This window comes from Streptomyces sp. NPDC051020 (assembly GCF_040683105.1).
Classification (GTDB): Bacteria; Actinomycetota; Actinomycetes; order Streptomycetales; family Streptomycetaceae; genus Streptomyces.
This window is the reverse complement of record NZ_JBFBCG010000020.1, coordinates 1-103,910: the sequence shown is the minus strand read 5'-3', so window position 1 is coordinate 103,910 and position 103,910 is coordinate 1. Positions and strand designations below refer to the sequence as shown.

At 69.5% G+C, this 103,910-nt stretch carries 95 protein-coding genes and 4 pseudogenes; 49 read left to right on the top strand and 50 right to left on the bottom strand.

Annotated elements, in window-relative coordinates; translation table 11 throughout:
- Positions 1–121: 121 nt before the first annotated feature.
- Positions 122–646, bottom strand: coding sequence for an ATP-binding protein (locus tag AB0N06_RS13830; protein WP_366134889.1), 525 nt, complete (start codon positions 644–646; stop codon positions 122–124).
- A gap of 187 nt (positions 647–833) precedes the next feature.
- Entirely contained in the window at positions 834–1,178 is a 345-nt protein-coding gene (locus tag AB0N06_RS13825) for a hypothetical protein (protein ID WP_366134888.1), read from the bottom strand.
- A gap of 250 nt (positions 1,179–1,428) precedes the next feature.
- Here AB0N06_RS13825 and AB0N06_RS13820 point away from each other — a divergent pair, with 250 nt between their 5' ends.
- Positions 1,429–2,562: a PLP-dependent cysteine synthase family protein gene (locus AB0N06_RS13820; protein ID WP_366134887.1), complete on the top strand. Its 1,134-nt coding sequence runs from the start codon at positions 1,429–1,431 to the stop codon at positions 2,560–2,562.
- 83 nt (positions 2,563–2,645) lie between these two features.
- On the opposite strand, the gene AB0N06_RS13815 is transcribed toward AB0N06_RS13820, so the two are convergent.
- The 4 genes from AB0N06_RS13815 to AB0N06_RS13800 form a co-directional block, all read right to left on the bottom strand.
- Entirely contained in the window at positions 2,646–3,125 is a 480-nt protein-coding gene (locus AB0N06_RS13815) for an SRPBCC family protein (RefSeq protein WP_366134886.1), read from the bottom strand.
- A 126-nt stretch (positions 3,126–3,251) separates the two neighbouring features.
- Positions 3,252–5,261, bottom strand: a complete 2,010-nt coding sequence (locus tag AB0N06_RS13810) for a hypothetical protein (RefSeq protein WP_366134885.1) — start codon at positions 5,259–5,261, stop codon at positions 3,252–3,254.
- Positions 5,262–5,441: 180 nt separating this feature from the next.
- Entirely contained in the window at positions 5,442–5,888 is a 447-nt protein-coding gene (locus AB0N06_RS13805) for an SRPBCC family protein (protein ID WP_366134884.1), read from the bottom strand.
- Between the two features lie 76 nt (positions 5,889–5,964).
- On the bottom strand, positions 5,965–6,804 hold the full coding sequence (locus AB0N06_RS13800) for a DeoR/GlpR family DNA-binding transcription regulator (protein ID WP_366134883.1): 840 nt from the start codon (positions 6,802–6,804) through the stop codon (positions 5,965–5,967).
- Positions 6,805–7,105: 301 nt separating this feature from the next.
- Here AB0N06_RS13800 and AB0N06_RS13795 point away from each other — a divergent pair, with 301 nt between their 5' ends.
- Entirely contained in the window at positions 7,106–9,427 is a 2,322-nt protein-coding gene (locus tag AB0N06_RS13795) for a hypothetical protein (protein ID WP_366134894.1), read from the top strand.
- A 180-nt stretch (positions 9,428–9,607) separates the two neighbouring features.
- Here AB0N06_RS13795 and AB0N06_RS13790 read toward each other — a convergent pair whose 3' ends face one another.
- The 4 genes from AB0N06_RS13790 to AB0N06_RS13775 form a co-directional block, all read right to left on the bottom strand.
- On the bottom strand, positions 9,608–12,040 hold the full coding sequence (locus AB0N06_RS13790) for a right-handed parallel beta-helix repeat-containing protein (protein ID WP_366134882.1): 2,433 nt from the start codon (positions 12,038–12,040) through the stop codon (positions 9,608–9,610).
- Positions 12,041–12,190: 150 nt separating this feature from the next.
- Complete coding sequence (locus AB0N06_RS13785) at positions 12,191–12,799, bottom strand: hypothetical protein (RefSeq protein WP_366134881.1); 609 nt, start codon at positions 12,797–12,799, stop codon at positions 12,191–12,193.
- Between the two features lie 130 nt (positions 12,800–12,929).
- Positions 12,930–13,754 carry an MOSC N-terminal beta barrel domain-containing protein gene (locus tag AB0N06_RS13780; RefSeq protein WP_366134880.1) on the bottom strand — a complete coding sequence of 275 codons (825 nt, stop codon included), beginning with the start codon at positions 13,752–13,754 and terminating at the stop codon, positions 12,930–12,932.
- Positions 13,755–13,838: 84 nt separating this feature from the next.
- Positions 13,839–14,318, bottom strand: a complete 480-nt coding sequence (locus AB0N06_RS13775) for a DUF6643 family protein (RefSeq protein WP_366134879.1) — start codon at positions 14,316–14,318, stop codon at positions 13,839–13,841.
- Between the two features lie 256 nt (positions 14,319–14,574).
- Between AB0N06_RS13775 and AB0N06_RS13770 the strand changes: the two genes are divergently transcribed.
- Positions 14,575–15,933: a TerD family protein gene (locus AB0N06_RS13770; protein ID WP_366134878.1), complete on the top strand. Its 1,359-nt coding sequence runs from the start codon at positions 14,575–14,577 to the stop codon at positions 15,931–15,933.
- A 52-nt stretch (positions 15,934–15,985) separates the two neighbouring features.
- Here the strand turns inward: AB0N06_RS13770 and AB0N06_RS13765 are convergent, their stop codons facing one another.
- Complete coding sequence (locus AB0N06_RS13765; RefSeq protein WP_366134877.1) at positions 15,986–17,164, bottom strand: glycosyltransferase; 1,179 nt, start codon at positions 17,162–17,164, stop codon at positions 15,986–15,988.
- Positions 17,165–17,222: 58 nt separating this feature from the next.
- Here AB0N06_RS13765 and AB0N06_RS13760 point away from each other — a divergent pair, with 58 nt between their 5' ends.
- Both AB0N06_RS13760 and AB0N06_RS13755 read left to right on the top strand, forming a co-directional pair.
- Complete coding sequence (locus AB0N06_RS13760; RefSeq protein WP_366134876.1) at positions 17,223–18,008, top strand: aspartate/glutamate racemase family protein; 786 nt, start codon at positions 17,223–17,225, stop codon at positions 18,006–18,008.
- A gap of 62 nt (positions 18,009–18,070) precedes the next feature.
- Positions 18,071–18,634, top strand: a complete 564-nt coding sequence (locus AB0N06_RS13755) for a hypothetical protein (protein ID WP_366134875.1) — start codon at positions 18,071–18,073, stop codon at positions 18,632–18,634.
- Between the two features lie 22 nt (positions 18,635–18,656).
- On the opposite strand, the gene AB0N06_RS13750 is transcribed toward AB0N06_RS13755, so the two are convergent.
- Entirely contained in the window at positions 18,657–19,787 is a 1,131-nt protein-coding gene (locus AB0N06_RS13750; protein ID WP_366134874.1) for an O-antigen ligase family protein, read from the bottom strand.
- A gap of 275 nt (positions 19,788–20,062) precedes the next feature.
- Here AB0N06_RS13750 and lnt point away from each other — a divergent pair, with 275 nt between their 5' ends.
- Together lnt and AB0N06_RS13740 are read left to right on the top strand one after the other, a co-directional pair.
- The gene (lnt, locus tag AB0N06_RS13745; protein WP_366134893.1) at positions 20,063–21,589 is read left to right on the top strand and encodes an apolipoprotein N-acyltransferase; all 1,527 of its coding nucleotides are present in this window, start codon (positions 20,063–20,065) and stop codon (positions 21,587–21,589) included.
- 30 nt (positions 21,590–21,619) lie between these two features.
- A complete protein-coding gene (locus AB0N06_RS13740) occupies positions 21,620–22,099 on the top strand; it encodes an NUDIX domain-containing protein (RefSeq protein ID WP_366134873.1) in 480 nt (159 codons plus the stop codon).
- Positions 22,100–22,161: 62 nt separating this feature from the next.
- On the opposite strand, the gene AB0N06_RS13735 is transcribed toward AB0N06_RS13740, so the two are convergent.
- From AB0N06_RS13735 to AB0N06_RS13715, 5 genes are all read right to left on the bottom strand, one after another.
- Positions 22,162–23,544, bottom strand: a complete 1,383-nt coding sequence (locus AB0N06_RS13735) for an MFS transporter (protein ID WP_366134872.1) — start codon at positions 23,542–23,544, stop codon at positions 22,162–22,164.
- Between the two features lie 247 nt (positions 23,545–23,791).
- Positions 23,792–23,932, bottom strand: a complete 141-nt coding sequence (locus AB0N06_RS13730; protein ID WP_366134871.1) for a hypothetical protein — start codon at positions 23,930–23,932, stop codon at positions 23,792–23,794.
- 92 nt (positions 23,933–24,024) lie between these two features.
- Complete coding sequence (gene zwf / locus AB0N06_RS13725) at positions 24,025–25,470, bottom strand: glucose-6-phosphate dehydrogenase (protein ID WP_366134870.1); 1,446 nt, start codon at positions 25,468–25,470, stop codon at positions 24,025–24,027.
- A complete protein-coding gene (gnd, locus tag AB0N06_RS13720) occupies positions 25,467–26,501 on the bottom strand; it encodes a phosphogluconate dehydrogenase (NAD(+)-dependent, decarboxylating) (RefSeq protein WP_366134869.1) in 1,035 nt (344 codons plus the stop codon). Before gnd ends, zwf begins: the two co-directional genes overlap by 4 nt.
- A 32-nt stretch (positions 26,502–26,533) precedes the next feature.
- Positions 26,534–26,791 (bottom strand): hypothetical protein, encoded by a 258-nt coding sequence (locus AB0N06_RS13715; protein WP_366134868.1) that lies wholly within the window; start codon positions 26,789–26,791, stop codon positions 26,534–26,536.
- A 557-nt stretch (positions 26,792–27,348) separates the two neighbouring features.
- Between AB0N06_RS13715 and AB0N06_RS13710 the strand changes: the two genes are divergently transcribed.
- The 10 genes and pseudogenes from AB0N06_RS13710 to AB0N06_RS13665 all read left to right on the top strand — a co-directional run bounded on the left by AB0N06_RS13710 (position 27,349) and on the right by AB0N06_RS13665 (position 38,403).
- On the top strand, positions 27,349–27,576 hold the full coding sequence (locus tag AB0N06_RS13710; RefSeq protein WP_366134867.1) for a ferredoxin: 228 nt from the start codon (positions 27,349–27,351) through the stop codon (positions 27,574–27,576).
- Positions 27,566–27,865: pseudogene (locus AB0N06_RS13705) on the top strand (FAD-dependent oxidoreductase); the annotation flags it as partial. The gene AB0N06_RS13710 and the pseudogene AB0N06_RS13705, both read left to right, overlap by 11 nt.
- The gene (locus AB0N06_RS13700; RefSeq protein WP_366134866.1) at positions 27,795–28,946 is read left to right on the top strand and encodes a cytochrome P450; all 1,152 of its coding nucleotides are present in this window, start codon (positions 27,795–27,797) and stop codon (positions 28,944–28,946) included. The pseudogene AB0N06_RS13705 and the gene AB0N06_RS13700, both read left to right, overlap by 71 nt.
- 177 nt (positions 28,947–29,123) lie before the next feature.
- Positions 29,124–29,867: a beta-phosphoglucomutase family hydrolase gene (locus tag AB0N06_RS13695; protein WP_366134865.1), complete on the top strand. Its 744-nt coding sequence runs from the start codon at positions 29,124–29,126 to the stop codon at positions 29,865–29,867.
- The gene (locus tag AB0N06_RS13690) at positions 29,864–32,254 is read left to right on the top strand and encodes a glycosyl hydrolase family 65 protein (RefSeq protein WP_366134864.1); all 2,391 of its coding nucleotides are present in this window, start codon (positions 29,864–29,866) and stop codon (positions 32,252–32,254) included. Before AB0N06_RS13695 ends, AB0N06_RS13690 begins: the two co-directional genes overlap by 4 nt.
- 836 nt (positions 32,255–33,090) lie before the next feature.
- Positions 33,091–33,543 (top strand): SH3 domain-containing protein, encoded by a 453-nt coding sequence (locus AB0N06_RS13685; protein ID WP_366134863.1) that lies wholly within the window; start codon positions 33,091–33,093, stop codon positions 33,541–33,543.
- A 68-nt stretch (positions 33,544–33,611) separates the two neighbouring features.
- Positions 33,612–34,640 carry a teichoic acid biosynthesis protein C gene (locus tag AB0N06_RS13680; RefSeq protein WP_366134862.1) on the top strand — a complete coding sequence of 343 codons (1,029 nt, stop codon included), beginning with the start codon at positions 33,612–33,614 and terminating at the stop codon, positions 34,638–34,640.
- A 170-nt stretch (positions 34,641–34,810) separates the two neighbouring features.
- Positions 34,811–35,590 carry a DUF2690 domain-containing protein gene (locus AB0N06_RS13675; RefSeq protein ID WP_366134861.1) on the top strand — a complete coding sequence of 260 codons (780 nt, stop codon included), beginning with the start codon at positions 34,811–34,813 and terminating at the stop codon, positions 35,588–35,590.
- Positions 35,591–36,057: 467 nt separating this feature from the next.
- Complete coding sequence (locus AB0N06_RS13670) at positions 36,058–37,317, top strand: lipase (protein ID WP_366134860.1); 1,260 nt, start codon at positions 36,058–36,060, stop codon at positions 37,315–37,317.
- A gap of 24 nt (positions 37,318–37,341) precedes the next feature.
- Positions 37,342–38,403, top strand: coding sequence for an alpha/beta fold hydrolase (locus AB0N06_RS13665; protein ID WP_366134859.1), 1,062 nt, complete (start codon positions 37,342–37,344; stop codon positions 38,401–38,403).
- 25 nt (positions 38,404–38,428) lie between these two features.
- On the opposite strand, the gene sbnA is transcribed toward AB0N06_RS13665, so the two are convergent.
- The 8 genes from sbnA to modA form a co-directional block, all read right to left on the bottom strand.
- Positions 38,429–39,505, bottom strand: coding sequence for a 2,3-diaminopropionate biosynthesis protein SbnA (gene sbnA / locus AB0N06_RS13660; RefSeq protein WP_366134858.1), 1,077 nt, complete (start codon positions 39,503–39,505; stop codon positions 38,429–38,431).
- A gap of 213 nt (positions 39,506–39,718) precedes the next feature.
- Entirely contained in the window at positions 39,719–40,789 is a 1,071-nt protein-coding gene (sbnB, locus tag AB0N06_RS13655; protein WP_366134857.1) for a 2,3-diaminopropionate biosynthesis protein SbnB, read from the bottom strand.
- Positions 40,786–41,790 (bottom strand): TauD/TfdA family dioxygenase, encoded by a 1,005-nt coding sequence (locus AB0N06_RS13650; protein ID WP_366134856.1) that lies wholly within the window; start codon positions 41,788–41,790, stop codon positions 40,786–40,788. Before AB0N06_RS13650 ends, sbnB begins: the two co-directional genes overlap by 4 nt.
- A 23-nt stretch (positions 41,791–41,813) precedes the next feature.
- Complete coding sequence (locus AB0N06_RS13645; RefSeq protein WP_366134855.1) at positions 41,814–45,077, bottom strand: amino acid adenylation domain-containing protein; 3,264 nt, start codon at positions 45,075–45,077, stop codon at positions 41,814–41,816.
- 60 nt (positions 45,078–45,137) lie between these two features.
- The gene (locus tag AB0N06_RS13640) at positions 45,138–47,672 is read right to left on the bottom strand and encodes a Pls/PosA family non-ribosomal peptide synthetase (RefSeq protein WP_366134854.1); all 2,535 of its coding nucleotides are present in this window, start codon (positions 47,670–47,672) and stop codon (positions 45,138–45,140) included.
- A gap of 582 nt (positions 47,673–48,254) precedes the next feature.
- Positions 48,255–49,346, bottom strand: a complete 1,092-nt coding sequence (locus tag AB0N06_RS13635; protein WP_366134853.1) for an ABC transporter ATP-binding protein — start codon at positions 49,344–49,346, stop codon at positions 48,255–48,257.
- A 109-nt stretch (positions 49,347–49,455) separates the two neighbouring features.
- A complete protein-coding gene (gene modB / locus AB0N06_RS13630) occupies positions 49,456–50,334 on the bottom strand; it encodes a molybdate ABC transporter permease subunit (RefSeq protein WP_366134852.1) in 879 nt (292 codons plus the stop codon).
- Complete coding sequence (gene modA, locus AB0N06_RS13625) at positions 50,331–51,155, bottom strand: molybdate ABC transporter substrate-binding protein (protein WP_366134850.1); 825 nt, start codon at positions 51,153–51,155, stop codon at positions 50,331–50,333. Before modA ends, modB begins: the two co-directional genes overlap by 4 nt.
- 560 nt (positions 51,156–51,715) lie before the next feature.
- On the opposite strand from modA, the gene AB0N06_RS13620 reads away from it, so the two are divergent.
- Complete coding sequence (locus AB0N06_RS13620; RefSeq protein ID WP_366134849.1) at positions 51,716–52,186, top strand: molybdopterin-dependent oxidoreductase; 471 nt, start codon at positions 51,716–51,718, stop codon at positions 52,184–52,186.
- Between the two features lie 196 nt (positions 52,187–52,382).
- Here AB0N06_RS13620 and AB0N06_RS13615 read toward each other — a convergent pair whose 3' ends face one another.
- Together AB0N06_RS13615 and AB0N06_RS13610 are read right to left on the bottom strand one after the other, a co-directional pair.
- Positions 52,383–52,520 (bottom strand): hypothetical protein, encoded by a 138-nt coding sequence (locus AB0N06_RS13615; protein WP_366134847.1) that lies wholly within the window; start codon positions 52,518–52,520, stop codon positions 52,383–52,385.
- A gap of 23 nt (positions 52,521–52,543) precedes the next feature.
- The gene (locus AB0N06_RS13610) at positions 52,544–52,939 is read right to left on the bottom strand and encodes a helix-turn-helix transcriptional regulator (protein ID WP_358863288.1); all 396 of its coding nucleotides are present in this window, start codon (positions 52,937–52,939) and stop codon (positions 52,544–52,546) included.
- A gap of 647 nt (positions 52,940–53,586) precedes the next feature.
- Between AB0N06_RS13610 and AB0N06_RS13605 the strand changes: the two genes are divergently transcribed.
- Together AB0N06_RS13605 and AB0N06_RS13600 are read left to right on the top strand one after the other, a co-directional pair.
- Complete coding sequence (locus AB0N06_RS13605) at positions 53,587–53,838, top strand: DUF6400 family protein (RefSeq protein WP_366134846.1); 252 nt, start codon at positions 53,587–53,589, stop codon at positions 53,836–53,838.
- On the top strand, positions 53,822–54,067 hold the full coding sequence (locus AB0N06_RS13600; protein WP_366134845.1) for a hypothetical protein: 246 nt from the start codon (positions 53,822–53,824) through the stop codon (positions 54,065–54,067). Before AB0N06_RS13605 ends, AB0N06_RS13600 begins: the two co-directional genes overlap by 17 nt.
- A gap of 204 nt (positions 54,068–54,271) precedes the next feature.
- Here the strand turns inward: AB0N06_RS13600 and AB0N06_RS13595 are convergent, their stop codons facing one another.
- Positions 54,272–54,712, bottom strand: a complete 441-nt coding sequence (locus tag AB0N06_RS13595; RefSeq protein WP_366134844.1) for a hypothetical protein — start codon at positions 54,710–54,712, stop codon at positions 54,272–54,274.
- Between the two features lie 271 nt (positions 54,713–54,983).
- Positions 54,984–55,427, bottom strand: coding sequence for a hypothetical protein (locus AB0N06_RS13590; RefSeq protein WP_366134843.1), 444 nt, complete (start codon positions 55,425–55,427; stop codon positions 54,984–54,986).
- A gap of 335 nt (positions 55,428–55,762) precedes the next feature.
- On the opposite strand from AB0N06_RS13590, the gene AB0N06_RS13585 reads away from it, so the two are divergent.
- Positions 55,763–56,347 carry an RNA polymerase sigma factor gene (locus tag AB0N06_RS13585; protein ID WP_366134842.1) on the top strand — a complete coding sequence of 195 codons (585 nt, stop codon included), beginning with the start codon at positions 55,763–55,765 and terminating at the stop codon, positions 56,345–56,347.
- Positions 56,340–57,041: a hypothetical protein gene (locus AB0N06_RS13580; RefSeq protein ID WP_366134841.1), complete on the top strand. Its 702-nt coding sequence runs from the start codon at positions 56,340–56,342 to the stop codon at positions 57,039–57,041. The genes AB0N06_RS13585 and AB0N06_RS13580 overlap by 8 nt, the downstream gene beginning before the upstream one ends.
- A gap of 169 nt (positions 57,042–57,210) precedes the next feature.
- Here AB0N06_RS13580 and AB0N06_RS13575 read toward each other — a convergent pair whose 3' ends face one another.
- Positions 57,211–57,645, bottom strand: a complete 435-nt coding sequence (locus AB0N06_RS13575; RefSeq protein WP_366134840.1) for a CBS domain-containing protein — start codon at positions 57,643–57,645, stop codon at positions 57,211–57,213.
- Positions 57,646–57,859: 214 nt separating this feature from the next.
- Positions 57,860–58,159 (bottom strand): hypothetical protein, encoded by a 300-nt coding sequence (locus AB0N06_RS13570; protein WP_366134839.1) that lies wholly within the window; start codon positions 58,157–58,159, stop codon positions 57,860–57,862.
- A 726-nt stretch (positions 58,160–58,885) separates the two neighbouring features.
- Here AB0N06_RS13570 and AB0N06_RS13565 point away from each other — a divergent pair.
- From AB0N06_RS13565 to AB0N06_RS13540, 6 genes are read left to right on the top strand one after another with little or no spacing between them, the layout of a single operon-like run.
- Positions 58,886–59,620, top strand: a complete 735-nt coding sequence (locus tag AB0N06_RS13565) for a DUF1684 domain-containing protein (RefSeq protein ID WP_366134838.1) — start codon at positions 58,886–58,888, stop codon at positions 59,618–59,620.
- A 48-nt stretch (positions 59,621–59,668) separates the two neighbouring features.
- Complete coding sequence (locus tag AB0N06_RS13560) at positions 59,669–61,186, top strand: ABC transporter substrate-binding protein (protein WP_366134837.1); 1,518 nt, start codon at positions 59,669–59,671, stop codon at positions 61,184–61,186.
- On the top strand, positions 61,186–62,151 hold the full coding sequence (locus tag AB0N06_RS13555) for an ABC transporter permease (protein WP_366134836.1): 966 nt from the start codon (positions 61,186–61,188) through the stop codon (positions 62,149–62,151). The genes AB0N06_RS13560 and AB0N06_RS13555 overlap by 1 nt, the downstream gene beginning before the upstream one ends.
- Entirely contained in the window at positions 62,148–62,975 is an 828-nt protein-coding gene (locus AB0N06_RS13550; protein WP_366134835.1) for an ABC transporter permease, read from the top strand. Before AB0N06_RS13555 ends, AB0N06_RS13550 begins: the two co-directional genes overlap by 4 nt.
- Positions 62,972–63,769 carry an ABC transporter ATP-binding protein gene (locus AB0N06_RS13545; RefSeq protein ID WP_366134834.1) on the top strand — a complete coding sequence of 266 codons (798 nt, stop codon included), beginning with the start codon at positions 62,972–62,974 and terminating at the stop codon, positions 63,767–63,769. Before AB0N06_RS13550 ends, AB0N06_RS13545 begins: the two co-directional genes overlap by 4 nt.
- A complete protein-coding gene (locus AB0N06_RS13540) occupies positions 63,769–64,533 on the top strand; it encodes an ABC transporter ATP-binding protein (protein WP_366134833.1) in 765 nt (254 codons plus the stop codon). Before AB0N06_RS13545 ends, AB0N06_RS13540 begins: the two co-directional genes overlap by 1 nt.
- Positions 64,534–64,741: 208 nt before the next feature.
- Here the strand turns inward: AB0N06_RS13540 and AB0N06_RS13535 are convergent, their stop codons facing one another.
- Positions 64,742–65,440, bottom strand: a complete 699-nt coding sequence (locus AB0N06_RS13535) for a response regulator (protein WP_366134832.1) — start codon at positions 65,438–65,440, stop codon at positions 64,742–64,744.
- Positions 65,437–67,035 (bottom strand): sensor histidine kinase, encoded by a 1,599-nt coding sequence (locus AB0N06_RS13530; RefSeq protein ID WP_366134831.1) that lies wholly within the window; start codon positions 67,033–67,035, stop codon positions 65,437–65,439. Before AB0N06_RS13530 ends, AB0N06_RS13535 begins: the two co-directional genes overlap by 4 nt.
- A 218-nt stretch (positions 67,036–67,253) precedes the next feature.
- On the opposite strand from AB0N06_RS13530, the gene AB0N06_RS13525 reads away from it, so the two are divergent.
- The 6 genes from AB0N06_RS13525 (at position 67,254) to AB0N06_RS13500 (ending at position 71,937) form a co-directional block, all read left to right on the top strand.
- Positions 67,254–68,069, top strand: coding sequence for an ABC transporter ATP-binding protein (locus AB0N06_RS13525; RefSeq protein WP_366134830.1), 816 nt, complete (start codon positions 67,254–67,256; stop codon positions 68,067–68,069).
- Positions 68,059–68,922 carry an ABC transporter permease gene (locus AB0N06_RS13520; RefSeq protein ID WP_366134829.1) on the top strand — a complete coding sequence of 288 codons (864 nt, stop codon included), beginning with the start codon at positions 68,059–68,061 and terminating at the stop codon, positions 68,920–68,922. The genes AB0N06_RS13525 and AB0N06_RS13520 overlap by 11 nt, the downstream gene beginning before the upstream one ends.
- A 45-nt stretch (positions 68,923–68,967) precedes the next feature.
- Positions 68,968–70,005, top strand: coding sequence for an ABC transporter substrate-binding protein (locus AB0N06_RS13515; RefSeq protein WP_366134828.1), 1,038 nt, complete (start codon positions 68,968–68,970; stop codon positions 70,003–70,005).
- Positions 70,006–70,346: 341 nt separating this feature from the next.
- Positions 70,347–70,811: a hypothetical protein gene (locus AB0N06_RS13510; RefSeq protein WP_366134827.1), complete on the top strand. Its 465-nt coding sequence runs from the start codon at positions 70,347–70,349 to the stop codon at positions 70,809–70,811.
- A gap of 84 nt (positions 70,812–70,895) precedes the next feature.
- Entirely contained in the window at positions 70,896–71,405 is a 510-nt protein-coding gene (locus AB0N06_RS13505; RefSeq protein WP_366134826.1) for a DUF664 domain-containing protein, read from the top strand.
- 292 nt (positions 71,406–71,697) lie between these two features.
- Entirely contained in the window at positions 71,698–71,937 is a 240-nt protein-coding gene (locus AB0N06_RS13500; RefSeq protein WP_366134825.1) for a DUF6296 family protein, read from the top strand.
- A gap of 421 nt (positions 71,938–72,358) precedes the next feature.
- On the opposite strand, the gene AB0N06_RS13495 is transcribed toward AB0N06_RS13500, so the two are convergent.
- Both AB0N06_RS13495 and AB0N06_RS13490 read right to left on the bottom strand, forming a co-directional pair.
- The gene (locus AB0N06_RS13495; protein ID WP_366134824.1) at positions 72,359–72,637 is read right to left on the bottom strand and encodes a hypothetical protein; all 279 of its coding nucleotides are present in this window, start codon (positions 72,635–72,637) and stop codon (positions 72,359–72,361) included.
- A 117-nt stretch (positions 72,638–72,754) separates the two neighbouring features.
- Positions 72,755–72,946 (bottom strand): DUF6381 family protein, encoded by a 192-nt coding sequence (locus AB0N06_RS13490; RefSeq protein WP_358862302.1) that lies wholly within the window; start codon positions 72,944–72,946, stop codon positions 72,755–72,757.
- A 140-nt stretch (positions 72,947–73,086) separates the two neighbouring features.
- Here AB0N06_RS13490 and AB0N06_RS13485 point away from each other — a divergent pair, with 140 nt between their 5' ends.
- Both AB0N06_RS13485 and AB0N06_RS13480 read left to right on the top strand, forming a co-directional pair.
- The gene (locus AB0N06_RS13485; RefSeq protein ID WP_366134823.1) at positions 73,087–73,782 is read left to right on the top strand and encodes a ribonuclease H; all 696 of its coding nucleotides are present in this window, start codon (positions 73,087–73,089) and stop codon (positions 73,780–73,782) included.
- A gap of 133 nt (positions 73,783–73,915) precedes the next feature.
- Complete coding sequence (locus tag AB0N06_RS13480; RefSeq protein ID WP_366134822.1) at positions 73,916–74,653, top strand: CDP-alcohol phosphatidyltransferase family protein; 738 nt, start codon at positions 73,916–73,918, stop codon at positions 74,651–74,653.
- On the opposite strand, the gene AB0N06_RS13475 is transcribed toward AB0N06_RS13480, so the two are convergent.
- The 3 genes and pseudogenes from AB0N06_RS13475 to gmd all read right to left on the bottom strand — a co-directional run bounded on the left by AB0N06_RS13475 (position 74,619) and on the right by gmd (position 76,523).
- The gene (locus AB0N06_RS13475; protein WP_366134892.1) at positions 74,619–75,068 is read right to left on the bottom strand and encodes an adenylyltransferase/cytidyltransferase family protein; all 450 of its coding nucleotides are present in this window, start codon (positions 75,066–75,068) and stop codon (positions 74,619–74,621) included. The two genes, AB0N06_RS13480 and AB0N06_RS13475, sit on opposite strands and share 35 nt — an antisense overlap.
- Before the next feature lie 168 nt (positions 75,069–75,236).
- Positions 75,237–75,513: pseudogene (locus AB0N06_RS13470) on the bottom strand (hypothetical protein); the annotation flags it as partial.
- Positions 75,510–76,523: a GDP-mannose 4,6-dehydratase gene (gene gmd, locus AB0N06_RS13465; protein WP_366134821.1), complete on the bottom strand. Its 1,014-nt coding sequence runs from the start codon at positions 76,521–76,523 to the stop codon at positions 75,510–75,512. The pseudogene AB0N06_RS13470 and the gene gmd, both read right to left, overlap by 4 nt.
- A gap of 113 nt (positions 76,524–76,636) precedes the next feature.
- On the opposite strand from gmd, the gene AB0N06_RS13460 reads away from it, so the two are divergent.
- On the top strand, positions 76,637–77,620 hold the full coding sequence (locus AB0N06_RS13460; RefSeq protein ID WP_366134820.1) for a GDP-L-fucose synthase: 984 nt from the start codon (positions 76,637–76,639) through the stop codon (positions 77,618–77,620).
- A gap of 91 nt (positions 77,621–77,711) precedes the next feature.
- On the opposite strand, the gene AB0N06_RS13455 is transcribed toward AB0N06_RS13460, so the two are convergent.
- On the bottom strand, positions 77,712–79,220 hold the full coding sequence (locus AB0N06_RS13455; protein ID WP_366134819.1) for a sugar transferase: 1,509 nt from the start codon (positions 79,218–79,220) through the stop codon (positions 77,712–77,714).
- 362 nt (positions 79,221–79,582) lie between these two features.
- Between AB0N06_RS13455 and AB0N06_RS13450 the strand changes: the two genes are divergently transcribed.
- On the top strand, positions 79,583–80,860 hold the full coding sequence (locus tag AB0N06_RS13450; RefSeq protein ID WP_366134818.1) for an FAD-binding protein: 1,278 nt from the start codon (positions 79,583–79,585) through the stop codon (positions 80,858–80,860).
- 15 nt (positions 80,861–80,875) lie between these two features.
- Here AB0N06_RS13450 and AB0N06_RS13445 read toward each other — a convergent pair whose 3' ends face one another.
- Both AB0N06_RS13445 and AB0N06_RS13440 read right to left on the bottom strand, forming a co-directional pair.
- Positions 80,876–81,871, bottom strand: coding sequence for an MASE1 domain-containing protein (locus AB0N06_RS13445; protein WP_366134891.1), 996 nt, complete (start codon positions 81,869–81,871; stop codon positions 80,876–80,878).
- Positions 81,872–81,954: 83 nt separating this feature from the next.
- Positions 81,955–82,797: a PP2C family protein-serine/threonine phosphatase gene (locus tag AB0N06_RS13440; protein WP_366134817.1), complete on the bottom strand. Its 843-nt coding sequence runs from the start codon at positions 82,795–82,797 to the stop codon at positions 81,955–81,957.
- A 266-nt stretch (positions 82,798–83,063) separates the two neighbouring features.
- Between AB0N06_RS13440 and AB0N06_RS13435 the strand changes: the two genes are divergently transcribed.
- The 5 genes from AB0N06_RS13435 (at position 83,064) to AB0N06_RS13415 (ending at position 86,158) form a co-directional block, all read left to right on the top strand.
- Positions 83,064–83,363, top strand: a complete 300-nt coding sequence (locus AB0N06_RS13435) for a DUF1876 domain-containing protein (protein WP_366134816.1) — start codon at positions 83,064–83,066, stop codon at positions 83,361–83,363.
- 261 nt (positions 83,364–83,624) lie between these two features.
- Complete coding sequence (locus tag AB0N06_RS13430; protein WP_366134814.1) at positions 83,625–84,050, top strand: VWA domain-containing protein; 426 nt, start codon at positions 83,625–83,627, stop codon at positions 84,048–84,050.
- Complete coding sequence (locus AB0N06_RS13425; RefSeq protein ID WP_366134813.1) at positions 84,043–85,155, top strand: XdhC/CoxI family protein; 1,113 nt, start codon at positions 84,043–84,045, stop codon at positions 85,153–85,155. Before AB0N06_RS13430 ends, AB0N06_RS13425 begins: the two co-directional genes overlap by 8 nt.
- Positions 85,156–85,165: 10 nt before the next feature.
- Positions 85,166–85,828: an SRPBCC family protein gene (locus AB0N06_RS13420; protein ID WP_366134812.1), complete on the top strand. Its 663-nt coding sequence runs from the start codon at positions 85,166–85,168 to the stop codon at positions 85,826–85,828.
- Between the two features lie 147 nt (positions 85,829–85,975).
- Entirely contained in the window at positions 85,976–86,158 is a 183-nt protein-coding gene (locus AB0N06_RS13415; protein WP_366134890.1) for a DUF6629 family protein, read from the top strand.
- Here AB0N06_RS13415 and AB0N06_RS13410 read toward each other — a convergent pair.
- Positions 86,104–87,786, bottom strand: a pseudogene (locus AB0N06_RS13410) (acyl-CoA dehydrogenase family protein); the annotation flags it as partial. The gene AB0N06_RS13415 and the pseudogene AB0N06_RS13410 overlap by 55 nt on opposite strands.
- An 82-nt stretch (positions 87,787–87,868) precedes the next feature.
- The gene (locus AB0N06_RS13405; protein WP_366134811.1) at positions 87,869–88,480 is read right to left on the bottom strand and encodes a TetR/AcrR family transcriptional regulator; all 612 of its coding nucleotides are present in this window, start codon (positions 88,478–88,480) and stop codon (positions 87,869–87,871) included.
- A gap of 467 nt (positions 88,481–88,947) precedes the next feature.
- Here AB0N06_RS13405 and AB0N06_RS13400 point away from each other — a divergent pair, with 467 nt between their 5' ends.
- Both AB0N06_RS13400 and AB0N06_RS13395 read left to right on the top strand, forming a co-directional pair.
- Positions 88,948–89,730 (top strand): lamin tail domain-containing protein, encoded by a 783-nt coding sequence (locus AB0N06_RS13400; protein WP_366134810.1) that lies wholly within the window; start codon positions 88,948–88,950, stop codon positions 89,728–89,730.
- A gap of 318 nt (positions 89,731–90,048) precedes the next feature.
- Positions 90,049–91,329: a streptophobe family protein gene (locus AB0N06_RS13395; RefSeq protein WP_366134809.1), complete on the top strand. Its 1,281-nt coding sequence runs from the start codon at positions 90,049–90,051 to the stop codon at positions 91,327–91,329.
- A gap of 316 nt (positions 91,330–91,645) precedes the next feature.
- Here AB0N06_RS13395 and AB0N06_RS13390 read toward each other — a convergent pair whose 3' ends face one another.
- From AB0N06_RS13390 to AB0N06_RS13370, 5 genes and pseudogenes are all read right to left on the bottom strand, one after another.
- Positions 91,646–92,335, bottom strand: a complete 690-nt coding sequence (locus AB0N06_RS13390) for a hypothetical protein (RefSeq protein WP_366134808.1) — start codon at positions 92,333–92,335, stop codon at positions 91,646–91,648.
- 15 nt (positions 92,336–92,350) lie between these two features.
- Positions 92,351–94,705 carry an FHA domain-containing protein gene (locus AB0N06_RS13385; RefSeq protein WP_366134807.1) on the bottom strand — a complete coding sequence of 785 codons (2,355 nt, stop codon included), beginning with the start codon at positions 94,703–94,705 and terminating at the stop codon, positions 92,351–92,353.
- A gap of 298 nt (positions 94,706–95,003) precedes the next feature.
- A pseudogene (locus AB0N06_RS13380) lies at positions 95,004–95,224 on the bottom strand (hypothetical protein); the annotation flags it as partial.
- Between the two features lie 37 nt (positions 95,225–95,261).
- Positions 95,262–96,902, bottom strand: coding sequence for a phosphoglucomutase (alpha-D-glucose-1,6-bisphosphate-dependent) (pgm, locus tag AB0N06_RS13375; RefSeq protein ID WP_366134806.1), 1,641 nt, complete (start codon positions 96,900–96,902; stop codon positions 95,262–95,264).
- A gap of 47 nt (positions 96,903–96,949) precedes the next feature.
- Positions 96,950–97,684 carry a 4'-phosphopantetheinyl transferase superfamily protein gene (locus AB0N06_RS13370; RefSeq protein ID WP_366134805.1) on the bottom strand — a complete coding sequence of 245 codons (735 nt, stop codon included), beginning with the start codon at positions 97,682–97,684 and terminating at the stop codon, positions 96,950–96,952.
- Positions 97,685–98,057: 373 nt separating this feature from the next.
- On the opposite strand from AB0N06_RS13370, the gene AB0N06_RS13365 reads away from it, so the two are divergent.
- Both AB0N06_RS13365 and AB0N06_RS13360 read left to right on the top strand, forming a co-directional pair.
- Positions 98,058–99,254, top strand: a complete 1,197-nt coding sequence (locus AB0N06_RS13365) for a S8 family peptidase (protein WP_366134804.1) — start codon at positions 98,058–98,060, stop codon at positions 99,252–99,254.
- A gap of 126 nt (positions 99,255–99,380) precedes the next feature.
- Entirely contained in the window at positions 99,381–99,698 is a 318-nt protein-coding gene (locus tag AB0N06_RS13360) for a cupin (RefSeq protein ID WP_366134803.1), read from the top strand.
- A 98-nt stretch (positions 99,699–99,796) separates the two neighbouring features.
- Here AB0N06_RS13360 and AB0N06_RS13355 read toward each other — a convergent pair whose 3' ends face one another.
- On the bottom strand, positions 99,797–101,041 hold the full coding sequence (locus AB0N06_RS13355) for an MFS transporter (protein WP_366134802.1): 1,245 nt from the start codon (positions 101,039–101,041) through the stop codon (positions 99,797–99,799).
- An 80-nt stretch (positions 101,042–101,121) separates the two neighbouring features.
- Between AB0N06_RS13355 and AB0N06_RS13350 the strand changes: the two genes are divergently transcribed.
- Entirely contained in the window at positions 101,122–102,018 is an 897-nt protein-coding gene (locus AB0N06_RS13350) for a LysR family transcriptional regulator (protein WP_366134801.1), read from the top strand.
- A 190-nt stretch (positions 102,019–102,208) separates the two neighbouring features.
- On the opposite strand, the gene AB0N06_RS13345 is transcribed toward AB0N06_RS13350, so the two are convergent.
- Entirely contained in the window at positions 102,209–102,565 is a 357-nt protein-coding gene (locus AB0N06_RS13345) for a YciI family protein (RefSeq protein ID WP_366134800.1), read from the bottom strand.
- 347 nt (positions 102,566–102,912) lie between these two features.
- Here AB0N06_RS13345 and AB0N06_RS13340 point away from each other — a divergent pair, with 347 nt between their 5' ends.
- Positions 102,913–103,797, top strand: a complete 885-nt coding sequence (locus tag AB0N06_RS13340) for an ABC transporter substrate-binding protein (protein WP_366134799.1) — start codon at positions 102,913–102,915, stop codon at positions 103,795–103,797.
- Positions 103,798–103,910 lie beyond the last annotated feature (113 nt).

Below are 103,910 nucleotides of genomic sequence, written 5' to 3'. Positions count from 1 at the left end.
CCCAGCAGAGTGCGGACCAGCGGGTGGGCGCAGAACAGTCCGTCGCGTACCCCGATGCCGTATTCGGCGGAGAGCGCCGCGGCGACCTCATACGTCCAGGGCCTGTCTTTCGGATCAGGCCCTAACCGACCACGGCGGACCGGGCGTCGGTGTGCGCCACCGCCTCCAGGGGAGACGTGGTGGTCACGGCGCCGAACGGGCCGTCGGTCGTCGCCCCGTACAGCGAGTTCGACGGCAGAGCCACCGTCGGGGCAGGCGCCGGCAGGGTGAACCAGACGACCTTCCCGGCCCGGCCCCATGGCCGGAACCCCCAGCTCTCGCTGACCGCGGCGATCATTGCGAGTCCGCGCCCCGAGGTGCTGGAGGCGTCGGCCGCGCGTATGGTCGGCAGCCGCGGGTCGTGGTCGTGGACGGAGACCGTCAGACGTTCGAGCAGCAGCTCTATCTCGACGGTGCACGTCTTGTCCGGCTGTGCATGCCGGTGGACATTGGTGAGAAGCTCCGTGACGCCGAGCGCTGCCTGGTCGATCAGAGGGTCGAGATGCCAGTAGCGCAATTGCGCCGAGATGATTCTGCGGACCTGACCGATCCGCGATGGCAGGGCCTGGAGCTCCACCGTGCAGTGCCTGCTTGGCTCGCTGATCACGGCTGCGACTCCCCGAAATAGGTCCGGAAGAAGACGACGGAACGGAGTCGGCGGGTGGCCGTCTGCCGTTCCTGGTCCGGCGGGCTGGATCACAGTGTCACCGCCGGTAAACCATGAGTGACGCGACTCCAATGTCGCTCAGGGGTCAGGGCTCCGCAACTCGCGGTGACCCGGTCGTGGCGCACCGTCAGCGCCGCCCGGCCGACCCCGCTTCTCGTCCCGGCCGGCCGCCCGCGCTGCGCAGTGCCTCCAGGAAACGGCGGGACGGCTCCGCACGGGCCGGTCCGCAGTCGCGCTGCCCCATGGTCAGCCGGTACCACGTCCCGTTGACCCGCGCCACCGTCGAGTCGACTCCGGCGAACCATGGCCTGCGCGCACGCACCGCCCCCGCCGGGGCGCTGTCGATCTCCCGCCCGTAACTGGTCAGCAGTGCCACCCGGCCGTCCTTGACGATCACTTGACCGGCCCTGGTGAGTGACCGGGCCCACCGCTCGATCCGTACCCCCGTCGCGCTGAACTCCGTTTCCTTCATGGCTGGTTCGCCCCCTTCGTCACGCTTCTGACGGTCAGTCTGCCCGCACGGTCACAGACGCACCAGGTCGCAGCGAGGCGGCATGTCGCGCATGCGCCACGGCGTGCCGCAACCGTCCCGCTCCCCGGCACCAAGGCAGTGCTATGGATCCCCAAAGTCAAAGTTTGTGCAGGTAGGGGGCCTATCGTGGGATGCGGAGTCCGGGGGCCGGTGGCCCGCAATTCCGGTCACGACGAGCAGGAGCGTGCTGATGAACACCAGTGAGCGCAGGCCCGACGGCGAGGTCACGGCGACCGTCGACATCGACCGCACCGACCATGACTACAGGGCCTGGCTGAAGGAGGCCGTCCGCAAGGTCCAGGCCGACGCCAACCGCTCCGCTGATACGCATCTGCTGCGTTTCCCGCTGCCCGAGACCTGGGGGATCGATCTCTACCTCAAGGACGAGTCGACGCACCCCACGGGCAGCCTCAAGCACCGGCTGGCCCGCTCGCTCTTCCTTTATGGGCTCTGCAACGGCTGGATCCGGCCGGGCAGGCCGGTGATCGAGGCGTCCAGCGGTTCGACGGCCGTCTCGGAGGCGTACTTCGCGAAGCTGATCGGGGTGCCGTTCATCGCGGTGATGCCCCGCACCACCAGCTCCGAGAAGTGCCGGCTGATCGAATTCCACGGCGGTCAGTGCCACTTCGTCGACGACGCCCAGAAGCTGTACGAGGAGTCCGCCAGGCTCGCCGCCGACTCCGCGGGCCACTACATGGACCAGTTCACCTACGCCGAGCGGGCCACCGACTGGCGCGGCAACAACAACATCGCCGAGTCGATCTACCAGCAGCTGCGGCTGGAGCGCTATCCGGAGCCCACCTGGATCGTCGCCACCGCAGGGACGGGCGGCACCTCGGCGACCATCGCCCGCTATGTGCACTACATGCAGTACGACACCGGGATCTGTGTGCCCGACCCGGAGAACTCCTGTTTCTTCGACGGCTGGACCGACCACAACGCCCTCGCCACCAGCGACTGCGGTTCACGCATCGAGGGGATCGGACGGCCCCGGATGGAACCGAGCTTCTTGCCCGGCGCCATCGACCGGATGATGAAGGTGCCGGACGCGGCCAGCGTCGCCGCTGTGCGCGCGCTGGAACAAGCCATCGGCCGCAAGGCAGGCGGCTCGACCGGCACCGGGCTGTGGAGCGCGTTCAAACTCGTCGCCGAAATGCTGGACCAGGGCCGCACCGGCAGTATCGTCACCCTGCTCTGCGACCCCGGAGACCGCTATCTCGACAAGTACTACTCCGACAACTGGCTCGCCGAACAGGGCCTGGACATCGCCCCGTACACCGCGACGATCCGACGCTTCCTGACCACCGGCAACTGGCCCTGCTGAAGCCCGGCCGTCACCACGGTCATCCCGACCTGATGCGCGAGGCCGTCGACGGCGACGGGGGGAGTGACCCGACCGCCCCGCTCTCAGGTGGAGGCTGCGGCCAGCCGCTTGTCGAGATTGCGCACCGCGTCCCGGAACGCCCGGCCCAGCGCCGGCCGGCCCAGTCGCAGGACGAACCGGAACGCCGCGGACCCGTCGGCGGCGAAGGTCCACTGCACGCGCGTCCCGGTTGCCGTGGGAGTGAGCAGCCACTCCTCCAACAGGGCTTGCAGAGAAGGTGCGTTGGTCTCGTCGACCCGGTACGCGTAGCGCTCGCCGGGCTCCTTCGCGACGATTGTCTCGTGGAACACCGTGCCACCCTTGAGCCGGATCTCGCGGCCCGCGCCCGCCCCGTTGGGCCGCGCCGCCGTCACCGCGGTGAACCAGCCGGGCCAGCCGTCGACTTCCTCGGCGAGCGCCCGGTACACCACCGCGGGAGGTGCTGACGCCTCGGCGGCGAAGACCAGCCGTAGCGGGGCGGTCCGGACGAAGCCGCCATCCACGGAGCGGAGCCGACGTGCCATGGGGCGCACCTCCCGTGCGATCGGCGGCGGACACACCCGGCCCGCGGCGAGCCGTACCGTACCCGTCTCACCGTCAGATGTCTTCAGCTGTACTGACGTTACGTCGAACTTCTCGTTCCGCTCCTCTCAGCGCACCGCGGACAGCGTCCCGCCCTTGCGTAGCCGGGCCTTCAGCTCCACCTGCGCGTCCTGCGGTGCCCGTACCGCCAGCGTCGTACCGCCCGCCGACCCGCGCACGCCGCCCGTCACCTCGATCCGGTTGACGGCCCGGCTGCCCGCCGCCAGCACGTACCACCGGCCGGACGGTGCCCTCCAGTGCGTGCCCGCCAGGACGTGCTGCCCGAACCGGCTGCACAGCGCCGTATCGGGCCGGTCGGCCACCACCGCCCCAGGGGCGGTCAGCGATGCGGTGGGCTGTAGGAACTGAACCAGAACCCGGCCGGGCCCCTGCCAGGTGTCGGCCCGGGTGCACACCCAGTCCGCCGGTGTCCCGCCCTCTGGGAGAGGCTGCCGGGCAAAGGCCCAATTGTTGACCGCACGGACCCCGCTGCCTCGCAGCGCCCGCAGCGAGCACGCCGTACGTGCCCAGCTCAGCAGGGCCGGACCACCCGTCGCCTCGCGCGGCCCGCGTGGCGGCGCGCCCTTGCCGGGCAGCGGTGTGTACGTGAGATGCACCGGAGCGAGATCGCCCAGATCGGTGAGGAGGAATGAGTGGTTGTCGGCGATGCGCTCCGAGGAGCGCAGCTGCATCACCGGCCAGGAGCCACAGTTGCGACCCGGCGAGGGGTGCGATACGGGTGCGGTGACACCGTCGCGGCCCACTTTCAGCGACCGCGCCGGAGCGTTCGGCGCCAACAGGTCGCGCGTGCTCGTCTCCGAGACCCACGGGGCGAGCAGGAACCGGGCCCTGTCCCCCCGGCGACTGATCACGACGGCCGCCCCCGTCGTCACGTCCGCGTCATCGGTCCGGGCGAAGTCGAGCGCGGCCGCCCCGGCTCCGGTCAGCGGCTCCGCGTAACGCACCACGCGAACGCCGCCGTCGTGGAACAGCACCACGGCCGCACCGTCCACCTCGCCCGCGTACAGCAGTCGGGGCGGCTGGGCGGGCGGTACGGAGAGCGTCCCGGGCGACGTGGAGACGTGGACGCTGCGCGGCGTGTGCCCCCAGGTACGCAGCGCCCGGCCGAGCAGATTCCGGTCCTGGGTACGGTCGCCGCGGGCCGGCCACACGGTGAAGTCGACGCGCGAGGTGTCCGCCCATTCCGTGGCAGCCGTACGCAGCAGCGCTGCCGGATCGACGGCGACGGACCCGGCCCGCACGGGCCCGCCCCGACCGTTCTCGGCGGCCAGGACGACCAGACCGCCCGCCATCACGCACAGCGCGGCAGCGGAGGCCACCGTCCGCAACCGGCGCCTGCGCCGCAACAGATCGCTGGGGCGGGTCTGGAGCGTGCACGGGTCGAACTCGGCGGACCGCAGCAGCGATTCGGTCCGCGGCCGGTCGGCGGACTCCAGCCGTCCGGCCGCACGTACCGCGCCCGCCGCATCGCTCGCCCCCGCCCGGGCGAGCAGCACCGTCGCCTCGAGGTCGGTCAGCTCCTCCAGCAGCCGCAGCGTGAACGCCGCCCGCACGGCAGCGGACACCGTGGACAGTGTCCGGTCCAGGGCCAGTTCCTCCGCGCCACCGGTGCGCGGCAAGAGCCGCAGCCCCCGGACGAAGGGGAGCGCGGGGCGCAGCGAGGCCGGTGCCGGGATCCGCGCGGGCCACCAGCGGGGCCGCCGCTCGTACGCCAGCGCGGTACGCAGCACCCGCAGCCGCACCCAGGCGTATACGGAGGTGGCGCCGTGCGCCGCGGCGGGGTTCCTCGGGGACGGTACGCTCCGCCCCTGTGCCGGGACCCGGGTCCGGAGCGGTTCGGGAGGCCCCGCGGTGGCGGTGCGCCGGCCGGGCAGGGCGCGCTGGACGGCCGCATGGGCGGCGAGGACCCGTCGGTGCCGGCCGAGTGACGGCGGCAGAACGAGGTAGGCGAGCCGGACGAGACGCGGGTAGTGTTCCACGAGCGCGGCTTCGGCCTGCTGGACGCCGGGGCGTTCGCTGCCGCGGGTGGAGCGCTGCCGGGATGGGTGGATCGGCATGGGATCGGTGCCTTCCGAGCCGTTGGCGATAACCGTCGTACCGACAAACGAGTCGATCGTGTGACGGTCACATCGGGCGCTGGTCCAACGGCGCGGCTGCCTGGCTGTCAGGTCGGCTGCACGGCCGAGGCGGCAGCCGCGTACCGCAGGAGTCACGGCTCCCTGTCGTGGGGGAGGCCGTTATGGCCGCACCGTGACGTCGAGCAGACCGTCCAGCACCCGGCCGAACAGTCGGCGGCCCGCTGCCGCGATCAGCGGATCGCCCCATTGCGGCAGCAGCCGGATACGGAGTTCCTCCACCCACACGACATGGGACCCGGACTCCGTCGGATACACATCGATCGACGCCCGGCCCAGCACCACCGAACCACGCTTCTCCAGCCGGCAGAGCCCGGCTCGCCCGGTCACCGGCGGCATCCAGCGCACCACTTCCATCGGATCGTGGAACGCCAGCGGGCCCACACCCGTGCGAGCGACGAAGACGGTCCCGATCCTCGTGGGCAGTCCGGCCGGGACGGTGATCCGGGTCAGCGGGACGTGTGCGCAGTGCCGTTCCCAGTCGGTCACCCGGCGCCAGGACTCGGCGGCAGGGAGGGAGGTGAATCGCTCGACCCGGAATACGGCCACAGCAGGATCCTAGGGCGTCCCGGCCACGGAGCGAGCCGAGCGGAAACTCTGGCTCGCCCTCGGGATCCCCGTTTCCTCAGCCCTCGGAGAGGTCGCCGGCCGCGGTCTCGCCCGCCACTACCAGGCCCGGCAGATGTTCCTGGATCTCCTCCCGGGCGCCCGCGGACAGACCGGAATCCGTGACGAAGGTGTCCACCTGCTCCAGCGTCGCGAACGAACTCAGGCCCACCGTGCCCCACTTGGTGTGATCGGCGACCACCACCACCCGCCGCGCCGACTGCACGAAGCGCCGATTGGTCTCCGCCTCCGCCAGATTCGGTGTCGAGAGCCCGGCCTCGACCGAGATGCCGTGCACCCCGAGGAACAGCACATCGAAGTGGAGCGAACCGATCGCCTGATCGGCGACCGGGCCGACCAGGGAGTCGGACGGAGTCCGTACCCCACCGGTGAGCACCACCGTGGCGGCCCCGGCCCGCGGGCCGCCCGTCGACCGCTGCGCGGCATGGAACACTTCGGCGACCCGCACCGAGTTCGTCACCACCGTCAACTCGGGTACGTCCACCAGGTGTTGGGCCAGCGCATAGGTCGTCGTACCACCGGAGAGCGCGATCGCACTGCCGGGAACGGCCATCGCCGCGGCGGCCCGCGCGATGTCCTCCTTGGCGGTCAGCTCCAGCGCCGACTTGGCCTCGAAACCGGGCTCGTGCGTACTCGCCTCGACGACTGGCACAGCGCCGCCGTGCACCTTCTCGATGACACCCTGACGGGCCAGCGCGTCCAGGTCCCGGCGCACGGTCATGTCGGAGACGCTCAGCTTGCGGGTCAGCTCATTGACCCTGACCCCGCCGCGCCGGCGCACCTCGTCGAGGATCAGTGCACGCCGCTGCTCCGCGAGAAGATTCTGATTCTCACTCAACGCCGGGTCCGGTCCTTCCCTCGGTCTTCCGTACCGCAGCCCGTTGGTTCAACAGTCTGTCGGACGGGCTCATCCTGCCACGCAGCTTCGCCCGGCGCTGCACCGGGGAGATTTGCGATCCGGGTACCGGCACGGCCCGGATTCCGGGATTCTGGTGACTACGCATCAGTACGCGGGCCGGAACGCCGCGACAGCAAGAGAGCGAGTCATCCACGTGCCCCCTGTCACCGAGGCCCCGCACAGCACGGAGGCCGCGCTGGAACTCCTGGTTCATGGCGTCGGTGGAGCCACCCCCCAGTCGATGCTCCGGGATCCGCGCACCGTCCGGGTCACCGGCGATGCGACGGCTGCCATATTCCGGCGCTCAGGGGACGTCGACGCCGAGCAGCACCCGGAGCGGTACCGGGACCGGCCCATCGAGGAGGCGTACTGCTGGTCCAATCTCACCTCCGGCAACGGCTCGCGCGCGCTGTGGCTGCTGCTGCTTCCCTTCATGGTCGTCAACCTGGCCCACTGGATGCGGCCCACGGCCAGACGCCGCACCCGCACGGTCCGGCTGTACGGCGTGCTCGTGCGCCTCGTCGCCCTCAGCCTGACCGTCCTGCTGACGGCTGCGGCGTGCGAGGTCGCGCTGGATCTGGTGGCCTGGCAGTGCGCGGGTGTACCGGAGTGCTCGAACCAACGGTCCTGGCTCGGCTTCCTGTCGACGGCGCAGGACGGCTGGTGGTCGCAGCCGGGGCGGCGGCTCGCGCTGGCGGCTCTGGTGCCCACGGTGCTGGTGGGGCTGCTCTGGTTCCTCTCCAATCGGACCTGGAGTGCCTACGAGTCGCAGCGCCCGCTCACCGGCGCGGAACCGGACGACGACGTCCTCGACAACGGTACCGAGGCCACCCCCACCACGGAGGGTCCTGACGCCGGAACCCACGCCGCCGGAGCCCCCGTCGGACGCCCCGCCCTCGGCCGCCCCGGATTCTGGTACGGCCGGCGGCTCGTCGCCCGGTTGCGGGCCGCGCACACCGCCGCCGGGTTCCTGACCGTGGCGGCCTCCGTCGCGGGTGCCGTGGCCCGTCACGACCGCGCCGTCACCGGCCCTGTACCCGAGTTCCTGGGGCACCTGATCGAGGCGATGCTCGTGCTGGGCACGCTCGTCGTGCTCTGGGTGGTCTGCAGCCGGGGTCGCAGCGAGCGGCGGCTCGACAACCGGCTCGACGGTGCCGTTATCACCTGGCTGCCCGGCGCTGCCCTCGCCGTGCTCGTCGTCACCGCGGTGTACGCGGCCTGGTCCCGTCCCGACTGGGTCTCCGCGGGCACGCTGCCCGGAGACGTCACCTTCCGCGTCCTCACCGTCGGCCAGGGCATGCTCGTGATCGCCCTCGCGGCGGTCGCGCTCGGCCTGTACCGCCGGACGCCCGAGCCCCGAACGGTCATGTACGGACTCGGCGGCCCCGCGGTCGCGATGCTCGCCTGCGCCCTCGGCGGCGTCATGACCGGCGGGGTCGCCCAGCGCGTTGCCGACTGGCTCGACGGACCGGGCACTCCCGGCATGGGCCGGAGCTCCCTCATCGACGGGCCGCCGGTACTGCTGAGCTGGCAGGCCTCGGTCATCCCGGCACTCCTGGCCCTGCTGCTGATTCCCGCCGTCGTGCTGGGCGTACGCACCTGGCTCGCCGCCCGCGCCATGGAACCCGAGGTCAACAAGGAGTACGGGGAGAAGCGGCCGGACGCCGCCCGTACCCGGCAGATCGCCAGGACCCGGGCCCTGGCCGCGCTCACCGACTCCGCGCCCTGGCTCCTCGGGCTGGTCTCCGGCGCCACCCTGCTGCTCGGCGCGGGAGCGGTCGCCGGGGCGTGGGTGAGCGGGGAGGTGCCGGGGCTGGCCCTGGACGGTGCAGGCCCGTTCATCGAGTCGGTCGCGGAAGCCGCCCAGTCGACCGGCTCCTGGATGATCGGCTTCGGCTTCATCGTCTTTGTGACCTGTGGTCGGCGCGCCTACCGGGACGCCTCCACCCGACGCACCATCGGCATCCTGTGGGACGTCGGCACGTTCTGGCCGCGCGCCGCCCACCCCTTCGCGCCCCCCTGCTACGCCGAGCGCGCCGTCCCCGACCTGGCCTCCCGGATGGCCGGCTGGACCGGCGGCACCCGCGGCAGGCTCGTCATCTCCGGGCACTCCCAGGGCAGCGTCCTCGCGGCGTCAGCCGTCTGGCAGCTGCCGGCCGGGGCCCGGAAACGGGTTGCGCTGCTCACCTACGGTTCGCCGATCGAGCGGCTGTATGGCCGCTGGTTCCCGGCCTACTTCGGTCCCGGACCGTTGCATGGACTGCATCGGTCCGTGCGCTGCTGGCGCAACCTGTGGCGGGCCACCGACCCGATCGGTGGCCGGGTCCGGCTCGACGCGGGTGCCGGCCCCGAAGTGGACCGGGGGCCTCTGCGGGACCCGCTGGTCTACGGGCGTACGCCGGAGCACCCGCTGCCCGAACCGGTGCTGGGCCACTCGGACTACCAGGCCGACCCCGTCTTCGCCGAGGAACGGGCGGCGCTGCTCGTCCGGCTCGGGCCGGTGCTGCCCCGCCAGGCCGACGGGGGCTCCGGAGAGACTCAGAGCCTGTCGGGTGACCTCTGATCGGGCGGCCACGCCCTGGCACGCACGCTTCCGGCGTTGCCGAAATGCCCTGGTAGCTCCTTCCCCAAGCTCTCAGCTTCGTTCGAGCAGGGGAGGCCCCATCCAAGGCCATCCCGGCGCCTTGGAATCGCACGCACCATGCCGCGTCCGCTCTCCGATCGAAGGTCACCCGACAGGCTCTCAGGGCAGTTCCGGCAGGTCCTCCGGGTAGAGCAGGGTGAGGTCGTCCGTGCTCGGATCTGCGAGCTGGGCGACCCGGCCGGCATGCCGCTCGACCATCGACTCGAAGGTCTGGCGGGCGGTCCGGCCGTTGCCGAACGCCGGGCCCTTGGGCAGCTCGGTGAAGTACTTCAGCAGCACCTCTCCGGTGCCCTCGGCGAGGTTGTACTCGTGCTCCTCGGCCTGCTGTTCGACGATCCGCAGCAGATCGGCGGGCTCGTAGTCGCTGAAGGTGATAGTCCGTGAGAAACGGGATGCCACGCCGGGGTTGATCGTGAGGAACCGCTCCATCTCGTGGGTGTAACCGGCGACGATCACGACCACCGCGTCCCGGTGGTCCTCCATCAGTTTCACGAGCGTGTCGATCGCCTCCCGGCCGAAGTCCCGGCCGGAGTCCTCGGGCGACAGCGCGTAGGCCTCGTCGACGAACAGCACCCCGCCGCGCGCCCGCTCGAACGCCTCCTGGGTACGGATGGCGGTCGAGCCGATGTGCTCGCCGACCAGATCGACCCGGGACACCTCGACGAGATGCCCCCGCTCCAGCACCCCGAGCGAGGCCAGGATCTCGCCGTACAGGCGGGCCACGGTCGTCTTGCCGGTGCCGGGGGAGCCGGTGAAGACCAGATGGCGTCGCACCGACGCGGCCTTCAGCCCCGCCTCCAGGCGGCGGCGGCCCACCTCGATCATGTCGGTGAGTGCCCGCACCACGCGCTTGACACTGTCCAGGCCGACCAGCGCGTCCAGTTCGCCGAGAACGGCGCCCGAGGTACGTACCGGCTCGGCGGGTGCCTCGACGGCGGCGGGCACGGCCGGGCGCTGCGCGGGCACCGCACCGAGCAGCCCGGGGGCCGACTGGTTGGCCGTCAGCACCGTGGGCGGCGGGGGAGTGGCGGTGCGCAGCGCGCTCTCGTCGCTGGTGCAGTCCTCGACGACCGGGCCCGTCCCATGCCCGTCGCCGTGCGAGCCGCCCTCGGCGAACTCGTAGCCACCGCGCGCGCACCGCTCGGCACGGCACCGGGTCAGCGTGGTACGGCAGCCGTCCATCACATGGAAGCCGTATCCGTCACTGCCGGTGACCCGGCAGCTGTTGAAGGTGCCGCGGCCCTCGGCGGAGACGTAGAAACCGGCCTCGGCAGGCGAGGTGACCGTGCAGCGCTCGATGGTCGGGTCGGCGCCCTTGGTGACGATGACCCCGGTCTGTGCCGTGTCGATGGTGCAGTTGTTCAGAGTGCCGCCGCTGCCGTGGTCGCGGAACCAGGCGCCGGTGGACGCCTCCCGGATCCGGCAGTCGTCGAGCTGTGCGGTCGCGCCGTCGCTCACCGACACCGCCGTGTTGCGGACCTGGGTGAGATCGCTGTCGACGACATCGGCGCGCGAGCCCCGGTCGAGGACGAAGATCGCGTCCGGCACGTCATGGACCCGGCAGGAGTCCAGTATCACGGTCGCGCCGTCGCTCACCCAGACCGCCGGGTAGTCGCCCGTACTGTCGTGGATCTCGCACTGGTTGGCGTCGACCCGGGTGCCCGGGTCCCACACCGACAGGCCGTTGCGTCCGAAGCGGCGGACCGTGGAACGGGTCAGGGTGAGGACCGAACGGGAGCGCAGATCCACCGCGTTCTCCGGGATGTCATGGATGTCGCAGTCGGCGAGCGTCAGCACCGCGTCCGTGTCGAGCGTGACCCCGTCCGCCGAAGTGCGGTGCACCGTGCAGTCGGTGAGGTGCGCGGAGGCGCGGGCGGTGACCTGTATGCCGCTGCCCTTGATCTCGTACACCTCGCAGCCGACGGCCTCCAGCGCGCTGCCCTCACCGGTGATGCTCAGTCCGGCGCCCGAGGAGTGATGGATCCGGCAGCGTTCCAGCCGGGGATGCGCACCGTCGCGCACCGAGACCCCGGACTGCCCGGCCGACACGATCTCGCACTCCTCGAATACCCCGCCCGCACCGTCGAGCACGGCGATGCCGACCCCGGCCGGATTGTCGACCGTACAGCGGCGCACGCTCGGCCGGGCCGCACCGCGCACCTCTATCCCGGCTGCCGACCGCGTCACGATCCGCAGATCCGTCAGCTCCGGGGCGCCGTCCTCGATGAGCAGTGCGGGGGCCGCCGAGTCCTGGCCCTCCACATGCAGATCCTGGACGACGGCGGAGGCACGCACCGTCAGCGGTACGCCGTCGACCGGTGCGATCCGGACGGAGCCGACGGAGCCCTCGGGACCACGCAGGGTCACTGCGCGGTGCAGGACGAGATTCTCCCGGTAGGTGCCCGGCGCGACGGTGAGGACATCACCGTCCGTCGCGGCCTCAAGGGCTGCGGTGAGGGAGGCGTATTCGCCAGTGCGGCGCCGCCACCGCGATGTGCCGGTGTGCGTCACCTGGACCGTGCCCTGTGCCATGGCGCTGTTGTGCCCCCACCTCGTGCGTGTCCGATGCCCGTGCGGCCGGCCTTGCGGCAGGGGTCGTCACGGGTCCGTCCGCCGAAGAGGTGAGCGGACCGGTCCACCGTAGCGCGCGCGGAGGGCGGGAGTTGACGGGATCCCAGCTCATCAGCTGCCGGTGCCCGTCCTGCCCCAGTCCGGACCGGCCTCGGCCCACGCCCGGTCGAGCCGCGCATACCGCCGTTGCACCATGCGCCATACGATCAGGCGCCGCCAGCCCTCGATCAGTGCGACGCACAGCAGCATCGCCCCGAATCCGGCCAGCGCCGCATGGGTGTGGGCCGTCGGCACGTCCATCGGGCGCAGCACCGGGCGTCCGTCCAGGTCGGTCCAGATCCGCACCCTAGAGCCGGGATCGGCGTTCTTCGAAGAGGTCGCGACTCTTCCGCTGCGGGCCGTGCCGTCCGGGGCCTTCCAGCGCGCCACCACCGACGTTTGCATCGTGCGCTCCGAGGACACCTCAGGGTCGGAGACCAGACGTGGTGCCCCCGGCGCCGGGCGCACCACAACCGCCGTCGTGGCATGCCGCTGCGCCCGCTGGAGCCGTACCGACTCCTGCAGGACGTCGTCCATGAGCGACCCGCACAGCCATCCGAGCGCAGGCGCCGCCACCGCCATCAACAGCAGTGCCACCAGAGCCACCCACGCCTCACGCCGGTCTGTGGCGCGGCGCAGGGGATTGTGCCGCCAACGCCATACTCCCGATACCGCTCGCACAGTCCCGCACCCCCTTCCACATCCGTCATATCCCGATACGGCACAGTCTGCGCGCCGAGCAGACGAAGAGAGAGCTACCTCACGCCGTCCAACGCGCGGGCCGGTCCCACGAGTTCCCCTCCCGGCCGAGTCAGCCGAGAATCCGAACCGGGTCCCCGACCCGGATCACGCCGGTCCCGTCCGGAATCAGATACTGGCCGAACAGCAGGTCCTGCCCGGCACGTCGGTGGCGCGCGAGCGTACGCAGCGGCTCCTTGCCGCGCTCCGCGGTGCCCTGGTCGGTGGTGGTGATGACACAGCGGTCACAGGGTTTGACGACGCGGAACGGGACATCGCCGATGGTGATCCGTTCCCATCCGTCCTCCGCCCACGGCGCCGTGCCGTCCACGACGACATTCGGCCGGAAACGGTTCATCGGCAGCGGGCCCTCGTCTGCGTGGTCGCCCTGCGCGATGAGTGAGTTCAAGGCGTCCAGCGAGGCGCTGGAGGTCAGGAGCAGCGGGTAGCCGTCGGCGAATCCGACGGTCTCGCCGGGGCGCGCGTATGCGGGATTGATCAGCCGACGGGTCGCGGGCGCGTCGAGATGGACGAGCCGGACCTCCATGCCCAGGCAGTCGCTGAACCAGGTGTGGGCGGCGGCCGCCGCCTCCACCACCTCGATGGTGGACCGGTGCAACGTCACGGGGACCGTGCGTCCGGGCTCGGGCACCTCGACGGTCAGCGGCGCGCTCCCCGGCGCCGACAGACCGATGCCGCCCCCGGGCAGCGGCACGGCGGAGACCAGCGCCATGTGCGGCTGCTGACGCTGTGTGACAGCCCGGCCCGTGGTGTCGACCAGCATCCACCGGCGGTCGCCGTCGAGTCCCCATGGCTCGACGGCGGCCTCGCCGGGCTCGTATCCGGCCAGTGACTTGACCGGATGAATGTGCACGGCGCGCAGTACGGGAGGACGCATGCCTCCATCCTGCCAGTCCCCCCGGGCCCGTCCTGCGGAGCGGGCCCGGGACGGACCGCGGCCGTGTGCAGCGGGTTCTGCGGCTCAGTACCCTCGGCCCTGGTACGGGCGGTTGTACGGGTCCTCGTACGGAGAGGGCGCGGGTACGGGCCGCGGCGCCGCCGGACGCATCGACTCGTACCCCGTGCCCGGCGCCGGGCGCGGCGGCTGGGGCTGAGGCGGCTGGTAGCCGCCCCGCATGCCGGTCGGCTGCTGCGGGATGTACGGAGCGGGAGCGTGCTGCAGATGAGCCGGCTGCATCGGCGCGTAGTTCTGCTGCGGTGCGGCCATCTGCTGCGGGTAGCCGTACGACGGGTTCGGCTGGGAAGGCGCCGCGGGAAGCGCCGGCAGCGCCGACGGGAGCGCCGGCAGGTAGCTGTTTCCGGTGTCGTAGGAGGCCGGCACTCGGATCGGGGCAATCTGAGGCGTACCCCGCTCCGCGACCAAGGAGTCGTAGATCGGAGTGTCGGGGAACGACGGTGCGGCGTAGTAGCCGCCGCCGTAGGTGGAGCGGGGGGAGGTCATGACACCTAAGTTAAGCCCACGATGTGCTGGTTGGGGAGCCCGATAAGAGGGTTGGTTTACGAGATGTGAGTGAACAGCGATCCCCAATGCGAGCGAACTTGGGAAAAAAGGGCGCCGAGACGCGTTGTAATCGTGTATAGGGCCAGCTCGCGGGAGGTTACCGGCGGATCGCCGGACGGGCCCGGCGCGACTGTGGGCCCTGTGGCAGCGTTCGGATTAGGTTGGCACGGAAAAGTCTTCGGCAGCCGGACTCGTGATGGGGGCGAGCATGACCATGCAAAAAGGAGCCAATGTTCCAGTGGCGGCCCAGGCCGTGCGGGTCGAATTGGGGTGGCGTACCGCCCCGGGGACGCCGGACGTGGATGCGTCGGCGCTCCTTCTCGTGTCGGGAAAGGTGCGCAGCGACGCGGACTTCGTCTTTTACAACCAGCCGGTGCATGGCTCCGGCGCGGTGCGTCATGAGGGCAAACGGAACGCCGCCGGCGGTGTTACGGACAGCCTTGCGGTGGATCTGGCGCGGGTGGAGCCCGTCATCGACCGCATCGTTCTGGCCGCCTCCGCGGACGGTGGCAGCTTCGGGCGGGTGTCAGCCCTGTACGTACGGATCACGGACATGTCGAACGGCTCGGAGATCGCGCGCTTCGACAGCGCGGACGCGACGGTGGAGACCGCGTTCATTCTCGGTGAACTCTACCGTCGGCAGGGCGCCTGGAAATTCCGCGCCGTGGGTCAGGGATACAGCAGCGGCCTCGAAGGTCTCGCCACGGACTTCGGCATTTCCGTCGACGAGCCCCAGCAACCCCAACAGCCTCAGCAATCGCACCAGCCTCTTCAATCTCAACAACCCCAAGGGGCAACACGAGTTGACGTGCCGCCACCGCCCCGGTTCCCCCCGCACGCCCAGCCCCCGGCTGCCGCTCCGACGGCACCCCCGGCGCCCCCTGTCGCGCCGCCTGTATCGCCATCCCCCCAGCCCGTCCGGCTCTCCAAGGTGACGCTCACCAAGGACGCGCCGTCCGTCTCCCTCGCCAAACAAGGCGGCACGTCAGGAGTCATGCGCGTCAATCTCAACTGGGAAGTGCGCAAACAGTTCAAGAGCTGGGGCAGCAAACTCGGCAGGGCCGTCGCCAACCACACGGATCTCGATCTTGATCTCTGCGCCCTCTACGAACTGACCGACGGCAGGAAGGGAGTTGTGCAAGCACTCGGAAACGCCTTCGGCGCTCTCGGGCAGCCCCCTTATATCCATCTCGACGGGGACGACCGCACCGGTGCCGTCTCCACCGGCGAGAACCTGACCATCGACCTCGACCACAAGGACCGGCTCCGCCGGGTCCTGATCTTCGTCACCATCTATGAAGGCGCCCGGAGTTTCGCCGATCTGCACGCGACCGTCACCCTGCAGCCGCAGCACGGCGCCCCGATCGACTTCTCACTCGACGAATGCACCGTTCCCTCCACCGTCTGCGCACTCGCACTCATCACCAACAACGGGGGAGACCTCACCGTGCAGCGCGAAGCCCGCTATCTCGTACCCGAGCGCGGGGTGAGTCCGCAGCGCACCATCGACTACGCCTATGGGTGGGGGATGAGCTGGACGCCCGGCCGGAAATGACCCCCGGTCCGTCCGGGGCCCGCCACTGCGGACGGACCGGGATTCCCTCCGTTCATCGGTCCGGTGCGGCCTCGGGACGGTCGTAGGTGCGTCCCTTCCAGGCCGCGCCGCGGCCGCGGTGGTGCTGCACCGCCGAATCCACCGTCATCAGCAGATACAGCACGGCGGTGAACGGCAGCAACGGCGCGAGCCACATCGACTGCCGGTAGTAGCCGAGCATCGGCATGTACGTCCCCGCCATCACCGCCCACGCCGCGCCACCTGCCCACGCCGCCGGCCGATCGCTGTTCAGCAGCCCTGCCACCAGTGTGACCGGCGGGGCGAGATAGACGAGCGCGAGACCCAGCACTGTACCGATGAGCAGAACCGGGCTGTGCCGCAACTGTGCGTACGCGCTGCGGGAGACCATCCGCCACAGATCCGCGAGCCGGGGATACGGCCGCACACTGTCCACCCGCTCCGCGAGCCCCAGCCAGATCCGCCCGCCGCTGCGCTTCACCGCACGCGCCAGTGACACGTCGTCGATGACCGCCTGCCGGATGGACTCCGGAACCCGCGCCCGCTCGGCGGCCCCCGTCCGCAGCAGAACACAGCCGCCCGCCGCGGCCGCGGTCCGTGCCTTCGCCCGGTTCACCCACCGGAACGGATAGAGCTGCGCGAAGAAGTACACGAACGCCGGCACGACAAGGCGTTCCCAGGCACTCGCCACCCGCAGCCGGGCCATCTGCGAGACCAGATCGAACCCGCCGGAACAGGCGGCGGCGACCAGCTCCCGCAGACTGTCCGGCTCATGCGCGATGTCCGCGTCCGTGAGCAGCAGAAATTCCGGCGCCGGCTTTCGGGCCCGCGCGAGCGCGATCCCGTGCCGGACGGCCCAGAGCTTGCCCGTCCAGCCGGACTCCGGCTCCCCGGGAGAGACCACCGTCACGGGCAGCCCGCCGTACCGCACGGACAGCGCACGGGCGAGATCACCGGTGCCGTCCTTGCTGCAGTCGTCGACCAGGAAGATCTCCGCTGCCCCCGGATAGTCCTGCGCCTGCAGCGACGGCAGGCTCACCGGCAGCATGTCGGCTTCGTCACGCGCGGGCACGACGATCGCGACCGACGGCCAGCGGTCCGGTCCCGCACGCCGAGGCAGCCGCTGGTCGGTCCGCCAGAAGAACCCCTGTCCCAGCAGCAGCCACACCCACGCGGCCAGCGAACCCACGGCGATCCAGGCAACGGCGCTCATTCGCCGCAGTCTGCCCCACTCCGACGAGACCGCAAGGGCGGTCGACTATGGTGACCGGGTGAAGATCGCGCTCATGGACTCAGGAATCGGCCTGCTCCCGGCGGCCGCCGCAGTACGTCGGCTGAGGCCCGACGCCGATCTGGTGCTCTCCTCCGACCCCGACGGCATGCCGTGGGGTCCGCGGACACCGCAGGACCTGACCGCGCACGCGCTGGCCGTGGCCCGCGCGGCCGCCGCCCACCGGCCCGACGCGCTGATCGTCGCCTGCAACACCGCCTCCGTACACGCCCTGCCGACGCTCCGTGCCGCGCTGGAACCCACGCTGCCCGTCATCGGCACCGTCCCCGCGATCAAGCCGGCCGCGGCCGGCGGCGGACCCGTCGCCATCTGGGCGACCCCCGCCACGACGGGCAGTCCCTACCAGCGCGGACTCATCCGCGAATTCGCCGGCTCTGTCGACGTCACCGAGGTCGCCTGCCCCGGTCTCGCCGACGCCGTGCAGAACGCGGACGAAGCGGCGATCGACCGTGCCGTCGCCGCAGCCGCCGCGCTCACTCCACCGGGCGTACGGGCCGTCGTTCTCGGCTGCACGCATTACGAACTGGTCGCCGAACGGATCCGTGCCGCCGTGCAGCAGCCCGGCCTGCCGCCCGTGGCACTGCACGGCTCCGCCGGGGCCGTCGCCGCCCAGGCACTGCGCCGGATCGGGGTCGCACCCGCGCCGTCGGCCGAGCCGGCCACCGCCCTCACCGTGCTCCTGAGCGGCCGTGACGCCGAGCTGCCGGAAGCCGCCCTGACCTACGCCGAGGGGCGGCTGCTGGCAGCCGTCAGCCCCGCCCGCTGAGACGACCCGGTGAGGGCCGTTGGGCCCATCCCGGATGCCCGGATTCTGAGTACCCTGCTGGCATGAGGGACCACCCCCGGAATCCGAGCGGGACCGGCGCCGAGGCGGCTCCCGCCGTCTGGACCGGCCGGGCCACCAACAAGGCGCAGTGGGTGCTCGCCGCAGCCGGTGCGGCGTGCCTGGCACTGGGTGTCGAGCTCGCCGTGACCTCCAACTGGAACTCCGGCATCGCCCCTCTGCTGATGTCGGTGATCGGCTGCGTGGCAGCCGGACTGCTCATGCTGTTCGGGACGCTCGCCTTTGTGAACGTGGCCGTGCGGGTCGACGGAGACGCCCTGGAAGTGCGCTGCGGCCACATGGGTCTGCCGCGCCGACGGATCCTGCTCACCCATGTGGTCGGGGCGGAGTTCGTCCCCCAAGTCACCCCCCGCCACTGGGGTGGCTGGGGTTACCGCTGGCGCCCCGAGCAGGGGACAGCCGTGGTGGTCCGCAGGGGAGAGGGCCTGGTGCTCAAGCTCGGCGACGGCAGGACGTTCACCGTGACGGTGGACGATGCGGAAGAGGGCGTACGGTTCATCCGCGAACGGCTCCACCTGCCGGCGGCCGACGCGGCTGCCGGGGGCTGAGCGGTCAGTAGGGCCGCACCCGTCAGAAGGGGCTGCGACCGGCCCGCGGACGGCGTCCGGCCGTGGTCCCCGTCCCGTACGCGGCACGGTTCGCATCCTCGTCACTCTCCGTACGGGATGTGCCCGACGTGCCGTCCCCGATCGGCTGCCGGGCCGAGGCCAGTCCCGCGAGCAGTCCCACGCCCGCCGTCACCGGCGTGAAGCTCAGCGCGTTCCCGACACTCGCCAGCGCCGCCAACGCGGTGAGCGCGGCGCCCGCCGTCAGGACGACCGCCGTGGCGCGGGGTGAGCGCCACAGCACGTACAGCAGCCAGCCGAACGCCGCCCCCAGCAGCGCCACCCCCACGATCCCCTGCTCGGCGGCCTGCTGCAGCGGCGCCGAGTGGGGTTTCCCGTCCGACTGCACGGTCTGCTGGGCAGTGGGGCTGAGCTCGGCGAACCGGCCGGGTCCGATGCCCAGCAGCGGATGCTCCTCGGCGAGATCCACCGCGTCCTGCCAGAGCAGCACCCGGTTCGGGGTGAGCTGCCCTTCCAGAGAGACCATCAGCCCGTCGGGCAGCGCCTCCTCGGCCACCGCCCATGACGTACCGACAACCAGCGCCGTGACCAGCGCCAGCCCGGTCAGACCGAGCAGTCTGCGGCGCATCCTGACCGCGGCCAACGAACTGAGCAGCACCCCGAACGCCGTGACGAATCCCGCCACCGAGTGCATGGCCGACGCGGCACAGGCGGTGCCGAGCGCGACCAGTCGCAGCGTGAGACGCACCGGTGCCCGGCCGGCCGCCGCGGCCGCGCAGCAGGCGGCGCCCGCGGCCAGCACCAGCAGCGCGGCCGCCGCCCCGGTGTGACCGGGCGCGACATCGGCAACGGCGGTGGCGCCCGGCATACGGCCGCGCGAGGCGAGCGCCAGGGCGAGGGCGGCCACGGCGGCGACCGCCGCGGTGGCCACCGGCAGCAGCGTGCCGCAGATCCGGCCGCAGACGAACCCTGCGGCGACGGCCAGCAGCGCCAGCAGCACACCCTCCGGCCTGGTCTCCCGCCCGGCCGCGCTGATCAAGGACCAGATGGCGCAGGCGGCGAGGATCACGGCTCCGGCGGCATCGGACGCGTTGCCGCCTTCCCGAGCCCCGTACCGGCCCGCCCGTGCAGTCATCGTGTCAGACCCCCCGAACTGTGACCGTCCCGTCCACGACGGCCGGATCCAGCCGGTCGGCGGGGGACTGGCGCACACGGTAACGGCAGTGGTGCGGGTTTGTGGAGGAAATGCGCAGGAACGATCCGGCACGAAGCATTCCGAATGCATTCCGGTATCGCCCCGGGACTGCCCCGCGCTCGCCTCACCACCGTAGACTCCGCCGGGTGAGCACCACCATCAGCCCCGTCGACGACCCGCAGTCCATCGTCACTCAGCAGCGGGAGAGACGGTTCCTGCCGCGACTCGCACGGCCGGCCGCGGCCGTGCTGTCGGGTGCGCTGCTGTATCTGAGCTTCCCGCCCCGACCGTTGTGGTGGCTGGTTCTGCCTGGTTTCGCACTGCTCGGCTGGGTTCTGCACAGCCGTCGGCTGCGCGCCGGATTCGGCCTCGGCCTGCTTGCCGGGCTCGGCTTCATGCTGCCGCTGCTGCACTGGACGGGCGAGGAGGTCGGTCCGTTGCCGTGGCTGGCGCTCGCTGCCGCCGAAGCGCTGTTCGTCGCCGTGGGCTGCATCGGGATCGCCGCCGTGTCCCGGCTCGCGTGGTGGCCGGTCTGGGCCGCCGCGGTCTGGGCCCTGGACGAGGCGGTCCGGGCCCGGGTGCCGTTCGGCGGGTTCCCCTGGGGCAAGATCGCCTTCGGGCAGGCCGACAGCGTGTTCCTGCCGCTCGCGGCGTTGGGCGGCACGCCGCTGCTCTCGTTCGCAGTGGTGCTGTGCGGCTTCGGACTGTTCGAAGCGGTGCGTTCCTTCCGCACATACCGCAGCACTGGTCGGATCCCCCGCGCCGCGGTCTCCGCCGCGGCCGCGGCCGTCCTCGTACCCCTGGCCGGGGCGTTGGCCGCGCGCCCGCTCGTCGACGACTCGGCGGAGGACGGAACCGCGACCGTCGCCGCGATCCAGGGCAATGTGCCGCGCCTCGGACTCGACTTCAACGCCCAGCGCCGCGCCGTTCTTGACAACCACGCACGCCGCACCGAACAGCTCGCCCGCGAGGTGAAGGCGGGCAAGGTACCGCAGCCCGACTTCGTGCTGTGGCCCGAGAACTCCTCCGACCTCGACCCCTACCGCAATGCCGACGCGCGGATCGTCATCGACGAAGCGGTGAAGGCGATCAACGCCCCCACTGTGGTCGGCGCGGTCATCGAGCCCGACACCGGCAAGCTGCGCAACACCCTCATCCAGTGGGAGCCGTCGGGCGGCCCCGTCGCCACGTACGACAAGCGCCATATCCAGCCGTTCGGCGAGTACATGCCGATGCGTTCCTTCGTACGCATCTTCAGCTCCGACGTCGACCGGGTGCAGCGCGACTTCGGACCGGGCAAGAAGGTCGGCGTGTTCGACCTCGCGGGCACCAAGGTGGGGCTCGTCACCTGCTACGAGGCCGCGTTCGACGACGCCGTACGGGACACGGTCGAACACGGCAGCCAGCTGATCGCGGTCCCCAGCAACAACGCCACCTTCGGGCGCAGCGAGATGACGTACCAGCAGCTGGCGATGAGCCGGGTGCGGGCCGTGGAACACAGCCGGTCCGTCGTCGTCCCCGTCACCAGCGGCGTCAGCGCGGTCATCCGCCCGGACGGGACGATCGCCCAGAAGACGAAGATGTTCACCCCGGACGCGCTGGTGGACAAGGTGCCGCTGCGCTCCTCGCTGACCCCCGCGACCCGGCTGGGCACGCTCCCCGAGGGGCTGCTCGTGCTGATCGCCGCAGGGGGACTGGGCTGGGTGACCGTCAGATCGGTACGGGCGCGCCGAGGACGCTGAACGGTGGCATGGGCCACGTAGGGTCGGCGCATGGCCATTCCTGACTTCATCCGTGAAATCCGTGCCACGGCGGGCACACAGCTACTCCTGCTGCCGGGCGTCAGCGCCGTGGTCTTCGACGACGAGGACAGGGTTCTGCTCGGCAGACGCTCCGACACCGGCAAGTGGGCGCTCATCGGCGGCATCTGCGAGCCGGGGGAGCAGCCCGCCACGACGGCGGTGCGCGAGGTGTACGAGGAGACCGCCGTGCACTGTGTGGCGGAGCGGGTGGTGCTCACCCAGGCGCTGAACCCCGTGCAGTATGCCAATGGCGACCGGTGCCAGTTCATGGACATCACTTTCCGCTGCCGGGCAACCGGCGGTGAGGCGCGCGTCAATGACGACGAGTCCCTGGAGGTGGACTGGTTCCCGCTCGACGCCCTGCCGCCGTTGAACGAGTTCGGTCTCTTCCGGATCAAGCAGTCCCTGACCGACGAACCGACCTGGTTCGAGCCGACGGTCCAGCCGTGACGCGGTAGGACACGCACCGTGGCCGGACGGGCCGGTTTCCCGGCCCGTCCGGCCACCGGAACTCAGGCGGTACGGGCATCGGCGGGCAGCACCGCGGGTGCGTCCGGCTCCGAAGTCGCCTCGATGCCCGCGAGATCCCGATGCCGGGTCTCCTTGGCGCACACGACCGCCAGCACCGTGATGAGCGCTGCCGCGATGACGTACAGCGAGATCGGTGCCGAGCTGTGGTAGTTCTCGAGCAGCGCGGTGGCGATGAGCGGCGCCGGAGCACCCGCCGCGACCGATGAGAACTGCGCACCGATCGACGCACCCGAGTACCGCATCCGGGTCGCGAACATCTCCGAGAAGAAGGCCGCCTGCGGTGCGTACATCGCCCCGTGGAAGATGAGCCCGACCGTGACGGCGAGCAGCAGACTGCCGAAGCTGCGGTTGTCGATCAGTGCGAAGAACGGGAACATCCACAGCCCCACACCGACCGCCCCGACCAGATAGACGGGCTTGCGGCCGATCCGGTCCGACAGCGCACCCCACATCGGGATGACCGCGAAGTGGATCGCGGAGGCGATGAGCACGGCGTTCAGCGCCGTCTGCTTGCTCAGGTCGGCGGCCGTCACCGCATAGACGAGGATGAACGCGGTGATCACGTAGTAGCTGATGTTCTCCGCCATCCTGGCGCCCATGGCAATGAGCACATCCCGCCAGTGGTGCCGCAGCACGGCGACGAGCGGCATCTTCTCGGCAGCCGCCGCGGCCGCCTTGCGCTCCTCGGCCCGCGCCAACGCCGCCTTGAAGACCGGCGATTCATCGACAGAGAGACGAATCCACAAGCCGACAGCCACCAGCACACCCGAGAGCAGGAACGGGATACGCCAGCCCCACGCCCCGAAGGCCGAGTCCGACATCAGCGCGGTGAGCGCGGAGAGCACTCCGGTGGCGAGCAACTGCCCGGCCGGCGCCCCGGTCTGCGGCCAGGAGGCCCAGAACCCGCGCCGCTTCGCATCCCCGTGCTCCGACACCAGCAGTACGGCCCCGCCCCACTCACCACCGAGGGCGAAGCCCTGCACCAGACGCAGCACCGTGAGCAGTACGGGAGCGGCGGCGCCGACGGTGGCATGCGTGGGCAGCAGGCCGATGGCGAAGGTCGCGCCTCCCATCAGCAGCAGGCTCAGCACCAGCAGCTTCTTGCGGCCGAGCCGGTCGCCGTAGTGCCCGAAGACCAGGGCACCGAGCGGGCGGGCGGCGAAGCCGACCGCATAGGTGAGGAAGGAGAGGAGCGTTCCGACGAGCGGGTCGGAGTCGGGGAAGAACAGCTTGTTGAAGACCAGCGCGGCTGCTGACCCGTAGAGAAAGAAGTCGTACCACTCGATGGTGGTGCCGATGAGGCTCGCGGCGACGATGCGCCTGAGGTTCGAGGGTGGTGGAGGAGCGGTCGCGGGGGAGGACATCGGCACCACTTCCTGGTGTGTGTGACGGGGACGTTTGCGTGTCGCCACACCGTAGGAACGTGCAGGTCAGAGGCGTATGTGATGGGGCACCATAGTTCTGGGCGCGGGAGTGCGTGCGGCCACCATGGAGGCGGTGTCGGGGCCGCCGTGGCGGCCTCGACGAGGGCGCGAAGGGCGCTGTCCGAGTTGCGCTGTTCGGGCATGATGTGGAGGCGCCGTGCTGGCTCCCGTGCTGACTTGGTGCTGACTACGTCAAAAGGCCGGCCGCCAGCGCGGCATCGAGGTCGAGGCCGATCGGCTTCGCGAGGCCTTCAGGCTTCCGCAGATGCAACAGCTCCCCCTGATCGAAGAAGCGATGGGCAGGCAGACTGCTGCTCTGCTTCGCCAACTCGATGCCGCATGCGTCAGCGCTGACGACCTCGCCAAGGCAGCGGTGGAGTCTTCGCGCACTGCGTAGCCGGCGCCCAGACGCAGCGAGGGTCAAGCATGGGCGCCGTCGTCGGCGTCCGGCAGATGCCACTGATGTGGTGCGATCAGTTCGCTGACGGCCGGGTCCGGGCCCCATGAACCGGCGGGGTACGGCTGGGGCGGCGGTGGGTTTTCGAGCAGGGGGGTCGATGCCGCCCAGATGTGCTCAATTTCGTCGGACCGGGTGAACAGCGACTGGTCGCCGAGCATGGCGTCCAAGAGCAACCGTTCGTAGCCTTCGAGTCCGTGCTTCTGGCAGAAGGAGTCGGCGTAGCGGAAAGTCATCGTTGCCGGTGCGAGTCGCATGGTGGGGCCGGGTTCTTTCGCGAGGAAGCTGGCCGCGATCCACCCGGGGTCCCCGAAGTCGATCACTATCTTGTTGCCTGTGTTCTTCTCGTGATGGGGGAGATCGGTACGGAACATCCTCAGGGGCGGCTCGCGCAGGCCGAGGGTGATCACCTCGCGGTGCTGTGCGAGGTTCTTGCCGGAGCGAAGGTGGAACGGCACTCCGGCCCACCGCCAGTTGTCCACTTCCAGCCGTAGCGCGGCGAACGTCTCGGTCTGCGAATCCGGTGTGACACCCGGCTCGTCACGGTAGCCCTCGTACTGTCCGCGTACCGCGTGGGCGGGTTCGATGGGGCGCAGTGCCTGGAAGACCTTGGCTTTCTCGTCACGCAATGGCTGGGCGCCGAGCGAGACAGGTGGTTCCATGGCCACGATGCCGAGCACCTGGATCAGATGCGTGACGATCATGTCCCGGAAGGCTCCAGTGCGTTCGTAGAAGCCGGCGCGGCCCTCGAGGCCGAGCGTCTCGGGTACGTCGATCTGCACATGGCTGATGTGGTCCCGGTTCCAGATGGGTTCGAACAGGCCGTTGGCGAAGCGGAGGGCGAGGATGTTGTCCACCGACTCCTTACCCAGAAAGTGGTCGATGCGGAAGACGCGGGATTCGTCGAAGACGGCGTGGATCGTCTCGTTCAGCGCCCGCGCGGAGGCGAGATCGGTACCGAAGGGCTTCTCCACGATCACCTTTGCGTTCTCTGCCAAGTTGGTGCCGCCGAGCATTCCGATCACGGATCCGAACGCGGAGGGTGGGACGGCCAGGTGGAACAGTCTGCGTGGCTGCCCGCCGAGGGAGTCCTCGGCCGACCGTACGGCCGCGAGCAGCGGGCCGGGATCTTCGGGCTCGGCGGCGCCGAAGGAGAGTGACTCCTCGAAGGACTGCCACTCCGGCCCGGACGGCTGGGACAGCCCGAAGGTAGCGACGGCATCGTGCGCGTGTTTGCGGAACGCGTCGTCGCTCAGCGCGGACCGAGCGGTACTCGAGCCCACGATGCGGTAGCCGTCCGGGAGGAGGCCTGCCCTGGCGAGGTGGAACAGGCCGGGGAGCAGTTTGCGCTTGGCGAGGTCGCCGGTGGCGCCGAAGAGCACGATCACGTGGTTGTCCGGGCGTGTCACGATCGGCTCCTCTTCTCGGCGTGTCCGCCGAACTCACTGCGCATGGCGGACAGAACCCTGTCGGCGAACTCGCCGAGGCCCCGGGACTGGAATCGCTCGGTGAGCGCCGTGGTGATCACGGCTGCTGGTACGCCTTCGTCGACCGCCGCGAGTACGGTCCACCGCCCTTCGCCGGAGTCGGAGACGCGCCCGGTGAACTCTTCCAGCTTCGGTGACCGGGCAAGTGCGTCAGCGGTCAGGTCGATAAGCCAGGAGCCCACGACCGAGCCGCGGCGCCATACCTCGGCCACCTCGCCGACGTCGATCTCGTACTGGTAGGCCTCAGGTTCGCGCAGTGGGGCGGTCTCGGCGTCGGCGGTGTACTTGCGGCGCCCAGCGTCGGCGTGCTCGATGATGCTGAGCCCCTCGGCGATCGCGGCCATCATCCCGTACTCGATCCCGTTGTGGACCATCTTCACGAAGTGCCCTGCTCCACTCGGACCGCAGTGCAGGTAGCCATGCGGTGCCGTCCCGTTGGCCTGCCTGCTCGGGGTCGGCTCGGCGGAGCCGGCGCCGGGTGCGATGGTCTTGAATAGGGGGTCGAGCCGGGCAACGGGCTCGGACTCGCCGCCGATCATGAGGCAGTATCCGCGGTCAAGTCCCCAGACACCGCCCGAGGTCCCGCAGTCGAGGTAATGGATGCGGCGAGGAGCGAGCTGTGCTGCACGGGCGATGTCGTCGCGGTAGTAGGAGTTGCCACCGTCGATGACCGTGTCGTCCGCGTCGAGGAGTTCGGCCAGCTGGTCGAGGGTGGGCTGTACGACGGCGGCGGGAAGCATGAGCCAGGCGGTCCTTGGCCGCTCGAGCTTCGCCACGAAGTCGCCGAGCGAGCCGGCGGCGACCGCGCCCTCGCCTTCCAGCTCTTTTACCGCGCTTTCGTTGAGGTCGTAGACCACACACCGATGGCCGTCGCGCATGAGCCTGCGCACGAGGTTCGTGCCCATCCGGCCGAGTCCGATCATGCCGAGCTGCATGGGGGTTTCGGAAGCCATGGCTGCTCTCCTGTGGGGCGGGCCCTAGTGATTCAGGGCGCGGTGACGGCGGATGAGGGCATGGGTCGATGAGTCGTGGGCGAGCTCCGGTTCGGCTTCGGAGGTGAGTTCGGGGTGATCCGGGCGGCGAGTACCTTGCCGAGTTCCACGCCCCACTGGTCGAAGGAGTCGATGTCCCAGATCACTCCCTGGGTGAACACGCTGTGCTCGTAGAGCGAGATGAGCGCGCCGAGGAGACGGGGTGTCAGGACTTCTCCGAGCAGCACATCGGTGGGACGGTTGCCTTCCATGCCCCGGTGGGGAACGACCTCGGGCGCGGTGCCCTCCAATCGTGTTCACCGACAGCGTGTCCACGTCGGTCATAGCCGCGCCGCCCTCCGCGCTCTCGATGGATGCCTACGCTTGTGCGCTGCGTCGACGAGCCTGACCGACAAGGGCCGGAGGAGAGCCGCGGCCCCGCGAGGAGGTAGGTCAATGATTCCGGAAGGACCGCCTGCACAGGCCACATGATTGACGGCTTGGCCGAACGTAGGTCATTCAACTCACCCACTCTGATCAGCCTAGGATCGCCCATGCCCACACTCAACTTGAGTCGCCTTGCCCGCCGGGCAGGGCCGCTCGGCGCGGGTCATCACCACCTGTGTGCAAGGCGATACGCGCGGTTCGGTTTGTGGTCGGGGGAGGCTCGCCAGGACGCTCTCGCGTTGCAAGCCCGCTCCGGAGGGGGCGATCCTGAAGGAGAGGCATGCCATCCGATCGTGTGGACCGAGCGCAAGGGCTGCGGAGCTTGCGGCGTAGGCCGCAGACGCGCCAGGGGACCGCGGCCTGATCAGGGAGTGGGTTCCAGATGAGGCTTGTCGTCGATCTCAACCGGTGCCAGGGATTCGCGCAGTGCGTCTTTCTCGCCCCGGACGTCTTCGCCCTCCACGGCGACGAAGCGCTGCTGTTCTCCCCTCGCTTCGACGAGGCACAACGTGACCGGGTGGAGAAGGCTGCTGCCGCCTGCCCGGTCCAGGCCATCCTTGTCGACTACTCCGATGAGCCGACGAAGCGGGTGGAGCCCCATGTCGGCTGACACGGACGCCGAGGTCCTGCGGCGCCGGGGCCGCATTGCCGTCGTCGGTGCCTCGCTGGCGGGTCTGCGCGCGGCGGAGACCTTGCGCGACAAGGGTTTCACCGGATCGCTGACCATGATCGGCGACGAGCCGTACGAACCCTACGACCGGCCGCCGCTGTCCAAGCAGGCGCTGCTCGGGCGGGCACGGCCCGAGGACACTGCGCTGCCGCGGCGGCGTGACATCGACGCCGAATGGCGTCTGGGCGTCGCCGCCGAGGGCCTGGACCGGGACGCCAAGCGGGTACGTCAGCACCTACTACGAAGTGCGAAGCCTGGCCAACGACCCGCGGCTGAGCAACGACACGAGGAACCGTCCACCCCGCTACGCCCGCACAGCGGAAGCGGAGGACACAGGCCTGCCGCCGAGCTTCATCTTCACCGACCCGCCGGTACACGACCGGCTGCGCGACACCATCAACCGGCCGTTCGGCCCCCCGCACAGCCCCAGGTTCCTCGACGGCCTGCGCGGAGACCTGGCCAAGGTCGTCACCGAGCTGCTCGACGCCTTCGAAGGCAAGGACCAGGTCGACATCGTCGAGGACTTCTCCTACCCCCTTCCCGTCACCGCCATCTGCAAGGTCCTCGGCGTGCCGCGCGAGGACGAACCGCGCTTCCACGGCTGGGCCGATGCCCTGGCGTCGTCACTCGATCCCCAATCCGGCGACGAGGGCCAGGAAAAGGGGCAGCGGGCACGCCAGGAGCTGGGCTCCTACCTGTCCGACCTGATCGAGGCCAAACGCCGCCACCCCGGCCCCGGGATGCTCAGCGCGCTCGCCCCTGACATGACACCGGCAGACCTGGAGGCCACCGCGGTGCTCCTCCTGGTCGCCGGCCACGAGACCACCGTCAACGCGATCACCAATACGACCCTCACTCTGCTGCGCCACCCCGACGTCCTTGAGCGGTTCCAGAAGGAGCCCGAACTGGCCGTCCCCCTCATCGAGGAAGTGCTGCGGTACGAGCCGCCGGTCCAGTTCGTCCCGTGGACCACCGCCCTGGCCGACATCGACGTCGCCGGCACCACGATCTTCGAGGGCTCGCCGGTCTGGCTCATGCTGGCCGCGGCCAACCGCGACCCCCGGCGCTTCGAGGACCCCGACCGGTTCGATCCCGACCGCAAGGACAACGAGCACCTGGGTTTCTACACCGGCATCCACTACTGCTTCGGCGCCCCGCTCGCCCGTATAGAACTACATCTGGCTGTGCCCGAACTGTTCCGCCGGGTCAAGTTCTCGGGGCTGCTCGAGGACCCGCCGCCGTACCGTGCCAACGCAGTGCTGCGCGGCCCCCGCCACCTTCCCGTGGGGGTCGAGGGCCTCACAACCTGAGCACCGCCGTCCCCGCCGGGGCGGCAGCTGCCAGGCCAAGGTTCGTCCTGGCCGGCCGGGTGAGCACAGAGCGACGGCATCGAGAGCGCCCGCAGGCCTCGACCGAGCGAGTGGCCTGTGGCGTGCCGGACGGTGATGTACCACGTCCGTCCGCACATACCTCCTAGCCTCGACGGCATGCTGGGGCTTCCTGCACACGTCCGTGCCTGCCTGTTCGACCTAGACGGGGTGCTCACCCAGACCGCGAAGGTGCACGCGGCCGCCTGGAAGGAGATGTTCGACGGGTATCTCCGCGAGCGCGCGACGCGCGAGGGGACCGCGTTCGTGCCGTTCGACGAGGTCGACGACTACGACGAGTACGTGGACGGGCGGCCCCGTGAGGACGGCGTGCGCACGTTCCTCGCCGCACGCGGGGTGCACCTGCCCGAGGGATCGCCGGGGGACCCGCCGGAGGCGGAGACGGTGAACGGCCTGGGCAACCGGAAGAACGAGCTGGTGCTGCGCCGCATCCGCGAGGAGGGGGTGGAACCCTTCGACGGCTCGGTCCGGTTCCTGCACGCGGCGCGAGCGGCAGGCCTGCGCTGCGCGGTGGTGTCGTCGAGCGCGAACTGCCGGGACGTCCTGAGAGCGGCCGGCATTGAGGACCTGTTCGACGAGCGGATCGACGGAGTGGTCGCCCACGAGCGTCGGCTGCGGGGCAAGCCCGCCCCGGACACCTACCTGGAGGCGGCCCGAGGGCTCGGAACGGAGCCGGGGGAGGCCGCGGTGTTCGAAGACGCCCTCGCCGGCGTCGAGGCCGGGCGGGCGGGACGCTTCGGCGTGGTCGTGGGTGTCGACCGGGTCGGCCAGGCGGAACAACTGCGAGCCCACGGCGCCGATGTGGTGGTCCGTGACCTGGCCGACCTTCTGGAGGAACGGTGATCACCCACCCCAGCTTCACGGTCGAGCCATGGTGTCTGCGCGAGACTGAGCTGAACCTGGACGTGCTCGCGCAGAGCGAATCGGTCTTCGCCCTCTCCAACGGGCACGTCGGGTGGCGCGGCAATCTCGAGGAGGGAGAGCCGCACGGTCTGCCCGGCGCATACCTCAACGGCGTCTACGAACGGCATCCGCTGCCCTACGCCGAAGCGGGCTACGGATATCCCGAGTCCGGCCAGACGATGATCAACGTCACCGACGGCAAGATCATCCGGCTGCTGGTCGACGACCACCCGTACGATCTGCGCTACGGCCGACTCGTCGCGCACGAACGGGTCCTGGACTTCCGCTCGGGCATCCTCAGCCGCACCGCAGAGTGGACCTCACCCGGCGGTCGTACGGTGCGGATCTCCTCGCGGCGGCTCGTGTCCTTCACCCAGCGATCGGTGGCCGCGGTGGTCTACGAGGTGGAGCCGGTCGACGGACCGACCACGGTGGCCGTGCAGTCCGAGCTCGTCGCCAACGCGCAGATGCCGCGATTCGAGGGCGATCCGCGCGTGGCCGCGGCGATCGAGTCACCGCTGGTGCCCGAGGAGCACTTCGCGGAGGACACCCGGCTGCGGCTGGTGCACTGCACCGACCGCAGCGCGCTGCGGGTGGCCGCAGCGGCGGACCATCTCGTCGAAGGGCCGAAGACCACCCGCTGGACGACGCAGTGCGAGGCTGACGTCAGCCGCCTGACGGTGACCGCGGACCTGGTGCCCGGGCAACCGCTCCGGCTGGTGAAGTTCGTGGCCTACGGCTGGTCGGGGGAGCGTTCGCTGCCGGCCGTGCACGATCAGGTGGACGCGGCGGTGGCGGTCGCGGCCAGCACCGGCTGGGACGGTCTGGCCGCGGCCCAGCGCGCGTACCTGGATCGCTTCTGGGCGGGCGCGGACGTCGAGGTCGAGGGCAACGCGCGCATCCAGCAGGCGGTGCGGTTCGCCCTTTTCCATGTGCTCCAGGCGGCGGCCCGCGGTGAGAATCGGGCGATTCCCGCCAAGGGTTTGACCGGAACCGGGTACGACGGGCACTGTTTCTGGGACACCGAGTCCTATGTGCTGCCGGTGCTGACGTTCACCGCTCCGGAGGCCGTCGCATCGGCACTGAGGGCGCGTCACCGGATGCTGCCGGCGGCGCGGGAACGCGCCCGTCAGCTGGGGCTCGCGGGAGCGGCGTTCCCCTGGCGCACGATCGACGGTGCCGAGTGTTCCGCCTACTGGCCGGCCGGGACGGCCGCCTTCCACATCAACGCCGCCATCGCGACGGCCGTCGACCGGTACGTCACGGTCACCGGGGACGAGGACTTCGAACGCGGTGAGGGGCTCGACCTCCTCGTGAACACCGCCCGGCTGTGGCGCTCGCTCGGACACCACGACGCGGAAGGCGTCTTCCACATCGACGGGGTCACGGGCCCCGACGAGTACAGCGCGATCACCCGCGACAACCTGTACACCAACCTGATGGCCCGACAGAACCTGATCTCGGCCGCGGACGCTGCCGTGCGTCATACCGATCGCGCCGCGGAACTCGACGTCGACGACGAGGAGACCGCCGCATGGCGGGATGCCGCGGCCCGCATGGCGGTGCTGTACAACGACGCGCTCGGCGTCCACGAGCAGTCGGCCGGCTTCACGAGTTTCCAGCGCTGGGACTTCGAGGCGACCCCGCCCGAGAACTACCCGCTCCTGCTGCACTACCCCTACTTCGACCTGTACCGCAAGCAGGTCGTGAAGCAGGCCGACCTGGTGCTGGCGATGATGGAGTGCCCGGATCTCTTCTCCGACGAGCAGAAAGCACGCAACTTCGCCTACTACGAGGCCCTGACCGTCCGTGACTCCTCCCTGTCGGCGTGCTTCCAGGCGGTGCTCGCCGCCGAGACCGGGCATCTGCGCCTGGCCTACGCTTACCTCGGCGAGGCCGCGGCGATGGACCTGGACGATCTGGAGCACAACACCCGTGACGGGCTCCACATCGCCTCCCTCGCGGGCACGTGGATCGCGCTGATCGCCGGGTTCGGAGGCTTGCGCCGGTACGCCGGAGACGACGGGAGGCAGAACCTGCTGGCGTTCGCACCGCGCCTGCCGGAGGCGCTGTCCAGGGTGGCGTTCACGCTGCTGGTACGCGGCCGCAGGCTGAAGGTGGACATCGGTCCGTCCCATGCGCGGTACCGCCTGGTGGAGGGCGAACCGCTGGTCGTGCTGCATCACGGGGAGCCCACGCCCCTGACTCCCGACACACCGGTGGACCGCCGGGTGCCGACCGCACCCGTGCGCCCCGAGCCACAACAACCGCCGGGCCGCCGCCCGGTGGGCGTGCCCGTCGAGGAGGAGGACTCCATTGAGCGGTGACACCACGGCGTCGGGTATGCAGAACCTGTCCGGCCGCTGCGTCGCAGAGGGTTTTGGGGGCTTGCGGCTAGGGGGCTGCTTGTAGCTCCCGTTTGAGGATCTTTCCGGTGGCGCTCACGGGAAGCGCGTCCAGGAACTCCACCTGGCGGGGGGTACGTGGCGCCACGACCTCGCTCCTGGCATCGGCGCCGCACGCGCGCATCCATGCTATGCAGACCTGCCGCCCGCAATGGCAGGGAGTTGCGCCGGGCCGGGCGGTAGTCGGACCTCTTATCAGAGTCTCCTACGGCACCGTTCCTGGAGACTGAGCAGGAGTGAGCCCACTCAGCCGCACGCCCCGAACGGTCTTGGGCGCACTGGTCCCCGGCGTACTCAACCCCGGGGCGGCGACACGCATCCCGTGCGTGGTCCGATCCCGGGAGGCCAGTTCCCTGCGCGACCTGGCCAGGTGGGTACGGCCAGTGGCGGCAGGGAGGCCCCAAGCCATCACTCCGGTGGAGCGGGGGCCCTGCACGCTGGCGCCGTACCCGGCGTCCCAGATCGCAGGATCACGTTAACCCGGTCGGCCCAGCGTGCCGCAAGCCATCGGGCAAACCAGCACACGATCGAGCTAACTCAACCTCCTGCACACTCACCGGCGAGCAGTTACCAACCCCTCGGGCCACAACGGGGGCGAGGTGCGCCGTTCCAGCGGGTCAGTGGGACGTCCCAGTTCCTCCCGGAACTCATGGGGACAGCATCACCGCGCCCCGCGCCGGAAACGTTCCGAGTGCGGATGGTCACGCTCCGGCAGGGCAGTCCGGCGTAACCCGTAGTTCAACCCGTAGGAGGTTCCCATGATTCGACGCACCGTACAGCGTGGCCTGCTGGCTGCCGTGGCAACGCTCGCCCTGTTTCCTGCGGCGGCCGTGGCGGCCGACGGCATCCCCCAGACCCCCGGACAGCCCGCGCCGTCCCCGCGGGTCTCAGCGCCCGCCCGGTACTCCGTGCCGCCGCAGCCCTCGACCTCCAGCCACCGGCATACGACGAACCCGAACAGGCGCTTGGGCCGCACCGCTCGCGTCAGGGGCCGCCTGGTGACTCACCGCCTGCCCCTCAACATTCGCTCAGGCCCGGGCACCAACTACCGGGTCATCGGCAGGGCGCGGCACGGCAGCACGGTGACTCTCGCCTGCAAGAAGCACGGGATCAACATCCTGGGCAACAACCGCTGGTACAAGCTCGCCGACCACAAGGGCTACGTCTCCGCCCGCTACGTCCGCAACCGCGGCACCGTTCCCTGGTGCTGAGCAGGTAGGACCGGCCCGCTCCGCAGACTCCGCGGGGCGGGCCCTCGGGCCCCGAGTAAGGAATCTCCATGTTTCTTTCCCCCCAAGGCAATCCGAGTCGCCGGACCCTGCTCGGGCTCGGCACCGGCGCCGTCCTGGCGGTCGCGAACCCGGTCCCGTCGGCCTGGGCGCAACAAGCCGAGAGAGCGTCCGGTCCGTCCTCGTCGGAGCGGACCTCACTGGCTGCAGCCGGGAAACCCTGGATCCGCAACGGTCGACTGCGCCACGCCACCGCACTGCAGTCCTTCGCTTTCGACGAGCAGCAGGGGCACGTCTACGCGCTCCAGGTCGTGCCGAGCGGCATCCAACTTCCGGGCGAGAAGCGCGCATACCGTCATGCGGAGCGAGCGGCGCGTGGTGATCTCTGCGTCAACCGGCTCACGATGGCCGGTGTTCTCACCGGCTACATGTATCTCAAGGGCTTCGGTCACGGCGTCGCACTCGGCGTCGAAGGCCCGCGGCGTGGCTCCGGCGAATTGTGGACGGAGTGGGACGCCAATCCCGCCTCCGGCTACGGTCGCGGCATCTGTCGATTCCGCTTCGCGGACGGCCGCGTACTGACCCGCGACAGCAGAGGGCTTGCCACCTACCGGCCTGTCCCCGGCTCGACGAGCAACTACGTGACCGTGGATCAGGCCAACCGGAGACTCCTGCTGCGGTACAAGCTACGCGGCGTACCACGCCTTGCGGTGCACGACTTCGACCGGTTCGCCGCCCGGGACTTCCGCCCTCTCGCCGGCTTCCCTCAGCGCGGCGCCCGCATGGGCCTGCCCTTCCAGGGCATGACCTTGCACGGCGACTACATGTACCAGATGCTCGGTACCGGGTATGGCCCGGCGAATCCTCGGTCCTCTGGCGGAAACACTCGTCTGTTCCGTGTCGATTGGCGAACCGGCCGAGTCGTGCAGTCGCTCGACCGTACGGCTCCCCAGCTGTACCCGCGTGAGCCCGAGGGATTGGCCGTACTTCGCGAAGGTGGGCCCTGGCTGTGCTTGGGTTTCACTCAGGGGCGATCTGGAGACCGCGAATTCTCCATCTACTACAAGGCGATTGTCTGACGAATTTGTGAACCTGTGCCGATAAATCCATGGCCCGGTCTCGGATCCCCTGTGTATTGGCGGTCTCTTTTCGAGGGTATGCATTGCGGAGTCCGGGATGAGTTGGCGGTCTCGACCAGCGCGGGAGTCTCGCGACGGCGACGTCCCAAACACGGCACGGAGGAAATAGGATGGCTCGTTGGCAGTCCTTGCCCGACTCGCTCAGCCCTGATTCCCGTCTTCTGGTGGAGAATTTGCGCATCATCAAACAGCGGAGCGGGCTGAGTCTGGCGGGATTGGCTGCACGCACGGCCCACAGCAAATCTGCCTGGCATCGCTACCTCAATGGTGATCAATTCCCGCCCCGTACGGCGATCGAGTCACTCGGGCCGTTCGCAGGGGTGGACGTGCCCTGTCTCCTCACCTTGTGGGAAGCGGCGTTCCGGGCCGATGCCGAACCGCGATCGACCGAGCCGACGCCATCCCCCGTACCCCAGGCGAAGACCCCCGCGGGCCGCAACCGGCGACTGGAGCAGGTCGTCATCGTGCTGGCTGCCACAGTCGCCGTACTGGTACCCGCTGCCTGTGCTCTGTACCTGCCCACTCCGGCGACCGGCCGCTCTCTGCGGGAGTCGCCCGCGTCGTGCCGGGGTGAGACCTGCCAGGGGCACTACGCCAGCCGCTCCGGCTGCGAACAGGACGCGCGGACCGAGAGCACCGTCACCCACGCCGCCTTTGCCGTAAGGCTGCGCTACAGCGCCTCCTGTGCCGCAGTATGGGCAGAGGTGCGCACGCAGGACGACGGCGCTCGCAAGGTCTCGATCAAAACAGGACCGAACGAATTGCTCGCCTCCTACTCCGGAAAAGCGAACACCGGGGGAAGCAGTCCCATGCTGGCCGCACCGCACCCGCGCCCCGCGGAGGCGTGCGCGGAAGTGGCGGGCAGGATGGCGTGCGCGGGGCTGTTGTGAGTAAGCCCTTTCCCACCTCGGTCTCCATCGAGCGCACCCGCACCGGCGGCCTGACCGTCCTGCACACCAAGACCCGCGCCTGCGAACGTCGGACCGATGTCACCCGCACTTCCGCCGCACCGCCGCGAACTGCTCCTCGGGCACGCTGATCGAGCCGTACACCGCGAACGGATCGAGCGGGATCATGCCGGTGAACCAGAACCGTTGCGCCCGCGCCTGTGTCCGGCCGATCGAGGAGAGACGGGCTTGCCCGGGACGTGTGGGACTGAACCCCCCAAGACCATCCAGAACGACCGCACGATCGGAAAGACAACGGCTTGTAACAGAGCCCGCGCATCCCCCAGCACATGGCGACACCACATACCCTGACCCGCAGTTATGGCTGACCACCCCATGGGGAGGCCCCCTGCACCGTCCTACCGTGGCGGACCTGGACGACCGAGCCCAACCCGGACGGGAGAGCCGCGATGCGCAGAGCAACGAGCACCCTGCTCGGCCTGCTTCTCACACTGCTGAGTTTAGGAGCAGCCACCACACCGGCCCACGCCTCCCCACCCGCATACCTCACTCTCGAGGCCACCTACACCACCGTCGCCAACGGCTGGGACCGCGTCGACCGCTACCTCGACACCACCAGCGGTTTCCGTTCCGAGCAGTACCCCACGGACGGCCGTGGCGACCAGGACGGCCAGCGACGCACCTTCTTCGGCGGCGCCAAGCAGCCCTACTCCGGCCGTTTCCTCCTCTACTCCGCCCTCGGCTGGAACAGCGGCAGTCACCCGACTCCCGTCCTCCTCGTCCACGGCGCCAACGACAACGCCGACCGCGCCTGGGCCAACCCCGGCGAAGCCGGTGGCTACGGCTGCGGCACCATCTCCTGCCCCAACACCGGACTCATGCAGTACCTCGCCGCCCGCGGCTACCGCGTCTTCGCCGTCAACTTCGCCCATAAGCAGGGCGACAACCTGATGCAGGCCCAGCAGGTCGGCGACGCCATCGGCGTCATCAAGGACCGGCTCGGCGTCAGCCAGGTAGACCTCGTCGGCTGGAGCAAGGGGGAGATGTCCACCCGAGCCTACGTCTCCTCACTGCGCCCCAGCTGGGGACGCCCCTACGCCGGAGACGTACGGCGCCTCATCACCCTCGGCGGCCCCAACGGCGGCTACGACTACCCCTACGCCCACGGCTGGGCCCACGACTTCAGCATCTGGCCTCAATGCGGCGGCAGCGTCAACGCCCCCTCGCCCCACCTCTACATGACCTGCTACGGCACCTACACCGCCCACCCTGAATTCGCCTTCGCCCCCACCAACGGCTACGACGTCTATCCCGGACAACGCCAGATGCTCGCCCGTTGGGACGCCACCTACGGCATCGACATGACCCAACAGGACTGGTACACCACCTACCACGGTGGCCAGGGCATCTATACGTCCGGCAGCGGTATCCAGACCGCCATCGACGCCGGCTCCCTGATCACTCCCCTCCACAACGCAGGCATCCCCGGCACCGTTGCCACCTACCTCCTCGCCGGCGGATCTCCCAATGTCCTCGGCATCTACAACGAGAACCGCGGCCCCAGCGACGGCGTGGTCTTCGTCAGCAGTGCCCTCGACCGCACCGGCATCGCCAACGTTGCCGGCACCGCACTCATCACCACCGCCAACCACCTTCAACTCGGCTGGCACTCCTCCGCCTGCGCCCAGATCGCCGCCTGGCTCGGCTGACCCTGCCACTCCCAAGGACGGACCATGACCCCGCCTGCACTCCTCCCCGGTATCCACGCTCGACGCATCACCACCCCCCGGCTCACCCTCAACCTCCTCGAACTCCCCGACCGGACCGGCGAACCCGTCCTCTTCGTCCACGGCAACGTCTCCGCCGCCACCTTCTGGCAGCAGACCATGCTCGACCTGCCCCACTCCTACCGCCCCCTCGCCGTCGACCTCCGCGGCTTCGGCGATACCGACCCCCTCCCTGTTGACGCCACTCACGGCCTCCGGGACTACAGCGACGACCTCACCGCCCTACGCGACACCCTCACCCTCGACCGCGTCCACCTCGTCGGCTGGAGCATGGGCGGTGGCATCGCTCTCCAACACCTCCGCGATCACCCCACTGCCGTCCGCAGCCTCACCCTCGTCAACCCCGTCTCCCCCTACGGTTTCGGTGGCACCCACGGCCCCAACGGCCGGCTCAACCACCCCGACGGCGCCGGCTCCGGCGCAGGCACCGTCAACCCCGAATTCGTCCAGCGCCTCGCCGAAGGCGACCGCAGCGAGGACTCACCACTCTCCCCCCGCGCCGTCCTCGCCTCCAGCTACGTCAAACCGCCGCTCCGACCCGCGCTCGAAGACGCCTTCGTCGACGCCATGCTCTCCACCCGCACCGGAGACGACCACTACCCCGGCGACACCCGTCCTAGCGACCACTGGCCCGGCACCGCCCCCGGCCCCCGAGGTGTCCTCAACGCCATGGCCCCCACTCACTTCCGTATTGACGACCTGCACCGGATCGACCCCAAACCCCCCATCGGCTGGATCCGCGGCACCGACGACGTCATCATCTCCGACACCTCGCTCTTCGACCTCGCCCACCTCGGTGCACTCGGCGCCGTCCCCGGCTGGCCCGGCACCCACCACTGCCCTGCCCAACCCATGCTCGCCCAGACCCGCCACGCACTCGATCACTACGCCGCCACGGGCGGACTGGTCCGCGAAACCGCCGTCCCCGACGCCGGGCACGCCGTCCACATCGACAAACCCAAGGAGTTCACCGCCGCCCTCCTCGACACCCTCACCGCGGGCCGGTGAAGCAGCCGGGCCGTGCGGACCTGTATCAACCTTGACGTTGCCCGGCGCGATCACGGGCTTGAGGTCGCCGGTCTGCAGGCTCAGCAGCCGGGTCCCACCGTGTCGGTGGCGCGGGGGAGGCTGCCCAGGAACCGGCGGCCACCTCGTCGGAGCCGAGAACGTCCTCGCCGTACAGATCCTGGAGCCAGTTGGTCTGGTAAATGGTGTCGAGGTACCGCTCGCCGAGGTCCGGGCCGATGGCCACCGCGGTGAGATCGCGCGCGTCATGCCGGGCCAGCCAGTCCGTTGCGCCGCTGACCACCGTGCCGGTGGAGCCGCCGAACAGGAATCCGCGCCTGGCCAGACGATGGCAGGTACGGACGGTGTCCGCCTCCTCGACACGTATCACCTCATCCACATAGGACTCGTCGAGCAGCGGCGGGCGCATGCTCATCCCCAGGCCGGGAATCATCCGGCGGCCCGGTGAACCGCCGAAGGACACCGAGCCGACGCTGTCCACCGCGATGATCCGCACCGGCCGGTGCCACTCCCGGAAGTAGCGCGCACAGCCCATCAGGGTCCCGGTGGTGCCCGCCCCGACGAACAGCACGTCCAGCCGCGGGAACTGGCGGGCGATCTCCGGCGCTGTCCTGCGGTAGTGCGCCTTCCAGTTGCTCGGATTGGTGTACTGACTGAGCCACACGTACCGGTCGTCGGAGTCGCACAGCGCGCGGACGTACTCGATCCGTGCGCCGAGAAAGCCGCCGTTGGCCTCCTGTCCGGCGATCATGTGCACCTGGCTGCCCAACGCCTCCATCATCATCCTGGTCGACAGGTTGCCGCGGGCGTCCGTCACACACAGGAACCGGTAGCCCTTGCTTGCCGCGATGATGCTGAGCGCCACGCCAAGGTTTCCGGACGACGACTCGACCAGGATCGATTCAGGCGTCAGGATTCCATCCCGCTCGGCGGACTCCACCATCTCGGTCGCGGCCTTCAACTTGATCGAGCCGGCGAAGTTGAAGCCCTCGCACTTCAGGAAGAGTGGGTGCCCGAAGATCGACCGCAGGTCGACATAGAGCTCCTCTTCGTTGTAGGCGTAGGGAACGGATACGACGGGCACGATGGTCTCCTCTATCTGGAGCAGAGCACTGTCGGAACGTCCATCCGGTCGTGGGCGGGCTTCTCGCCCTTGCGGGCGGGAGCCGGTGTCGAGCCGGGCCGGACGGGGCCCTGCGTCAGCGGTCGCTGTCTCGTACGCCCTGACCTGCGGCGACTTGACTCGCGATCTCTCCTGGGATGAGTCCTGGACTAGCCTCCTGGGCTCTGGGTCCGCTCATCCGTACCGGCTCAGTTCGTGGAAGAAGTCGTCGACGACGCGCAACTCTCCGCGGCGGACCACTTCGTCGTAGACGTCCTTGCCCACCGCGAGGTCGAGCACCCCGAGGCCGAAGGGCGAGAACACCACCGGCCGGCCCGCCGGCACCGCCACGCGCCCGGCCATCACATCGTCCAACGTGCCATGCAGGAACTCCCGGTTACCCGTGAGCTGCTCGGCCAGATGCGGCGAGGTGTCGGCCTTCAGGCAGTGCTCGATGTCATCGACGATGTTGGCCGAGGCGAGCAGGATCTCCGGCGCGAGGTCGCGCAGCGACACGTGCAGCACCAGCGGATTGTGTGCGAACCAGGACAGGTCGCTGACATGCGGCTGGCCGGCGACGGTGGCGAAGACCACCAGGTCGCTGTGTCGGATCAACTGTTCGGCGCTGTCGTGCACGGTGATCCGGCCGGTGGTGCCCGACTGCTCCAGGTAGCACCGGAATCCCGCCGCGCTGTCGGCGGACAGGTCGTGCACACCGATCTCGTCGAACGACCAGCCGGTGCCGGCCAGGAAGGTGTGGATGTAACGGGCGATCAGGCCCACCCCGAAGAACCCGACACGCATCGGTCGCGGCCGGTCGCGGCTCAGCCAGTCGGCCGCCGACGCCGCCGACGCTGCGGTCCTGGTGGCGCTGATGATCGAGCTTTCCAGACACGCGAACGGGTAGCCGGTGGCATGGTCGTTGAGGATCAGCACAGCCGAGGCCCTCGGGATGCCGGCCGTCACGTTCTCCGGAAAGCTGGAGATCCACTTCAGGCCGTCCACCCGCACCTCGCCGCCGATCGAGGCGGGCAGCGCGATGATCCGGGAGGACGGGCGGTCCGGGAAGCGCAGGAAGTACGACGGCGGATTCACCGAGTCACCGGCGCCATGCACCCGGTAGGTGGCCTCGACCAACTCCACGATCTGTTTCTCGCGCCCGTGCAGTGCGCGCTGGACCTGGGCACCGGAGATCACGGCGAATGGTGGCACGGTGACCGGAGCAGACATCGCGGACTTCATGGCGGTGGAACCGGTGGTGGTCATCCTGCGGTCACCTCGACGGTCGGCGAGCAGTCGGCCAGATGCACCGGGTCGGCCATGCCGACGAGCACTTCGCGCGGTCCTTCGAAGGGCTCCCTGCTGTGCGCGGTGCGGACGTTGTCGACGAGCATCAGGTCGCCGGCCTGCCACGGCTCGCGTGCGGTGTTGGCCTCGTAGACGCTGTTGAGCAGGTGCACGACGTCCTCGTCGATGGGGTCGCCGTTGCCGAAGCGGGTATTGAACGGCAGCCCGTCGGCGCCGTAGACGTCCACCAGGTACTCGCGCACCTCGGGGGCCATCGTCCACTCGTTGAGGAACGCGATCTGGTTGAACCAGCAGCGTCGGCCGGTGACCGGGTGACGTACCACGGCGCTGCGGCGCTGTCTGGTGCGCAGTCCGCCGTCGGGCTGCCACTCGAACATGATCGCGTTGGCGCGGCAGTAGCTCTCGACGGCGCCACGGTCCGCGGTGCCGAACGCCTCGGCGACGGACGCCCCGATCTCGTCGTTGTAGCTGCGGGTGAGCAGCCAGCCCTGCCGCTCGAACCGCTCGGTCAGGTCGGCGGGCAGCGCGTCGAGTACGGTCGGTGAGTCGGCCACCGCGGTTGCCCCGCCGTCGGTGGGTGCGCTGATACAGGCGAACATCATCAGGCCGGGGAACTCAAGCGTGTAGCTCAGTTCGTGGTGCATGCACATCGGCTGGTTCGGCGGCCACGTCGATGAGGAGTACACGCCGTCGGAGTAGGTCCGTCGGGGTGCGAAGACCTCTTTCTCGGTCATCAGACGGGTGGCCAGCCTCGAGAAGACGGCGCCGGTCCCGTCCGCGTCGCGCAGCCCGAGGCCGCGGACCAGAACCGAACCGTGCTCGGCGACGACAGCGCGCAGCGCGTCCCGGTGCTCGGCCACCCAGCTCAGGGCGTCGCCGGTGGCCCCGGCCCGGAGGAGAGGAGGTTTGCCGGGTACGAGTTCGACGTCGACCGGCGACGCCGTGGACAGGGAAGACATCTCGGTTTCCTTTCAGTTTCCGGTCAGGAAGAAGCGAACAGTTCGGCGGTGCGCAGCACGGCCTGTGCCGCCTCGGTAGGACGGGTACGCAGGAAGTAGTGGCCGCCGTCGGCGAGTTCGTGCAGGTCGACCTGCTCGGCCAGGAGCTGCCAGTCGCGGTACCGGCGCGGGTACTCCGCCGTGCTCGGGTCGTCGGCGGCAACGACCACGGTGACCGGCGCGGACAGCTTCAGGGCCGGCGGGCTGTCCAGGGCGTCGGCGAAATAGCGGTGTGCGGATACGCAGTCGTGCCGATAGGCGGCACCGATGTGCTCGGCGTGCTGTGCATCCAGCTCACCGAGCTCGGGGTAGCCACCGTCCGCGCTCAGCATGCCGGTGATCTCGGCGTCGCTGCGCCCGGTCAGCTCGGTGATGCCGGCGCGCCGGTCGGCGGCGTTGCCGAGCAGCTGCGCGCCGAGGAACACCCGCTGGACGTCCACCCCGCGCTCCTGCAACTCTCTGGCCGTCTCCAGGGCCAACGCGGCGCCCGAGGAGTGGCCCCAGAGCAGGACCCTGGTTAGGCCACGCCGGATGATCTCGACAACGACCTGCTCGACCACCTGTGCCATCGGGGCGAACGGCCCGCTCCCTGCGGCCACGTCGTGACCGGGCAGTTCGACGGCGTAGACCGCCGGCCCGCCGCGCGGCAGCGCGCCGGCCATCGGCCGGAAGTTCACCGCGTTGCCGCCGGCGTAGGGGAAGCACACCAGGGCAGCGCCCTGCGTACCGTCCGATTCCGACAGTGACTGAAGCAGCCCGGACCGCCCGGAGCGCAGCTCGGACCTGCCGTCGACCAGCCCGGCCAGATCGGCAAGGATCGGGTGACGGGTGACGTCCTTGAGGGACACCGCACGGTCCAGGGTGATCGCCAGCTTCACTGCCGACAGCGACGTGCCGCCCCGGTCGAAGAAATGGTCCCGCCGTCCGATCTGGTTCTGCGGGATGCCGAGCACCTTCGCCCATGCGGCCGCCAGCTGCTGTTCGGTCGGCGTATGCGGCGCGCGGTAGTCGTCCTGGACGAGGCCGAGTTCTCCGGCGAGCGCCTGCAAAGTCTTCCTGTCGATCTTGCTGTTGGCCGTCAGTGGCAGACTCTCCCGCCAGTGGAAGGCCGACGGGACCATGTATTCGGGCAGTGACTCACCGAGCCGGACCAGCAGGACGTCTTCCTCGAGTGGCCGCCGACCGGAGTAGAACGCCACCAGGTGCTTGCTCTGGTCGGCCCGCTCGGTGACCACCACTGCACCGTCGCGCACACCGGGCAACCGCAACAGGGTGTTCTCGATCTCGCCGATCTCGATCCGGAAGCCACGGATCTTCACCTGGTTGTCCCGGCGGCCGAGGAACTCCAGCCTGCCCTCGGGCTGCCAGCGGCCGTAGTCGCCACCCCGGTAGAGCCGGGCGCCCTCACGGTGCGGATCGGCCAGGTAGGCCTGCCGGGTGCGCTCGGGGTCGTTGACGTATCCGCGGCCGACGCAGACGCCGGAGAAGACGATCAGACCGGGGGCGCCGAGCGGCACCGGGGCCAGGTGCTCGTCGACGACATAGACGTGCACGTTGTTGACCGCGGGACCCAGCAGGACCCGGTCCCCGTCGGGCGCGCGGTCCATGACTTCGTGGTTGGTGTCGTCCGAGGTCTCGGTCAGCCCGTAGGCGTTGACCAGCTTGATCCCGGGTTGGGCGGCGAACCAGCGCTGCGTGAGCTCCTTTTTCAGCGCCTCGCCGGTGACCGACACGTACCGCAGGTCCGGCAGCTCGCGGGGGTGCTGCTTCAGAAACGACACGACGACGTCCAGGTAGGAGGGCACGACCTGGAGGACGGCGACCCGGCCGTCAATGATCTTGTCGACGAACCGACGGACGTCCAGGATCACCTCCTGCTCCACCAGCAGGGTCCGCCCCCCGACCAGGAGCCCGGACACCAGTTGCCACAGCGAGATGTCGAAGCACTGGGGTGCGGTCTGCGCGACCACCTGCCCCTCGCCGATCTCCAGGTCGTCGATCTTGGCGTAGAGGTGGTTCAGCATGCCTGCGTGCTCGCACATGGCGCCCTTGGGCTCCCCGGTGGACCCCGAGGTGAAATAGATGTAGGCGAGCTGGTCCGGTGCGACGCGGAGGCCCAGATCGTCGTCGGCATGGTCCTCCTCGTAGGCCGCACCGACGAAGAGCTTCTGGATCCCGGGCAGCGAGTCGAGGGCCTGGTCGAGCGTGGAAGTGCTGCCGGGTTCGGTCAGCACGAGCTCGCATGCGGCACGGGAGAGCATGGTTGCGAGGCGATCGGCCGGGAAATGAGGCTCGATGGGCAGATACACGCCGCCGGCCTTGAAGACCGCGAGCACGGCGGCCATCCAGTCCAGGTTGCGCTCGGTCACCACCGCGACGACACCCTCGGGGCGTAGCCCCCGCGCCAGCAGGGCCCGTCCCAACCGGTTGGCACGCGCGTTGAGTTCCCGATACGTCAGCTGCTGCTCACCGTGCACCGCCGCGACGGCGTCCGGGTGTGCCGCCACGCGTTGCTCGAACAACTCGTGGAACCGGCGGTCCGGGAGTTCCCGGCGCGGACCGGCGAGCCCTTCGAGCTGGAGGCGGAGTTCCGCAGGGGAGAGCAGGCTCTGCCGCCTGTGCTCGGCGTCCGGATCGGCGGCGATCAGCGCGAGCGCGGTGAGGTGGTATCCGGCGATCCTGACGGCGTAGTCCGCGTCGATCGCGTCGGTCCGGTACCGCAGCCGCAGCACGAGCCGACCGTCGCGTTGCGAAAATCCCACCCACAGCACGGTGTCACCGGCGAGTTCGCCACCCCCGCCCTGCGGATCGAACACGGTCTCGACCGACGGTTCGGCCAGGCCCAGTTCGCGCCTGAGCTCATCGACCGGAAAGTTCTTGTGCACCCGTAGATCTGACGCGACTCGATGGGTGTCCAGCAGCAGCGTCCGCCACGAGTCGGGTTCGGTCGTCAGCCGGCAGGGCAGGGGCGGGCTGCCCTCCGCCGGGACGTAGCCAGTCGCGACCTCGTGCTCGCCGGACAGCGCGGCGAGCACCTTGGCGTGCGCGGCCAGCAGCACCGAGTCGAGCGGCACCGCCAGGTCTTCGCTCAGCCGGCCCAACGCTGCCACGACGTCGTCCGGAACTGTCGCTTCGTGTTCGCCGACGCCGGTTACCGGATTGAGCGTCCACCGGGGTATTGCGGTGAATCCACCGGTGACGAGCACCGCGCGCCAGAACTCCCGGTCGTCCTGCACTTGCATTCCCATCTGGTCGTTCCTCTCCATTCACCGTCGCGACCGTGCTGTTCAACGCCGACAAGGGCGGCGCTACGCCTTCCGCGACAGTGCCTCGGGCTGATCAGGGGCATCTCGCGTCTCCGCGGCGGGATTTCCTCCCCAGCGCGCGTGCTGCGGGACTTCCTCGCCTTTCATGAGAAAGGAGTCCGGGGCGAGTACGGCGCCGTCGCCCATCGTCACGCCGTAGTGGACGTGTGCTCCCACACCGATGGTGCAGCCGGCGCCGATGGTGCTGCGATCGGACTTGAAGGTGCCGTCCTCCTGGGAGTGGCACTGGATCTTGCTTCCCGCATTGAGCGTGCAGTCGCTCCCGATGGTGGTGAGCGTCCGCTCCGTCAAATAGCAGCCGTCATCGAAGACCCTGTTGCCGAGCCGAACCCCCAGCATCCGCCAGATCACGTTCTTGAAAGGGGTGCCGTTGAAGACGTTGAGGTACGTGTCAGGAACCTTCCAGAGGCGCTCGTGCCACCAGAAGTACGGGTCGTAGATGGAACACAACCGCGGTCGGAGCGCGCGGAATGCCGCGATGCCGCGCTCCACCAGTACGAAGTAGACAGCGGTGAACCCAAGGCTGAACACCAGGAATACAGCGATCAGCACATGCCCGTAGGAGTCGTACAGTTTGGCGTTCGCCAGGGCGAGCATCGTGAGCACGAAGAAGTGCAGCCACCGCACGAGCAGGAAGAAGACCATCGAGCGGATGTTGTAGCGGTTCTTCGCCGCGAGGCTGCGGCGCAACTCGTCGCCGGTCCGGAGGTGGTCGAACCGGGAGTCGCGCTCGACCGACCGGGGAATCTCGAAGCATGGTGAGCCGAGCAGGCCCACCCCCTCACGTACCTCGCCATCGAGCGGAATCATCACCTTCGTCGCGAGGAGACAGTTCTCGCCCGTCCTGGCCCCTGAGGGATAGGCGATGTTGTTCCCGAGGAAGTTGCGCGGACCGATCGAGGCCCGGGACACCCGGAAGGATGTGCTCGAGAATTCGGCATTGATGATGGAGAGCCCGTCAGCGACCATCGTTCCGCTGCCGACCGAGCACAGAAACGGGGACTCGTGTTGCACTTCCGTGCCGAAGTTCGACCCGGTCTGCTCGACTCGGGACAAGTCGTATCCGAGGCCCCGTAGATAGTGGACGATGTAGGAGCTGTCCCCGAACAGCCATGCGAAGAACTTGATGTTGGTCATGTGCCCGATCGCCCGGTGCACCGAGTAATGAAACCCGTACAGCGGATAGACCTTGTCCGGTTCGACGGCCAGGTTCAGCAGGCGCGGAACGGTGAACAGGACGGCAAGGCCCACGACGACGAAGCCGAAGAACAGCACGAAGGAAAGGATCAGCGCGTCGATGTAGAGATCAGGCGAGGTGAACCCCACAGCACCCGGGCCCAGCCCGTTGTGCAGCGCCGGAACCAGGGTCACCAGCATGTAGGCGCCCCCGACAGCCAGCGGCAGGTAGAGGAAGAACAGTTGAAGCACGGTGATGAGACCGAAGCCGGCCCGACGCAGCGTGCCGCACTTGGCCGGCCCGATCCTCAGGTAGTCATGCTCGGTGGGCTGTGCCGGTGATCCGTGCCAGCGCTGGCCATCAGGGACCACCTGGCCGCTGTACAGCGTGGAGGTGTGGCCGAGTTGCGCTCCGTCGCCCATCGACGTGTCGATGTCGAGCACGGTCTTCTCGCCGATGAACACGTCGCGGCCGAGGGTGACCGGGCCGGTCTGGATACGGCCGGCGTGTGCCCGGTAGCAGAGGAAGAACGAGTCCTTGCGGACCACCGTGCCGGCGCCGATGGTGAGCAGGTCGGTGCAGACCGGGACGTTGCGGGAGAGGATCGTGACCCCCTTGCCGATCCGTGCGCCCAGGGCTCGCAGGTAAAGCACGTACAGGGGATTGCCGACGAAGAAGATCATCGGGTTGGCGTGTATCAGCACCTTGATGGTCCAGAAGCGCAGATACGTCAGACCCCAGACCGGGAATTCGCGCGATTTCCACCGGCCGATGAGGAGCCATTTGGCCACGATCGGGAAGGTGCACAGGCCGACGAATCCGACGCTGCCGAAGACGAACGATCGCAGGTAGATGCCGATCACATCCGAGCCGGCGGAGACCCATGCATAGCCTCGGTCGGCACCAAGTCCGGCGAGGAAGGAATATCCCAGGAAAAGCAGGAACTGCAGCGTTCCACAGAGGGCGTACCGCACCGTGCCGGCAGGGGCCACCACCTCGGTCGATACCGGGACCGACGACTCGACAGGGGTGGGTGCTGCGTCCGCGAGCCCCGTCGCCAGATGTCGGATCGTCGGGTGCCGGTAGATATCCTTCATCGACGCTGAGGGGAGGTCCGTCCGCTTCCTGAGCCGTGCGCAGAATTGGGCCATCACCAACGAGTTGGCGCCGAGGTCATCGAAGAAATGGCTGTCGACCGACACCCGTTCGACGCATATGAGCTCGGCCAGCACCTCGGCGAGGTCTCTCTCGATGCCAGTCCTCGGGCCGGTGTACCTGCGCTTTTCGATCGCAGATTCATCCGGCCCGGGCGTCAGGACGTCGACGGATTTCTCCTCCATGCGAGCTCCTTGAGGAACATTCGAGCGCGATCGGCCATGACGGTCGGCGCCCTGATACTCGCGCTTTCGATGGCCGGAGCGAGTAACCCGGAATTCTGAGGTCGGGATCTGTTGGCCAGTTCCTCAACCGTTGCCCAGTCTCTGCTGTTCACCGTCGGGCTGCCACTCGAACTCGATCACGGTGGCGCGGCTGTAGCTCTCGGCGGCGCCAGGTGGTCCCCGCTACCGGAGGCCTGACGGCGCGAGCGCGGCGTACTCGCTGCCCGATTTCATGCCTCATCCACGATCCCGCCCAAGGTGACGGCGATGAGCTGCACACGGATCTCGCCCTACTGCATACGAGTGGCCTGGGCCTGATCCGGGAGGGGGCTGTGCCGGTGGCGCGCAACAGCCGTCAGTCCATGCCCGGGCGATCGGGGCGCGGGACGGTGACGACGTCGCAGCCTTGAGGCAGCACCGTCTGCCCCGGCAACCAAGCCGGTGACCCATACGGCCGACACGCAACGGTGTCGAGATCCTTGCCGCGATCGATCGGCTCCCTGGCGTTCGGGGCCTCCGGCCCCGGCCGGGGCGAGCGCTGCGTCAGGCTGGGTATGCGTGCGTCTGCGCGGCCTTGACCGTGGCCCAGACCGGTGCTCCCGGATGGAGGTCGAGTTCGGCTGCGGCGACCGTGGTCAGGTCGGCGGCGAGGGAGAGCTCGCCGGTGAGGTCCGCGCGGATCTGGTCGCCGTGCGTTTCGAGTCCGGTGACCTGGCAGTGCCACAGGTTGCGGGCGCTGGAGCCGGTGGGCCGGTCGCGGTGGAGGGTGACTGCGCCGGGCGGGAACGCGACGAAGGCGGGGCCGGCGAGATCCTCGGCGGTGGTGATCGCCCGGCCGGAGTCGAGCCGCACAGTGTGTCCCTCGGCCAGCCCCTTGTAGAGGTTCAGGCCGACCAGTTGGGCGATGTAGTCGGTACGCGGATGGCGGGCGATGTCGGAAGGGGTGCCCTCCTGTACGAGGCGGCCGTGCTCGATGACGACCAGCCGGTCGGCCAGCACCATGGCGTCCAGCGGATCGTGCGTGACCAGCACGGCGACCGCCTCGAAGTCGGCGAGGTGGCGGCGGAGTTGGGCGCGTACGTCGAGACGGGTGCGGGCGTCGAGCGCGGCCAGCGGTTCGTCGAGCAGCAGCAGCCGGGGGTGGGTGGCCAGGGCGCGGGCGAGGGCGACGCGCTGGGCCTGCCCGCCGGAGAGCCGACGGGGTTTGGCGCCGGCGTGGTCGGCGAGGCCCATGCGGTCCAGCCACTCGGCGGCCTGTGCGCGTGCCTCGGCCTTGGACGCGCCCTGGCAGCGGGGGCCGAACGCGATGTTGTCGAGGGCGGACAGGTGCGGGAAGAGCAGGTAGTCCTGGAAGACGACGCCGACCGGACGGGACTCGGGCGGTGTACGGTCCAGCGCGACGCCGTCGAGGCGCAGATGACCGCCGGTGAGCGGGGTGAGACCTGCGAGCGCGCGCAGGGCGGTGGTCTTGCCCGCGCCGTTGGGTCCGAGGAGCGCCACGACGTCGCCGGGCGCGGCAGTCAGGGCCACGTCGAGATGGAAGAGGCCGTGGCTGACGACCAGATGGGCGTCCAGGCCCGCGGCGGCTGCGTCCGTGGCGGGGAGGCTGCCCGTGGCGTCGTCGATGTCCGTCATGAGGGGTTCGTCCAGCGGTTTCGCGGTGAGGGAACAGGAACGGACGCGTCGGCGGTCCGGCGTGTCGGCGATCCGGGGCGGACTGCGAGTGGCTCACGGGCGGTTCGGGTCATGAGGCCGTCATCCAACGGTCCCGCAGTCCGGCCAGGACCGCGATCGACACGGCGAGCAGGACCAGGCTCAGCGCGATGGCGGCGGCCGGGTCGTTCTGCAGGGCGAGGTAGACGGCCAGCGGCATGGTCTGCGTACGGCCGGGAAAGTTGCCCGCGAAGGTGATCGTCGCGCCGAACTCGCCGAGCGCGCGGGCCCACGCCAGCACGGAACCCGCTGCGATGCCCGGCGCGATCAGCGGCAGGGTGACCCGGCGGAACGCGGTGAAGCGGGAGGCGCCCAGTGTGGTGGCGGCCTCCTCGTACCGGGGATCGGCCGCCCGTAGCGTGCCCTCCACGCTGATGACGAGGAACGGCATCGCCACGAACGCCTCCGCGACCACCACCCCCGCCGTCGTGAACGGCAGCGTGATCCCGAAGGCCGAGTCCAGCCACTGCCCCACGACACCGTTGCGTCCCAGCGCCAGCAGCAGTGCCACACCACCCACCACCGGCGGCAGGACGAGCGGCAGCGTCACCAGGGCCCGTACGAAACCCCGCCCCGGGAAGTCCGTGCGCGCGAGAAGCCAGGCCAGCGGCACGCCCAGCACCAGGCTCACCGCGGTCGCCGCGGTCGCGCACACCAAGGACAGCTGAAGGGCTTGCCACACCTCCGTGCTGGTCAGCTGGTCCGGCAGGGTGCGCCAGGGAGCCCGTACGAGAAGGCCGATCAGTGGCAGCGACAGAAACGCCAGCCCGACGAGGGCGGGCAGCAGAAGAGGCAGAGGCACCCTGTCCCGGGCGTCCGCGCGGACGCGTCGGCGCCGCGGCCGGCCCCCGCGGGCGTCGCCACCCATGAGGAGCTCGTCCGTGGCGCCGGACCTGTCCAGATCGGTCACGGCTTGAGGAACCCGGCCGCCGTCAGGACCTTCTGGCCCTCGGCGGACTGCACCAGCGCGATGAATGCCTTCGCAGCGTCGGCGTTGGGCGCGTCCTTGAGCAGCGTGATCGGGTAGTCGTTGATGGCCTCGGCGGACTCGGGGAACTCCACGCCCTCCACCTTGTCACCTGCCGCCTGCACATCGGTCTTGTAGACCACGGCGGCGTCGGCCTCCTTCAGTTCCACCTTGGTCAGGGCGCTCTTGACGTCCTGCTCGTACGAGACCGGGGTGAGCTTGAGCTTGCTGGCCTCCAGTGCCTTCTGTGCGGCCGCCCCGCACGGCACCGTCTTGTCGCACAGCACGACCTTCAGGCCGGACTTGGTGAGGTCCTTGAGGGAGGAGACCCTGTCGGGGTTGCCCGGCAGGGTGACGATCTCCAGCTGGTTGCGCACGAAGGTGGACGGCGTGCCGACCGCGTCCTTCGCATCGGTGACGATTCCCATCGTCTTCGGGCTGGCGGCGGCGAAGACGTCGGCCGGGGCGCCACCGATGATGCTGGCGGCGAGGGTGTCGCTGCCGCCGAAGTTGAAGGTGACCTTCGTACCCGGGTGGGCCTTCTCGAACTCCTTGCCCAGGGTCGTGAAGCTCTCCTTGAGCGAGGCGGCGGCGAAGACGGTCATCGTGCCGGAGAGCTTCTTCGACGAGCCGGTGGACGCCGAGGAGTCCGGCTTGGCCGAGGAGTTGTCGGACGAGGAGCAGGCGCTCAGTGCCAGCAGCGCAGCGGCGCCTGCGCCGGCCACCTGCAGGGTCCGGCGGGTCCGGCGTGCGGAACGGGTCATCACGGGGGCTACTCCCTCTGGTTTCTTCCGGAAGAGCCCGTCGGACTCTTCCGCGGTCTCTTGACGACCACGTGGGTCGACTTGAGCACGGCAAGCGCCGGAACGCCGTGTTCCGGCGTCAGGTCCCCCGCCGAGTCCCGGCTGAGGGTGGACACCGCCCCGGAACGGCCCGGCCTGGATCTCCACCCGCGCCGACACCTCTTTGAGGATCACGTCGGTGACGGTCCCGGCGAGGTGGTTGCGCGCCGGGGATCCGTTGTTCGTCCGCTCGGCGAGGCGCAAGTCCCGGACGAAGGAAGCCGGTTCCGGCCCGCGGATCATCCGCCGGCCCAGCTCGTCACGTGCGGTCCGCAGCGTCCGGCGCCGCAGTGGGTCGGCGCTGACATCAAGGCGGCTGCTTCCCCGATCCGGCAGGTGTGCATGTGCACATCATACTGCCGCAGATACGAGGTGGAAGTCATCTGTGGCATCGCATGAGCTGGACTGTCTACGGGTGATGGTGGGCATGTGCGTTTATACAGCACTGCTGCCCGGGTATCGACATCCGGGGGTGGTAGCCCGTGAGTCATTTCCTTCCGGCCGCCGATCCGGTGGCCGAGGTCGCCCTGACCGGCGACCTCGCGCGGCCGGCCCGGCTGACGGTGTCCGACCTGCTCGCCTGGCCCCAGCGACGGGTGCAGGTGAGCTTCGAGTGCGCCACCAGCGGCATCCAGCACCATTGCTTCGCAGGACCGCTGCTGCACGATGTTCTGTCCGACGCCGGTCCCGCCTTCGACCCCACCCGGCGCAAGGACCGCCTGCGCTTCCTGATCGCCGTGGCGGGCGCGGACGGCCATCACGCCGTCCTGTCCTGGGCGGAGATCGACCCCGACTTCGGCCGTGCGCCCGTCCTGCTTGCGGCCAGCATCGACGACACCCCGCTCGACGGGGCCGGCCCGCAGCTCGTGCTGCCCCAGGACCGCTGCGGTGCCCGGCACATCAGCGGCATCAGCGCGATACGCGTGGACGGCGGCTACGCGGTGTGGACGTGACGCCGGCGAGGCGAACCGGCGGGGGGTTTCGGCAGTTCCGTGAGGGGCTGCTCGTCCCCGGTTGATGCGCAGCCGCCACTCCCGCCGCGTCCAGGGCCGGCCGTACCCGGTCGCGGGACGGCGGAAGTTCCGTGAAGCGCACGCCGGTGGCGTCCCGCAGGGCGTTCGCGAAGGCCGGGGCTGAACGGTCTCTCGCTCATCGGCTGCGACCGCCGCGCCCTGCAAAGGAGTTGAGGAGACGCGGCATGGCCATGGTGCTCTCCGTGCCGTACGGCGACGGCGGGGCCTTGGCCGGTGCGGGGGCGTACTCCTGCTCGGTGAAGGCGTGACTCATGGCCGCCGCCCGTACGTGTCCGCTCAGGTGCGGTCGATGTGCACGCTGGTCGACTTCACGCGGGCGGTGGCCTCCACGCCGACCTCCAGGCCCAGCTCCTCCACGGCCTCCCGGGTCAGCAGCGAGACCAGCCGGTGCGGCCCGGCCTGGATCTCCACCTGGGCCGCGACATCGCCGAGCTTGACGGCGGTGACGATGCCCGGAAAGGCGTTGCGCACAGAGGTGTATGGGGCGTCCTCCTCGCCACCACCGGTCCTGGCGACCTCGATCGAGAAGGCGGCCAGATCCTTGCCGTCGATGAGCCGGCGTCCGCCCTTGTCGCGATGCGTGGCCACCCGGCCGGCGTCCGCCCACCGTCGCGCGGTATCCGGGCTCACGCCCAACAGGCGGGCCGCCTGCCCGATTGTGTAGGATTGCATACGCGCCAAGATAGATACATATTCCTTGCATATGCAAGCTCTTGCTCATGGTGGCGTTGGTATGTGCCGCACCAATTGAGTGGGCTTCGATGTCCTGCCCCGGCGGGAATCCGGCCGTGAAAGTCTAGTGCCGGGAGGGGCGAGGGCGTGTTTCGCGAGTAGCGTCGTCCGCCCATAAGGCGGGCCGGGCGTCGCCTGGCAGCCGGGACTTTCGAAACACGCCCTCGCAGGGCCATGCCTGGTGGCGTAGTCCGCAGGGCCGCCTCGGGGAGGGGTGTCGGCAGGTGGGGCAGGCGCCCCGGGCTCCGCACTCGGTGCGCGGCCAGGCGCTGTGTCGAGGGCCTTGACCGCCGGGCCGCAACGCGACAGCGGCCCCGCGGACCCGGCCCGTCGGGCCCGCCTCTCCAGGGCCGGGGTGCGGCCCATTCCGTGAGGCAGGCCATGAAGTACGTCACAGTGCCGTGCCCGGACCGTGTCTGCCGTCGGGGCTCTGGTGCCGGCAACGCCCCACCCCTGTCAGCCGATCCGAGGATTCCTTGCCGATGGGCCGGGCGCCGCGTCGCCCCAGGGCAACTTAGGTCACCCTTCCCCGTTGCTGTGGTCGCCTGGTACATGTGGGATTCCACCAGCACATCGGAAGTTTCGCCATGAACAAGGAAGATCCCACCGATCTCATACCCTTCACGATCGATCTGACCTTCGATGAAGCCCGGCGACGGGCCGAGGTCGTGGCCGCACTCGGGCCCGACTGGGACCCGGTCAGCGTTCTCCAAGGCGAGGATGAGGCGTACACACGCCTCTACTCGGGCCTGGACGCCGAGCAGCAGCGCACCTACGACCTGCTGGTGGCGGCCGGTGTCCTGCCAGGACGGGAGCCGGGCCGTGAAGCTGCCCATTGACCCACAGGCGGACGCCTCCCGCCGCGCTTGGATGGCCTGCCCCGTCTGCGACGACGCCCGCCATTGCGGGACCTGCGCCGACCGCCGTAACTGCGCTGATCACTGGCGCTATTTGATATCCACCAAGGGGCCGGTCGTTCACCTCCAGTGTCCGCGGTGCACGCACATGTGGTCAGTGAACACGCGGCCTGGCGTCACCTGCCGCGACGACAGCGCCCCCGGCTTCTGACTGACGGCAGGCCGAGCGAAAAGTCGCGGCTCATGCCAGTGGCCGCTTGATCACCGCTCGGCGGGGTCTCTCCGCCGGACGAAGGCCTCGGTGCCCGGACGGGCTGTTGGCTCCGGGGAGGGGGCACGCCGATGCAACGGGAAGGCGCCCCTCGGGGCGTGTCCGAGAGGCGCCATGGCAGATGGCCGGTCAGGGGATGGGGCGTCAGGACCAGAGCCGGTATGTCACGACTCTGGGCATCTCCGAGGGCCTGCTGTCGGTGAAGACGAGGCGGAGCTGGGTGTAGTGCCGTTGGTGAGGATTCTTGTTCAGCGGCTCCGAGCGGTCGAGCCTGACGGTCACGGGGTAGGGGTGGAACGTGCCGGCGGCACAGAACGGCTGGCAGTCGTTCACTACGTTGAGCCCGCGGCCCGCGGCGAAATTCGGTTTCCAATCCGACCACCGGAGTGCGGTGAGGATGCTGTTGCCATCCCCGCAGGCGATCAGGAACTCGTTCGGGCGTACTTGAGGATGCGAGAAGCAGTCGACGATCACCACGTCGGCGGGTGACTGTGTCCCTGTGGAAGCGGATGCCGGTGCGACCGCTGTTGCGAGCGATGCCGCGGCACAGATCAATACCGCTGCCTTGAGCTTGTGTCTCTGCATGTGCGCTCCCAGCCGTCTCTCTCCGAGCCCATCTGGTCTACCTGTACCGCCTGGTCCGCCCGGGGGCGCGATCCGCGCCTTCGGAGCAGACGCCGGACGGCGCTGCCGGCCTCTTCTCAACGGTTGTTCCGGTATCGACGCTACGACCGCGTTCAGGGGTGCACCACCCGCACAGGTAACAACTTCGCAAAGGGGAAGAAATATGCACATCTGCACGTGCGCGAGCGGAGTCCGCGAAGGCGACGAAGGTGAAGCGGGGCTATATCCCCGTTTACGGCAACCGCGCCGACGGAGCCTTCATGTGGGGAGCACCTCGGGGCCGCAGATCCGCAACCCGCTCGGCGCCGCCCTCCTTGAGCCAGGCCAGAAAGGTGAGAACGAAGATGCCTTCCACCACCAGGGACAGGACGCCGTACGGAGGCTCCCAGCCGGCTTCGCGATAGTCCGGCAATCCGACGGTGCGAGACAGCAGGAATCCGATGACCGTGACGATGCTGGTAGCTGCCCCGATCAGCCAGACGCCGAGCGGTTGCCTCTGAAGGACAAGCCCTGCGGCGACGCTGAGCATCACCACGCTGCCGACCAGGAACAGGATGCCGATGTAGGGCATCTCCGTGAGGTGGGAAGGGACCAGCGAGAGATGGATCACCGCGTTGGCCAGGGCGCAGAACGCTGCGGTCCCGCGCAGTGCGAGGTGGGTCGTGCGAGACGTCATCACGACTCCAGGGGTCCGAGGCGGCCGACGCCGCCGTGCTTCTGGCAGGGGCTGCGGACCCGGCCACGCCGGGGTGCTTCCGTTGCCGTCCAAGCCTTCCGGTCCTGGGACCGGTCGGCCGCTGTCGTTCGTAAGAGCGTGCCTTTGTTACCTACGGTGCTGCCGGGCCAAGGGTTCATGATCAGCCCGGTCCGGGTCCGGGTGGGTCGAGTGGCACGTTCGCGCCAGGAGGCCTCGGTACCTGGGCCGCGACGCGGGTTCCGTCCCGGCTCTTCGGCAGCGCCGAGGGCTGCCGGGCGGAGGTAATCCCTGGGGGCTCGTGTTACGTAAGGAGTATGCGCAGGATTGGCATTTCCCTGGAGCGGGTGCCCGACGAAGCGCTGCTGGCCGCCCTCATGACCGGCGATCCCGAGATCGCCGTGGCCTTCGTTCGGCGGTTCCAGCGCCGAGTTTTCGGCGTGGCCGTCGCTGTGGTCGGAGACGTCCAGCTCGCCGAGGACATCGCTCAGCAGACCTTTGAGCGCGCCTGCCGGCACGCTCAGGTCTACGACCCGCGCCGGGGATCGGTGCCCACCTGGCTGGCGGCCATCGCACATAACCTTGCGATCGACGCCGTACGTGCCCGCAAGGCCGCTCCAGTCGACCCCACGGACCTGGAGAACATGATGGAGACTGTCACCAGCACGCCGGAGCAGCAGGCGCTCTCCGCCGAAGCCGCAGCGGAACTGCGTCGAGCGGTTGCCGCGCTGCCGCGCGATCAGGCACGTGCGCTGGTGATGGCCGGCATCTACGGGATGACGGCTCAGCAGGTCGCCGATTTCGAGAAGATCCCGCTCGGTACCGCCAAGACCCGGATCAGGTCAGCCATGGGCAAGCTCCGCGCGTCCTTCGCGACCAGGCAGGCGGACCATGATGACTGAGACCCGTGGATTCAGCTGTGAGCAGCTCCGGGAGATCGGTGCGGAGCTGGCGCTCGGCGTGCTGCCCGCCAAGGAGCGGGCCGGGGCGATAGACCACCTGGAGCACTGTGCCGCCTGCCGCGAATACGTCCACGAACTGGTGGCCACGGCGGACGCACTGCTGGATCTGGTTCCGGGAATCGAACCGCCGGTCGGCTTCGAGGGCAGGGTGATCGACCGGCTGGGACTGCCCTCCGGGCGACAGCCGTTCCGGCGCGTACCGTGGCGGCGCTTCGCCCTCGCTGCGGCGGCAGTCGCGGCGGGCCTTGCCCTGGGTGGTGGTGGTTGGGTGCTCGGCGCATCCGTCGGACGTCCGGCCCCGGTCGCGCCGATCGTCTCTCCGGTGCAGCATCAACTGCTCACCGCCCGACTCGCCCACGGGGGCGAGTCGCGCGGGCGGGTATTCCTCTACACCGGAGCGTCGCCCTGGCTGTACATGGCGGTGGAAGCCGGGGGGCACTCCGGCACTGTCCGGTGCGAGCTGCAACGGGCCGACGGCTCCACCTTCCAGGTCGGTTCCTTCGCCCTCAGCAAGGAGGGCTACGGCGCCTGGGGCGCGCCCTACCCCGCCGGCACGGCGCCGGTCACCAGCGTCCGCCTGCTCGCCGCTGACGGCTCCGTGCTGGCCGACGCCACCTTCGGACAGTCCTACTGACCGGACGTCCAAGACCGACCCGGCACATGGGGGCGGCGTCGCGGGCTGGGCACGCGCATCTGCCGCGTCGTCGTCCATCACCATGGCTCCGCCATGGCTCAATCCTCCGCCGTGCAGCTGCACGCACCCAGCCCCGCTCCTACTCCCACCCCCCCAGGTGCCGGTCGGTCTACGCGGTCGCGTACACGCGGCTCGCGAACTCGGCGATCTGTTCGTCGCTCAGGTTCTTCGCGAGATTGGCCTCCGTGATCATGCCGACCAGGCGGTGGCCGCCTTGGACATCGATCACCGGCAGCCGCTTGATCTGATGTTCCTCCATGGTCGTCAGGACCTCGGAGGCATCCGCTTCGGCATCGATCCAGTGGACCTTGGCGCTGAGAGACCCGGCCTGCACGGTCGCTGGGTCGACTCCCTCGGCGCAGCACGTGATGACGATGTCGCGGTCGGTGATCAAGCCGGTGAGCCTGTTGTTGTCGCCGCAGATGGGCAGGCAGCCGACGTTGAGATCGCGCATCATTGTCGCCACATCGAGCAGCGACTGGTGCGCACCGACGCACTGCACGCCACTGGACATGATGTCTCGCGCTCGCAGCTTGGCAGCCATGATTTCCTCCGTCCTCGACAGCGTTGCCCCTCCGTCTTCGATCACAACACGAATGGCTCAGCGCCGCCCGCCGGATGTGTCGGAGAAGGAGTGGATCCCGAATCGGCCGCGACAGGGCACGGATCCGGGTGCTCGCGCAACCTGTCATGTGCCGTCGCCCGTGAGCGTCGGCCCGGCGATTGTGCGGCGTCGTCGACATCCGGACCGCTGACCGCTATGGCTCCACGTGGCCGAATCCCACCTCGAAGCGCTCGACCGAGACGATCCGCTGGCCTTCCCTGTGGGCGACTTCCTCGCGGAGCCGGGTGGCCCGGCCCTCGCTGGCCTGCATGGCCTGCTCGTCATCCCACAGAGTCAGGGACGTGGCCTTCCCGGAGGCTCGGTCGACGAGGTAGTACATGCCCCGGAAGCCGGAAACTTCCCGGATCTGCCTGAGAATTGCTTCCCAGTTCGCGGTCAGGATTCCCTCCGCGGGAACCGGTGAACCCTGATAGGTGCTCAGCCTCGCGAACATGGCTGCCACCCCTTTCCTGGCAGGCTGCCGGTCGAGGGGACAAGCAGCCTCAGCACCAGCGTTACTCGGCAGGCCGCACGCCGCATGCCGAGTAACGCTGCCATGCGTCCACCGGCCCGGCGGGCGATTCGCGCGGTGCGAGATGTGCGCCCGGCTGCGAACCGGTGGTGGCGGCATGCGTGACGCCCCTCGAAAGGGGTGTCTCCCTGGCGGGACTGCCTCCCGTTGCGCTCGTACTCCTTTGCCTGCGTTCCGGGCCCGCGCGAGAGCCGCACGCGCCGAACGCTGCTCCCGCATCCAAGGAGCGCCGTAGCAAGGTTCTTGATGGTGCGTCAGGTGATGGTGCAATTCGCGTCGGCAGGAGCGCCGGACGGGGGCCAGGTCGCATCCGGCCGTGCCGCGGGGGATGGCGGGACCTGGTCGGAAGGACGCGGGGACGGCGGCAGGCGGCCGGCATGTTCGGCATCGGCGAGCGTGGGGCTCCGGTCGCCCTCGGTCTGTGCGCGCTGTCGATTCGGCCGGCCGGGGGCCGACTGTGGCATCGGCAGCGGTTCGGATTCGATGCCTGCCTGTCGATCGCTGGGCTGACCTGCGGCTCTCGCCCCGGTCTCACTATGCAGTCCCACTTGACATTAGCTCGCCTTATGGAAGATAAAGGAGGTCCTTTGGGCTGAACTTCACGCAGTGTGACATTCGACGTGTGGCAGTCAGCGATCGTCTACGTGAATGAGTAAAGCCGTGTCCCACGCCGTCCCGGACCAGCCGACCGACCCCGCCGCGGACTGGGAGGCATGGCGCGCCGAGCGGCGCCGCTCGGTCACTTCGCCCGCGGGGAACCTCGCTCTCGTCGAGACCTGCTGGGCCCCCGCCGGTGAGCGCCCCGACCTCGATGCGGCCCGTGCCGGACAGCCGGAGACGGTGACGGTCACCACAGTCGAGCGCACCGACTTCGTCACCGGCCGCCCCGAGCACGGTCTGCGCTTCTGGGACGCGCAGTCGCCCGCGATCCAGAACTTCGATCACACCGATGTCTTCCCGTACGACCCGGCCTGGGTGCTGCAGGCCTCGTACACCCCGGTGCCCGGTGCCCGGCGGGTCGGGTTCGAGCACATCCGGGACAACGGCGGCACCCGCGACCTCGCCGTGCCCGGAGACATCGTGCTCACCCTGGACGGCCGGGACTACACGCTGAGCGCCTTCGACGACGACGGCACCCTGCTGCTCGTCTTCGGTGACCCCACCAACGGCGACACCACCTACGGCGCCGGGCGCTTCCTCTTCGTCACCCACGTCGGCGAAGGCCGTGTCCTTCTCGATTTCAACCGCGCCTTCGTGCCGCCCTGCGGATTCTCCGACCAGTACAACTGTCCGATGCCGCCGCGGCAGAACCGTTTCCACCTGCCCGTCGAGGCCGGCGAGAAGCGCCCCGTCTTCCGCGACGGCTTCCTCGCGCAGCACTGATCACTCTCCTCGCACTCCCGCCTCGCAGCACGAAAGCGCATACTCCTGATGAGCATCAAGAAGACCTCCCTGTACGGCGGCGCGACCGCCGCTGCCCTTGCCCTGACCCTCACCGCCTGCGGCGGGGGCTCCAACGGGGGCGGCGCGGCCGGAGGGGGCCACGACAAGAACGCCACGGTCAACATCGGTTCGCTCTACGAGCCGCAGAATCTCGACAACACCGCGGGCGGCGGCCAGGGCGTCACCGAGGCGCTCAACGGCAATGTGTACGAAGGTTTGTTCAAGCTCACCGACGACGGCAAGGTCGAGAACCTGCTCGCCCAGGACTACAAGGTCAGCGACGACGGACTCACGTACACCTTCACCCTCCACGACGGCGTGAAGTTCCACAGCGGCAAGAAGCTCACCAGCCAGGACGTCAAGTACAGCCTGGAGAAGGTGATCGCCAAGGACTCGCAGTCCGCGCGCAAGAGCAATCTCGAGGTCATCAAGTCCCTGGAGACACCGGACGCGCGCACCGTGAAGGTCCAGTTGTCGAAGAAGTCGATCTCCTTCGTCTACAACCTCTCCTACGTGTGGATCATCAACTCCGCGGCGGAGGGCCTCAAGACGAGCGAGGACGGCACCGGCCCGTACCAGCTGGACAAGTGGACCCACGGCTCCGCTCTCAGCCTCGACCGGTTCGCCGGCTACTGGGGTGAAGCTGCCAAGAACGAGCAGGTCGTCTTCCACTACTACAAGGACGCGACCGCTCTGAACAACGCGCTCCTGACCAACGCCGTGGACGTCGTCACGAGCGAGCAGTCGCCCGACGCCCTCGACCAGTTCAAGAACAACCAGAACTACAAGGTCAACGACGGCGATTCGACGACCAAGCTGCTCCTCGCCTTCAACGACAAGGCCAAACCGTTCACGGACGTCAAGGTCCGCCAGGCCGTCTCGGCCGCCATCGACGACAAGAAGCTCCTGGAGTCGGTCTGGGGCGGCTACGGCAAGCTCATCGGCTCGATGGTTCCGCCCACCGACCCCTGGTACGAGGACCTCACCAAGGTCAACGGCTACGACCCCGCGCGCGCCAAGAAGCTGCTCACCGAGGCCGGATACCAGAACGGCTTCACCTTCACCCTCGACACCCCGAACTACGACCCGCACCCGACCGCGGCGACCTTCATCAAGTCGCAGCTCGCCAAGGTCGGCATCACTGTCAAGATCAACACGATCACGCCGGACGAGTGGTACACGAAGGTCTACAAGAACCACGACTTCACGGCCACGCTCCAGGAACACGTCAACGACCGCGACCTGGTCTGGTACGGCAACCCCGACTTCTACTGGGGCTACGACAACAAGCAGGTCACGAAGTGGGTCGAACAGGCCGAGCAGGCCTCCGGCACGGCTGAGCAGACCGAGCTGCTGAAGAAGGTCAACCGCCGGACTGCTGAGGACGCGGCCAGCGACTGGCTGTACCTGTACCCGCAGATCGTCGTGGCGAACAGCAAGCTCTCGGGGTACCCGGTCAACGGTCTCAACTCGCAGTTCTTCGCCTACGACATCGAGAAGGGCTGATGGCGCGGTATCTCCTTCGCCGTCTCGCCTTCCTGCTGGTGTCGCTGGCGCTCGCGAGCGTGGTCCTGTTCGTGCTGCTGCGGTTGCTGCCGGGTGACCCCGCCAACGCGCTCACCTCGGTGGGCGCCGGCCCCGAGCAGATAGCGGCGGCGCGGCACTCCATCGGCTCCGACAAGCCGCTGCCCGAACAGTTCGTCCACTGGATCGGGCAGTTGGCGAGCGGTGACCTCGGTACGTCGTTCGTCAGCTCGCTGCCGGTCGCGCCCGAGGTCGGCTCGCGGCTGAACGTCACCATCCCGCTCACGCTCGCCGCGTTCGTCCTGGCAGTCCTCATCGCCGTCCCGGTCGGCTTCGTGGCTGCGCATCGGCGCGGGACCTGGTTCGGCGCGCTGCTCAGTGGAGTCTCCCAACTGGGCATCGCCGTGCCGGTGTTCTGGCTCGGGATGATTCTCATCGCCGTGTTCGCCCTGAACGCAGGCTGGCTTCCCGCAGGCGGCTTCCCGCAGGACGGCTGGTCGCAGCCGGCCGAGGCGATCCGCTCACTCGCCCTGCCCGTCATCACCATCGCACTCGTGATGAGCGCCTCGCTGATCCGCTACGTCAGGTCGGCCACGCTCGACGTACTGGACAGCGACTATCTGCGTACCGCGCGAGCGCTGGGCTCGTCGTTCGGGCAGGCCATGTGGCGGCACGGGCTGCGCAACGCCTCGGTACCGGTGATCTCGATCCTCGGCATCGAGCTGGCGTCCACACTGCTGGGCGCGGTCGTCGTGGAGTCGGTGTATGCGCTTCCCGGCCTCGGCTCCCTGCTCGCGACCGGCATCGCACAGCACGACTATCCGGTGATCCAGGGCGTGCTGTTCGTCTCCACGCTCGCGGTGCTGATCATCGGCTTCGCGGCCGACTTCGTGCAGCGGATCATCGACCCGCGGCTGCGGGGCAGGCTTTCGGGAGGTACCCGATGAAGCAGCCGACGAAGCGCTCGTACACCTTGAGCGTCGGATGCGTACTGGCCGGCCTGATCGCTCTGCTTGCGCTGGTTTCGGCCCTCTGGGTTCCGTACGCCGCCGACGACACGTCCGGCGGACGGCTCACGGGCCCCGGCGCGGGACATCTGCTGGGCACCGACAAGCTCGGCCGTGATCTGTTCACCCAGCTGATGACCGGTTCCCGGGTCGCCTTCGAGGCGGGCCTGGGCTCGGTCCTCATCGCGGCCGCGGTCGGCGTCACGCTGGGGGTGCTGGCCGCGTTCGCCCAGGGCTGGCTGGACGACACGCTCTCCGCGTTCCTCGACATCCTGATCGCCTTCCCGACGCTGCTGCTGGCGATGCTCATCGTCGCCGCCCACTCGGCCACACTGGGGTCGGCCGTGCTGGCGATCGGTCTCGCGCAGAGCGCGGTCGTGGGACGGCTCGTGCGGATCCTGGTCAAGCGGGTGGTGGCGCAGGACTACATCACGGCCGCGCGCACGTCCGGCACCTCGTGGCCGCGGATCGTGGCCGGGCATGTGCTGCCCAACATCTGGCCGACGCTCGTAGTGAACCTGGCTCTTCAGTTCGGGCTCGCGGTGCTGGCCGAGGCCGGCTTGTCCTACCTGGGTCTGGGGGCGCCGCCGCCCAACGCCTCGTGGGGCCGCATGCTCCAGGAGGCGCAGGCCACTTTCACCACGGCCCCGGCCGGCGCGCTCGCCCCCGGCATCCTGCTCGTCCTGCTCGTCGTCGGCGTGAACCTCATCGCCGACGGACTGCGCGACACCCTCGACCCGGCGGCCCGACGGAGGCGCGCATGAACATCCTCGACGTGCGCGACCTCGGGATCCGTACGGCAGACGGGCGCACGCTCGTCGACGGCCTCTCGCTGACCATCGCACCCGGCGAACGACTCGGCCTCATCGGAGAGTCGGGCTCCGGGAAGTCGCTGACCACCCTCGCCGTGCTCGGCCTGCTGCCCGACGGCATGACGGCCACCGGCGGGGTCGAACTCGCCGGCACCCAGATCGTGGGCGCGAGCGAGAAGCAGCTCACCGGCGTACGCGGCCGGGACGCCGCCATCGTCTTCCAGGAGCCGCTCACCGCACTCGATCCGCTGATGCGTGTCGGCAGGCAGATCGCCGAACCGCTGGGCAGAAGGCGAGGGCTGAGGGGCGCCGAGCTGAAGCGGGCCGTCGTGGACGCGCTGGAGCAGGTGCGGCTGCCCGCGCCCGACCGCATCGCCCGCGCCTTCCCGCACGAAATCTCCGGCGGGCAGCGGCAGCGCGTCGCGCTCGCCATGGCACTGGCATGCGACCCGAAGCTGCTCATCGCGGACGAACCGACGACCGCGCTCGACGTCACCGTGCAGTCCGACATGCTCGACCTGCTCGACACCCTCGTACGGGAACGGGACATGGCCGTTCTCTTCGTCAGCCACGACCTCGCAGTCGTCTCCAAGGTCACCGATCGCGTCGTGGTGATGAAGGACGGCCGCGCCGTGGAGGAGGGCGATGTCCGCACGATCGTGCGGGAGCCGCGTGAGGAGTACACCAAGGCGCTGGTGGCGAGCGCGCGGCAGCTGGAATCGGCTCTTGACCTGAGGAACGCGTGATGACGCCTGTACTGGAGCTGAACGGAGCCTCCTTCGCCTACCGGGGACACACCGCGTCCGTCGTCGAGGACATCTCCTTCACCGTCGAGACCGGGCGCAGCCTTGCCCTCGTCGGTGAATCGGGAGCGGGCAAGACCACTCTGCTGCGGCTGCTGCTCGGGCTCGCCCGGGCGACCTCCGGCACTGTCCGGTTCGACGGCGACGAGCTGAAACCGCGCGACCGTGAGCAGATGCGGCGTTTCCGGCGCAGTGTGCAGTGTGTCTTCCAGGATCCGTACTCGTCGCTGGACCCGCGTCGGCGCGTCGGCAGCATCGTGTCCGAACCGCTGCGTTCCCTCGGTATCGACAGCCGGAGCACGGCCGCGCCCAAGGTGGCCCAAGCCCTGGAACGGGTCGGACTCCCGGCCGACGCCGCCGAGCGCTATCCGCACGAGTTCTCCGGCGGCCAGCGCCAGCGCATTGCGATTGCGCGCGCGACCGTGTGCGACCCGCGGGTGCTGCTCGCCGACGAACCCGTCAGCGCACTCGACGTCACGACCCGGGTCAAAGTCGTCGACCTGCTGAACGAGTTGAAGCAGGAGCAGGGCCTGACTCTCGTCATGGTCTCCCACGACCTGTCGGTAGTGGCCTCGCTGTGCGAACGCACCGCCGTGCTGGAGAGCGGCCGCATTGTTGAACAAGGTGAAACCGGACAGGTGCTGGGTGCTCCCGCGCACCCGTACACACGTCGCCTGGTCGACAGCGTGCCGCGCCTGCCCGTGTGACCGGTGGGCTCGAAACACGCCCCAGTGCCCCTCCCTGCAGGCTTTGCCCCGTCGCGACGGAGCAAAGCCTGCAGGGAGGGGCACTGGGTTCCGGTAGCGCCCCCGCTGACCGGTAGCGGCCGTCGGTCCGTCCGGCGTGATCTCCGTCGGCACCGCAACCGATCCGAGAGCCGCTGATGGCGCCATATGCCTCAGCTCCGTACGTTCCTCAGCTTGCCCTGGCCCACGCGTAGCGGTGTTCCGGTCGGCCGGTGTCGCCGTACTTGAGACTGAGTCTGATGCGACCCGCACTCTCCAGATACTTGAGGTATCGCTGGGCCGTGGAGCGGCTCAAGCCGGCGCGGACAGCGACCTCGTGTGCCGACAGCGGTTCGTCGGCTGCCGACAGGACGTGGCGGATGACGTCGGCGGTGGGCGCGGAGTGCCCCTTGGGCAGGCCGGCTGCGGCAGCGGCCTGCGGAGTGCGAAGCGCCCCGAAGATCTGGTCGACCTGCTCCTGCCCGGCCTCGCCCCGGCCGCTGCCCACGCCTGCGAGAGTGCGGCGCAGGGCGGCGTAACTCTCCAGCTTGGACTTCAGACCGCCGAAGCTGAAGGGCTTGACCAGGTACTGCAGGGCGCCGTAGCGCATGGCGGTCTGCACAGTCGCGACATCCCGAGCGGCCGTCACCATGATCACGTCTGCCGTGTGCCCGCGTTGGCGAAGTCGCCGTACGAGCGTCAGTCCCGTCTCGTCCGGAAGATAGTGATCGAGCAGTATGAGGTCGACATGTTCGCGCTCCAGCACGGACAGTGCCTGCGCGGCGGTGTGCGCGCGAGAGACGACACGGAAGCCGGGTACCTTGGCCACGTACGCCGAGTTGATCTCGGCCACACGGAAGTCGTCGTCCACCACGAGGACGTCGATCATTGAAACTCTCCCACTTCGGTCAGCTGCCGGACAGCGAGTGTCTCGGGCAGGACGACGGTGAAGACCGAGCCACCGCCGGCCCTGGCACTGACGCGGGCCACGCCGCCGTAACGCTCCGCGAGACGGCGTACCAGTGCCAGGCCGAGCCCACGGCCCCGATGTGCGGGGGACTCCTTGGTGGACCAGCCCTCGGTGAAAATCTGTTCGCGCAGATCGGGCGCTACGCCAGGGCCGTTGTCGCTGACCCGCAGGACCGCTGTGGTGCCCTCCGCGAAGAGCTCGACTTCGATGACGGAAGCGACGTCCAGTGCGTTGTCGATCAGGTTGCCCAGGACGGTCACCAGATCGCGCGGGTCCACCACCACGTCGGGAAGCAGGGTGCCGGGGGAGATGCGCAACGATGCGCCCCGCTCTGCCGCGATGGCCGACTTGCCCACCAGCAGAGCGGACAGCAGGGGGTCATTGACGCGTTCCGCGACCTGCTCCGCCGACGCCCGCTGACCATCGGCCACCTCCGTGACGAACTCCATCGCCGCGTCGTGCCTCCCGAGTTCCAGCAGCCCGAGCAGGGTGTGGAGCCGGTTGGCATGCTCGTGGTCCTGGGCGCGGAGCGCATCGAGAAGGCCGTGCGTGGAGTCCAGTTCGCGGCCGAGCAGCTCCAGCTCGGTGCGGTCGCGCAGGGTGACCACAGCCCCGCCGTCACCGGTCGGCATGCGGTTGGCGATCAGCACGCGTCCCCTGCAGACGGTGAGCAGGTCCGCGCCGTCGACCTGCCCGGCCAGCACCTCTGCCGCACGTCCTGGGGGCAGTACCTCGCCCAGCGCACGTCCGACGGCGTCCTGGGTCAGCTCCAGCAGACGCTGCGCCTCGTCGTTCAGCAGACGGATCCGGCCCCGGGCATCGAGGGCGAGAACTGCTTCGCGGATGCTGTGCAGCATGGCCTCGCGCTCGTCCAGCAGCGCCGAGATGTCGGCGAAGGCCAGTCCGTGCGTGCCGCGCTGCATGCGTCGCGAGACGGCCAGGGCGGCAAGCACACCTGCGGCAAGCGCAGCCCCCGCGTAGAGCAGAAGCCCGGGAATGGTTCCGAGGAGCCGCTCGCGGACGCTGTCGTAGGCCATGCCCACCGAGACGGCACCGACGATGGTCCCGCGGCTGTCGCGGAGGGGGACCTTCGCGCGCGCGGAGCGGCCCAGGGTTCCGTTGTCGATCTGCATGATTTCCCGGCCGGCCAGGGCCGTGCTGGGATCGGTGGAGACGTGCTTGCCGATCTGTCGGGTGTCGGTGTGCGACCAGCGGACCCCGCGGGTGTCCATGACCACGATGTAGAGCGCATCGGTGGCGTGCCGGATCTGCTCCGCCTCGGCCTGTACCGGGCCGCTGGGGCTGGGCTCGGTGCTCGTCAGGTGGTGCGCCAGCCCGGGTTCGGCGGCAGTGGTCTGGGCGATGGACAGGGCCTGATGCATCGCCTGGTCGTCCAGCTGGTGGCTGAGCGGGGCAAGGAAGAGCCCGGTGACGAGCATGACCACCCCGGTCGTGATGGCCACCTGTGTGAGCAGGACCTGCGCGAAGACACGGCGGGGCCAGTGAATCCGCATGCGTTCGTCCTCTGCCCTTCCGCCAGCTCGGAACCCGAAGCTCCGTTTTGTCTTGTGTGAACGCAACGTAAACCTCGCTGCCGCCTCTGACCAGTCCTCGTAGCGCTTTCGTTCTGCGAGCGTGAGCAGAACGAGCAGAACCGCGGGTTATGGGCAGAAGCCGGAGTTGTGAGCGCAAGGGTGCCGCCGTGCCCGGGGCGCGCCTAGCGTCCCGCCCCATGAACAGCAAAACGAGCCCCGCCATCGAGCTGCGGGGGGCGAGCAAAGCGTTCCGGACTCCGTCGGGGGCGCTCCACACCGCCGTACGGGATCTGGACCTCACGATCGGACGCGGTGAGTTCGTTGCCGTGGTGGGACCTACCGGCTGCGGCAAATCGACCACGCTGACCCTGGTCAGCGGCCTGGAGGAGCCCACCGAGGGCGAGGTGCTGGTGGCCGGTGAACCGGTGCGCGGCATCGGCGACAAGGTCGGCTTCGTCTTCCAGCAGGATGCGGTCTTCCCCTGGCGCACCGTGCTCTCCAACGTGATGGCAGGTCCCCGCTTCCGGGGTGTGCCGAAGCCCGAAGCGAAGGAACGGGCCCGGGAGTGGCTCGCCCGGGTCGGCCTGTCCTCCTTCGAGGACCGCTATCCCCACCAGTTGTCCGGGGGACAGCGCAAGCGCGTCGCGCTCGCGGCCACCTTCGTCAACGACCCCGAGATCCTGCTCATGGACGAGCCCTTCTCCGCACTTGATGTGCAGACCCGGGCCCTGATGTCGGACGAACTGCTGGAGTTGTGGGCCGGGACCGGCGCCTCCGTCGTCTTCGTCACCCATGACCTGGAGGAGTCGATAGCGCTGGCCGACAAAGTCGTGGTCATGACCGCGGGACCGGCCACCGTCAAGGAGGTCTTCGAGATCGACCTGCCCCGCCCGCGCAAGGTCGAACAGGTGCGTCTGGAGCCCCGGTTCCTCGAGATCTACCGGGAGATCTGGTCCTCGCTCGGCGAAGAGGTTCGCATCACCCGCGAGAGGGGTGCTCTCCATGTCGCCTGATTCCATCACCGCGAGTGCCGCCGTGACCAAGACCGAGCGGACCCAGGCCAGAGCGCGGGCCAGCCGCAACCGAAGGTTCCTGGTGCTCGGGAGCCGGATCGTACTGCTCTTCGCCGTCATCGGGTTGTGGGAGTGGCTGGCCCGGACCGCGGTCATTGACCCGTTCAACTTCTCCATGCCGTCGAAGATCTGGGACCAGATCCGCACCTGGGTCGTCGACGGCACCGCCCAGGGCTCCTTGTGGGAGCAGATCTGGTACACGCTCTACGAAGCGCTGCTCGGCTGGGTCATCGGTGTGATCGCAGGTGTGCTGCTAGGTATCGCGCTGGGCCGGATCCGCTTCGCCGCCGATGTCCTTGGCCCATACATCAAGGTGCTCAACGCCCTGCCGCGCATCGTGCTCGCCCCGATCTTTCTGATCTGGTTCGGCCTCGGCCCCGCCTCGAAGGTGGCCTCCGCGGTTGTCCTCGTGTTCTTCCCTGTCTTCTTCAACGCCTTCCAGGGCGCCAGGGAGGTGGACCGCAACCTCGTCGCCAATTCCCGCATCCTGGGGGCCAGCAACCGTCAGGTCACCTTCCAGGTGGTCATCCCGTCGGCCACGTCATGGATCTTCACCAGCCTGCACGTGAGCTTCGGCTTCGCGCTCATCGGCGCCATCGTCGGCGAGTACATCGGCGCCACCAAGGGTCTCGGGCTGCTGGTCGCCGCTTCCCAGGGCACCTTCAACGCCGCCGGTGTCTATGCCGCCATGGTCATCCTGGCGATCGTCGCGCTGCTGGCCGAAGGGTTGCTGACCTTCCTCGAGAAGCGGCTCTTCCGCTGGAAACCCGCTGACGCCGACACCGCACGCTGACACCGCCCGCCATCCCGTTAATTTCTTCACAAGGACGTGAAACTGATGCGTAGATACACCCGGATCTCGGCCGCCGCCGTCGCAGGCGCACTCGCCCTGACCACTCTGACCGCATGTGGCGGAGACTCCACTTCCGCGTCTGGCGACAAGAACGTCAAGGTCAAGATCATGGTGGGAGGCCTCGACAAGGTCATCTACCTGCCCGCGATGCTCACCGAGCGCCTGGGCTACTTCAAGGACGAAGGGGTCTCGGTCCAGCTTCTGACCGAGCCCGCGGGCGTCCAGGCCGAGACGGCCCTGGTCTCCGGTGATGTGCAGGGCACCGTCGGCTTCTACGACCACACCCTCGACCTTCAGGTGAAGGGCAAGCAGGTCGAGTCGGTCGTCCAGTTCTCACAGGCTCCCGGCGAAGTCGAGATCGTCTCCAACCAGGCGGCGGGCGACATCACGTCGGCAAAGGACTTCAAGGACAAGAAGCTCGGAGTGACGGGCATCGGCTCCTCGACCGACTTCCTGACGAAGTACCTCGCCGTCAACAGCGGTGTACAGACCAGTCAGTTCACACCCGTCGCAGTGGGAGCGGGGCAGACCTTCATCTCCGCCCTCCAGCAAGGCTCCATCCAGGGCGGTATGACCACCGACCCGACCGTCGCCACCATCCTGGACAAGAAGCTCGGCAAGATTCTCATCGACATGCGCACCCCGGAAGGGTCCAAGCAGGCGCTCGGCGGGCTCTACCCCTCCTCCAGCCTCTACATGCAGACCGCGTGGGTGAACAGCCACAAGGAAACCGTCCAGAAGCTGGCCAACGCCTTCGTCAAGACGCTGAAGTGGATGTCTACGCACAGCGCCGACGAAATCGCGGCCAAGATGCCCGCCGACTACGCGCAGGGCGGCGGCACGGCTCTGTACGCGCAGGCCATCAAGAGCACGCTGCCCATGTTCACCACGGACGGCGTCATGCCCGCGGACGGCCCCGCCACCGTCGAGCGCGTGCTCAAGTCCTTCAATCCGAACCTGAAGAACGCCAAGGTCGACCTCGACAAGACCTACACCACCGAGTTCGTCAAGAAAGCGGGCTGACCGCACGCGTCGATCGCGCCTGCGCACCGGTGGGCCGGCTCGCCGGTCGGTCCCGCTGCGCAGGCGCCCCGGCTCACGTGACGACCTGAATGACGCACCCACTGGTCGGCGGAGCCCCCGCACTCGAACGACTCGCCACGGCGGACACGTCGTTCCCCCCGGGGGATCCGCTTTCCTGCGAACGGCGGAACGCGCGGCACGCGGCCGAAGCGACACTGGTGGGCGCCCGGGCAGAGGCGGCACGCGTGATCCAGCACCGGGGGGACCTCTCCTCGAGGCGCCTTTGCCGCCTTCTGGCTAAGGTCGACGAGGGGCCGAGTAGCTGATCGACGGAGACTTCCATGATCATGAAAGTTGAAACACGCGATGTGGCCCCGCGCCTTGCCACTGGCGCGTTCATCCTGAACTCAGGGTTGAGCAAACTGAAAGCGGACGAGGAGACGGCCGTGGGCGTGCACGGCACGGCCTGCTTGGCCTATCCATTCCTGAAGAAGTTGGACGCACAGCGCTTCACCCGGCTGCTCGCCTGGTCGGAGATCGCGGTCGGCGGAACACTGCTGGCTCCCTTCGTTCCGACCCCACTGGCCGGGCTTGCCCTGACCGGGTTCTCCGGCGGGCTGGTCGGCCTGTACCTCCGGATCCCCGGAATGCGGGAGCCCGGCAGTCTGCGACCTACGCAGAACGGCATCCCGCTGGCCAAGGACTCCTGGATGCTGGGGATGGGAATCGGCTTCCTGGGCGCGGCTTCACGCTGGGGAGGCGCGTGCACGACCCGGCGTCGGCGGCGCCGGTGCGGACGGCACTGACGGCACGACCGGCGCCGGACCGGCGGTGCTCATCGACGCGTGTCGATGACAGGGCCCGGGTGCGGGAGCGGCGATGGTGGTCGCATGAAAAGCGCGGACCTTTTGGCGGATGCGTTCACACGAGTCCAGGAATCGGTGCACTCGGCGGTCGAGGGTCTTGCCGTCGACGACCTGCACGTGCGGCTCGACGAGGGCGCCAACTCGATCGCATGGCTGGTGTGGCACCTCACCCGGATTCAGGACGACCATGTCTCGGACGCGTTCGATGTGGAGCAGGTCTGGTTCTCCCAGGACTGGGCCGCCCGATTCGACCTGCCTTTCGAGAAGGGAGCCACCGGGTACGGGCACAGCAGTGAACAGGTGGCGTTGGTGCAGGTGGGCTCGCCCGAACTGCTGCTCGGCTACCACGACGCGGTCCACGAGCGGAGCGTCGACTTCATCCGTGGACTGGACGCCAGGTCCCTGGACCGCGTCGTCGATGAGGCCTGGTCGCCACCGGTCACCCTCGGCGTCCGGCTGATCAGCGTCATCGCGGACGACCTGCAGCATGTCGGCCAGGCCGCATTCGTCCGGGGCTCGCTCGAGCGTCGGTAGAACCGGACACCTACGGGACGGCTGCCCAGGCGTCCTGGACCGTGCGCCCGGCCGACCGTCATGGTGACGGGTGCGGTGTGGACCCACGCGCAGCCGTCGGCCGCGGTGCCGGCCGCCGGTGCAGCTGCCCCTTCCCAGGCACCCCTCAACGGCGGCGAGGCGCTCCAGATGCGCGGCAGGCCGACTCCTCGACCGCGACGGAACCGCCCTGAGGCACGTCGCGCTGCTGTGGGCGACAATGGAAGACGCAGGCAGGACACTCGCAGCCGCCGATTCTGGTCCGGAGCCACCCATGGATTACCCGGAATGTTATGAGCTGGTATTTCAGGCGTCCGCCGTCGAGGACGACACCGTGATCGTTCGGCGCACCGCGAAAGAGGGGGCCGGCGGCTACCCCATCTACGAGGACGAGACGGGAATCGTCCGCGCGGAGGTCAGCGAGCTCGGTGAGGTACGCATGCTGGCCAGCGGCGGACACCAGGTGTTCGGAACACCGCAGGTCCGCGCGGTCACCGAGCACACCGAGCCGTGAGGAGACCGCGCGGCCTCTACTGCCCCGTGGACCTCGCTGCCCGGTTCAGAACAGGGGACGGGCTGCTGTCCGCCATGCGGCAGCGAGCCGGCGGACTGTCGCGAACCGCTCTGCCGGAACCTTACGGGTGGCCCGCGCGAGCGCCGGCGTCCTCCACGGCGAGATGAGCGCTCAGGGCCTGCTCGAACGCGCGGAGCACTCGGGTGACCGGCGGCGCTGTCGGGAGTGGAGCGGTTGCGCTTCGCGTACAGCACCTCGCCCGCATGTGCAGGCCCAGCGGCGCGTGTACAGATTCGCGGACCCGGGCGACCGGACCCGGTCCCAGATTGTCGGCAGGGATGACGAACAGTCAACTGTTCCCGTTCGTAAGGCCGGTGGCGTACCTTCACGGCACCGAGTTCCGGTGCCGCCCTCTGGTGTCCTACCAGCGGATCGCGTCGTACTGGCAGGGCAGCAGGTCGACTTCGTCGGTTCCCGAGGCGACGGTGAAGGATGGAGCTGCCGTCGAGCGGGTCGATGGACGCCCGCACCGGACCGCCGGGTGCGGGCGTTCTCCCTGGTCGGGGCGCCCAGGAAGAGGTGTGCGGATCGCGGCCCCCATGACGTCCGGGACGGACCGGCTCAACTGGATCATCCCCGTCGCCCTGCTGGTTCTGGCGGTACGCTCCACCCCGTGCTGCCCGGAGGTACGTGAAGCCAAGCGCAGCCACGGTACGTGTCGGGGTCTGAGTCGTGGCCGAACGGAAGCGAGGCCGGTGGTCTGCCACTCACTCACGGAAGAGCGGCAGACCACCGACCGTTCACGTGGTGCGGCTGCTTACTTGGGCCGGCGCGTGTCGCCGGAGCCCAGGTTGCCGAGCTGCTCGCTCTGCTCCTGCAGCTTCCGCGCCTTCTCCTGGAGCCGCTGACGCTGCTCCGGGTCGGTCGCGCGCTCCGCGGCCTCGGTCAGATGCCGGGCCTTGTCGCGCATCTCCTGGGCGCGGCCACTGGTTTCGCCTGCAACGCTCATCGTCACTCCTAGGACGGTAGGGAAGAGCGGGCTCATTCAGAGAACCAGCGTCCGGCTGTCACCGCATTCCGAACCGTTACGCTGTGTTATCGGCCGCCCGTGGAGCCGTGGACCGGATCGGCGCTGGCATGATCAGGGGTATGAACGAGCGCATCATCGCCGCGTGTGACGGGGCATCGAAGGGGAATCCAGGGCCTGCGGCCTGGGCATGGGTCGTGGCCGATGCGCAGGGGACTCCGCAGCGTTGGGAGGCGGGGCCGCTGGGCACCGCGACCAACAACGTCGCCGAGCTCACCGCACTCCAGTCGCTGCTGGAGGCCACGGATCCGGCCGTGGAGACCGAGGTCAGGATGGATTCGCAGTACGCGATGAACGCGGTGACGAAGTGGCTGCCGGGGTGGAAGCGCAACGGCTGGAGGACCTCGGCCGGCAAGCCCGTGGCCAACCAGGAGCTGGTGGTCCGCATCGACGATCTGCTGAGCAGCCGGACCGTCCGCTTCGTCTATGTGCCGGCCCATCAGGTGGACGGGGATCCGCTCAACGCCCTTGCCGACCAAGCGGCCAGCGAGGCCGCCGTGACGCAGCAGGCGGCCGGTACGGCGCACGGCTCCCCGCCGCCGACGCCTGCACCCGCGAGGGCGTCCGAGAGCCGAAGCGGCGGCGCGGCGGCGAAGAGGAAGACGGCGGGCGCGGCGCGCCCCGCGCGCACCGGAGGTACCATCCGGGCCAAGTTCGCCGGGCGTTGCCACTGCGGAAAGCCGTACGCGGCGAAGGACATGATCGCGAAGAATCCGCACGGATGGGGCCACCCGGAATGCAGGTCCGCGCCCGCCTGAGCCGACAGTCTGCTGGGCCGGGGCCGGGGGAGTGCTCACCTGACAGAGGTTCTCCGTGCCATGATGCGGCTCCGACCGCAGCGCTTTCGGTGTTCCGCCGGCGCTGCGGGAACGGCTGGACGTTGGGGGGCGGATGGGATCCACGGGCACGGTGCTGCGCGAATTGCGCGGCGCGCAGAAGACCGCAAAAGGTGTGTCGCTCTACTCGCGGTATGTCAACCGCCCGGCCGGGCGTGTGCTTGCGGCGGGCGCCTACCGGATCGGGCTCACACCCAATCAAGTCACCTTGGTCAGTGCGTTCTTCACTTTCACCGCAGTTGCTTTGGTGGCGCTGGTCCGGCCCTCCTGGGGGCTCGCCTTCGCCGTGTACGCGGGGCTGGCCGTCGGCTTCGCCTTCGACTCGGCCGACGGGCAGCTCGCCCGGCTGACCGGACGCGGCGGCCCGGATGGAGAGTGGCTGGACCATGTCGTGGACTGCGCCAAGCTGATCCTCGTACACACCGCCGTACTGATCTCGTTCCACCGGTTTGCGCAGCTGCCCGGCGAGGGCTGGCTGTTGCTGCCGCTGGGTTTCCTGTTCGTCGCGGTGCTCACCTTCTGCGCCGGGCTGCTGCGCGAGCAGCTCGGCAAGGCGGCCGCCCGCCCCGTGCCGGCCGGCCGTGCCACGGCCCCGGCTCCGGTGTCCCGGGTGCGGGCCGTGGCACTGCTCCCCGCCGACTACGGGGTGTTCTGCCTGGTGTTCCTGCTGTACGGCGACGAGACCGCGTTCCGTATCGGCTATGCCGCACTCGCCGTCGTGCACGCGCTGTTCCTCGTGGCGTTCCTCGTCAAGTGGTTCAGGGAGCTGAAAGCGCTCCGGGCTGAGGGCTGACGAGGGTGTCCAGCGCCCGGCGCAGCTGGGTGCTGGACGTGTGCACGGTGTACGGGAAGTAGACCACTTCCACACCGACCTCGGCGAAGTCGCGCTCGAGCCGTTCCCCCTTTTCCGTGCCCCGCCAGTCGTCCCCCTTGAAAATGACGTCGAACCTGACCTGCTGCCACGTCTCGACCTTGTCGGGAACGGTCTCGACGAATGCCGCGTCCACATAGCGCACACTGCGGATGATCTCCAGCCGCTCCGGTAGCGGGATCACCGGCCTGTGGCCCTTGGCGAGCGCGGCCATCTCGTCCGAGACAACCCCAGCCACGAGGTAGTCGCACTGGCTGCGGGCATGCCGCAGGATGTTCAGGTGCCCTACGTGGAACAGGTCGTAGACCCCCGGCGCGTAGCCGACCCTGTGCACCATCCGTTCTCTCCCCCCACGGTGAACATGATGTCCGTGTTCCGGTCGCAGGTGTCCGGACATGGCATCCGGTCCTGCGGGATATCGGTATCCGTGCTGATGGTGCAATGACCTTACTGTGAAGACCACTTGCGCATCACGTGAACGGATAAGCTCACTTTTGGGGTTGTTATTGACGGCGGGCGTCGTGCTGCCGCCCGCCGGGGCACCGGCCGGCCGTACGTTGGCGAACGTGCCGCCCGCGTACACCACCCCGTTCGCCTCGGCGAGCGCCCAGACGATCCCGTTGGTCTGATAGATGGCCAGGTTGTCGGCCGCGAAGCCGACCGGGGGAGTCAGCGCCGCGGCCGGGGGAGCGCTGGCCGCCGAGGCGGTGAGTACGCCCAGCGGCGAGCGCGAGAACGGTGGCGAACACACCACTGCGTCTGAGACGTCCTGGCGCTCTCATCGGTCGACCCGCACGGCTGCCCCGGAGAGCTGGTCGGAGAGCTGCCGGATGTCCGCCTCGACCATGATCCTGGCCAGCTCCTGCGCCTTCACCACCGGCTTCCAGCCGAGCAGTTCCTCGGCCTTGGTGGCGTCACCGATCAGGGCGTCGACCTCGCTGGGACGCTCGTACTTCGCGTCGTACCGGACATGGTCCCGCCAGTCCAGTCCGGCGTGCTCGAAGGCGAACTCCAGGAACTGCCGGACGCTGACCCCCTCACCGGTGGCCACCACATAGTCGTCGGGGGAGTCGCACTGCAGCATCCGCCACATCGCGTCGACGTACTCGGGGGCGTAACCCCAGTCCCGCACGGCATCGAGATTGCCGAGGTGGAGGTGTTGCTGGAGCCCCGCCTTGATCCGTGCCACGCCGCGGGTGATCTTGCGGGTCACGAACGTCTCGCCGCGGCGCGGGGACTCGTGGTTGAAGAGGATCCCGTTGACCGCGAACATTCCGTACGCCTCACGGTAGTTGACGGTCGACCAGTACGAGTAGACCTTGGCGACGCTGTACGGGCTGCGCGGATGGAACGGGGTCGTCTCGTTCTGCGGCGGTGGAGTGGCGCCGAACATCTCGGACGACGACGCTTGGTAGATCCGGGTGTCGATGCCGCTGGCGCGGACCGCCTCCAGCAGCCGGATGGTGCCGAGCCCGGTGACGTCTCCGGTGTACAGCGGCGCGTCGAACGAGACCCGGACATGCGACTGCGCACCCAGGTTGTAGACCTCGTCGGGCTGGATGTCGCGCAGCAGGTTCACCAGCGCGACTCCGTCGGCGAGATCCGCGTGATGCAGGACGAAGGACCGGTTCTCCTCCTCCGGGCCCTGGTAGATGTGGTCGATCCGCTCGGTGTTGAAGCTCGACGAGCGGCGTATGAGGCCGTGGACCGTGTACCCCTTGTCGAGCAGCAGCTCGGCCAGGTACGAGCCGTCCTGCCCGGTCACGCCGGTGATGAGCGCGGTCTTCGCCACGACTCCCCCTTCTGTGGTCGTCTGTGTTGCTGTTGGTGCACCGAAATATCTCGATGTGAGTGATCTGCGGCAAAACGTCACCGCGACACACAGTTACTGGCACAATCCGAACCATGACGACTGATCTCCCCGGCCCTCCCCAGGAATCCGTCCGCCCCCTGCTACGTCCCGGCTCCCGCATATTCGTCGCGGGACACCGAGGTCTCGTCGGCTCGGCGGTGGTGCGCCGCCTCACCGCCGGAGGCCACGAGGTGATCACCTGCGGCCGTGACCGGCTCGATCTGCGCGAGGCCGCACCGACCGAGGCCTTTCTGCGTGACATCCGCCCGGACGCCGTGGTGCTGGCCGCCGCCAAGGTCGGCGGGATCATGGCCAACAGCACGTATCCGGTGCAGTTTCTCGAGGACAACCTGCGCATCCAGCTGAGCGTGATCGCCGGTGCGCATGCCGCCGGAGTCGAGCGGTTGCTCTTCCTCGGCTCGTCCTGCATCTACCCCAAGCGAGCTCCCCAGCCGATCCGCGAGGACGCCCTGCTCACCGGCCCGCTGGAGCCGACCAACGAGGCTTACGCGCTTGCCAAGATCGCCGGGATCGTGCAGACCCAGTCGTACCGGCGGCAGTACGGCGCCTCGTACATCAGCGCCATGCCCACCAATCTCTACGGACCCGGCGACAACTTCGACCTGGAGTCCTCGCACGTCCTGCCCGCCCTGATCCGCCGCTTCCACGAGGCGGAACGGGACGGCGCACCGGAGGTCACCCTCTGGGGCTCCGGCAGCCCCCGGCGTGAGTTCCTGCACGTCGACGACCTGGCCGCCGCGTGCCTCCTGCTCCTGGAGCGTTACGACGGTGACGAACCCGTCAACGTCGGCTGCGGTGAAGATCTGACGATCCGTGAACTCGCTTCCATGGTCCGCGATGTGACGGACTACCAAGGGTGCGTCTCGTGGGACACGACGAAGCCCGACGGCACCCCGCGCAAGCTTCTCGACGTCTCCCGCCTCTCCACCCTCGGTTTCAAGCCGCAGATTCCGCTGCGCGACGGCATCGCCCGGACCTACGCCTGGTGGCTGGACCACCAGGGCGCACAGGACTGACCGCGCTCCGGGCCGGGCCGGGCGGGCCGCCGCAGAGCGGCGGCGGCCCGCCCGGCCGAGGTTCATCTTCCGCATCCGGTCCCCACCGCTCTCAGTACGCCCCGCGGCCGTCGGTGACGGCGCGCAGCGTACGGACCATGAGCTCCAGATCCGTGGCCACCGACCAGTTGTCGACGTACCACAGATCGAGCGAAACCGTCTCCTGCCAGGAGAGATCGGAACGCCCGCTGACTTGCCACAGCCCGGTCAGCCCGGGCCGGACCGCGAGCCGCCGGAGCTCGCGCTCGTCGTAGCGGGACACCTCCTCCGGAAGAGGTGGCCGAGGACCCACCAGGGACATCTCGCCACGGACGACATTGAGCAGCTGCGGCAGCTCGTCGAGCGAGCTCCGGCGCAGCAGCCGGCCGATCCGCGTCACCCGGGGATCGCGGCGGATCTTGAACATCGCACCGTCGTTCTCGTTCGCTGCGACGAGCTCCGCCTTGTGCGTTTCGGCGTCCTCGACCATGGTGCGGAACTTCCACATGGTGAACGGCCGGTTGTGCCGGCCCTGCCGGATCTGGCGGTGGAACACCGGGCCCTCGGAGGTGAGCCGTACGGCTGCCCCGATCAGGAGCAACAACGGTGCCAGCAGCACCAGTCCGAGCGCTGCACCCGTGCGGTCCACCGCAGCCTTCAGGGCCATCTGCGGCCCCCGGCGGAGCGGCGGCACAATGTGCAGCAGCGTCAGTCCGGCAGCCGAGGCGGGCCGGACCCGGCCTGCCGCGATCTCCGAGAGGTCCGACAGCACGGACAGCTGCAGCCCCCCGTCGTGCAGGCCCCAGGACAGTTGCCGCAGCCGCTCCCCGGAAAGCTGTGGCCCGGGTATCACCAGCGCCAGGTCCGCCTCGTGGGCGAAGGCTCCGCCCAGCACCGTCGACACGTCGTCGTCGGCGGGAGCCGGTGCGAGGCGCCCCGGGACCGGAGTCTCGCAGCCCAGTGATGCCTCTCCGACGGGTATGGCCGCAACCACGTGGTATGCGTGATCCGTTCGGGAACCGAGCAGCCGCACCGCCCGGTCCACCCCCGTAGCCTCACCGACCACCAGCACGCGGTGCTCGGCGCGCTGCCGCCGCCGTGGCCAGGGGAGTTGGCGCACGAGCGAAACGGCCGTGGTCACCAGCAGGCCGGGCAGGAGCGCCTCGACCGAGGTGACCGGCCGTATCGGCTCGCCGAACACCGTGCCGAGGACGGCCAGTGCACCGATGAGCAGCAGCCAGTCCCCGGGCGCGGTCAGTGCGCCCCGGAGGTTCCCCGGCCGCTTGGCTGTGTACCGGCCACGCGCCAGCCGGGCTCCGCACCACACCAACGCGGCGACGATCGCCGCCGGTTGGGCCTGCGGGAGTCCGCCCGAGCGAAGGATGAGCCAGGCCGGTATCCCCAGCCCGAGAAGATCGGCCCCGACGACGAGCGGCAGGTACCGGCCCGGTCTTCTCTTCGGTGCGGGCGTCTGGTCAGAACGCTCGCGCTGTACGGTCGGGGCACTCCACAGCTTCTCAAGTTCCCTGCTGCGAGGCCGATTTGAAGTGGTCCTTGGTCGTGGCGCCCCCGCCAGTCCCACGGATCCCGGTATGTCGGATTCGGGTAGCTCGACATGCCCCATGAACCCCCCAGTCACAGTTGCATCTCCACAAACGGGACGCATCCGCCGATCCCGTGGACTGACGGATGCGCCCTCGCTCGCTGCACGATATCCACACACGTGCCATTTCGCTGGAGTTCTAGTGAAGTTCAGACATGAACGATGGTCGGATCTCGTCCCGTTCCGCGCTGTATACAGGAGGTCTGCGGTCGGCTGTTGGCATTTGGCGGGTTCCGCCCCGGGGCTATGTGCGGACATGTCACGTCCTCGTGATGCCGCCCATGTCTGGGAGAATGCACCCGAGGCGGCGAGCGTCGGCGACGAGAGAAAGAAGGCGTGCGGTGACTCCCGCGGAGAAGAACTGGGCCGGAAACATCGCCTTCGGGACGCGGCGCCTCCATGCCCCCCGCTCGGTGCCCGAGATCCAGGAGATCGTGGCCTCCGGCACCACGGCCGGCACCACGGTACGGGCACTGGGCACCAGGCACTCCTTCAGCACCGTCGCGGACACGGCCGGAGACCTTGTGTCGCTGGCCGGACTGGACCGCGTCGTCGACATCGACCGGGCGGCCGGATCGGTCACCGTCGGCGCGGGGCTCCGTTTCGGGGAGTTCGCCGATGTCCTCCATGAGAACGGCTACGCCCTGCACAACCTGGGCTCGCTGCCGCACATCTCCGTGGCGGGCGCCTGCGCGACCGGCACGCACGGCTCGGGCATCGCCAACCGTTCGATCGCCGGGGCGGTCCGGGCGCTGGAGATGGTCACGGCGGACGGTCGGACCGCGGAGCTGAAGCGCGGCGACGCGGACTTCTCCGGGGCTGTCGTGGCCCTGGGCGCCCTGGGAGTGGTGACCCGGCTGACCCTGGACCTGGTGCCCGCCTTCGACGTACAGCAGTGGGTCTACGAGGATCTGCCGCAGTCCCGGCTCGGCGACCCGGACGGATTCGACGAGGCGATGTCCGCCGCGTACAGCGTCAGCCTCTTCACCGACTGGCGCGGTGGCCCGGTGAACCAGGTCTGGCTCAAGCAGCGGGTGGACGCCGAAGGAGCGCGGCAGGCACCCACCGAATGGCTCGGTGCCCGGCTCGCGGACGGCCCGCGCCACCCGATCCGCGGCATGCCCGCTCAGAACTGCACCCGGCAGCAGGGCGTCCCCGGCGCCTGGCAGCGGCGACTGCCTCACTTCCGGCTGGAGTTCACCCCCAGCAACGGGGATGAGCTTCAGTCGGAGTACTTCGTGGCACGGCGCGAGGCCGCGGCGGCGTACGTGGCACTCGACCGGATCCGGGACCGGATCGCCCCGCTGCTCCAGATCGGCGAGATCCGCACCGTGGCCCGCGACGACCTGTGGCTCAGCCCCGCGAACGGCATCGACGCGGTGGCCTTCCACTTCACCTGGGTCCCGGACACAGCCGCCGTCACACCGGTGCTCGGTGCGATCGAGGAGGCGCTCGCACCGTTCGGCGCCCGGCCGCACTGGGGCAAGGTGTTCACGACCGCGCCCGAGACGCTGCGCGCGCTGTACGGGAAGTACGCCGACTTCGAGAAGCTGATGGCCCGGTACGATCCGTCCGGCACCTTCCGCAACGACTTCCTGGACCGCCACTTCCCGCGGTGACGCACGGCGTGAACGTCAGCGGCCGTCGCGCTCGTCCCGGTACCGGGGCGGCCACGCGCTCGCCGATCTTCCCGGTGCGAGATGCTCCACCACCTCGGCGAGCTCCTCGCAGGCCTGCTCGATCCTGCGCCGGATATTCATGTCCTCGCTGACGATCGACGCCAGCAACAGTGCGGTGAGGGCCATGGAGCCGTTGAGGATCGCCAGATTGAGCACGATCTCAAGGATCGTGTGACCGCTGAACGGTCCCACTTTCTCAGTGCCCGCGACGATCGCCAGCACGGACAGCACCAGGGCACACGGCGCGCTGCCCGCCAGCTGGAAGCGTAGCGCTGCCCAGATGAGCACCGGGAAGATCGTGTAAAGCATCGACAGTGTGCTTCTGGTCGCCACCACGCCGATCACGACGCAGACGACTGCCAGCGCGGCCGCCTCCGCCCACCGGTCGGTCCTCCGCGGCCGCCGCGCCCTGCGCATCACGAGGAGCAGGGGAGTGACGATGAGCACGCCCATGGCATCCCCCGCCCACCAGGCCGCCCAGACCGGCCAGAATTCGCCGAGCGGCAGCCTGCCGGTGAGTGCCAGCATGGCCGTGCCCGCAGTGGCGCCGATCAGCATCCCGGCCATCGCACCGAGGAAGACCAGGATCACCCCGTCGCGCAGCCGGTCCAGTTCCTTCCGGAACCCGGCCCTGCGGAGCATGAGGTACGCGCAGACCGGCGCGATGGTGTTGCCTGCGACGATGCCGGGGGTGGCGAGGTCGACCGGGCTGGTGACGGTGGCGACGACGAAGAAGGACCCAAGAGCGATGCCGGGCCAGATACGCAGGCCGAGATAGAGCAGAGAGCTCAGCGCGATGCCCGTCGCCGGCCAGAGGGGGGTGACTCTGGCTCCGTGAATGGACACCTGCTTGAGCAGACCGATCTGTCCCACCCCGTAATAGGCGGCGGCGACCGCCAGGATGCTGAGGGCGGTCACCGCCGGACCTCTGGTTCCCTCACTGCGGATCACAGCTCTCATGAGACACCGCGGGCCCGGGGCGGCGGCTGTGTGACACGCTCGGCTCGGGGATGCTCACGGTGTGCTGCCCGGCGTCACCGGTCGTTACGCTGTGCGGCCCGGGACGCGTCGTGGCGCAGGACGAGGACGGCGGCATCGTCCTCGTGCCCGGTGCGTTCCGCCGCCTGCAGCACCGCGTCGGCCAGCTCGTCGGCCCCCGCCGCGGAGAGTGAGGCCACCAGCCGCACCATCGTGTCCAGGCCCTCCTCGATCGGGAACGACGGCCCCTCGACCACCCCGTCGGTGAGCAGCACGAACGCCCCCGGGGTTGTCAGCCGGTGCCGCGTGACCGGATACTGCGGACCGGCCTGAATGCCCAGCGGCAGACCCCCCGCGTCGTCGGAGATGCCGGAGCGTCCGTCGACCGTGGCCCACACCCCGAACACATGTCCGGCGCGCGCGGTGTCGAGTACCCACGCGCGCGGGTCGAGACGGACGCACGTGCAGGTCGCGAAGAGCATGCTGTCGACGGACAGCAACAGTTCATTGGTGCGGCTCAGTATCTCGCCCGGATCCGAGGCCGTGGCGGCGATCGCCCGCATCCCGATCCGGATCTGCCCCATGAACGCCGCGGCTTCGACATCATGGCCCTGCACGTCCCCGATGGTGAAGGCGAGCGTGCCGTCCGGCAGCGGAAAGCCGTCGTACCAGTCGCCACCGATGTCCAGGCCACTGCGGGCCGGCGCGTAACGGGCCGCCGTCTGCAGACCGGAGCGGGTGGGCAGGGTGGCCGGCAGCATCTCGCGTTGCAGCGCCTCGGCCAGCTCCACGCGCGCCTGGTGCAGTTGCACCTCCTGCCGCGCCCGGGCGGTGAGCTGCTGCAACGTGGTGAGCAGCTCCTCCGCACTCACCGAAGTGGGAGGACGACGCCGGTTCATGGGCCGCTCCGCAGTGCATTCGTTCGCGAGCCGCAACACACAGGGCCCGACGTGGCGGTACGGAACCGTGAGGCCCTCTTCCGGCCGCCTACATCATATTTCGACGTTGAACACCCCGCAGTGCGAGCCGCCGTCAGGGGATCACGTCGTGCCGACCCGAAGGGGCCGGGCCGGGAGCGCGCGAACGGACTCGGGTGGAGAGATGCTGAAGGGAGAACCGCGTTGTGGCGGCTCACCGTGGCCGGACGCGGGCGAGGAGGTGCGTAATGACACGCACGCTGGAATGGAATCTCCGCCTCGATCTGTCCGAGGAGGGAGGCACGACCAAGGCCGAAGCCGTGCTGGACACCGGTTCGGAGAAGCTCACCGGCCACGGGGTGGCGCGCTGCAACCCGACGGACGTGGATATCCCCATCATCGGTGACGAACTCGCGGCGAGCCGCGCGATGAAGGATGTCGCCGGCCAGCTGATGAGAGAGGCGGACCGCGAAATGGAGTCAGTGGGTGCCGGACCCCCGAAGGGTCCCCTCGGCAAGCCGTACGCCTGGACCGACGTGTCGAGCTAGGGCGTGTTTCGAAAGTGGCGTCGTCCGCCCGTAGGGCGGGCCGTGCGGGCCAGGCGTCGCCTGGCAGGCGGGACTTTCGAAACACGTCCTAGTCCCCTCCCTGGCGAGTTCTGCCCCGTCGCGCCGCCGAGTGGCCGGTGTGGCCGTGGTGCGCGCGGCTGCAGGGCGGGGGAGGAGACAACGGGAGGGGTTTCCCATCCTTCCAGGGCTGTTCCTGTCCATCCTGTCCCCCGGAGGACATATGACCCGTATCTCATCGAAGTGCTCACGATCGGCACCCGGCTGACCCGCGAGATGAAGCACCGCGATCCGGACACGGCGCCGGCCGCCGTCCCCGAGCGGAGCGGCGGCATCAGGCTCGGCGGGCCGCCGGGTGCCTTCCTCGACACGGATGGCCGGCGCGCCACCGCACGTGGAATCGTGGCCGTCGTGCTCTCCGACGGCCGGCAGCGCGGTGGCCTCGCGATGCGCGCGGATCGGATGCGGCGGCTGCACCGGCCCGCACACCGGGTGGTGCGGTCCGACCTGCGCCCGGCCGGACCGGGTGACGAACCACGGGCCGCAGGCATGGCTGCGGCGCTGCCCCGCGTGGACGCGTTCGTCGAGAGATACAACCTGCAGGTCCTGGAGCAGTTGGCGGCCGTCGTCGGCGGAGCCACACCGGCAGGCGGTGAGTGCCATGCGTGAGATCCTCCCGGCGCTGAGCCGCTGGTACGCCTCCGGTGAACCGTTCGGACTTGCCACAGTCGTCGCGGTCACCCGCAGCGCGCCCCGCGGCCCCGGGGCAGCGATGGCGGTGGGCCCCGGCGACGAAGTCGTGGGCAGCGTATCCGGCGGCTGCGTCGAAGGCGCCGTGTTTGACCTGGCCAAGGAGGTCGTGGAGACCGGAAAGGCACAGCTCCACACCTTCGGCTACAGCGACGAGGACGCCTTCGCCGTTGGGCTCACCTGCGGAGGCGAGATCACCCTCCTCGTACGGCCCGTGTCGGCCGTCACCGATCCCGTGTTCGGTGAGGTCGCTGCATCGGTCGCCGCACACCGTCCGGTGGTGGTCGCCACCGTGACCGACGGCCCCGCCCGGCGCGGCGCCGCGCTCGCTGTATGGCCGGACACGGTGTCCGGATCCCTGGGCACCAGCGGCCTCGACGTCGCCGTCACCGCCGACGCCCGGGGCGAACTGGCCCAAGGGGCAACGGGCCTGCGCCACTACGGACCGCGCGGCGAACGCCGTGAGGACGACGTCACGGTGTTCTTGCAGTCGTTCGTGCCGCCGCCGCGCATGCTCGTCTTCGGTGCGATCGACTTCGCTGCCGCCGTGGCCCGCATCGGCGTGTTCCTCGGCTATCGGGTCACGGTGTGCGACGCCCGCCCGGCCTTCGCCGATCCCCGCCGCTTCCCGGCCGCGGCGGAGGTGGTCGTCGACTGGCCGCACCGATACCTGCGCGGCACCGGCACCGACGAGCGGACCGTGATGTGCGTACTCACCCACGATCCGAAATTCGACGTCCCGTTGCTGGAGGTGGCCCTGCGCTCCCCGGCCGCGTACATCGGCGTGATGGGAAGCCGCCGCACCCACGAGGAACGCCTGGCCCGGCTGCGTGAGACCGGACTCGGCGAGGCGGAGCTCGCGAGACTGCGCTCGCCCATCGGCCTCGACCTCGGCGCCCGCACCCCCGAGGAGGTGGCCGTCTCGATCGCCGCGGAGATCGTCGCGCTGCGCTGGGGCGGTACCGGCGCCCCGCTGGCGGACACGGCCGGGGCGATCCACCGGCCGCGACCGAAGTCCGTGTGAGGAGAAGACCATGCAGTTGCACCACTCTTTCACCGTTCCGGTACCGGTCGACGAGGCGTGGCGGGCGCTGCTCGACGTCGAGCGGGTCTCGCGCTGCATGCCCGGCGCCACCGTGGAGGACTTCGACGGCGAGACCATCAAGGGCTCCGCCAAGGTGCAGGTGGGTCCGATCACCGTGACGTACCGCGGCACGGCGACCTTCCTGGAGAAGGACGAACCGGAGCACCTGATCGTGCTGGCCGCCAAGGGCAAGGAGGTGCGGGGCCAGGGCAGGGCCGCGGCGGCCGTCACCGGGACGCTCGCCGAGCGCGACGACTGTACGACCGTCACGGTCGACACCGACCTGACGGTCACCGGACGGCCGGCCCAGTTCGGCCACGGGGTGATGAGCGACGTCAGCGACAGGCTCATCGGACAGTTCGCCGGTTGCCTTTCCGCGCAGCTGTCGGAGTCGGCAGTGACTGCCCGCGAACGCGAACCCGCGGCACCGTTCGGGACCGGCGGCAGGGGCGCGTACGAGGCGGAACCGATCGATCGGCTGCGCACGGCGGGTGCGCCGGTGGCCGCACGCGCGGCGGCGGTCCTCGGCGCGGCCGCTCTTGCCGCGCTGGCCGTGGTTCTCCTGCGCGGGATCTGCCGCCGGCGGGCCGGCCACGGCCGGTGCCCGTTGTGACCTCACAGGCCGCCGGAGCCGGCGTAGGAGCCGCCGCCTGTCAGAGACTCTGCCCGGCAGAGGGCTCTTGGCTGGAGGCGCCACCAAGCGCGTGAGGCTGCCGCCGGTCGACGGCCTGCTCGGCGCTGCGGGCCTGCTCTTTACCTCGTGGCCACGGTCGGCTCCCTGCTGCTTTTCGACGACCGGCTGCTCGGTGTCCTGGTCGCACTCGGGGCCGGGGTGTGCGCGGCGCTGTGGCGGCTGGAGTCCGTCTCGACCTGGTGCGCGCCGAAGTGCCGCTCCACGATCGCCGTGGTGTCGGTGCCGCGCGGCAGGATGCCGTACTGGTGACCGCGGTCCGCGCCCAGGCGTGCGGCGACGAACGCCTCGGCCTGGGGCGCCGGAGCGTGCCGCACCATCAGCGAGGACTGCAGGGCGAGCGCCATGCCCTCGACCGTCGCCCGCGCACGGAGTTCCGCGGCGAGCGGATCGCGCAGATCCGCGACCAGTTCTTGACGTACCCGCCGCACATGCGCGTCCAGCACAGCACTGGCCCCGGCTGTGGTCTCCAGCTCGGCCCAGAAGGCATCCAGGGACTGCGGGGTCCTGGCGATACCACGCAGCACATCGAGCGCGATCACATTGCCGGAGCCCTCCCACACGGCCATCACCGGCTGCTCGCGGTAGCGCCGGGCGAGCGGCCAGTCCTCGGTGTAGCCATTGCCGCCCAGGCACTCCAGGGCCTCGTACGCGTGGTGCGGACCACGCTTGCAGATCCAGTACTTGGACACCGCGGTGGCCAGTCGACGGAACATCGTCTCGGACTCGCTGCTGCCGGTCTCGTACGCCCGGGCGAGGCGTAGCGAGGTCCAGGTCGCGGCCTCCGTCTCCAGGGCCAGATCGGCGAGGACCGCTGTCATGACGGGCTGGTCGACCAGCCTGGCACCGAAGGCGCTGCGGTGCCGCGCATGCCAGATCGCTTCGGACACCGACTGGCGCATGCCCGCGGTGGTGCCGAGGACACAGTCCAGACGGGTGTGGTTGACCATGTCGATGATGGTGGGAACGCCGCGACCGGGCTCGCCGACCCGCACCGCCCAAGTTGCGTCGAATTCCACCTCGGAGGACGCGTTCGACTTGTTGCCGAGCTTGTTCTTCAGCCGTTGGATACGGACGGTGTTACGGGTGCCGTCGGCCAGCACACGCGGTACGAGGAAGCAGGTCAGCCCGGCCGGGGCCTGGGCCAGAACGAGGAAGGCGTCCGACTGCGGGGCCGAGAAGAACCACTTGTGGCCGGTCAGCAGGTGGGCCCGGCCGTCGGGGTCGGAGGCCATCGGAACCGCGCGGGTGGTGTTGGCGCGAACGTCGGAACCCCCCTGCTTCTCCGTCATGCCCATGCCGAACGTCAGCCCCGACTTGCTGCCCGGGGCGATCAGCCGCGGGTCGTACGAGCGGCTCAGCAGGCCCGGGAGCCAGTCACGGCCCACCTCGCCGTCGCGCTGCAGTACGGGGACCACGGCGTGCGACATCGACATCGGGCAGGCGTGGCCCGGCTCGATCTGGGCGAACAGCATGAACGACGCCGCCCGCGCGACCGCGGCACCCGGCTTCGGATCGGCCCAGGCCGCGGTGTGCGTGCCGTAGCCCACGGCCGCGCCGATGACCTCGTGGTACGCGGGATGGAACTCGACTTCGTCGACGCGGTTGCCGTACCGGTCGTGGGTGCGGAGCGCGGGTGGTGACGTGTGTGCGAGCTCCGCATTCTGCTGGAACGGTTCCGAGCCGACCAGGCTGCCGATCTCATGGAGCTCCGGCTCGTGCCAGGCCGCGCCGAATGCCCGTACCGCCTCGACGAGCGGCGGATTGGTGCCGTACTCGTCCAGGCCGGTCCGGGGCGGCGCCTGATTGATGACCTCGTGGGTGGGGTGCGGTGCGGGAGCCCCTGACCGGAGGTCGGTGGAGTGTGCGGTGACGGCCATGTCGGCGGTCCTCTCTGACGTCGGCGGTGAGGAGATTCGGCCGGGAGGTTGCTCTGCCGGTACGGCGGTGCGGTGGGAACGGTCAGTTGCAGCCCGCTCCCACCGCTCTCAGGCACAGGGTGGCGATGTCCGCCACGACCGGCTCCGGGTCGGTGCGTTCGCCCACCGGGGAGAGCGGACCGAGCAGTGCCTCGCTGATCGCCCCGATGACGGCGGCGGCCGAGAGCCGGGCGTTCTGCGCGGGCAGTTCGCCGGCCTCGATCCCCGCGGCGATGACCGTCTCGGCGAGGGCGTGGTAGCCGCGGCGATAGGTCAGCCGCTCCGCCTCGACCAGCGGATCGACCGGCTCGGCAAGCAGAGCCCAGGCCGTGCGGGGTGTCCGCAGCGCCCGGAACGCGAAGACCTCGACCAGGGTGCGCAACTGCTCCGCCGCCCCTCTTGTGGCGCCCACGGCCTGCTGCACCGCGGTGAGCTCATGACCTGCGACATGGCGGAAGACTGCGGCGAGCAGCTCCTGCTTGGAGGTGAAGTGGTTGTAGACGCTGCCAGTGGCGACTCCGGCCCGCTCGGCGAGCGCGGAGATGCTGGCCGCGGCGTATCCGCCCTCGGCCAGCAGCTGCCGCGCGGCGTCCAGCAGTCGCCGGCGATGCGCGAGCCGGGTCGCCTCGGTACGGGCGGTGGGGCGGTAGGCCACGATGCTCTGAACCTCGATTCATAACTTCAGCTCCCACTGAACCACCGTTGTGTCCGCCGCGCAATGATCGGGCGGCCGTCGGCGGCGGCGGAGAGGTAGAACCTCCTTTCTCCTTTCCCGGGCTAGCGGAAAGTCTGTTCGAGGCCCGGTGAGCGACGGCTGTTACAGAATTCCGAGCCGGTCACGCAGGGGTGAGCCGTGATGTGCGCGGGTTGACGTGACGTGCACCGTGCCGGATGTGCCGGTCCCGAACGGGTGGATGCAGCGGTCAGTGATTGACAGGTACCCGGGTGGTCGAATGCGTGCCAAGTGCATGCGTGTGTGACGGAAATGTCTGCATTTCGTAACACGTATCGGGGTGTCTGTCGTAAATCGGGCGATCGGGCCAAAGTGTGCGATCTCGGCATTACGCCGGGAACGATCAACGCTCGGGCCACACGGTCCGGGCCTGCACCTGAGGGGTTTTCATGTCCCGTTCCGCACGGCGGTTCGCTGCTACCGTTATTGCAGCCGGCGCGCTGGTGGGCGCCGCCGCTCTCCCGGCCGCCGCCGACAACGACCGCGGTTATGGCCGGTCGAACTCGTATTCCGGCGTCGTCCTGGGCGAGATCCAGCACGACACCTCCGGGCCCGACAACGGCACCAACCGCAGCCTCAACGATGAGTGGGTCACCGTCACCAACACCAGCTACCGCACGGTCGACCTCAGCGGCTGGACCCTCAGCGATGAGAGCCGCCGTACCTACCGGTTCGACATGCGTCTGGCCGGCCGCTCCTCGGTGCGGGTACACACCGGCTACGGCCGCGACAACCGTCGCGACGTTTACCAGAACCTCCGCCACTACGTCTGGGACAACCGCGACACGGCGACCCTGCGCGACGAGGACGGCGACAGGGTCGACTCGAAGTCCTGGGGCCGTCGCTACGACGGGTGGTGGGGCCACGGACGTGACGAAGACAACCGCCGTCACCGCCGTTACGAGGACCGCGACCACGACGGTTGGGGCCACAAGGACCGCGACCACGACCGTTGGGGCCACAAGGACCGCGACCACGACCGTTGGGGCCACAAGGACCGCGACCACGACGGTCGGGGCCACAAGGACCGCGACCACGACGGTTGGGGCCACAAGGACCGCGACCACGACGGTTGGGGCCACAAGGACCGCGACCACGACGGTTGGGGCCACAAGGACCGCGACCACGATGGTCGGGGCCACAAGGACCGCGACCACGACGGTCGTCGCTGACCCCCTGCACCCACCTGTCCTGACCCCCTGACCCCCGCTCCCTGACCCGGGAGCGGGGCCCGCCCCATCCACCCGCGGCGCACCCCGGCCCCCGGCCGCGGTGCGCCGCCTGACGCCGGGGGTGCTGCGAGCCGTGGCGGTCACAGGCCTGACGACGGCGGTTGGGCACTCACGGGCTCTTCTTCCCCAGCGGAGGGATCAGTCCCAGCTTCTTCCGTTACCCGCCCATGGTGTGCCGGGTACTCGCGCGGCCTGCACGCTGACGCCGTCGGGCCCTCCCAAGGGGCGGATGGACGCGCTCCTGCCTAGCGTGGCAGCGTGAGCCACCAGGTATCCATCGACCGCAGCGGAGTGCCGCGCGCCGCGCACGGCTGGGGTGAAGCTCTCCTGGCCGTGCTCGCCGGTCTCGTGGTCATGGCAGCCACCGCTGCCCTCGGTCTCTGGGCGGCAGGTGCGAGCGGTCTCCCCGGGGGCGCGTTCGCGCGTGTCGTCGCGGCCGTCGTGGTGATGGCGGCGGGCGGTTCCGTCTCCCTCTCGGGAAACGCCGGGGAACTGGTCAGGACCCATGCGGAATTCTCGGTGCTTCCGCTGTCCGTGACTCTGGCCGGGGCCCTGGTCATCGCCGTTGGCTTTCTGCGGCCCCTGCGCCACCGGGCGGTCGCGGGCGCACGCGAACTGGCCGGCTGGGCCGCCCGGGTGGCGGTGCTGTGGGCGCTGGTCCTGATCGGCCTGTCACTCCTGGCCCGTCAGAGTTTCGAGATTCCTCTCCAGAATCCGACCGGGGATGTCACCGGTGACCTGCTGGCCGCCTCGTCGAAGGTCGGATTCAGGACTGACGTCCCGCCCACCCTGCTCCTCGGTCTGCTCTGGCTGGTGGGCGTCCTTGTCCTGGCTCTCGCCGTGTCGCGCAGCGCCCCGCTCCCGGCCCGCCTGCTGCGCTTCCAGGAGTCGGTGCGCCCGGCCGCGTACGCGATGGTGGCGCTGCTGCTCGCGTACGTCGTCCTGGGCGTGATCGTCGGACTCGTCGTCATGGTGACCCAGGGTCACCCGGCCGAGACGGTGGCCGTGATCCTCCTGGGGCTGCCGAACCTCGTCTGGCTCGCGTACACGCTCGGGCTCGGGGCAATCTGGGAGGGGAGGGTGGACGGGCCGTTCGGGCTGCCCATGCCGCAGGTGCTGGACTCCGTTCTGCGCACGCCGGACCTTTCCGTCCTCAGCGTGTCCACGCTCGCCGACCACGACGGCCGGGCCTGGTGGCTGGTCGTCGTCGCCGCCGTGCTGACCCTGGCCGCCGCCTTTCTCATGGCGGCCCGCTCGCCCGGCCGGATGCGGCCGTGGCGGCACGCCGTACACATGGCGGTGGCGCTCCTCCTCACCGTGCTGACCATCTGTCTCGTCGCCAGGGTCTCGGCGCACTACGGCCTGTCACTGCTGGGCATCGGGGACCTCGGCGGCGGTCTCGGCGGCGAGGTGACGCTGCGCCCGCGACTGGGATCCGCGCTCGTCGTCGCCGTCGCGTGGGGGCTGGTCGCCGGCTTCCTCGGTGGCCTGCTCGCCTCAAGGATCCACCGGCGGGGAGAAGTCCCGGCGGACGGCTGAGGCGGTGACAGACTTCGCCTCCCGTGCCGGCCCGGGGAACGCGGGCAGTGCCCACCGCGGCGCCGGCGGTGGTTCGGCCCCCGTCCCCGTGGCCCAGGCACCGATCCGCATGTCCACCTGCGTCGGCGGGTGGTTCTTCTGCACCGCGCCCCGGGCGGCACCGCGCAGTGGGCCATGCCGCGGCGGCCGATCTCGCTCTCCACCCGGTAGCCGGCGATCCGTCTGCCGAGCAAATCGGACGGGCGGCCCACGGGCAGCGCCATGTCCTGCCGGGGGTCGGGGGAGTGCAGGGGGCCCGGCGTGGGTGCGGAGGACATCACGCGTCACCCGTCCGGGTGGGTGGATGCGTGGTGTCCGCCCCGGACCGGTCGAAGGGCCGCAGGAGCTGTGTCGGCTCGGCATCGGCGGGATCCGCCGGGCGGTACGGGGCCACCCGCGCGGGGTCGACGATCTGTGTCGGCTCGGGCTCCGGTGCGTGCGCCTCGCCCGCTCCGCGGTCCGCGGGGGCAGTGCTCGGCCGACCGGGACCGCCCGAGGCCCCGTACGTACTCAGCTGGGTGCCGTCGCAGTACACCCAGCGCTCGTGCTCGGCGTCGTACAGCCACATCGCCTCGCCGTCGGCGACTATGCCCACCCGCAGCCCCTGGGTCCGGCGGCGGAAGGTCTCCCCGTCGATCCGGCCCTCGGCCAGCTCATCCGCGGCGCGCCGGTACTGGGTCAGCGACTCCTGGACCCGCGCCATCAGCGGCCGGGGGTCCGCGGTGCGCGCGAGCGGCTGTCCGGACTCCGACGGGCCGTGGGGGACGGAGACGAGCAGCCGGCCGTCGACCCATGCCGACCAGCCGTTGGCGCAGAGGATCTGTCCCCAGTCGCCCTGCCGGCCGAGCAGCTGGACGGGAAGCAGCGGGTCGAGCGGCTCGGTGGGCCGGGTCACGTCGGGTGCTTCCCCGGCGGACATCCCGTCCGGGGGGACCACGTGTGTGGGGCGGAATTCCGGTGTCGCCATGGGCTCCCGCCTCCACTACTTCCGCATGATGACGGGCTCGTGCCGGCGGAGCAGCCGCGCCACCACCAGTCCGAAGACGACCGACAGCGCCACCAGCATCCCCATGTTCAGCAGCCACGCTTCCGCGGAGTGATCGAACAGCGGATCCGAGCTCACCTTTCCCGGCACGATCCTGGCGAGCCCGATGGTCCCGCCCATCGCCGCGAGCGCCCACCGCGACGGCACCAGCCACGCCAGCTGCTCCAACCCGGGCACCCCGTGCAGTTTCAGCAGCGCACCGCAGAACACGACCTGGACGATGGCGAGGAGCACCAGCAGCGGCATGGTGGTCTCCTCCTTGTGCACCAGCGCGGAGACGACGAGACCGAGCATCATTGCCGTGAACGACAACAGGGCCACGGCCAGCGTGATTTCGACCAGTGGTGACAGGAGAACGCCTTTGCCGCCCGGGGCGTTCAGATCGACGCCCACCAGACCGACCAGGGTCAGCACCACCGCCTGCAGCACCGTGACGGTGCCCAGGACAACCACTTTGGACATCAGATACGCCGATCTGGACAGTCCGACGGCCCGCTCCCGCTGATAGATCGCCCGCTCCTTGACCAGCTCCCGTACGGCATTGGCTGCGCCGGTCAGCACGCTGCCCACACAGAGGATCAGCAGCGCGTTGATCGCCGTGTCCTGGGTCAGCCGGCTACCGGCCAGGGCCCGGGTCATCGCGCCCATCACGAACGGCAGAGCGATCATGATGGCCAGGAAGGTCCGGTCGGCGCTCAGCGCGGCGGCGTACCGGCGGACCAGCGTCCACAGTTGAGCACCCCTGCTCCGGGTTTTCGGCGGCGGTGCGACCGGGGCGGCCGCGGCGTGCGGCAGCCTGGGCTGCGCGCTGGAGTTCGCGATGTACTGCCGGTGGAACGGGGAGGCGCGGTACTCCGCCGACCATTTCCGGTCCCGGTCGTTCTCGAATGCCTCGAACGCCTCGGGCCACTGCTCGAACCCGAAGAAGGCGAGCGCGTCGTCCGGCGGCCCGTAGAAGGCGGTCTTCCCGCCGGGGGCCAGGACCAGCAGCCGGTGGCAGACATCGAGGCTGAGCACACTGTGCGTGACGACGATGACCGTACGCCCGTCGTCGGCGAGTTTGCGGAGCATATGCATGACCGAGCGGTCCATACCGGGGTCGAGCCCCGAGGTCGGCTCGTCGAGGAAGAGCAACGACGGCCTCGTCAGCAACTCCAGCGCGATGCTGACGCGCTTGCGCTGGCCGCCGGAGAGGCTGTGGATCGACTGTTCCGTCCGCTTTTCCAGACCCAGCTCACGGATCACTTCGGTGACCCTGGCCCGGCGTTCCGACGGGGCCGTGTCGTGCGGGAAGCGGAGCTCGGCGGCGTACCCGAGGGCGCGGCGCACGGTCAGCTGGGAGTGCAGGATGTCGTCCTGCGGGACGAGCCCGATGCGATGGCGCAGCTCGGCGTAGTCGTGGTACAGGTCGCGGCCGTCGTAAAGGACGCTGCCCTCGTCGGCCGGGCGGAGGCCGGTCAGTGCGTTGAGCAGGGTGGACTTACCCGAGCCGCTCGGACCCACCACGCCGAGCAGGCACTTCTCGCCCACTGGGAAGGAGACCTGGTCGAGCAAGGTCTTGCGGCCCCGGTCCACCGTGACCTCCAGGTCCTGCACGTCGAGCGAGACCTCACCGGTGTCGACGAACTCCTGCAGCACGTCGCCGACCAGAGAGAACTCGGAGTGACCGATACCGACGATGTCACCGGCGGCGACCGGGGCGCGGCCGACCAGCTGGCCGTTGAGATACGTCCCGTTGTGTGAGCCGAGGTCGACGATCTCGTATGTGCCGTCCGGATGCGCCCGCAGTTCGGCGTGCCGGTGCGAGACGGTCAGGTCGTCGACGACGAGGTCGTTGTCGGCGGTGCGGCCGATGCGTACGGTATGGACGGGCCGCGGTCGCACGACGGTCGGCTGGCGGAACGTACCGGTGGCGGCCGGCATGGAGACGGTGGACGGGCGGTCCGCCGGATGCAGCGCGGGGGCCGGGGGCTCCCGACCGACCAGAACGGCACACGGCCCGTCCGCGGGATGACCGAACCGGATGACGCTGCCGGGTCCTACGCCCGATTCATGGATACGCCTGCCCCCGGTGTACGTACCATTCGTGCTGTTCTCGTCCTCCAGGGACCAGTGGTCGGCCACGGGCCGGAGCACCGCATGGTGCCACGAGACCCGGTCATCGTCGATGACGATGTCGCTCAGCGGGTCGCGGCCGACGTGGTAATCCCGGCTCGGGCTTATCACCGTGGGTCCTGCGTCGGTTTCGAGAATGAGCTCGGGCGCAGTCGACGCGACAGGCCTCTCGGACATGGTCAAATTCTATCTATTGGTAGGGATATCTGCTCATGGGTGCACCCCGGGCCGCGCGGTCGGAACATGGCGGCCTCACGGGGGCCGGCAGCGCGGCGGAGGATGCGCACGCCGCGAGGGAGGCAGACTGGCCCTGGCCTTGCCCACGAGCCACAAGGCCAGGACCAGCGTCTGTCCTGTGGATCTTGACCGAGGATCGTCCTCGTACTGGACGTACTTGGGCGACTGAAGACAGCGCAGCGAGGTGCCGTGCCAGGCGTTCCGAGCCCACGAAGATCGGCAGGACAGGACCTGGCGGTCACACTCCGATGAAGCTCACTGTTTCTGTCATGTCCGCCCGCCCGGTACGCAGCCGGGGCACGCCTTCCTTCTCGAATTGCAGAACAGTACGACCGGCGACCCGAACGCCTCCGAGTTCAAGGCGGCGATCTTCATGGGCCTGTCGGGGGCGTCGCGCTCGATTCCCAGCGCTTCGTACCGCTGGGCGGCCGCGGCGGAAAAGCGGTCCAGATACGGCGGGGTGGGCGACCGCGTCGGGAGGCAGCTTTCCGACCGCTCAGGCGCCCAGTGCCGCCGAGACCACGGCCTTGGCCTCGTCCTGCACCTGGTCGAGGTGATCGGACCCGAGGAACGACTCCGCGTAGATCTTGTAGACGTCCTCGGTGCCCGAGGGGCGGGCGGCGAACCAGGCGTTCTCCGTGGTCACCTTGATGCCGCCGATCGGTGCGCCGTTGCCGGGAGCCGAGGTGAGCACCGCCGTGACCGGTTCGCCGGCCAGCGTGTCGGCCGCGACCTGCTCCGGCGAGAGCTTGGCGAGTACCGCCTTCTGTTCACGGTTCGCGGGGGCATCGATGCGGGCGTACGCGGGCTCGCCGAAGCGGGCGGTGAGCCCGGCGTAGTGCTCGGACGGCGACTTCCCCGTCACGGCGAGGATCTCCGAGGCAAGCAGCGCCAGGATGATGCCGTCCTTGTCGGTCGTCCACACCGATCCGTCACGGCGCAGGAACGACGCGCCGGCCGACTCCTCGCCGCCGAATCCGAGCGACCCGTCGACCAGACCGTCCACGAACCACTTGAAGCCGACCGGCACCTCGACCAGCCGCCGCCCGAGAGCGTCGGCGACCCGGTCGATCATCCCCGACGACACCAGGGTCTTGCCGACGCCCGCCGTGTTCGGCCACTGATCACGGTGCGCGTACAGGTAGTTGATGGCGACGGCGAGATAGTGGTTCGGGTTCATCAGCCCGCCGTCCGGGGTCACGATGCCGTGCCGGTCCGCATCGGCGTCGTTCCCCGTCGCGATCCGATACCGGTCCCGTTGACCGATCAGCGAAGCCATCGCGTACGGCGAGGAGCAGTCCATCCGGATCTTGCCGTCCCAGTCCAGCGTCATGAACCGCCAGGTGGGGTCGGTCAGCGGATTGACGACGGTCAGATCGAGCCGGTGCTGCTCGGCGATACGGCCCCAGTACGCGACCGACGCGCCGCCCAGCGGGTCCGCGCCGATCCGGACCCCGGCCGCGCGGATCGCGTCGAGGTCGAGCACGGACGGCAGGTCCGTGACGTAGGTGCCGAGGAAGTCGTACGTGGAGGTGGTCGGCGCCGCCAGCGCGCGGACGTACGGCAGCCTCCGTACGTCCTTCATGCCGGCCGCGATGATGGCGTTGGCCCGCTCCTGGATCCAGCCGGTCGCCTCGGACCCGGCGGGGCCGCCGTTCGACGGGTTGTACTTGAATCCGCCGTCGCTCGGCGGGTTGTGCGACGGAGTGACCACCACGCCGTCGGCGAGACCGGAGGTACGGCCCCGGTTGTGGGCGAGGATGGCGTGCGACACCGCCGGGGTGGGGGTGTAGCCGTCGGCCGAGTCGATCAGCACAGTCACGTCATTGGCGGCGAACACCTCGATCGCGGTGACACGTGCGGGCTCGGACAGCGCATGGGTGTCGGATCCGAGGAACAGCGGACCGGCCGTGCCCTGCTGGGCCCGGTACTCGCTGATGGCCTGACTGGTCGCGGCGATGTGGTCCTCGTTGAACGCCGTGGCCGTCGACGTCCCGCGGTGACCCGAGGTGCCGAACGCCACCCGCTGGTCCGGCTCGGCCGGATCGGGATGCAACGTGTAATACGCCGTCACCAGCCTGGCCACATCGGTCAGGTCCTCCGGACGTGCCTGCTGTCCGGCTCGTTCGTGCGGCATGTGCCCACTCCTCCGTATCGGTCGGTCGTTGCGATCTGCCCGCCGGATCAGTTTCCCCGATGGCCGGCGTTGACCGGTGGCTGCCCTGCAGTACGCACCGCCACGGCGGCGGCGTACCCGGCGGGGACCAGCACATCGGTGACGGTCCAGCCCGGGGGGCCGGGCTCCGGCAGGGGGCCGGTGCCCAGATGGTCCAGCGAGAGCTCGCGTGCGAGCCCGATCCCCTCGCCCTTCAGATAGGCCTCTTTGCGGGTCCACGCCCGGGCGAAGGCGACGGGCCTGTCCTCCGCGCGGAGTTCTGCCAGCTCCTTTACCTCCGCCGGATGCAGCATCGCCCCGACGTTCGCAGCGGCCTCGCCGTTCGGTACCGCCTCCACGTCCACCCCGACCGGCGTGGCGGCGAACGCCAGCAGCGACAGGTCCCGGCTGTGCGACAGGGAGAAATGCACTCCGCCGTCGGTCGCCGGACGGCCGTGCGGACCACCGCAGGACGGGCACGGCTCACGGACCAGCCGCACCTCACGTGGTTCGACACCCAGCCGGGCGCCGAGCAGCATCCGCAGCGCCACATGGGCCGTGACATAGCAGCGCCGGTCGGCCGGAGCGACGAAACTCCCGGCACGCCGCTGTTCCCCGGCGTCGAGAATTCCCTGCGCGAGCCGCTCGGCCGCATCACCGTGCCGCACCGCGTCCACGATCCACAGGTCAGGTACCCCGGCAGGCCAGGAGGGCAGCACGCCCCAGGCGTCGTCCGCAAGGTCGAACTCGATGGGCTGATGCACCGGTCGGATCATCTCCAATCACCTGGTGAACGCCGTGAGGGAGTGTCATCGGCGCGGGGAGCAGGGCCAATTCTATGGAGACCCCGACCGGGCGGCACGGATTCGTCCACGACGTGCGCAGGTCACCGCGCCAGGGAAGAACGAGATGACACCCCATCATTCCGCGTCGGCCGACCCCGTACTCCTGCGGAAGGCCACCGTCGAGGACGCGGCGCCCCTCACCGGGTTCGTCCCTCATGCACCGGCTCCGACGGGTGTGGACGCGACCTGTTGCGCTGTCCGGATGATCACGCTCAAGGCGGCAGTGGGTCCCGGACGAAGGACAGGTGTCCGCTCTTGTTCGCGCTCGAACCAGGCATTCCAGGAGTCATGCATGCGTTTGCGTACACGATGGGCGTCGGCTGCCCTGCTGCTGCTCGTACCGCTGTTGAGCAGTGCCTACGCTGCCGCCGCCGTTCCGGGAGACGCCGGCGTCGTGGTGGAACGTTCCACGCGGGCCGTTCCGGGGCAGTACATCGTCACCCTCGAGCCCGAGTACTCGGCGTCCTCCGCCATGGAGCAGCTCGGCGTGAAGCCTCTGTTCACGTACAACAGTGTGCTGCGCGGTTTCGCCGCCGTGCTCAGCCCCGCTCAGCTGGCCACGGTCCGTTCGTCACCCGGAGTGGCGGCGGTCGAGGAGAACTCCGTGGTCACTGTGAGTGAGCCGCCCGCCGCGACCGCCGCCGTGCCGTCGCGCTCCGCGCTCACGGCGGCGAGTTGGGGACTGGACCGGATCGACCAGCGGAAGCTTCCGCTCGACCACGCGTACAACGTGGCGGCCACCGGCCGGGGCGTCACGGCGTACGTCGTCGACACCGGAATCGACACCCGGAACAGTGAGTTCGGGGGGCGTGCCGTCGTCGGATTCGATGCCGTCTCCGACGGTCACGCCGGTCAGGACTGCCATGGCCACGGCACGCATGTGGCGGGCACGATCGGCGGTGCCACCTACGGAGTCGCCCGACAGGTGTCCCTCGTCGCCGTGCGCGTTCTCAACTGCACGGGGAATGGGACCACGGCCGGGATGCTGGCCGGATTCGACTGGGTGGCCAGGCATGCCAAGCAGCCCGCGGTCCTGAACGCCTCGCTCGGCGGCCCGGGGTCCGCGGCGGTCGACGACGCCATTGACGCCATTGCGGCCCGGGGGACCCTGCCCGTCGTCGCGGCGGGGAACAGTTCGTTGGACGCCTGCACCCTCTCCCCGGCCCGCGCGGCACACGTGGTCACGGTCGCGGCCAGCGACGCTCAGGACCGGCAGACCAGCTTCAGCAACTACGGCCCCTGCGTGGAGATGTACGCCCCCGGCTCGGCGATCGTATCGGCCAAGCTCGGCGGTGGTTCCGTGGCCATGAGCGGAACCTCCATGGCCAGCCCTCATGTTGCCGGGGTCGCCGCTCTCTACAAGCAGTGGAAGCCGGCCGCCACGCCGAACGACCTCACTCGCTGGCTCGTCGACCAGTCGACCAAGAACGTCCTGTCGTCCCTGGGCGCGGGTTCGCCGAACCGGCTCCTCTACACCGCGGGGCTCTGATCCCGATCCGCTGAAGCCGTCCGACCGGCGGGGTCCGCATCCGAGGGCCCCGCTTGCTGCTGTGCGGAGCACAGACGGCGGCGCGGGCGGATCGCGGCGGTTCCGGGGCTGCGGCACAGTGGTCGTATGGATGATCTCAACGCCCTCGCCGACGAGTATCTGGCCGCCGCCCGTACGTCCCCGCACGGCCGCAGCGCCCACCTGCTGCTGCGGCAGGAGCCCCTGCGGCAGACGGTCATCGCGCTCACCGCGGGCTCGGCCCTCGACGAGCACAACGCGCCGCCCGCCGCCTCGCTCCAGGTCCTGCGGGGGTCCGTCCGCCTCACCGCGGCCTCCGGCGACGTGGAAGTGACCGCCGGAGGGCTGCAGCCCATCCCGCACGAACGGCACGGACTGCTGGCACTGCAGGACGCGGTGGTGCTGCTGACCGCGGTCAACGACTGACAGTGAGGATGTGACGTGGTGACGCTGCTGGTGGGTCCGACTCGTAGGCTGGCTGACGTCTCGACCGTCCTGTTCGGGATGTGTCGGCCCGCCGGGCGTCACCACGCACGCGGCCGGACCCGTACCCGCTCCAGCACCCAGAGCACGAAGCTGCCCGCCGCAAGCGAACCGCCCAGGACACAGATGCCGGTCCAGCCCGCGCGTGACCAGACCACCGAGGCGAGTGCCGCTCCCGCGGCCCCGCCCAGGAAGAAGAGGGTCATGAACCCGGAGTTGATCCGGTTGCGGGCCTCCGGGCGGAGCGCGTAGACCACGTTCTGACTGCTGTTGAGGGCCGCCTGCTGAGCCACGTTCAGCGAGATCACGCCGAGCGCGAGCCACAGCAGCGAGGACTCGCCGGCGAGAAGCAGCAGCCAGGAGAGGGCGAGCAGGGCGGCCGAGGCCCCGGAGACCGCCTGCACACGGCCGCGGTCGCTCAGCCGGGCCGCGAAGTTCATGCCCACCACACCGATGACGCCCACGAGCCCGAAGAGTCCGATCGCGGCCGCGTTCCAGTTGTAGGGCGCCCGGGTCAGCAGGAAGGTCAGCGCGGTCAGCTGCACGCTGTACGAGGCCATGGAGAAGGCGGCGACGGCGGACCGCCAGCGCAGCAGGGGCTCCGTGCGCAGCAGGGAGAGGGTGGAACGCAGCAGCCCGGCGTATCCCGTCGGGGCGGTGTCGTCCGACCGGGGCAGCCGGGGCAGATGGCGATGCAGGAGCACCGCCATGGCCGCCATGAGCAGGGCGTTCACCCAGTACGCAGTCCGCCAGCCGCCGAGTTCCGACAGCGCGCCGGAGGCCAGACGCCCGACCAGGCCGCCCAGCAGGACGCCCGACATGACGAGGCCGACGATCCTGCCGCGTTCGGCCGGAGCCGCGAGAGTCGCCGCGAACGGCACCACGACCTGGGCGCCGACGGAGGTGAGCGCCGTGAGCGCCGTCCCGGCGATCAGCAGGGGACCGGTGGGAGCACCGGCGGTCAGCAGCAGGAAGAGTGCCGTCAGTGCGAACAGGCCCACCGCCAGCTTTCGGCGGTCCATGACGTCCCCGAGCGGAACCAGCAGGATCAGGCCGAGCGCGTAGCCACCCTGGGCGGCGGTCACGATCAGCCCCGCCGCTGTGACACCGATGTGCAGATTCGCCTCGATCACGTCGAGGAGCGGCTGCGCGAAGTAGTTGCCCGCGGCCGAGAGCCCGGCCGCGACGGCCATCAGGAGAACGAGCCCGCGGCCGAGGACGGGCGACGCCTCGGGCGGGATCGGCAGAGCCGTGCTGCGCCGTAGCGCCTGTGTGGAGTGAGCCATGCCCCTCAGCCTCGGGGACAGAACATCAATGAGTCCAACACATGTTTTTCATTCGATCGATCGTGGTTCACGATAGGTGGATGGAGCTTCAGCAGATGCGGTACGTGGTGGCGGTGGCGGAGCTGGAAAACTTCACGCGCGCCGCGAAGAAATGCCTGGTCGTCCAGTCGGCCCTGAGTCATCAGATCGCCCGACTGGAGAAGGAGCTCGGCGCCCGGCTGTTCGATCGCACGAGTCGTCAGGTCCGGCTCACCGCCGCCGGTGAGGCGTTCCTGCCAGCGGCCCGGCAGGCGCTGGACGCGGCCGAGCGGGCCCGCGCCGAGGTGACGGCAGCGGCGGGGGAGATCAGCGGGCGTCTCGGGATCGGGGCGATCCCGACGCTCTCCGCGGTCGACATCCCGGCCGCATTGCGGGAGTTCCATCTCCGGCACCCGAAGGTCCGTATCGACCTGAGGGAAGGGGCGAGCAAGGACCTCGTCCAGGAAGTGCAGGACGGGACGCTCGACGTGGCGTTTCTCGGTGTACTGCCGAGTTACCGGCCGAAGGGCGTGCGCGACCGCGAACTGGGGCGCGGGGAACTCGCCGCCGTGGTGGCGCCCGGCCACCCGCTGGCCGATGAGTCCCAGGTGGACCTGGAACGGCTGGCTCGGGAGACGTTCGTCGACTACCCCGCCGGGACCGCGGCCCGTGCCCAGTCGGAGGAGGCCTTCGAGGCGTCCGGACTCACCCGTGAAGTGGCGTTCGAGGTCAGCGGAACCGATTTCATCGTTCGGTTGGTACGCAGCGGACTGGTCGTCGCTCTCCTGCCCGCCGCGTTCGCGGCGGAACTGACGGGGCTCACCGTGCTTCCGGTGCGCAACGCGCCCGCACGGACGGAACGGCTGGTGTGGAGCCGGTTCCGCCCCACACCGGCGGCTGCGGCATTCCTGGCGGGTCTGGACATCGGGGACGGCGCACTTTGTTCCAAGACCCCCTGAGGAGAGAATTTCGGCAACGCCTCGCAGGGCTCGTGTCCCCTGTCGATGTCGTCGAATGCGCGCACGAGTACCGCCACCGAGCGGCCGTACTCCTCGCGGAAGAGACGCTCGATGTCCGCGGTGAGTACGGTCGGCGCGCCGGTGGGACGGGGCGGCTCGGCGGCGTCGGGATGCCGGGAGGCGTCGGTCATCAGCCCTCCACCTCACCCTCGAACGGCCGGACCTCGATGGGCAAGGTGATCGCCCGCGCGGCCTTGCGGCCCCAGTCGAGGGCGGCATCCCGATCGGGCGCCTTGATGATGCACAGCCCGCCGAGGTACTCCTTCCCCTCGGCGTACGGGCCGTCGGTGAGGAGTGTGTCCCCGTCCGTCGCCCGCACCACGGTGGCCGTGCTCGGGGCGTTCAGTCCTCCGGCGAACACCCAGGCCCCGGCCTCCCGGAGCTCCTGGTGGAAGACCTCCACGTTCCGCATGATCCCTTCCAGCACCTCGGGGGCGGGCATCTCGTCCCCGGTCGGCGTGATCACGCTGAGCAGGTAGTGCTTCATTGTGTTCCTCCTGGGGTGCGACGTCGGCACCGTGCCGACGTCTCACCTTCTATGGGAATGGCTGCTGCCCGGATCGACACGCATCACAGTCGTGTCCCGAAGAATTTTTTTGCCGGACCCGTAAAGGACGTTGTCCCGTCGCACCGCCCAGCACGGCCGGTCGCCACGTTGGCCAAAAGCCCTGGTAGCTCCGCTACAAGGACGTCCGGCGCCTTGCGATCGGCCGAAAGTGGTGTACGGGACGGGCGCCGCGCCGAGGGATGCCCCAGCAAGGACCTGGGCAGGTAGTGGTGTACGAGCCGGACCGGGGCCGGGCAGTCGGGTGCAGAAGCAGAAGGGTGTGCGATGTGAGCGAGCGGACCGAGTGGCAGTTCTCCGACGACCGTGGACAACTGTCGAGTGCCGGGCGGCGCCCGTCGCGTGTGCTCGCCTATGTCCAGGCCGGAGCCACGCTGTGGGACCACGGGATACGTCCGAGCGGGATCTTCGGATCGGACCACGACGGCGAGTCGCCCGACCGGGCCAAGACCGGGTCGCTGCCGCTCACGGAGGTCGACTATCTCGGTGCGGGCAGCGTCCTGGACGTGGACACCCTCCTGCGGGGCGAGCCGGACCTCGTGGTGGCCGTCAGCTACGGGGGAGGGCATGTCTACGGGCTGGCCCCGGAGACCGCCAAGCACCTGGAGGAGCACGTTCCGGTCGTTGTGATCGACGTGGGCCAGGCACGCACCCTCGCCGGCATCGGTGACCGGTTCGCCGAGCTGGCCCGCTCGCTCGGGGCCGAGGAGGGAGGGTCGTCGGCGACGCAGGACCTGGAAGCAGCCCGGGAGCGGCTGCGTGGTCTCGCCGCCGGTCCGTCCCGGCCCCGGGTCCTCGCCCTGTCACCGGCGGGGCAGGACCAGGCGCATCTCGCGCGTCCCCGCATGTGGCCGGAGCTGCGCGTACTGGCGGAGCTGGGCGTCGACGTCCTTGAACCGGCCGCCGGGCCCGGTGCCAACTGGTCCACGGTCGGCTGGGCGGAGGCGGCGGCCCTCCGTCCCAGGATCCTGCTCACCGACATCCGGTCCAATGCCACACCCCTGGACCGGCTCCGGTCGAATGCTGACTGGTCGGCGCTGGAGCGGGCGGCCGCGGTGGTGCCGTGGAATCCGGAACCTGTCTGCAGCCCCCGGGCCCGTGCACGGTTCCTGACGCTGGTGGCCGAAGCGGTGGAGGCGGCGCAGGGCCGGTAAGAGGCCGCGCACAGAGGTGGGTGGAGGAAGGAGCGGGGCGAGGGGCAAGCCTGGCAAGGCGGAGGAGGGAGGCGACGCGGAGGGGGCCCCTCCCATGCCTTTCGGGCTATGGG

Bases quoted from the DNA above. Each gene is read 5' to 3' on its own strand.
- AB0N06_RS13575 (WP_366134840.1), bottom strand. From the start codon at position 57,645: ATGGCTGCCAAGCTGCGAGCGCGAGACATCATGTCCAGTGGCGTGCAG.
- AB0N06_RS13545 (WP_366134834.1), top strand. From the start codon at position 62,972: ATGAACATCCTCGACGTGCGCGACCTCGGGATCCGTACGGCAGACGGG.
- AB0N06_RS13680 (WP_366134862.1), top strand. From the start codon at position 33,612: ATGTTTCTTTCCCCCCAAGGCAATCCGAGTCGCCGGACCCTGCTCGGG.
- AB0N06_RS13550 (WP_366134835.1), top strand. From the start codon at position 62,148: ATGAAGCAGCCGACGAAGCGCTCGTACACCTTGAGCGTCGGATGCGTA.
- AB0N06_RS13590 (WP_366134843.1), bottom strand. From the start codon at position 55,427: ATGACGTCTCGCACGACCCACCTCGCACTGCGCGGGACCGCAGCGTTC.
- AB0N06_RS13525 (WP_366134830.1), top strand. From the start codon at position 67,254: ATGAACAGCAAAACGAGCCCCGCCATCGAGCTGCGGGGGGCGAGCAAA.
- AB0N06_RS13570 (WP_366134839.1), bottom strand. From the start codon at position 58,159: ATGTTCGCGAGGCTGAGCACCTATCAGGGTTCACCGGTTCCCGCGGAG.
- AB0N06_RS13770 (WP_366134878.1), top strand. From the start codon at position 14,575: ATGGGGGCGAGCATGACCATGCAAAAAGGAGCCAATGTTCCAGTGGCG.
- AB0N06_RS13795 (WP_366134894.1), top strand. From the start codon at position 7,106: ATGCTCCGGGATCCGCGCACCGTCCGGGTCACCGGCGATGCGACGGCT.
- AB0N06_RS13390 (WP_366134808.1), bottom strand. From the start codon at position 92,335: ATGGCGACACCGGAATTCCGCCCCACACACGTGGTCCCCCCGGACGGG.
- AB0N06_RS13480 (WP_366134822.1), top strand. From the start codon at position 73,916: ATGGGATCCACGGGCACGGTGCTGCGCGAATTGCGCGGCGCGCAGAAG.
- AB0N06_RS13675 (WP_366134861.1), top strand. From the start codon at position 34,811: ATGGCTCGTTGGCAGTCCTTGCCCGACTCGCTCAGCCCTGATTCCCGT.
- AB0N06_RS13740 (WP_366134873.1), top strand. From the start codon at position 21,620: ATGGCCATTCCTGACTTCATCCGTGAAATCCGTGCCACGGCGGGCACA.
- AB0N06_RS13355 (WP_366134802.1), bottom strand. From the start codon at position 101,041: ATGGCTCACTCCACACAGGCGCTACGGCGCAGCACGGCTCTGCCGATC.
- pgm (WP_366134806.1), bottom strand. From the start codon at position 96,902: ATGCCGCACGAACGAGCCGGACAGCAGGCACGTCCGGAGGACCTGACC.
- AB0N06_RS13595 (WP_366134844.1), bottom strand. From the start codon at position 54,712: ATGCAGAGACACAAGCTCAAGGCAGCGGTATTGATCTGTGCCGCGGCA.
- AB0N06_RS13540 (WP_366134833.1), top strand. From the start codon at position 63,769: ATGACGCCTGTACTGGAGCTGAACGGAGCCTCCTTCGCCTACCGGGGA.
- AB0N06_RS13440 (WP_366134817.1), bottom strand. From the start codon at position 82,797: ATGAACCGGCGTCGTCCTCCCACTTCGGTGAGTGCGGAGGAGCTGCTC.
- AB0N06_RS13715 (WP_366134868.1), bottom strand. From the start codon at position 26,791: ATGGAAGGCAACCGTCCCACCGATGTGCTGCTCGGAGAAGTCCTGACA.
- AB0N06_RS13605 (WP_366134846.1), top strand. From the start codon at position 53,587: ATGAACAAGGAAGATCCCACCGATCTCATACCCTTCACGATCGATCTG.
- modA (WP_366134850.1), bottom strand. From the start codon at position 51,155: ATGACCCGTTCCGCACGCCGGACCCGCCGGACCCTGCAGGTGGCCGGC.
- AB0N06_RS13755 (WP_366134875.1), top strand. From the start codon at position 18,071: ATGAGGGACCACCCCCGGAATCCGAGCGGGACCGGCGCCGAGGCGGCT.
- AB0N06_RS13790 (WP_366134882.1), bottom strand. From the start codon at position 12,040: ATGGCACAGGGCACGGTCCAGGTGACGCACACCGGCACATCGCGGTGG.
- AB0N06_RS13615 (WP_366134847.1), bottom strand. From the start codon at position 52,520: ATGAGTCACGCCTTCACCGAGCAGGAGTACGCCCCCGCACCGGCCAAG.
- AB0N06_RS13685 (WP_366134863.1), top strand. From the start codon at position 33,091: ATGATTCGACGCACCGTACAGCGTGGCCTGCTGGCTGCCGTGGCAACG.
- AB0N06_RS13650 (WP_366134856.1), bottom strand. From the start codon at position 41,790: ATGTCTTCCCTGTCCACGGCGTCGCCGGTCGACGTCGAACTCGTACCC.
- AB0N06_RS13510 (WP_366134827.1), top strand. From the start codon at position 70,347: ATGATCATGAAAGTTGAAACACGCGATGTGGCCCCGCGCCTTGCCACT.
- AB0N06_RS13555 (WP_366134836.1), top strand. From the start codon at position 61,186: ATGGCGCGGTATCTCCTTCGCCGTCTCGCCTTCCTGCTGGTGTCGCTG.
- AB0N06_RS13560 (WP_366134837.1), top strand. From the start codon at position 59,669: ATGAGCATCAAGAAGACCTCCCTGTACGGCGGCGCGACCGCCGCTGCC.
- AB0N06_RS13435 (WP_366134816.1), top strand. From the start codon at position 83,064: ATGACACGCACGCTGGAATGGAATCTCCGCCTCGATCTGTCCGAGGAG.
- AB0N06_RS13815 (WP_366134886.1), bottom strand. From the start codon at position 3,125: ATGGCACGTCGGCTCCGCTCCGTGGATGGCGGCTTCGTCCGGACCGCC.
- AB0N06_RS13460 (WP_366134820.1), top strand. From the start codon at position 76,637: ATGACGACTGATCTCCCCGGCCCTCCCCAGGAATCCGTCCGCCCCCTG.
- AB0N06_RS13350 (WP_366134801.1), top strand. From the start codon at position 101,122: ATGGAGCTTCAGCAGATGCGGTACGTGGTGGCGGTGGCGGAGCTGGAA.
- AB0N06_RS13585 (WP_366134842.1), top strand. From the start codon at position 55,763: ATGCGCAGGATTGGCATTTCCCTGGAGCGGGTGCCCGACGAAGCGCTG.
- sbnB (WP_366134857.1), bottom strand. From the start codon at position 40,789: ATGACCACCACCGGTTCCACCGCCATGAAGTCCGCGATGTCTGCTCCG.
- AB0N06_RS13515 (WP_366134828.1), top strand. From the start codon at position 68,968: ATGCGTAGATACACCCGGATCTCGGCCGCCGCCGTCGCAGGCGCACTC.
- AB0N06_RS13565 (WP_366134838.1), top strand. From the start codon at position 58,886: ATGAGTAAAGCCGTGTCCCACGCCGTCCCGGACCAGCCGACCGACCCC.
- AB0N06_RS13535 (WP_366134832.1), bottom strand. From the start codon at position 65,440: ATGATCGACGTCCTCGTGGTGGACGACGACTTCCGTGTGGCCGAGATC.
- AB0N06_RS13635 (WP_366134853.1), bottom strand. From the start codon at position 49,346: ATGACGGACATCGACGACGCCACGGGCAGCCTCCCCGCCACGGACGCA.
- AB0N06_RS13820 (WP_366134887.1), top strand. From the start codon at position 1,429: ATGAACACCAGTGAGCGCAGGCCCGACGGCGAGGTCACGGCGACCGTC.
- AB0N06_RS13520 (WP_366134829.1), top strand. From the start codon at position 68,059: ATGTCGCCTGATTCCATCACCGCGAGTGCCGCCGTGACCAAGACCGAG.
- AB0N06_RS13420 (WP_366134812.1), top strand. From the start codon at position 85,166: ATGCAGTTGCACCACTCTTTCACCGTTCCGGTACCGGTCGACGAGGCG.
- AB0N06_RS13385 (WP_366134807.1), bottom strand. From the start codon at position 94,705: ATGTCCGAGAGGCCTGTCGCGTCGACTGCGCCCGAGCTCATTCTCGAA.
- AB0N06_RS13710 (WP_366134867.1), top strand. From the start codon at position 27,349: ATGAGGCTTGTCGTCGATCTCAACCGGTGCCAGGGATTCGCGCAGTGC.
- AB0N06_RS13695 (WP_366134865.1), top strand. From the start codon at position 29,124: ATGCTGGGGCTTCCTGCACACGTCCGTGCCTGCCTGTTCGACCTAGAC.
- AB0N06_RS13425 (WP_366134813.1), top strand. From the start codon at position 84,043: ATGCGTGAGATCCTCCCGGCGCTGAGCCGCTGGTACGCCTCCGGTGAA.
- AB0N06_RS13485 (WP_366134823.1), top strand. From the start codon at position 73,087: ATGAACGAGCGCATCATCGCCGCGTGTGACGGGGCATCGAAGGGGAAT.
- AB0N06_RS13365 (WP_366134804.1), top strand. From the start codon at position 98,058: ATGCGTTTGCGTACACGATGGGCGTCGGCTGCCCTGCTGCTGCTCGTA.
- AB0N06_RS13505 (WP_366134826.1), top strand. From the start codon at position 70,896: ATGAAAAGCGCGGACCTTTTGGCGGATGCGTTCACACGAGTCCAGGAA.
- AB0N06_RS13780 (WP_366134880.1), bottom strand. From the start codon at position 13,754: ATGCGTCCTCCCGTACTGCGCGCCGTGCACATTCATCCGGTCAAGTCA.
- AB0N06_RS13475 (WP_366134892.1), bottom strand. From the start codon at position 75,068: ATGGTGCACAGGGTCGGCTACGCGCCGGGGGTCTACGACCTGTTCCAC.
- AB0N06_RS13400 (WP_366134810.1), top strand. From the start codon at position 88,948: ATGTCCCGTTCCGCACGGCGGTTCGCTGCTACCGTTATTGCAGCCGGC.
- AB0N06_RS13775 (WP_366134879.1), bottom strand. From the start codon at position 14,318: ATGACCTCCCCCCGCTCCACCTACGGCGGCGGCTACTACGCCGCACCG.
- AB0N06_RS13500 (WP_366134825.1), top strand. From the start codon at position 71,698: ATGGATTACCCGGAATGTTATGAGCTGGTATTTCAGGCGTCCGCCGTC.
- AB0N06_RS13490 (WP_358862302.1), bottom strand. From the start codon at position 72,946: ATGAGCGTTGCAGGCGAAACCAGTGGCCGCGCCCAGGAGATGCGCGAC.
- AB0N06_RS13825 (WP_366134888.1), bottom strand. From the start codon at position 1,178: ATGAAGGAAACGGAGTTCAGCGCGACGGGGGTACGGATCGAGCGGTGG.
- AB0N06_RS13360 (WP_366134803.1), top strand. From the start codon at position 99,381: ATGGATGATCTCAACGCCCTCGCCGACGAGTATCTGGCCGCCGCCCGT.
- AB0N06_RS13750 (WP_366134874.1), bottom strand. From the start codon at position 19,787: ATGACTGCACGGGCGGGCCGGTACGGGGCTCGGGAAGGCGGCAACGCG.
- AB0N06_RS13735 (WP_366134872.1), bottom strand. From the start codon at position 23,544: ATGTCCTCCCCCGCGACCGCTCCTCCACCACCCTCGAACCTCAGGCGC.
- AB0N06_RS13530 (WP_366134831.1), bottom strand. From the start codon at position 67,035: ATGCGGATTCACTGGCCCCGCCGTGTCTTCGCGCAGGTCCTGCTCACA.
- AB0N06_RS13810 (WP_366134885.1), bottom strand. From the start codon at position 5,261: ATGCCGATCCACCCATCCCGGCAGCGCTCCACCCGCGGCAGCGAACGC.
- AB0N06_RS13665 (WP_366134859.1), top strand. From the start codon at position 37,342: ATGACCCCGCCTGCACTCCTCCCCGGTATCCACGCTCGACGCATCACC.
- AB0N06_RS13580 (WP_366134841.1), top strand. From the start codon at position 56,340: ATGACTGAGACCCGTGGATTCAGCTGTGAGCAGCTCCGGGAGATCGGT.
- AB0N06_RS13640 (WP_366134854.1), bottom strand. From the start codon at position 47,672: ATGGAGGAGAAATCCGTCGACGTCCTGACGCCCGGGCCGGATGAATCT.
- AB0N06_RS13765 (WP_366134877.1), bottom strand. From the start codon at position 17,164: ATGAGCGCCGTTGCCTGGATCGCCGTGGGTTCGCTGGCCGCGTGGGTG.
- AB0N06_RS13670 (WP_366134860.1), top strand. From the start codon at position 36,058: ATGCGCAGAGCAACGAGCACCCTGCTCGGCCTGCTTCTCACACTGCTG.
- AB0N06_RS13610 (WP_358863288.1), bottom strand. From the start codon at position 52,939: ATGCAATCCTACACAATCGGGCAGGCGGCCCGCCTGTTGGGCGTGAGC.
- AB0N06_RS13345 (WP_366134800.1), bottom strand. From the start codon at position 102,565: ATGAAGCACTACCTGCTCAGCGTGATCACGCCGACCGGGGACGAGATG.
- gnd (WP_366134869.1), bottom strand. From the start codon at position 26,501: ATGGCTTCCGAAACCCCCATGCAGCTCGGCATGATCGGACTCGGCCGG.
- AB0N06_RS13645 (WP_366134855.1), bottom strand. From the start codon at position 45,077: ATGGGAATGCAAGTGCAGGACGACCGGGAGTTCTGGCGCGCGGTGCTC.